Annotated in this window: 101 protein-coding genes, 1 other RNA gene and 1 pseudogene (1 of these 103 running past the window's edge); 60 read left to right on the forward strand and 43 right to left on the reverse strand. The window is 67.5% G+C overall.

Annotated features, from left to right (window positions below; translation table 11 throughout):
* The 9 genes from E3D03_RS04225 to cysE all read left to right on the forward strand — a co-directional run.
* Nucleotides 1–47 carry the 3' end of a gene transfer agent family protein gene (locus E3D03_RS04225; RefSeq protein ID WP_263565948.1) on the forward strand. Its footprint begins 271 nt before the window's first position, so 47 of the gene's 318 nt are visible here — the last part of the coding sequence; its start codon lies beyond the left edge, outside the window; it ends in the stop codon at nt 45–47.
* Nucleotides 44–256 carry a phage tail assembly chaperone gene (locus tag E3D03_RS04230; protein WP_062561167.1) on the forward strand — a complete coding sequence of 71 codons (213 nt, stop codon included), beginning with the start codon at nt 44–46 and terminating at the stop codon, nt 254–256. The genes E3D03_RS04225 and E3D03_RS04230 overlap by 4 nt, the downstream gene beginning before the upstream one ends.
* A gap of 24 nt (nt 257–280) precedes the next feature.
* Nucleotides 281–949, forward strand: a complete 669-nt coding sequence (locus E3D03_RS04235) for a phage tail tape measure protein (RefSeq protein ID WP_263565949.1) — start codon at nt 281–283, stop codon at nt 947–949.
* 3 nt (nt 950–952) lie between these two features.
* Entirely contained in the window at nt 953–1585 is a 633-nt protein-coding gene (locus E3D03_RS04240) for a DUF2460 domain-containing protein (protein ID WP_263565950.1), read from the forward strand.
* Nucleotides 1582–2403 (forward strand): DUF2163 domain-containing protein, encoded by an 822-nt coding sequence (locus tag E3D03_RS04245; protein ID WP_263565951.1) that lies wholly within the window; start codon nt 1582–1584, stop codon nt 2401–2403. The genes E3D03_RS04240 and E3D03_RS04245 overlap by 4 nt, the downstream gene beginning before the upstream one ends.
* Nucleotides 2400–2822, forward strand: a complete 423-nt coding sequence (locus E3D03_RS04250) for an NlpC/P60 family protein (RefSeq protein ID WP_263565952.1) — start codon at nt 2400–2402, stop codon at nt 2820–2822. The genes E3D03_RS04245 and E3D03_RS04250 overlap by 4 nt, the downstream gene beginning before the upstream one ends.
* 18 nt (nt 2823–2840) lie before the next feature.
* Nucleotides 2841–6731, forward strand: a complete 3891-nt coding sequence (locus E3D03_RS04255) for a glycoside hydrolase/phage tail family protein (protein ID WP_263565953.1) — start codon at nt 2841–2843, stop codon at nt 6729–6731.
* The gene (locus E3D03_RS04260; RefSeq protein WP_263565954.1) at nt 6724–7446 is read left to right on the forward strand and encodes a DUF2793 domain-containing protein; all 723 of its coding nucleotides are present in this window, start codon (nt 6724–6726) and stop codon (nt 7444–7446) included. Before E3D03_RS04255 ends, E3D03_RS04260 begins: the two co-directional genes overlap by 8 nt.
* A 63-nt stretch (nt 7447–7509) precedes the next feature.
* Nucleotides 7510–8349, forward strand: a complete 840-nt coding sequence (gene cysE / locus E3D03_RS04265) for a serine O-acetyltransferase (protein WP_062561160.1) — start codon at nt 7510–7512, stop codon at nt 8347–8349.
* Here cysE and E3D03_RS04270 read toward each other — a convergent pair.
* Nucleotides 8346–9404, reverse strand: a complete 1059-nt coding sequence (locus E3D03_RS04270) for a quinone-dependent dihydroorotate dehydrogenase (RefSeq protein WP_263565955.1) — start codon at nt 9402–9404, stop codon at nt 8346–8348. The two genes, cysE and E3D03_RS04270, sit on opposite strands and share 4 nt — an antisense overlap.
* Entirely contained in the window at nt 9401–9733 is a 333-nt protein-coding gene (locus tag E3D03_RS04275; RefSeq protein WP_263565956.1) for a DUF952 domain-containing protein, read from the reverse strand. The genes E3D03_RS04270 and E3D03_RS04275 overlap by 4 nt, the downstream gene beginning before the upstream one ends.
* 134 nt (nt 9734–9867) lie before the next feature.
* Between E3D03_RS04275 and E3D03_RS04280 the strand changes: the two genes are divergently transcribed.
* Nucleotides 9868–11469, forward strand: a complete 1602-nt coding sequence (locus tag E3D03_RS04280; protein WP_263565957.1) for a bifunctional metallophosphatase/5'-nucleotidase — start codon at nt 9868–9870, stop codon at nt 11467–11469.
* Nucleotides 11470–11515: 46 nt separating this feature from the next.
* Here E3D03_RS04280 and E3D03_RS04285 read toward each other — a convergent pair whose 3' ends face one another.
* Together E3D03_RS04285 and E3D03_RS04290 are read right to left on the reverse strand one after the other, a co-directional pair.
* Nucleotides 11516–12682, reverse strand: a complete 1167-nt coding sequence (locus E3D03_RS04285; RefSeq protein WP_263565958.1) for a Hint domain-containing protein — start codon at nt 12680–12682, stop codon at nt 11516–11518.
* Between the two features lie 132 nt (nt 12683–12814).
* Nucleotides 12815–13165 carry an ArsR/SmtB family transcription factor gene (locus tag E3D03_RS04290; RefSeq protein ID WP_062561156.1) on the reverse strand — a complete coding sequence of 117 codons (351 nt, stop codon included), beginning with the start codon at nt 13163–13165 and terminating at the stop codon, nt 12815–12817.
* Between the two features lie 187 nt (nt 13166–13352).
* Between E3D03_RS04290 and E3D03_RS04295 the strand changes: the two genes are divergently transcribed.
* The 5 genes from E3D03_RS04295 to E3D03_RS04315 all read left to right on the forward strand — a co-directional run bounded on the left by E3D03_RS04295 (nt 13353) and on the right by E3D03_RS04315 (nt 16022).
* Nucleotides 13353–13694, forward strand: coding sequence for an AtpZ/AtpI family protein (locus E3D03_RS04295; protein WP_017999770.1), 342 nt, complete (start codon nt 13353–13355; stop codon nt 13692–13694).
* A gap of 3 nt (nt 13695–13697) precedes the next feature.
* Nucleotides 13698–14438, forward strand: a complete 741-nt coding sequence (locus E3D03_RS04300; RefSeq protein ID WP_263565959.1) for a F0F1 ATP synthase subunit A — start codon at nt 13698–13700, stop codon at nt 14436–14438.
* 60 nt (nt 14439–14498) lie between these two features.
* The gene (locus tag E3D03_RS04305) at nt 14499–14732 is read left to right on the forward strand and encodes a F0F1 ATP synthase subunit C (protein WP_010394077.1); all 234 of its coding nucleotides are present in this window, start codon (nt 14499–14501) and stop codon (nt 14730–14732) included.
* A 76-nt stretch (nt 14733–14808) separates the two neighbouring features.
* Entirely contained in the window at nt 14809–15471 is a 663-nt protein-coding gene (locus E3D03_RS04310; RefSeq protein WP_263565960.1) for a F0F1 ATP synthase subunit B', read from the forward strand.
* Nucleotides 15468–16022: a F0F1 ATP synthase subunit B gene (locus E3D03_RS04315; protein WP_017999774.1), complete on the forward strand. Its 555-nt coding sequence runs from the start codon at nt 15468–15470 to the stop codon at nt 16020–16022. Before E3D03_RS04310 ends, E3D03_RS04315 begins: the two co-directional genes overlap by 4 nt.
* A gap of 178 nt (nt 16023–16200) precedes the next feature.
* Here the strand turns inward: E3D03_RS04315 and E3D03_RS04320 are convergent, their stop codons facing one another.
* Nucleotides 16201–16881, reverse strand: a complete 681-nt coding sequence (locus E3D03_RS04320) for an OmpA family protein (protein ID WP_062561153.1) — start codon at nt 16879–16881, stop codon at nt 16201–16203.
* A 153-nt stretch (nt 16882–17034) separates the two neighbouring features.
* Nucleotides 17035–17628: a methylated-DNA--[protein]-cysteine S-methyltransferase gene (locus E3D03_RS04325; RefSeq protein ID WP_263565961.1), complete on the reverse strand. Its 594-nt coding sequence runs from the start codon at nt 17626–17628 to the stop codon at nt 17035–17037.
* 101 nt (nt 17629–17729) lie between these two features.
* Here E3D03_RS04325 and nth point away from each other — a divergent pair, with 101 nt between their 5' ends.
* Together nth and E3D03_RS04335 are read left to right on the forward strand one after the other, a co-directional pair.
* The gene (gene nth / locus E3D03_RS04330) at nt 17730–18398 is read left to right on the forward strand and encodes an endonuclease III (protein WP_263565962.1); all 669 of its coding nucleotides are present in this window, start codon (nt 17730–17732) and stop codon (nt 18396–18398) included.
* Nucleotides 18395–19402 (forward strand): adenosine kinase, encoded by a 1008-nt coding sequence (locus E3D03_RS04335; protein ID WP_263565963.1) that lies wholly within the window; start codon nt 18395–18397, stop codon nt 19400–19402. The genes nth and E3D03_RS04335 overlap by 4 nt, the downstream gene beginning before the upstream one ends.
* A gap of 160 nt (nt 19403–19562) precedes the next feature.
* On the opposite strand, the gene E3D03_RS04340 is transcribed toward E3D03_RS04335, so the two are convergent.
* From E3D03_RS04340 to E3D03_RS04365, 6 genes are all read right to left on the reverse strand, one after another.
* Nucleotides 19563–21740 carry a 3-hydroxyacyl-CoA dehydrogenase NAD-binding domain-containing protein gene (locus tag E3D03_RS04340; RefSeq protein WP_263565964.1) on the reverse strand — a complete coding sequence of 726 codons (2178 nt, stop codon included), beginning with the start codon at nt 21738–21740 and terminating at the stop codon, nt 19563–19565.
* A gap of 11 nt (nt 21741–21751) precedes the next feature.
* Nucleotides 21752–22963 carry an acetyl-CoA C-acetyltransferase gene (locus E3D03_RS04345; protein WP_263565965.1) on the reverse strand — a complete coding sequence of 404 codons (1212 nt, stop codon included), beginning with the start codon at nt 22961–22963 and terminating at the stop codon, nt 21752–21754.
* A complete protein-coding gene (locus E3D03_RS04350; RefSeq protein WP_062561148.1) occupies nt 22960–23601 on the reverse strand; it encodes a glutathione S-transferase family protein in 642 nt (213 codons plus the stop codon). The genes E3D03_RS04345 and E3D03_RS04350 overlap by 4 nt, the downstream gene beginning before the upstream one ends.
* Nucleotides 23602–23880: 279 nt before the next feature.
* A complete protein-coding gene (locus tag E3D03_RS04355; RefSeq protein WP_263565966.1) occupies nt 23881–25659 on the reverse strand; it encodes an acyl-CoA dehydrogenase C-terminal domain-containing protein in 1779 nt (592 codons plus the stop codon).
* A gap of 27 nt (nt 25660–25686) precedes the next feature.
* Nucleotides 25687–26076 (reverse strand): MerR family transcriptional regulator, encoded by a 390-nt coding sequence (locus E3D03_RS04360; protein ID WP_062561146.1) that lies wholly within the window; start codon nt 26074–26076, stop codon nt 25687–25689.
* Between the two features lie 94 nt (nt 26077–26170).
* The gene (locus tag E3D03_RS04365; protein ID WP_263565967.1) at nt 26171–26569 is read right to left on the reverse strand and encodes a MerR family transcriptional regulator; all 399 of its coding nucleotides are present in this window, start codon (nt 26567–26569) and stop codon (nt 26171–26173) included.
* Nucleotides 26570–26725: 156 nt separating this feature from the next.
* On the opposite strand from E3D03_RS04365, the gene E3D03_RS04370 reads away from it, so the two are divergent.
* From E3D03_RS04370 to fdhA, 3 genes are all read left to right on the forward strand, one after another.
* Entirely contained in the window at nt 26726–27169 is a 444-nt protein-coding gene (locus tag E3D03_RS04370) for a PaaI family thioesterase (protein WP_263565968.1), read from the forward strand.
* A gap of 1 nt (nt 27170) precedes the next feature.
* Nucleotides 27171–27674: a PaaI family thioesterase gene (locus E3D03_RS04375; protein WP_263565969.1), complete on the forward strand. Its 504-nt coding sequence runs from the start codon at nt 27171–27173 to the stop codon at nt 27672–27674.
* A gap of 165 nt (nt 27675–27839) precedes the next feature.
* On the forward strand, nt 27840–29024 hold the full coding sequence (fdhA, locus tag E3D03_RS04380; RefSeq protein WP_263565970.1) for a formaldehyde dehydrogenase, glutathione-independent: 1185 nt from the start codon (nt 27840–27842) through the stop codon (nt 29022–29024).
* Nucleotides 29025–29097: 73 nt separating this feature from the next.
* On the opposite strand, the gene E3D03_RS04385 is transcribed toward fdhA, so the two are convergent.
* Nucleotides 29098–29412, reverse strand: a complete 315-nt coding sequence (locus E3D03_RS04385; RefSeq protein WP_263565971.1) for a DUF1476 domain-containing protein — start codon at nt 29410–29412, stop codon at nt 29098–29100.
* 135 nt (nt 29413–29547) lie between these two features.
* On the opposite strand from E3D03_RS04385, the gene purC reads away from it, so the two are divergent.
* The 9 genes from purC (at nt 29548) to E3D03_RS04430 (ending at nt 38402) form a co-directional block, all read left to right on the forward strand.
* Nucleotides 29548–30312, forward strand: coding sequence for a phosphoribosylaminoimidazolesuccinocarboxamide synthase (purC, locus tag E3D03_RS04390; RefSeq protein ID WP_017999789.1), 765 nt, complete (start codon nt 29548–29550; stop codon nt 30310–30312).
* 24 nt (nt 30313–30336) lie between these two features.
* Nucleotides 30337–30588, forward strand: a complete 252-nt coding sequence (purS, locus tag E3D03_RS04395; protein ID WP_062562247.1) for a phosphoribosylformylglycinamidine synthase subunit PurS — start codon at nt 30337–30339, stop codon at nt 30586–30588.
* 75 nt (nt 30589–30663) lie between these two features.
* Nucleotides 30664–31551 carry a LysR family transcriptional regulator gene (locus E3D03_RS04400; RefSeq protein ID WP_062561141.1) on the forward strand — a complete coding sequence of 296 codons (888 nt, stop codon included), beginning with the start codon at nt 30664–30666 and terminating at the stop codon, nt 31549–31551.
* A 92-nt stretch (nt 31552–31643) separates the two neighbouring features.
* Nucleotides 31644–32135 (forward strand): formate dehydrogenase subunit gamma, encoded by a 492-nt coding sequence (locus E3D03_RS04405; protein WP_062561140.1) that lies wholly within the window; start codon nt 31644–31646, stop codon nt 32133–32135.
* The gene (locus E3D03_RS04410) at nt 32132–33673 is read left to right on the forward strand and encodes a formate dehydrogenase beta subunit (RefSeq protein ID WP_263565972.1); all 1542 of its coding nucleotides are present in this window, start codon (nt 32132–32134) and stop codon (nt 33671–33673) included. Before E3D03_RS04405 ends, E3D03_RS04410 begins: the two co-directional genes overlap by 4 nt.
* Complete coding sequence (fdhF, locus tag E3D03_RS04415) at nt 33670–36549, forward strand: formate dehydrogenase subunit alpha (RefSeq protein WP_263565973.1); 2880 nt, start codon at nt 33670–33672, stop codon at nt 36547–36549. The genes E3D03_RS04410 and fdhF overlap by 4 nt, the downstream gene beginning before the upstream one ends.
* Nucleotide 36550: 1 nt before the next feature.
* Nucleotides 36551–37351 (forward strand): formate dehydrogenase accessory sulfurtransferase FdhD, encoded by an 801-nt coding sequence (fdhD, locus tag E3D03_RS04420; RefSeq protein ID WP_263565974.1) that lies wholly within the window; start codon nt 36551–36553, stop codon nt 37349–37351.
* Between the two features lie 3 nt (nt 37352–37354).
* Complete coding sequence (locus tag E3D03_RS04425) at nt 37355–37579, forward strand: formate dehydrogenase subunit delta (RefSeq protein WP_253879882.1); 225 nt, start codon at nt 37355–37357, stop codon at nt 37577–37579.
* A gap of 58 nt (nt 37580–37637) precedes the next feature.
* The gene (locus tag E3D03_RS04430) at nt 37638–38402 is read left to right on the forward strand and encodes a TIM barrel protein (protein WP_263565975.1); all 765 of its coding nucleotides are present in this window, start codon (nt 37638–37640) and stop codon (nt 38400–38402) included.
* 757 nt (nt 38403–39159) lie between these two features.
* On the opposite strand, the gene E3D03_RS04435 is transcribed toward E3D03_RS04430, so the two are convergent.
* The gene (locus E3D03_RS04435; protein ID WP_263565976.1) at nt 39160–40284 is read right to left on the reverse strand and encodes an OmpA family protein; all 1125 of its coding nucleotides are present in this window, start codon (nt 40282–40284) and stop codon (nt 39160–39162) included.
* 51 nt (nt 40285–40335) lie between these two features.
* On the opposite strand from E3D03_RS04435, the gene E3D03_RS04440 reads away from it, so the two are divergent.
* Nucleotides 40336–41469, forward strand: coding sequence for a hypothetical protein (locus E3D03_RS04440; protein ID WP_263565977.1), 1134 nt, complete (start codon nt 40336–40338; stop codon nt 41467–41469).
* Here the strand turns inward: E3D03_RS04440 and dprA are convergent.
* Complete coding sequence (gene dprA / locus E3D03_RS04445) at nt 41466–42716, reverse strand: DNA-processing protein DprA (protein WP_411969790.1); 1251 nt, start codon at nt 42714–42716, stop codon at nt 41466–41468. The two genes, E3D03_RS04440 and dprA, sit on opposite strands and share 4 nt — an antisense overlap.
* Before the next feature lie 105 nt (nt 42717–42821).
* Nucleotides 42822–44243, reverse strand: a complete 1422-nt coding sequence (gene tldD / locus E3D03_RS04450) for a metalloprotease TldD (RefSeq protein ID WP_263565978.1) — start codon at nt 44241–44243, stop codon at nt 42822–42824.
* 165 nt (nt 44244–44408) lie between these two features.
* Here tldD and coxB point away from each other — a divergent pair, with 165 nt between their 5' ends.
* The 10 genes from coxB to E3D03_RS04500 all read left to right on the forward strand — a co-directional run bounded on the left by coxB (nt 44409) and on the right by E3D03_RS04500 (nt 53296).
* The gene (gene coxB / locus E3D03_RS04455; RefSeq protein ID WP_062561133.1) at nt 44409–45302 is read left to right on the forward strand and encodes a cytochrome c oxidase subunit II; all 894 of its coding nucleotides are present in this window, start codon (nt 44409–44411) and stop codon (nt 45300–45302) included.
* 5 nt (nt 45303–45307) lie between these two features.
* Nucleotides 45308–46225, forward strand: coding sequence for a heme o synthase (cyoE, locus tag E3D03_RS04460; RefSeq protein WP_263565979.1), 918 nt, complete (start codon nt 45308–45310; stop codon nt 46223–46225).
* A complete protein-coding gene (locus tag E3D03_RS04465; protein WP_263565980.1) occupies nt 46219–46482 on the forward strand; it encodes a hypothetical protein in 264 nt (87 codons plus the stop codon). The genes cyoE and E3D03_RS04465 overlap by 7 nt, the downstream gene beginning before the upstream one ends.
* Complete coding sequence (locus E3D03_RS04470) at nt 46479–47060, forward strand: cytochrome c oxidase assembly protein (RefSeq protein ID WP_263565981.1); 582 nt, start codon at nt 46479–46481, stop codon at nt 47058–47060. The genes E3D03_RS04465 and E3D03_RS04470 overlap by 4 nt, the downstream gene beginning before the upstream one ends.
* A gap of 37 nt (nt 47061–47097) precedes the next feature.
* Entirely contained in the window at nt 47098–47922 is an 825-nt protein-coding gene (locus E3D03_RS04475; RefSeq protein WP_263565982.1) for a cytochrome c oxidase subunit 3, read from the forward strand.
* A 61-nt stretch (nt 47923–47983) separates the two neighbouring features.
* Nucleotides 47984–48655 (forward strand): SURF1 family protein, encoded by a 672-nt coding sequence (locus E3D03_RS04480; RefSeq protein WP_263565983.1) that lies wholly within the window; start codon nt 47984–47986, stop codon nt 48653–48655.
* A 9-nt stretch (nt 48656–48664) separates the two neighbouring features.
* Nucleotides 48665–50053 carry a threonine synthase gene (thrC, locus tag E3D03_RS04485; RefSeq protein ID WP_263565984.1) on the forward strand — a complete coding sequence of 463 codons (1389 nt, stop codon included), beginning with the start codon at nt 48665–48667 and terminating at the stop codon, nt 50051–50053.
* Nucleotides 50050–51315, forward strand: coding sequence for a M16 family metallopeptidase (locus E3D03_RS04490; protein WP_263565985.1), 1266 nt, complete (start codon nt 50050–50052; stop codon nt 51313–51315). Before thrC ends, E3D03_RS04490 begins: the two co-directional genes overlap by 4 nt.
* Nucleotides 51315–51896 carry a GNAT family N-acetyltransferase gene (locus E3D03_RS04495; protein ID WP_062561127.1) on the forward strand — a complete coding sequence of 194 codons (582 nt, stop codon included), beginning with the start codon at nt 51315–51317 and terminating at the stop codon, nt 51894–51896. The genes E3D03_RS04490 and E3D03_RS04495 overlap by 1 nt, the downstream gene beginning before the upstream one ends.
* On the forward strand, nt 51896–53296 hold the full coding sequence (locus tag E3D03_RS04500) for an FAD-binding oxidoreductase (protein ID WP_263565986.1): 1401 nt from the start codon (nt 51896–51898) through the stop codon (nt 53294–53296). Before E3D03_RS04495 ends, E3D03_RS04500 begins: the two co-directional genes overlap by 1 nt.
* On the opposite strand, the gene E3D03_RS04505 is transcribed toward E3D03_RS04500, so the two are convergent.
* Nucleotides 53259–54170, reverse strand: coding sequence for a LysR family transcriptional regulator (locus E3D03_RS04505; RefSeq protein WP_263565987.1), 912 nt, complete (start codon nt 54168–54170; stop codon nt 53259–53261). The two genes, E3D03_RS04500 and E3D03_RS04505, sit on opposite strands and share 38 nt — an antisense overlap.
* A gap of 104 nt (nt 54171–54274) precedes the next feature.
* Between E3D03_RS04505 and E3D03_RS04510 the strand changes: the two genes are divergently transcribed.
* Together E3D03_RS04510 and E3D03_RS04515 are read left to right on the forward strand one after the other, a co-directional pair.
* Nucleotides 54275–54700, forward strand: a complete 426-nt coding sequence (locus E3D03_RS04510) for a DoxX family protein (RefSeq protein ID WP_263565988.1) — start codon at nt 54275–54277, stop codon at nt 54698–54700.
* A gap of 136 nt (nt 54701–54836) precedes the next feature.
* The gene (locus E3D03_RS04515) at nt 54837–56339 is read left to right on the forward strand and encodes an acetyl-CoA hydrolase/transferase family protein (RefSeq protein ID WP_263565989.1); all 1503 of its coding nucleotides are present in this window, start codon (nt 54837–54839) and stop codon (nt 56337–56339) included.
* A gap of 132 nt (nt 56340–56471) precedes the next feature.
* Here the strand turns inward: E3D03_RS04515 and E3D03_RS04520 are convergent, their stop codons facing one another.
* From E3D03_RS04520 to E3D03_RS04540, 5 genes are all read right to left on the reverse strand, one after another.
* Entirely contained in the window at nt 56472–57248 is a 777-nt protein-coding gene (locus tag E3D03_RS04520; RefSeq protein WP_263565990.1) for a MetQ/NlpA family ABC transporter substrate-binding protein, read from the reverse strand.
* A gap of 15 nt (nt 57249–57263) precedes the next feature.
* Complete coding sequence (locus tag E3D03_RS04525) at nt 57264–57938, reverse strand: methionine ABC transporter permease (RefSeq protein WP_263565991.1); 675 nt, start codon at nt 57936–57938, stop codon at nt 57264–57266.
* Nucleotides 57928–58974, reverse strand: coding sequence for a methionine ABC transporter ATP-binding protein (locus E3D03_RS04530; protein ID WP_263565992.1), 1047 nt, complete (start codon nt 58972–58974; stop codon nt 57928–57930). The genes E3D03_RS04525 and E3D03_RS04530 overlap by 11 nt, the downstream gene beginning before the upstream one ends.
* Before the next feature lie 137 nt (nt 58975–59111).
* A complete protein-coding gene (tpiA, locus tag E3D03_RS04535; RefSeq protein ID WP_263565993.1) occupies nt 59112–59840 on the reverse strand; it encodes a triose-phosphate isomerase in 729 nt (242 codons plus the stop codon).
* Between the two features lie 82 nt (nt 59841–59922).
* Entirely contained in the window at nt 59923–60303 is a 381-nt protein-coding gene (locus tag E3D03_RS04540; RefSeq protein WP_062561120.1) for a HesB/IscA family protein, read from the reverse strand.
* 191 nt (nt 60304–60494) lie between these two features.
* Between E3D03_RS04540 and rpsD the strand changes: the two genes are divergently transcribed.
* The 3 genes from rpsD to E3D03_RS04555 all read left to right on the forward strand — a co-directional run bounded on the left by rpsD (nt 60495) and on the right by E3D03_RS04555 (nt 62712).
* Nucleotides 60495–61115, forward strand: coding sequence for a 30S ribosomal protein S4 (gene rpsD, locus E3D03_RS04545; protein WP_062561119.1), 621 nt, complete (start codon nt 60495–60497; stop codon nt 61113–61115).
* A gap of 226 nt (nt 61116–61341) precedes the next feature.
* Nucleotides 61342–61926, forward strand: coding sequence for a hypothetical protein (locus E3D03_RS04550; RefSeq protein WP_263565994.1), 585 nt, complete (start codon nt 61342–61344; stop codon nt 61924–61926).
* A 123-nt stretch (nt 61927–62049) separates the two neighbouring features.
* Nucleotides 62050–62712 carry a ZinT family metal-binding protein gene (locus tag E3D03_RS04555; protein ID WP_263565995.1) on the forward strand — a complete coding sequence of 221 codons (663 nt, stop codon included), beginning with the start codon at nt 62050–62052 and terminating at the stop codon, nt 62710–62712.
* Nucleotides 62713–62748: 36 nt separating this feature from the next.
* Here E3D03_RS04555 and acnA read toward each other — a convergent pair whose 3' ends face one another.
* Nucleotides 62749–65529, reverse strand: coding sequence for an aconitate hydratase AcnA (acnA, locus tag E3D03_RS04560; RefSeq protein ID WP_263565996.1), 2781 nt, complete (start codon nt 65527–65529; stop codon nt 62749–62751).
* Between the two features lie 262 nt (nt 65530–65791).
* Here acnA and E3D03_RS04565 point away from each other — a divergent pair, with 262 nt between their 5' ends.
* The 5 genes from E3D03_RS04565 to E3D03_RS04585 all read left to right on the forward strand — a co-directional run bounded on the left by E3D03_RS04565 (nt 65792) and on the right by E3D03_RS04585 (nt 72394).
* Nucleotides 65792–66967: a DUF1223 domain-containing protein gene (locus E3D03_RS04565; protein ID WP_263565997.1), complete on the forward strand. Its 1176-nt coding sequence runs from the start codon at nt 65792–65794 to the stop codon at nt 66965–66967.
* 54 nt (nt 66968–67021) lie between these two features.
* Complete coding sequence (locus E3D03_RS04570; RefSeq protein ID WP_263565998.1) at nt 67022–67639, forward strand: inner membrane-spanning protein YciB; 618 nt, start codon at nt 67022–67024, stop codon at nt 67637–67639.
* A gap of 59 nt (nt 67640–67698) precedes the next feature.
* Entirely contained in the window at nt 67699–68871 is a 1173-nt protein-coding gene (gene metZ, locus E3D03_RS04575; RefSeq protein WP_263565999.1) for an O-succinylhomoserine sulfhydrylase, read from the forward strand.
* Nucleotides 68872–68962: 91 nt separating this feature from the next.
* The gene (gene folE2 / locus E3D03_RS04580; protein ID WP_062561112.1) at nt 68963–69943 is read left to right on the forward strand and encodes a GTP cyclohydrolase FolE2; all 981 of its coding nucleotides are present in this window, start codon (nt 68963–68965) and stop codon (nt 69941–69943) included.
* 54 nt (nt 69944–69997) lie between these two features.
* Nucleotides 69998–72394, forward strand: a complete 2397-nt coding sequence (locus E3D03_RS04585; protein ID WP_263566000.1) for an ATP-dependent helicase — start codon at nt 69998–70000, stop codon at nt 72392–72394.
* On the opposite strand, the gene E3D03_RS04590 is transcribed toward E3D03_RS04585, so the two are convergent.
* A complete protein-coding gene (locus tag E3D03_RS04590; protein WP_263566001.1) occupies nt 72391–73230 on the reverse strand; it encodes an NAD(P)H-binding protein in 840 nt (279 codons plus the stop codon). The two genes, E3D03_RS04585 and E3D03_RS04590, sit on opposite strands and share 4 nt — an antisense overlap.
* A 74-nt stretch (nt 73231–73304) precedes the next feature.
* Here E3D03_RS04590 and E3D03_RS04595 point away from each other — a divergent pair, with 74 nt between their 5' ends.
* The 3 genes from E3D03_RS04595 to rpmG all read left to right on the forward strand — a co-directional run bounded on the left by E3D03_RS04595 (nt 73305) and on the right by rpmG (nt 74486).
* The gene (locus E3D03_RS04595) at nt 73305–73661 is read left to right on the forward strand and encodes a winged helix-turn-helix transcriptional regulator (RefSeq protein ID WP_263566002.1); all 357 of its coding nucleotides are present in this window, start codon (nt 73305–73307) and stop codon (nt 73659–73661) included.
* 157 nt (nt 73662–73818) lie between these two features.
* An RNA gene (rnpB, locus tag E3D03_RS04600) (RNase P RNA component class A) lies at nt 73819–74186 on the forward strand.
* A 132-nt stretch (nt 74187–74318) separates the two neighbouring features.
* Nucleotides 74319–74486, forward strand: a complete 168-nt coding sequence (gene rpmG, locus E3D03_RS04605) for a 50S ribosomal protein L33 (protein ID WP_017999830.1) — start codon at nt 74319–74321, stop codon at nt 74484–74486.
* A 155-nt stretch (nt 74487–74641) separates the two neighbouring features.
* On the opposite strand, the gene E3D03_RS04610 is transcribed toward rpmG, so the two are convergent.
* The 19 genes and pseudogenes from E3D03_RS04610 to gloB all read right to left on the reverse strand — a co-directional run bounded on the left by E3D03_RS04610 (nt 74642) and on the right by gloB (nt 94249).
* On the reverse strand, nt 74642–75094 hold the full coding sequence (locus E3D03_RS04610) for a hypothetical protein (RefSeq protein ID WP_263566003.1): 453 nt from the start codon (nt 75092–75094) through the stop codon (nt 74642–74644).
* Nucleotides 75094–76155: a phage portal protein gene (locus E3D03_RS04615; RefSeq protein WP_263566004.1), complete on the reverse strand. Its 1062-nt coding sequence runs from the start codon at nt 76153–76155 to the stop codon at nt 75094–75096. Before E3D03_RS04615 ends, E3D03_RS04610 begins: the two co-directional genes overlap by 1 nt.
* Nucleotides 76152–76715 (reverse strand): hypothetical protein, encoded by a 564-nt coding sequence (locus E3D03_RS04620; protein WP_263566005.1) that lies wholly within the window; start codon nt 76713–76715, stop codon nt 76152–76154. The genes E3D03_RS04615 and E3D03_RS04620 overlap by 4 nt, the downstream gene beginning before the upstream one ends.
* Nucleotides 76712–76900: an HK97 family phage prohead protease gene (locus tag E3D03_RS04625; protein ID WP_263566006.1), complete on the reverse strand. Its 189-nt coding sequence runs from the start codon at nt 76898–76900 to the stop codon at nt 76712–76714. Before E3D03_RS04625 ends, E3D03_RS04620 begins: the two co-directional genes overlap by 4 nt.
* A complete protein-coding gene (locus E3D03_RS04630; protein WP_263566007.1) occupies nt 76887–77300 on the reverse strand; it encodes an HK97 family phage prohead protease in 414 nt (137 codons plus the stop codon). The genes E3D03_RS04625 and E3D03_RS04630 overlap by 14 nt, the downstream gene beginning before the upstream one ends.
* A 5-nt stretch (nt 77301–77305) precedes the next feature.
* On the reverse strand, nt 77306–78580 hold the full coding sequence (locus E3D03_RS04635) for a phage major capsid protein (protein WP_263566008.1): 1275 nt from the start codon (nt 78578–78580) through the stop codon (nt 77306–77308).
* Between the two features lie 76 nt (nt 78581–78656).
* Nucleotides 78657–79037, reverse strand: a complete 381-nt coding sequence (locus E3D03_RS04640; RefSeq protein ID WP_263566009.1) for an HNH endonuclease — start codon at nt 79035–79037, stop codon at nt 78657–78659.
* A complete protein-coding gene (locus tag E3D03_RS04645; RefSeq protein WP_263566010.1) occupies nt 79037–80578 on the reverse strand; it encodes a hypothetical protein in 1542 nt (513 codons plus the stop codon). The genes E3D03_RS04640 and E3D03_RS04645 overlap by 1 nt, the downstream gene beginning before the upstream one ends.
* 949 nt (nt 80579–81527) lie before the next feature.
* Nucleotides 81528–82250: a hypothetical protein gene (locus E3D03_RS04650; RefSeq protein ID WP_263566011.1), complete on the reverse strand. Its 723-nt coding sequence runs from the start codon at nt 82248–82250 to the stop codon at nt 81528–81530.
* A gap of 120 nt (nt 82251–82370) precedes the next feature.
* The gene (locus E3D03_RS04655; protein WP_263566012.1) at nt 82371–82646 is read right to left on the reverse strand and encodes a hypothetical protein; all 276 of its coding nucleotides are present in this window, start codon (nt 82644–82646) and stop codon (nt 82371–82373) included.
* Between the two features lie 4 nt (nt 82647–82650).
* Nucleotides 82651–82851 (reverse strand): helix-turn-helix domain-containing protein, encoded by a 201-nt coding sequence (locus E3D03_RS04660; RefSeq protein ID WP_263566013.1) that lies wholly within the window; start codon nt 82849–82851, stop codon nt 82651–82653.
* 124 nt (nt 82852–82975) lie between these two features.
* Nucleotides 82976–84247 carry a tyrosine-type recombinase/integrase gene (locus E3D03_RS04665; RefSeq protein ID WP_263566014.1) on the reverse strand — a complete coding sequence of 424 codons (1272 nt, stop codon included), beginning with the start codon at nt 84245–84247 and terminating at the stop codon, nt 82976–82978.
* Between the two features lie 316 nt (nt 84248–84563).
* Complete coding sequence (locus E3D03_RS04670; RefSeq protein WP_263566015.1) at nt 84564–87797, reverse strand: error-prone DNA polymerase; 3234 nt, start codon at nt 87795–87797, stop codon at nt 84564–84566.
* The gene (locus tag E3D03_RS04675; protein WP_263566016.1) at nt 87797–89317 is read right to left on the reverse strand and encodes a Y-family DNA polymerase; all 1521 of its coding nucleotides are present in this window, start codon (nt 89315–89317) and stop codon (nt 87797–87799) included. The genes E3D03_RS04670 and E3D03_RS04675 overlap by 1 nt, the downstream gene beginning before the upstream one ends.
* Nucleotides 89223–89903 carry an ImuA family protein gene (locus E3D03_RS04680; protein ID WP_263566017.1) on the reverse strand — a complete coding sequence of 227 codons (681 nt, stop codon included), beginning with the start codon at nt 89901–89903 and terminating at the stop codon, nt 89223–89225. The genes E3D03_RS04675 and E3D03_RS04680 overlap by 95 nt, the downstream gene beginning before the upstream one ends.
* Nucleotides 89904–90625: 722 nt before the next feature.
* Nucleotides 90626–90730 (reverse strand): annotated as a pseudogene (locus E3D03_RS04685) (IS5/IS1182 family transposase); the annotation flags it as partial.
* Between the two features lie 191 nt (nt 90731–90921).
* Nucleotides 90922–93240: an ATP-dependent Clp protease ATP-binding subunit ClpA gene (clpA, locus tag E3D03_RS04690; protein ID WP_062561104.1), complete on the reverse strand. Its 2319-nt coding sequence runs from the start codon at nt 93238–93240 to the stop codon at nt 90922–90924.
* A 66-nt stretch (nt 93241–93306) separates the two neighbouring features.
* The gene (locus tag E3D03_RS04695) at nt 93307–93501 is read right to left on the reverse strand and encodes a hypothetical protein (RefSeq protein WP_156429084.1); all 195 of its coding nucleotides are present in this window, start codon (nt 93499–93501) and stop codon (nt 93307–93309) included.
* Between the two features lies 1 nt (nt 93502).
* The gene (gene gloB / locus E3D03_RS04700; protein ID WP_062561103.1) at nt 93503–94249 is read right to left on the reverse strand and encodes a hydroxyacylglutathione hydrolase; all 747 of its coding nucleotides are present in this window, start codon (nt 94247–94249) and stop codon (nt 93503–93505) included.
* Between the two features lie 51 nt (nt 94250–94300).
* On the opposite strand from gloB, the gene E3D03_RS04705 reads away from it, so the two are divergent.
* The 7 genes from E3D03_RS04705 to E3D03_RS04735 all read left to right on the forward strand — a co-directional run bounded on the left by E3D03_RS04705 (nt 94301) and on the right by E3D03_RS04735 (nt 100746).
* Nucleotides 94301–95131 carry a class I SAM-dependent methyltransferase gene (locus E3D03_RS04705; protein WP_062561102.1) on the forward strand — a complete coding sequence of 277 codons (831 nt, stop codon included), beginning with the start codon at nt 94301–94303 and terminating at the stop codon, nt 95129–95131.
* 267 nt (nt 95132–95398) lie between these two features.
* Nucleotides 95399–95959, forward strand: a complete 561-nt coding sequence (locus E3D03_RS04710) for a F0F1 ATP synthase subunit delta (RefSeq protein ID WP_172823758.1) — start codon at nt 95399–95401, stop codon at nt 95957–95959.
* Nucleotides 95959–97494, forward strand: a complete 1536-nt coding sequence (gene atpA / locus E3D03_RS04715; RefSeq protein WP_263566018.1) for a F0F1 ATP synthase subunit alpha — start codon at nt 95959–95961, stop codon at nt 97492–97494. Before E3D03_RS04710 ends, atpA begins: the two co-directional genes overlap by 1 nt.
* A 12-nt stretch (nt 97495–97506) precedes the next feature.
* Nucleotides 97507–98382 (forward strand): F0F1 ATP synthase subunit gamma, encoded by an 876-nt coding sequence (locus E3D03_RS04720; protein WP_017999839.1) that lies wholly within the window; start codon nt 97507–97509, stop codon nt 98380–98382.
* 18 nt (nt 98383–98400) lie between these two features.
* A complete protein-coding gene (gene atpD / locus E3D03_RS04725) occupies nt 98401–99825 on the forward strand; it encodes a F0F1 ATP synthase subunit beta (RefSeq protein WP_263566019.1) in 1425 nt (474 codons plus the stop codon).
* A 9-nt stretch (nt 99826–99834) separates the two neighbouring features.
* On the forward strand, nt 99835–100281 hold the full coding sequence (locus tag E3D03_RS04730) for a F0F1 ATP synthase subunit epsilon (RefSeq protein WP_062561098.1): 447 nt from the start codon (nt 99835–99837) through the stop codon (nt 100279–100281).
* A 114-nt stretch (nt 100282–100395) separates the two neighbouring features.
* Complete coding sequence (locus E3D03_RS04735; protein ID WP_263566020.1) at nt 100396–100746, forward strand: H-type lectin domain-containing protein; 351 nt, start codon at nt 100396–100398, stop codon at nt 100744–100746.
* Nucleotides 100747–101017: the final 271 nt, after the last annotated feature.

Consider the following 101017-nt stretch of genomic DNA (forward strand, 5'->3'; position numbering starts at 1 on the left):
CCGCGGCGGCGCTGCTGGCGCGGGCCTTCCGCATCGAGGGCACATGAGCGCCGGGCTGGATTGGCCCGGGCTGCTGCGCATGGGCATCGGGCCGGCGCGGCTGGGCGGGTTGGGGCTGACTCCGGCCGCGTTCTGGGCGCTGACCCCGGCTGAACTGGCGCTGATGCTGGGCATCGAGCCTGGGAAGGGCGGGGCGATGACCCGCGACCGGCTGGCGGAACTGGTCGCGCGCTATCCCGACCGGCCGGCAGGCTGAAACATCCAAGAAGGAGGCGCCGTCGTGGCGAACAAGGACGGATTCGACCGGCTGGACGAGGACGGCCCGGTCAACCTGGGCAAGAGCATGGACCAGACCGGCCGCATGACGGCGGAGTTCGAGGCCGAACTGGCCCGGCTGCGCGAGTCGATGGTCTATACCGGGCGCGAGGTCGGCACGCTGACATCGGGCATCGGCAGCGGGCTGCGGCGGGCGTTCTCGGGGCTGGTCTTCGACGGGCTGAAGCTGAGCGACGCGCTGAAGGGCATCGCGCGCAGCATGGCGGACACGGCGTTTTCCGTGGCGATGAAGCCGATCGAGCAGGCCTTGGCCGGCGCGATCGCGCAGGGCGTGAACGGCATGGTGTCGGGCGCGCTGCCCTTCGCCAATGGCGGGGCCTTCTCGCAGGGGCGGGTGCTGCCCTTTGCCAAGGGTGGCGTGGTCAGCCAGCCGACCTATTTCCCGATGCGCGGCGCGACCGGGCTGATGGGCGAGGCCGGGGCCGAGGCGATCATGCCCTTGCGGCGCGGCGCCGATGGCCGGCTGGGCGTTGCGGCGGCCGGTGGCGGCGGCCGGGCGGTGAACGTGACCTTCAATGTCTCGACCCCCGACGTGACGGGCTTCCAGCGCAGCCAGAGCCAGATCGCCTCGCAACTGGGGCGGCTCTTGGCGCGCGGCGAAAGGAACGGGTGATCCATGGCATTTCACGAGATCAGGTTCCCGGCGAACCTGTCCTTCGGCTCGGTCGGCGGGCCGGAACGGCGCACCGAGATCGTGACGCTGACCAACGGCCACGAGGAGCGCCGCACCCCTTGGGCGCATTCGCGCCGGCGCTATGACGCCGGGCTGGGGCTGCGTTCGCTGGACGATGTGGCGGCGCTGATCGCCTTCTTCGAGGCGCGGGCCGGGCAGATGCACGGCTTTCGCTGGAAGGACTGGGCGGATTTCAGATCCTGCGCGCCCAGCGTGGCGCCGAGCCATCTGGACCAGGATCTGGGTGTGGGCGACGGGGTGCAGCGGGTGTTTGCGCTGCGCAAGGCCTATGCCTCGGGTCCGGCGCGCTATTGGCGCCCGGTGACGAAGCCGGTCGAGGGCTCGGTATTGGCCGGGGTCGGGGCCGTCGAGAAGCGCGAAGGGGTCGATTTCACGGTCGACCTGGCGAGCGGCGAGATCAGCTTTGCGGTGCCGCCCGATGCGGGGGCGGTGGTGACGGCCGGGTTCGAGTTCGACGTGCCGGTGCGCTTCGATACGGACCGGATCGCGGTCTCGGTTTCGTCCTTCCAGGCGGGGGATCTGCCGCAGGTGCCGGTGGTCGAGGTGCGGATATGAGCGAGACGATTGCGCGGGCCTGGGCGGTTTCCCGCAGCGACGGGCTGGTCCTGGGCTTTACCGACCACGACCGGGCGCTGGCTTTCGACGGCATCGCCTTTCGCCCGGACAGCGGGCTGACGGCGCGGGCGGTGGTGCAGAGCTCGGGCCTATCGGTGGACAATAGCGAGGCGGTGGGGGCGCTGTCCGATACGGCGATTACCGAGGCCGACCTGATGGCCGGGCGCTGGGACGCGGCCGACGTGCGGCTGTGGGAGGTGGACTGGGCCGATACCGCCAACCGACGGCTGATCTTTCGCGGTCACCTGGGCGAGGTGGTGCGCAGCGGCGCGGCCTTTCGGGCCGAGTTGCGCGGGCTGTCCGAGCCGCTGAACCGGGGCCAGGGGCGGGTCTATTACCCGCGCTGCTCGGCCGAACTGGGGGATGGCATGTGCCGGTTCGACCTGACGCGGGCGGGCTATTCGGCCGAGGGCGTGGTGCAATCGGTCGAGGACGGGCAGCGTTTCGTGTTGTCCGGGGTCTCGGGCCTGGATGCGCGCTGGTTCGAGCATGGCCGGCTGCTGGTTCTGTCGGGGGCCGCGCAGGGGCTGTCGGGCATGGTCAAGATCGACCTGGCCGCCGCCGGCGGGCGGCGCGAGATCGAGCTTTGGACCGGGCTTGGCATCCATCCGGTCGCCGGCGACCGCGTCAAGCTGATCGCGGGTTGCGACAAGCGGGGCGAGACCTGCCGCATGAAGTTCCTGAACTATCTGAACTTTCGCGGCTTTCCGCATCTGCCGCCCGAGGATTGGCTGATCGCGCCCAAGGTGAACCGATGAGCGCGGTGGTCGTGGCCGCCCGGGCCTGGATCGGGACGCCCTATGTGCATCAATGCTCGGTCAAGGGGGTCGGGACGGATTGCCTGGGGTTGGTGCGGGGCGTCTGGCGCGAGCTTTGCGGTCCCGAGCCCGAGAGGATGCCGGCCTATACCCCGGACTGGGGCGAGGCCGGCGGGATCGAGTTGCTGCTGGGTGGGGCCGGTCGCTTGCTGCGGCCGGCCCCGGATGAGCAGCCGGGCGACGTGCTGATCTTTCGCATGAGGATCGGCGCGGTCGCCAAGCATATGGGAATTCTGGCGGAAACCGGCGCGGCGCCGAGCTTTGTGCATGCCTATGACCGGCATGGCGTGGTCGAAAGCCCGCTGTCGGCGCCGTGGCGAGCGCGGATCGCCGGGCGGTTCCGGTTTCCGCCGCTGTAAGGGAAAGGTGAGGGCGCAATGGCGACGATTCTGCTGTCGGCGGTCGGGGCATCGGTGGGGGCCGGCTTCGGCGGCACGATTCTTGGGCTTTCGGGTGCCGTCATCGGCCGGGCCGTGGGCGCCACCCTGGGCCGGGTCATCGACCAGCGCCTGCTGGGCTCGGGCTCGAAGGCGGTCGAGACTGGCCGCGTGGACCGCATGCGCATCCAGACCGCGGGCGAGGGCACGCCGATCCCGCGGCTGTGGGGACAGATGCGGGTGCCGGGCCATGCGATCTGGGCTGGGCCTCTGGTCGAGGTGCGGCGCAAGCAGGGCGGCGGCAAGGGCACGGGCCCCAGCGTCACCTCGATCAGCTATCGGCTGAGCTTCGCGCTGGCGATCTGCGAAGGGCCGATCCTGGGCATTGGCCGGGTCTGGGCCGATGGCGAGGAGGTCGCGGCCGATGATCTGAACATGCGCGTCTATCCGGGCGACGAGACGCAATTGCCCGACCCGGTGATCGCCGCGCAAGAGGGTGACGCGGCGCCGGCCTATCGCGGCATCGCCTATGTCGTCTTCGAGGATCTGGCGCTGGAGAAATGGGGCAACCGCGTGCCGCAGCTGTCCTTTGAGGTGACGCGCGCGGCGAAACAGGGCCGCGGGCTGTCGCGCGAGGTCCAGGCCGTGGCGATGATCCCAGGCACCGGCGAATATTCGCTGGCGACCCAGGCGGTCAGCTATGACAAGGGCCTGGGCGAGACCCAGGTCATCAACCACAACACCGCGCTGGCGCCGACGGATTTCCAGGCCTCGATGCGGGTGCTGGGGCGCGAACTGCCGAATGTCGGCTCGATCTCGCTGGTGGTGTCGTGGTTCGGCGACGACCTGCGGGTCGGTGAATGCACGGTGCGGCCCAAGGTCGAGGACCTGTCGCGGGACGGGCGCGAGATGGCCTGGCGCGCGGGCGGCGTCGGGCGCAGCGGCGCGGCCGAGGTCGCGCGGGTGAACGACCGGCCGATCTATGGCGGCACGCCGGCGGATGGCTCGGTCATCCAGGCGCTGCGGGCCATCGCCGAGGGCGGGCGCAAGGCGGTGTTTTATCCGTTCATCCTGATGGAGCAACTGGCGAACAACTGCCGCCCCGATCCGTGGAGCGGTGCGGGCGATCAGCCGGTCATGCCTTGGCGCGGGCGCATCACCACCAGCATTGCGGCGGGACGCGAGGGCAGTCCGGCCGGCACGGCCGCGGCTGCGGCCGAGGTCGCGCGCTTCTTCGGCGCGGCCGAGGTCGGGCATTTCACGCGCGATGGCGAGATCATCAGCTACGACGGGCCGGAGGAGTGGTCCTATCGCCGCTTCATCCTGCATTACGCGCATCTTTGCGCGGCGGCAGGTGGGATCGACGCCTTCCTGATCGGCTCCGAGATGATCGGGCTGACCACCATCATGGCGGCGGGGAACAGCTTTCCGGCGGTGCAGCAGCTGCGGCGGCTGGCGGCGGATGTGCGCGGCATCCTGGGCGAGCATGTGAAGATCGGCTATGCCGCCGACTGGTCGGAATATTTCGGTCATCATCCCGGCAATGGCGACGTGCATTTCCATCTGGACCCGCTGTGGGCCGATGAGAACATCGACTTCATCGGCATCGACAATTACATGCCTCTGTCCGACTGGCGCGAGGGTGAGGACCATCTGGACGCCGGTTGGAAGCGGATCGACAACCCGGACTATCTGCGCGCCAATGTCGCGGGGGGCGAGGGCTATGACTGGTATTACGCCCGCGACGTCGATCGGACCATGCAGTTGCGCACGCCGATCGTCGATGGCGCGCATGGCGAGCATTGGGTCTGGCGCTACAAGGACATCCGCAACTGGTGGTTGAGCGAGCATCGCAACCGCATCGGCGGCGTCAGGCAGGCGCAGGCGACGGCGTGGCAGCCTCGGTCAAAGCCGATCTGGTTCACCGAGATGGGCTGCGCGGCGCTGGACAAGGGCACCAACCAGCCCAACAAGTTCCTGGATGCGATGAGCTCGGAATCGATGCTGCCGTATTTCTCGGACGGGCGGCGCGACGATCCGATGCAGGCGGCCTATGTCCGCGCCATGACCGAGTTCTGGGGCGATCCGTCGAACAATCCGCCGCGGGCGGCCTTTGGCCGGACCGGGGCGGGGCGGATGATCGACATGGCGCGCGCGCATGTCTGGTGCTGGGATGCGCGGCCCTATCCGGCATTCCCGGCGCGCACCGACCTGTGGTCTGACGGCCCGGCGTGGGAGCGGGGACATTGGCTGAACGGCCGTGCCGGTGCCGTGCCCCTGGCCGATGTCGTGGCCGAGATCTGCCGCGAGGCGGGGGTGCGGGCATTCGACACCGAGGGCCTGCGCGGGCTGGTGCGCGGCTATGCCCTGACCGGGGCGGAAAGCGGGCGTGCAGCCTTGCAGCCCCTGATGCTGGCGCATGGCTTCGACGCGGTCGAGCGCGACGGCGTGCTGGTGTTTGCCATGCGCGGTGCGGGCGTCGATGCCGAGCTTGGCCCGGACGACATGGCGCTGGCCGAGGAAGTCGAGGCGGTCGAGGTCTCGCGCGCGGCGGAGGCCGAGATGGTCGGGCGCATCCGGCTGACCCATGTCGAGGCGGGGGCGGATTACGCCGCCCGAACGGCCGAGACGCTGATGCCGGGGGCGGAGTTCCTGGCGGTTTCGGACAGCGAGCTGTCGATGGCGCTGACCCGGGGCGAGGGTCAGGCGATGGCCGAGCGCTGGCTGTCGGAGTCGCTGGTGGCGCGGGATGCGGTGCGTTTCGCGCTGCCGCCTTCGCTGGGGCATCTGGGGCCGGGCGACGTGGTGCGGCTGGCCGAGCCTCGGGTCGAGGCGCGGCGCTGGCGCATCGACCGCATCGAGCGTGCCGGCGCGATCACCGTCGATGCCGTGCGGGTCGAGCCGGGGGTATATCGCCCGGCCCGGGTGGTCGAGGGCGAGGCGGTGGCGCGGGCCTTCGTGCCGCCGATTCCGGTCTGGCCGCTGTTTCTGGACCTGCCGCTGCTGCGCGGCGACGAGGCGCCGCATGCGCCGCATCTGGCGGTGACGGCGACGCCCTGGCCGGGCGCGGCGGCGGTCTGGGTCTCGACCGAGCAGGTCGGCGGCTATGGGCTGAACATGACGGTGGCGGCGCCTTCGGTCATGGGCGTGACCCTGGGGCCGCTGTCCGCGGCCCGGCCGGGGGTCTGGGACCGCGGGCCGGCGCTGCGGGTGCGGGTCAAGGGCGGCAACCTGGAAGCGGCGAGCGTCGAGGCGTTGATGTCGGGGGCCAATCTGATGGCCATCGGTGATGGCTCGGCCGAGGGTTGGGAGCTGCTGCAATTCGCCGAGGCGCGTCTGGTCTCGGCCGGGGTGTGGGAGATCGCGATCCGGCTGCGCGGGCAGGCGGGCACGGATGCCTTCATGCCCGAGGTCTGGCCCGCCGGCAGCACCGTGGTGCTGCTGGACGGGACGGCGCAGCAGGTGGACCTGCCGCCCTCGGCCCGCAACCAGCTGCGGCATTGGCGGATCGGGCCAGCGGCGCGCAGCCCGGACGACGCGAGCTATCGCCATATCGCCGCCGCCTTCCGCGGCGCGGGGCTGCGGCCGCTGTCGCCCTGTCACCTGGAGATTTCCGGCCGGGTCGTAACCTGGATCCGGCGCACCCGGGTGCAGGGCGACGGCTGGGACGGACCCGATGTGCCGCTGGGCGAGGCGCAGGAGCGTTACTCGGCCCGGCTGGTCCGGGACGGGCAGGTGCTGGCGCAGGCGGTGATTTCGGAGCCGCGCTGGGCGGTTCCGGAGACCGCTTGGTCGCAGGCCATGGCCGGGGGCGATTTCGCCGTCGAGGTGGCGCAGCTTTCCGACACGTTCGGGGCTGGGCCGTTTGCTAGGAGGATGATCGATGCCTGAGAACACGACCGCGAATTGCGACCTGCCGCTGCTGCTGCCGGCCCAGGCGCAGAAGCATGTCACGGTGAATGACGCGCTGATGCGCCTGGACGGGCAGCTGGACCTGGTGCTGCAGAGTCTGACCCGCACCACGCCGCCCGAAACGGTGGTGGACGGGCTGTGCTGGGGTGTGCCGCAGGGCGCCGTCAACGCCTGGGAAGGGCAGAGCGGCAAGGTCGCCATCGGCGCCAATGGCGGCTGGATCTTCGTCCAGCCCGGCTATGGCCGGCGCACGGTGATCGCCGATCAGGGGGTGGCGGCGATCCATGACGGCGCCGCCTGGGTGCCGGGGGCGGTGACGCTGGGCCAGCATGGCTCGGGCATGATCGCACGGCAGATGTCCGAGGACGTGACGCTGGGCGCGGGCGCCTGGTCCGAGAGCTCGATGATGATTCCGGCGGGGGCGCTGGTCATCGGTGTAACCGGACGGGTGCAGCAGGCGATCACCGGCAGCGCGACTTCGTGGACGCTGGGAACCGCAGGCACCGCCGACAGCTTGCGCCAGTTCGGGCAGGGCCTGGGCAAGGCGCAGGGGTCCTGGGCGCGCGGGCTTCTGTCGCCTCCGATCGTGTTCTGGCAGCCGGCCGCCTTGCGCCTGACCGCCACCGGAGGCCAGTTCGCCGGCGGCCGGGTGCGGCTGGTCCTGCATTGGTGGGAGCTGCGGCTGCCCGACTGACGGCTTTTCGCGCCCGTCGGTTTCAGTTAAGAATGAAGGATGAAACTGACGGGCGGGCCCCGAATGAACCTGCAAAAAGACATGATCGAGCCGCTTTCCGACATGCGCGACGCTCCGCGCGATTCGGTCTGGGGGCGCATCCAGCGCGAGGCGCGCATCGCCGTGCGCGACGAGCCGCTGCTGGGCGCGCTGATCCATGCCGGGCTGCTGCATCACGCGACCTTCGAGGCGGCGCTGGCCTATCGCTTTTCGCTGAAGCTGGCCTCGCGCGAGATGAGCGAGCAGATCCTGCGCGAGATCGCGGACGATGCCTTTGCGCGGTCGCCGGAACTGTCGGCGGCGGCGCAGGGCGACCTGCTGGCGGTCTATGAGCGCGACCCGGCCACGCATCGGCTGATGCAGCCCATCCTGTTCTTCAAGGGCTACCAGGCGCTGCAAGCCTATCGCATCGGCCATTGGCTGTGGGAGCAGGGCCGGCGCGACATGGCCTATTTCGTGCAGATGCGCTGTTCCGAGGTCTTTGGCGTCGACATCCACCCGGCTGCCCGGATCGGCACCGGGGTGATGATCGACCACGCCCATTCCATCGTCATCGGCGAGACGGCCGTGGTCGGCAACGACGTGTCCATGCTGCATTCGGTGACGCTGGGCGGCACCGGCAAGGAAGACGGCGACCGCCATCCCAAGATCGGCAATGGCGTCATGATCGGGGCGGGTGCCAAGGTGCTGGGCAATATCCGCGTCGGGCATCATTCGCGCATCGCCGCCGGCTCGGTGGTGCTGAGCGAGGTGCCGCCCTGCAAGACCGTGGCCGGCGTGCCGGCGCGGATCGTGGGCGATGCGGGCTGTTCCGAACCTTCCAGCAGCATGAACCAGCTGCTGGGCCACGAGGACCTGTTCTAGAGCCAGTCGGCGTTACCGCTGCCGGTCAGTTCGGCCAGCGTGAGCTTTTCGCGCGCGAGCCGGGCGTCGATGTCGCGTGCGATCTCTGCGGCCAGCGAAAACCCTTGATAGATCAGCGCGGAATAGACCTGCACCGCCGAGGCACCGGCGCGGAGCTTCTGCCAGGCCTGCTCGGACGAGCCGATGCCGCCGACGCCGATCAGCGGCACGCGGCCCTGCGTTTCGCGGTAGAGACGGGCGAGCACGCGGGTCGCGCGATCGAAGAGCGGCGCGCCGGAAAGGCCGCCGGCCTCGCCTGCGTGGGGCGAGGTCAGGCCATCGCGCGACAGCGTCGTATTGGTCGCGATGATCGCATCGACCGGCGCGGCCAGCGCCACGGCGGCGATATCGGCCAGCCCCGCGTCGTCGAGGTCCGGGGCGATCTTGATGAAGACCGGCGGGCGGTTCGGCAGGCCATCGCGCGCGGCCAGCACGCCTTGCAGCAGCGCGGCCAGCGCCTGCGGGCCTTGCAGGTCGCGCAGCTTTTCGGTGTTCGGGGACGAGACATTGACGGTCAGGAAATCGGCATGGGCGCCGGCGAGGCGCACGACTTCGGCGAAATCGGCGCTGCGGTCGGCGCTGTCCTTGTTCGCGCCGATGTTCAGCCCGACCGGGATTCCCGCCGGGCGCCGGGCGAGGCGGGTGGCGATGGCCTGCGCGCCTTCGTTGTTGAAGCCGAAGCGGTTGATGATGGCGCGGTCCTGGGTCAGGCGGAACAGGCGCGGCTTGGGGTTGCCGGGCTGCGGGTGCGGGGTGGCGGCGCCGATCTCGATGAAGCCGAAACCGGCGCGCATCAGCGCGGGCAGGGCGCAGGCATTCTTGTCGTAGCCGGCGGCCAAGCCCACCGGGTTCGGTAGCTCGAGCCCCGCCAGTTGAAGCCGCAGGCGCGGCGAGGTGACGGGCGCGCCGGGCAGGGGAACCAGCCCGCGTTGCAGCGCCAGGATCGAAAGGTCATGCGCACGCTCGGGGTCCAGCCGGTGCAGCGCGGCAAGGCCCAGCCGCTCGATGGGGGTCATGCCAGGTCTCCGATGTCGTGGCCGGCGGGGCCGAGGGGCAGGGCGCGGGACCAGAGCACGTCCTCGGTCCGCAAGTCGCGGTAGAGATGCGGAAAGAGGTCGCCGCCGCGCGACGGCTCCCAGCGGAGGGGCTCCAGACCTTCGGTCTCGACGGCGAGCAGGTGCAGGCGCTGTTCGCCGGCGAAATGCCTGGCGAGCGTGCCGGGCAGCTGCGCCGCTGTCGACAGGTGGATATAGCCGTCGGCCAGGTCCACCGGTGCGCCGGCGCTGCGGCCATCGCGCAGGAATGCCTGGTATTCGGGATCGCGGAAAATCTTGTAGGCCAGCATGGCCGGTTCATGCGTCGCGGGTGCTGCGCCGTCAAGCGTGAACCTTTGGCGACATACGGCTTCGTTGGTTGACGGCTGCCGGGGCTTCGACCAATCTTCCCCCCGTCCAGACATTTCGTGACGAGAGGGTTAAGATGAAACGTTGGCTCCTGGTGTCAGTGGCGGCAGTGGTGCTGTCCTCGGGTGCGGCGCAGGCGGATTTCACGCTGCACGTTCTGCATACCAACGATTTTCACAGCCGGATCGAACCGATTACCAAATACGACAATACCTGCGACGCCGAGGCCGAGGCCAAGAACGAATGCTTCGGCGGCGTCGCCCGGCTGGGCGCCAAGATCACCGAGCTGCGCGACCAGTTGAAGGCTGACGGGCAGAATGTCGTCGTGCTGGATGCCGGCGACCAGTATCAGGGCAGCCTGTTCTATACGACCTACAAGGGCAAGGACACGGTCGAGTTCATGAACGCCATCGGCTATGACGCCATGGCGGTCGGCAACCACGAGTTCGACGACGGCCCGGGCGGGCTGCAGATCCTGGCCGAAGGGGTGAAGTTCCCGGTCGTCTCGGGCAACCTGGACCTGTCGCAATCGCCCGAGCTGAAGGGCAAGGTCGGGGCCGCGCTGACGCTGGATGTCGGCGGCGAGAAGGTCGGCATCGTCTCGGCCCTGGCGATGGACACGCCCGAGACCGCGGCGCCGGGCGACAAGGTCATCTTCAAGGACGACATGGACAGCCTGAAGGCCGAGGTGCAGGAGTTGACCGACGCCGGCGTGACCAAGATCATCGCGCTGACCCATTCCGGCTATAAGCGCGACCAGCAGTTCGCGGCCGAGGTCGCGGGCATCGACGCCCTGATCGGCGGGCACAGCCATACGCTGCTGGGCGACATGGAGGGCGCCGAGGGGCCTTATCCCACCATGGTCAAGGGTGCGGATGGCGTCGAGGTGCCGGTCGCGACCGCCTATGCCTATGGCAAGTACCTGGGCCATCTGGTGCTGACCTGGGACGATGCCGGCAAGCTGGTCAAGGTCGAGGGCGAGCCGATCCTGCTGGATGCCTCGGTCATGCCGGATCCCAAGCTGGCGGCGCGGGTCAAGGAAATGGCGGCGCCCATCGAGGAGCTGAAGGCCAAGCGCGTGGCCGAGATCGCCGCGCCCATCGACGGCAATCGCGAGACCTGCCGCGCCAGGGAATGCGAGATGGGCAACGTCGTGGCCGAGGCGATGCTGGCGCGGGTCAAGGACCAGGGCATCACCATCGCTATCCAGAACGGCGGCGGGCTGCGGGCCTCGATCCAGGCAGGGCCGGTTGCCATGGGCGACGTGCTGTCGGTGCTGCCGTTCCAGAACACGCTCTCGACCTTCCAGCTGAAAGGCGCAGACGTGGTTGCGGCGCTGGAGAACGGTGCGAGCCAGATGGAAGAGGGCGCCGGTCGCTTCGCGCAGGTCGCGGGGCTGAAATACACCGTCGATCCGGCGGCCGAGGCCGGGCACCGGATCAGCGAGGTGCAGGTTCGCGATGGCACGAACTGGGTGCTGATCGACCCGAACGCAACCTATGGCGTGGTGTCGCAGAACTACATGCGCGGCGGCGGGGACGGCTATAAGGTTTTTGCCGAGAAGGCGATCAACGCCTATGACTTCGGGCCCGACCTAGCGGATGTGCTGGCGGACTACCTGGCGCGGCAGGGGCCGGGCTTCACGCCGAAGCTGGACGGGCGCATCACCTTGAAATGAGAACGGGCCGGGCTTTTGCCCGGCTTTTTTGCGTTTGGCGTCCGGCTCAGGCCGGCAGGAAGGCGCGGTCGTGGCGCAGGTGGCGCTCGACCAGCTTGCGGCCCTGGCGGCCGGTGGTCAGGCGCCGCGCCGGGTCCTGCGGCAGCGCGGGCAGCAGGGCGCGGATCTCGCGCCGCGCGGCGGCCGAAAGCGCGAGCAGTGCCTGCGGCCCCGTCAGCAGCGATTCCGTCCAGATGCCGTTCGAGTGCACCAGCTCGTGCCGGTCGAAGAGCAGATGCAGGTAGCGCACGCCGGCAGCCGGCCGCAGGACGCGGACACCGGGCAGCGCGGTCAGGTGCTTGGCCGCGACCAGCACCTGGTCGGCGCCGAACATCCGCGCCGCGATGGCCGAGCGCAGCAGAACGCGATGCTGCGGCGAGACCAGCAGGTCGCGCGCCGGCAGGCTCGGGCCAAGCGCGTCGCGCGGGATCAGGATGGGACACAGGTTCGGCTGCAGGTCCAGTTGTCGGCCATCCAGCGCCGTCCCGCCGATCCAGCGCAGCGGCTGCATGCCATGATCGCGGGTCAGGACGGCATCTCCGGGGTGCAAGTCCTCGACGGGTCTCGCGCCGGTGGGGGTCTCGATCAGGGTGCCGAGGGTGAAGCAGGGCGCCGCCGGCACCGTCGGATCATAGGCGACCGAAGTCTGGCCGACGCCGATCTTGTAGCTGCCGACATAGGTGAATTCCGCCGCGGGATCGAACTGCGGCCAGGAGGGCTGGCCGCCCGAATCCAGCCGCATCTTCGGCAGGATCAGGACGCTGTGGCGCCCGCCAAGCTCGAGCGGATAGCCCGAGATGTCGTAATCCACATAGGTCGGAAAGCAGACATAGAATTCGTTCCCCGCCGCGTCCCGCAGGATCGCGGCATCCTGGAACGAGATCCGCTGGCCTGCCGGCAACGTCTCGGCGGCGCTGTCGGGGCCGAAGCTGGCGGGTTCCAGCAGCGCCTGGCCGTCTTCGCTGCCGGGGTCGTCGTAGAAGCTGCCCGAACCGCCACGCGAGAGATAGCCGAAGCGCGGATCATCGTCTTCGAGGCGGATTTCGTCCATCCGGGCCTCGGCAAAGCTGATCTCGCGGCGGTTGAGGAAGGGCAGATATTTGTCCGACCCCGTCGCGCCGGGGTCGTTGTAAACCTGGCTCGGGAACGTCGCCATCGCGATACGGTATTCCATGGCAGCCTCGGAAACAATCACAGGTTGTCAGGCTTGATACGGATCCGATGCGCCATTTATCAATAAAAGGTTAATTTGTCGCTGCACGGCAAGGTGGGCATGTGGCGATCTTGCAACTTTTGCGCGAGTTGACTAGGTCTCCGGCTCGTCACCCAGCGGCAGGGCGTGACGCAGGAAACGCTCGAAATCGTCGAGATCCACCGGCTCGAACTGACCGAAACCCTGCATCCAGACCGAGGCGTTGCGCAGCCCGTCGGGCTCCAGCTTGCACCAGATGATGCGGCCGCGCCGCTCCTGCCGGATCAGCCCGGCCGCCGCGAGCACGGCGAGATGCTTGGAAATCGCCGCCAGGCTGACCTGGAAGGGCGCCGCGACATCGGTCACCGCCATGTCGTCCTCCAGCAGCATGGCAAGGATCGCCCGCCGCGTCGGGTCGGCGAGGGCCGAGAAGATGGCGTCGAGGCTGGGGTGCGGCGCGGACATCGGGCTTTGCTTAACTGTCCGGTTGAATATGGTCCGGAAGCGCCGCCGGCCGCAAGCCCGGGATTTTCCGCACCGGTGCGATTTCCATAACCTTGCAATTTCAATGCATTGCAGCGCGACCCGCGTTGCTTGACTCGGGGGGCATCAGCCCCTATCACCGCCGCAACCGATAACGGGGGTGTGAGCCGTGGCCGAGGACGACCATGACGCCGCGCGGGCCCGGGACGCGGAGCGGCTGCGCGCGCTGGAGACCCGGCTGGGTGAGAAGGCCAAGGAAGAGCCGCCGTCGCGCGGGGAAGAGCATTTCAGCCAGGCCAACATGGCCTGGCGCATGGTGACGGAACTGGTGGCCGGTCTGGGGATCGGCTTCCTGATCGGGTTCGGGCTGGACTATGTGACCGGCTTGCGGCCGGTCTTCATGGTGGTCTTCGTGTTGCTGGGCCTTGCGGCCGGCATCAAGACCATGATGCGGACCGCCAATGAGATAGGCAAGACACCGGGTCAGCCCGGCGACGACAAGGGTGAGTGACAAATGGCAGAAGAAACCGGTGGCCTGACCTTCCATCCGATGGATCAATTCGTCGTCAAGCCGTTGTTCGGCGGCGAGCTGAACTGGTACACGCCCACCAACGCGACGCTGTGGATGGCGCTGGCCGCCTTGGCGATCACCGCGCTTCTGGTCTTCGGCACCCGTGGCCGCGCCATCGTGCCGAACCGTCTGCAATCCATCGCCGAGCTACTTTACGGCATGGTCCGCAAGATGGTCGAGGACGTGGCCGGCAAGGACGGGCTGAAATACTTCCCCTATGTGATGACGCTGTTCTGCTTCATCCTGTTCGCGAACTTCCTGGCCCTGCTGCCGAAATCCTTCTCGCCGACCTCGCATATCGCGGTGACGGCGGTGCTGGCGGTCATGGTCTTCCTGGGGGTCACCATCCTGGGCTTCGTCAAGAACGGCGCGCATTTCCTGGGCCTGTTCTGGGTCAGCTCGGCGCCGCTGGCGCTGCGGCCGATCCTGGCGGTGATCGAACTGATCTCGTATTTCGTGCGCCCGGTCAGCCATTCCATCCGACTTGCGGGCAACATCATGGCCGGCCACGCGGTGATCAAGGTCTTTGCCGCCTTCGCCGCCATTGCCGCCATCGCGCCGATCTCGGTCGTCGCCATCACCGCCATGTATGGCCTCGAGGTGCTCGTCGCGCTGATCCAGGCCTATGTCTTCGCCATCCTGACCTGCGTCTACCTGAAGGACGCCCTGCATCCGGCGCACTGAGCGCCGGACCGCATCGGGATCACAACGAAAACCCTTTCCAAAGCCTCAAGGAGCATGAATATGGAAAATCTGGGTCAACTGGGACAGTACCTCGGCGCCGGCCTGGCTTGCGTCGGCATGGCCGGTGCGGCCATGGGGGTGGGCAATGTCGCCGGCAACTACCTGGCGGGCGCCCTGCGCAACCCGTCGGCCGCCGCTTCGCAGACCGCCACGCTGTTCATCGGCATGGCCTTCGCCGAAGCCCTGGGGATCTTCTCGTTCCTGGTCGCGCTGCTGCTGCTGTTCGCAGTCTGATCCTTTGCCATCCTTGCGGTTGGGTGGGGGCGTGACGCGCCCACCCGATTGTGAAACGACCGGCATGGGGTAGGATATGTTCAGCCTGTTGCAACAGACCGCGCCCGTCGTGGTCGAAGAAACCGAAACGGTGGTCATCACCGAATCCGCCGAAGCGGCGGGCCATGGCGCCGATGCGGCCCATGCCGTTGCCGGTGCTGCGGATGCTGCCCACGGTGCGGCCGGCCACGCCGCCAGCGCCCCCGGCATGCCGCAACTGGATTTCAGCACTTTCGGCAACCAGATCTTCTGGCTGCTGGTCGTCCTGGCCGTGATCTATTGGGTGCTGTCGCGCATCGCGCTGCCGCGCATCGGCGGGGTCATCTCGGACCGGCAGGGCGCGATCACCGGCGACCTGATGGCGGCCGAGGAATTCAAGCAGAAGGCCAAGGAAGCCGAGGCCGCCTATGACAAGGCGCTGGCCGACGCCCGCGCCGAGGCGCAGAAGATCATCGCCGCCAACAAGGCCGAGATGCAGAAGGAACTCGACGCCGCCATCGCCCATGCGGATGCGGAAATCGGTGCCCGCTCGGCCGAGTCCGAGAAGCGCATCGGCGAGATCCGTGCCTCGGCCGTCGAGGATGCACGCTCGGTCGCCCGCGAGGTGACGGCCGCTCTGGTTGAGAATTTCGGCGGCGCCGCGGACCAGAACCTGGTCGGCGAGGCGGTCGATCAGCGGCTGAAGGGGGCGCTGCAATGAAACGTCTGAGCGTTCTCTTTGCCCTGATGGCGAGCCCGGCCCTGGCGGCCACCGGCCCGTTCTTCTCGCTGCGCAACACCGACTTCATCGTCACGCTGGCCTTCCTGCTGTTCGTCGGCATCCTGGTCTATTTCCGGGTGCCGCAGATCGTCGGTGGCTTGCTGGACAAGCGCGCCGAGGGCATCCGCAACGACCTGGCCGAGGCTCGCCGCCTGCGCGAGGAAGCGCAGGAGATCTATGCGAGCTACGAGCGGCGCCAGCGCGAGGTCAAGACCCAGGCCGACGAGATCGTCGCCAATGCCAAGCGCGAGGCGGTGCTGGAGGCCGAGAAGGCCAAGAAGGCGCTGCAACTGTCGATCGAGCGCCGGCTGAAGGCCGCCGAGGAGCAGATCGCCAGCGCCGAGGGCGATGCGGTCCGCGCCGTGCGCGACCGGGCGATCCAGACCGCGATCTCGGCCGCGACCGAGATTCTTGGCAAGCAGGCCACCGCCGAACAGCGCGCGGCCGGCATCGACAAGGCCATCGACGACGTGGCGCGCCGCCTGAACTGAAACGAACGAGGGACGCGGCCAAGCGTTCCCGCCGGACAGTGATCTTGAACCCCGCGGCGGCAACGTCGCGGGGTTTTTTCATGCCCGGGTCTTTGCCTTTCCGCCCGTCGAGGGCGCAAAGGCAAAGGGGCCGGCAGCATGGCTGCCGGCCCGCGCCCTGCGGCTGCCGTCTCGCGGATCAGCGCGAGGGGAAGATCAGGATCTCGACGCGACGGTTCTGCGCCCGGCCCGCGGCGGTGTCGTTCGAGGCGATGGGCTGGCTCGCGCCGCGGCCCGCGGTTGCGACGCGGTTCGAGGCCACGCCGCCGGCGGTCAGGATACCGGCGACCGAACGCGCCCGGCGCTCGGACAGGTCCTGGTTATAGGCGGCCGAGCCGGTGCTGTCGGTATGGCCGACGACCTGGATCGTGCTGTTCGGGTATTGGTTCAGGTTGCGCGCGATGGTGTAGAGGTCGTTCTGCCCCTGCGCGCCCACCGCCGCCGAATCGGTCGCGAACAGCGTCGATTCCGGCATGATCACCGACAGGTGGTTGCCGTTGTTCACCACCCGGATGTTCGGGTTGTTCAGCGACTGCTGTAGCGCCTTCTGCTGCTGGTCGAGGATCGCGCCGCCGACGCCGCCGACCGCCGCGCCGACGATGGCGCCCTTGATGGCGTCCTTGCCCTGGCCGTTCTTGTCACTGTCGCGGGTCGCGCCCAGGATGCCGCCGACCACGGCGCCGGCGATGGCGCCTTGCTGGGCACGATTCATGCCCTGGCCGGTGGTGCTGCCGGTGCTGCCATATTGGTCGGTCGGCGCGCAGGCCGTCAGGGCGATCGCGCCGGCCGAGGCGAGAAGCAACGGAATACGGGTCTTCATTCGTTTACCTTTCTTTTCGGGGCGATCCACCGCCGCCTGTCCTTGCGACTGGTCCGGAGCATGGCCTCCGGCTCTGGGAGCCCAAACACCGCGACCATGGCATGAGTTCCCGGCCAAGGCTACAGAAAGGCGAAGAAATCCGGCGGTCCGGCGTCACAATGCGGCGATGGCGCGCGGCGCGATGCTCGCGCCTTCGCGGGCCAGCAGGGCGCGCTTGACCGCGGCGCCCCAGTGATAGCCGCCGATGCTGCCGTCGGTCCGGGTAACGCGGTGGCAGGGGATGGCCCAGCTGACCGGGTTCTGCCCGACCGCCGTTCCGACCGCCCGCAGCGCCCGCGGCCGGCCGATGCGCTCGGCCAGCATGGCATAGCTGATGACCTGCCCGGCCGGCACCTCGGCCAGCGCGCGCCAGACCGCCAGCTGGAAGTCGGTGCCGGACAGCGCGACGGTGATCTCGCCGCTGTCCGAGAGCAGGGCGGTGATGGCGGGGGCCAGCGCCTCAGGCGCCTCGACCGCGCGGGCCCCGGGCCAGCGCGCCATCAGGTCGGCCAGCACCGCGTCGGGCGCCATCTCGCCCACAAAGCCCAAGCCCCAGAGCGCGCCGCCGGCACCCAGCGCCACGACGGTGCCGAGCGGCGTCTCGAAGCGGCCCAGGCACAGCACCGTGGCATCGCTGGCGGATCGGGTGGCAAGGATGATACCCAGCCCGTCGGCGGGGGTGGCAGGAGAAAACAACGTCCGGTTCATGGCAACCTCGTTTCTGTCCGTGCGGCCAGACTAGCGCGGGTGCGCCGGGAATCCATGCCGGAATGCTTGCGCTTCACGGCGGGCCGGGGCATCTGGAGGCCATGGCACGCAGCGCATCCCTTCGCACCCCCCCGGCCTTGCCCTATGCGGCGCAAGTGGCGATCTTTTCGCGCTTCCGCGAGGCGAACCCGCATCCGGTGACCGAGCTGGAATACAGCAATGCCTTCACCCTGCTGGTCGCGGTGGCGCTGTCGGCGCAAGCGACCGACGTGGGCGTGAACAAGGCGACCAAGGCGCTGTTCGCCCGGATCTCGACGCCGCAGCAGATGCTGGAACTGGGCGTCGATGCGCTGACCGAGCAGATCAAGACCATCGGCCTTTACCGCCAGAAGGCGAAGAACGTCATCGCCCTGTCGCGCATCCTGGTCGAGGTTTACGGCGGCGAGGTGCCGCAGTCGCGCGCCGCGCTGATGACCCTGCCGGGCGTCGGCCGCAAGACGGCGAATGTGGTGCTGAACAGCGTCTTCGACTTCCCGGCCCAGGCGGTCGACACGCATATCTTTCGCGTCGGCAACCGCACCCGCATCGCGCCGGGCCGCGACGTCGAGGCGGTCGAGCGCGCCATCGAGGACAATGTCCCCGTCCCCTTCCAGCAGAATGCGCATCACTGGCTGATCCTGCACGGCCGCTATATCTGCCAGGCGCGCCGCCCGCGCTGCAAGATCTGCCCGATCGAAGACCTCTGCCCCTATGAGGAGAAGACCGAATGACCACACCCTATGTGATCGGGATCGGCAATGCCGTGATGGACGTGATCGCGCCGACCCGCGATGCGACGCTGGCGCGGCTGGGGGTGCAGCGCGGCATCATGCAGCTGATCGACCGCGAGCGGTCCGAGTTCCTGATGGCGGCGCAATCGGCCGATCCGCAGGCCGGCAAGGCCCGGCTGGTGCCGGGCGGCTCGGTGGCGAACACGCTGGCGGGACTGGGGATGATGGGGCTGCGCACCGCCTTCATCGGCAAGGTGGCGGGCGATCCGCTGGGCCTCAGCTATGCCGAGCAGACCGAGGCGGCCGGCACGGTCTTCGTCAATCCGCCGGTGGCGGGGCAGGTGGCGCCGACCTCGCGCTCGATCATCTTCGTGACGCCGGACGGCGAGCGCTCGATGAACACCTATCTGGGGATTTCCGGCGAGATCGGCCCCGAGGAGGTCAATCCCGCCACCTTCAGCGGCTGCGACTGGCTGTTCCTCGAAGGCTATCTCTTCGACAAGCCCGAGGGCAAGGCCGCGTTCCTGAAGGCGGCCGAGGCCTGCCACGCGGCGGGCGGCCAAGCGGGGATTGCGCTGTCGGATCCGTTCTGCGTCGACCGCCACCGCGAGGGTTTCCGCAGGCTCGTCGCCGGGCCGATGGACTACGTCATCGGCAATGTCCATGAATGGCAATCGCTCTATCAGGTCGAGGATCTGGAGCAGGCGCTGACCCTTGCGCAAGCCGATTGCGGCACGGTGATCTGCACCCGCTCGGGCGAGGACGCCATCCTGATCCGCGGCGAGGAACGGGTGACGGCGCCGGTGCATCGCGTGGTGCCGGTCGATGCCACCGGCGCCGGGGACCAGTTCGCCGCCGGGCTGATCCACGGTCTGGCGCGCGGCGTGCCGCTGGCCGTCGCGGGCCGCATGGGCTGCATCGCGGCGGCCGAGGTGATCTCGCATGTCGGCGCCCGGCCGGAAAGCGATCTGCTGGCCGCCTTTCGGAGCGAAGGGCTGATCTAGCCGCCTGTGGCGCGGGCAGCATGGGTATTTGAGAAACAGAGAAGGCCGGAAGCGGTCGAGGCGATCAGCGTCTCTCGGCATTCGCCTTCTCTGTTTTCCAAATACCCATGCGACGTTTCGGACAAGGCCGAGGCTGGCGGCCTTGTCCGGTGATTCCGGGTCAGGCCGCCTTGCGGGCGGTCTTGCCGTAGAAGCTTTCGCCTTTTGCCGCCATGTCCTTCAGAAGCTGCGGCGGGTTGAAGCGCGGGCCGAACTTCCCGGTGAGGTCTTCGGCGATTTCGACCGCGCGCGGCGCGCCCAGCATGTCGAGCCAGCCGAAGGGACCGCCCGACCAGGGCGCGAAGCCCCAGCCCAGGATGGCGCCCACGTCGCCTTCGCGGATGTCCTCCAGCACGCCGTCCTGCAGGGCGCGCACGGCTTCCTGGGCCTGCGCGAACATCAGGCGATGCTGGATCTCGGTCAGTTCGGGTTGCTCGGGGGTTTCGGGCCATTCGGCGGCGAGGCCGGACCAGAAGCCCTGGCGCTTGGCCCCCTCGTCATAGTCGTAGAAGCCCGCCTTGGCCTTGCGGCCCAGCCGGCCCTGCTCGGCCAGCCTGAAGATCACCTGGTCCACCGCATCGTCGGGATAGGCGTCGCCCATCGCCGCCCGCGTGGCCTTGGCGATCTTGACGCCGAGGTCGATCGAGGTCTCGTCCACCAGCTGCAGCGGCCCCAGCGGCATGCCCATCATCTTGGCGGCATTCTCGATCAGCACCGGGCTGACGCCCTCGGCCACCATGCGGATGCCTTCGTTGAGATAGGGGATGATGCAGCGGTTGGCGTAGAAGAAGCGCGCATCGTTGACCACGATGGGCGTCTTGCGGATCTGGCGCACGAAATCCAGCGCCTTGGCGACGGCGCGCGGACCGGTCTCCTTGCCCTTGATGATCTCGACCAGCAGCATCTTGTCGACGGGCGAGAAGAAGTGGATGCCGATGAACTGTTCCGGCCGGGCGCTGGCCTTGGCGAGGTCGCTGATCGGCAGGGTCGAGGTATTGGTGGCAAAGATCGCGTCAGCGGGGATCACCGCCTCGGCCCTGGCGGTGACCTCGGCCTTGACCTTCGGATCCTCGAACACGGCTTCCACGATCAGGTCGCAGCCGGCCAGCGCGGCGTAATCGGTCGTCGCCGTGATGCGGGCCAGCACCTCGGCCTTCTTCGCCTCGGTCGCCTTGCGCCGCGAAATCGCCTTGTCGAGCAGGTCGGCCGAATGCGCCTTGCCGCGGTCGGCGGCGTCCTGGGCGGCGTCGATCAGCACCACCTCGATCCCCGCCATGGCCGAGACATAGGCGATGCCCGCGCCCATCATGCCGGCGCCGAGGATGCCCAGTTTCTTCACGCTCTGATCCGGTGCCTCGGGGCGGTTCGCGCCCTTCTCCAGCGCCTCCTTGTTGATGAACAGGCTGCGGATCATCGCGGTCGAGGAGGGATTCATCAGCACGTTGGTGAACCAGCGCGCCTCGATCTTCAGCGCGGTGTCGAAGGGCACCATGGCGCCTTCGTAGACGGCGCTGAGCAGGGCCTTTGCGGCCGGATAGACGCCCAGCGTCTTGCCATGCACCATGGCGCTGGCGCCGACGAAGGTCATGAAGCCCGCCGGATGATAGGGCTCGCCGCCCGGCATCTTGTAGCCCTTGGCGTCCCAGGGCTTGACCAGATCGGCGTCAGAGGCTTGCAACACCCAGTCGCGGGCGGCTTGCAGGGGATCGGCCACCACCGCGTCGAGCAGGCCGGCGCTCTTGGCCTTGGCCGGGTCGCTGAGCTTGCCCTCCAGCAGGAAGGGGGCGGCGCCCATGGCGCCCAGCTTGCGCACCAAGCGGGTGGTGCCGCCGGCGCCGGGAAAGATGCCGACCATGATCTCGGGCAGGCCGATCTTGGCCTTCGGGTTCTCGGCGGCAAAGATGCGATGCGTGGCCAGCGGCAGTTCCAGCCCGATCCCCAGCGCGGTGCCGGGCAGGGCGGCCGCGATGGGCTTGCCGCCCTTTTTCGTCTTCGGGTCCATGCCGGCAAGCTCGATCTTGCGCAGCAGGCGGTGCAGCGTCATCACGCCGTCGAACACCGCCTGCGCGCCGCCGTCCTTCATCGCGGCGATCACGTTCAGGTCCATCCCGGCGGCGAAATCCGCCTTGCCCGAGGTGATGACCACGCCCCTGACGGCCGTATCGGCCAGCGCGTCGTCGATCAGCGCGTTCAGCGCGGCCGCGCCGTCCAGCGACAGCACGTTCATCGACTTGCCCGGCACGTCCCAGGTGATGATGGCGACGCCGTCGGCGCCTTTATCCATGGTGAAATCGGTCATCTCGCCCTCCCTCAGACGCGCTCGATGATGGTGGCGGCGCCCATGCCGGACGCGATGCACAGCGTGGCAAGGCCCATGGTCTTGTCCTGCCGCTCGAGCTCGTCGAGCAGCGTGCCGATGATGATGGCGCCGGTCGCGCCCAGCGGGTGCCCCAGCGCGATGGCGCCGCCGTTGACGTTGACCAGGCCGGGATCGACCTGGAAGGCCTGCATGAAGCGCAGCACGACCGAGGCGAAGGCCTCGTTCACCTCGAACAGGTCGATGTCGCCGATGGAAAGGCCGGATTCGCGCAGGATCTTTTCCGTCACCGGCACCGGGCCGGTCAGCATGATGGTCGGATCGGTGCCGATCTTGGCGGTGGCGCGGATGCGGGCGCGCGGTTTCAGCCCGTGGGCCTTGCCGAATTCGGCATTGCCGATCAGCACCGCGGCGGCGCCGTCGACGATGCCCGAGCTGTTGCCGGCATGGTGGATGTGGTCGATCTGGTCCAGATGCGGGTATTTCAGCATCGCCACCTTGTCGAAGCCGGGCATCGTCTCGCCCATCTCCTTGAAGGCGGGCCGGAGCTTGGCCAGGTCCTCCATCGTGGTGCCGGGGCGCAGGTATTCGTCGCGATCGAGGATCACCAGCCCGTTCTGGTCCTTGACCGGGACGATGGACCTGGCGAAGCGGTTTTCCTGCCAGGCCTGGGTGGCGCGGCGCTGCGATTCAACCGCCAGCCGGTCGGCGTCGTCGCGCGAAAAGCCGTATTCGGTGGCGATGATATCGGCCGAGATGCCCTGCGGCACGAAATAGGTCTTGAAGGTCAGGCTGGGATCGACGGCGATGGCGGCGCCGTCGCTGCCCATCGGCACGCGGCCCATCATCTCGACCCCGCCGGCGATATAGGCCTGGCCGGCGCCGGCCTTGACTTGGTTCGCGGCCAGGTTCACCGCCTCCATGCCCGAGGCGCAGAAGCGGTTGACCGAAAGGCCCGGGATGCTCTCGTCCAGCCCGCTTTCCAGCACGGCCGAGCGGGCAAGGCAGCCGCCCTGTTCCTTGACCTGGGTGACATTGCCCCAGATCACGTCCTCGACCGCAGGTCCTTCGAGCCCGTTGCGCTCCCTGACCGCATCGAGCAGCCGGGCCGAGAGCGCGACCGAGGTGACTTCATGCAGGCTGCCATCGGGGCGGCCCTTGCCGCGCGGCGTGCGGGCGGCATCGTAGATATAGGCGTCGGTCATGCGTCCTCCTTCGCGGCCCGGTCGGCGGGGCTGCCGGGCATCAGGTCATAGGGGTGTTTCCAGCCGGGCAGGGCCTGGATGCGGCCGAGCCAGGCGTCGATATGCGGCCAGTCGGCGCGGTCGAAGCCGAAGGGCTCGGGGTAAAACAGGTAGCTGCAACAGGACAGATCGGCGATGCTGGGCCTGTCGCCGACCAGCCAGTCGCGGCCCTGCAGATGCTGGTTCAGGGTCTTGAGCGCCGCCTTGCAGCGTCCCTGCATCCAGCCGATCACCTCGGCCGGGCGTTTCTCGGGCGGCAGGAAGTTCATCAGGAAACGCAAGGCGCCGAATTGCGCCGAGCCCTTGTGATTGTCCCAGAACAGCCAGCGCAGGATTTCGTCCCGGTCGCCCTCGGCGAAGCGGCCGGTCTGCTCGGCCAAGTGCAGCAGGATGACGCCGGATTGCGTCAGGCTGCGCCCGTCCTCGATGAAGACGGGTGCCTCGGCCATCTCGTTCAGCGCCTGGTATTCCGGGCTGCGCGTGGCGCCGCCGAAGAAATCCACGAAGACCGGCTGCCAAGGATAGCCGGTCAGCTGCATCATCAGCGCCACCTTGTAGGAGTGACCGGATTCTCCGAAACAATGAAGCTGGGCGGTCATGCTGTTCATCCTTTCTTCCGGGTAGCACCAGGCTTTGTCGTCGCAATGGGTATTTTTACAACAAAGAAACGCTTTAACCTATTGTTAACGGCCAAGGGTTAGGATCGCATCTGCGGTACAGGCTGGGGAGCCGATGACCGCCAACGAAGAAGCCGCCCCGGTCATCTGGCGAAAACCTGTCCCGCCTGAACAGCGGGGGTGGCCGGGGCGCAACCCTGTCAGCTTCTTTGTTGCACAAATACCCATGCGACATTTCAGTCTGGCGACAATCTCCGATCTTTAGAACCGCGCCGCATCCAGGGCCATCACCGGCTCGGCGCCCGAGCGGATGCGCGCGAGATGCATCGCGGTCGCCGGCAATTGCCGCGCCATGTAGTAGCGCCCCGTCGCCAGCTTGGTTTCGTGGAACGTGGCGTCCTGCGTGCCTTCCTCCAGCGCCTTGCGCGACGCGGCGGCCATGCGCAGCCACATCAGCCCCAGCGCCACATGGCCGAAGAGATGCATGAAGTCGTAGGACCCGGCCAAGGCTGCGTTCGGGTTCTTCATGCCCTGCTCCATGAAGAACATCGCCGCTGCTTGCAGGTCCTTCGAGGCCGCCTTCAGCGGCTCGCAGAACTGGGTTTGCAGCACCTCGTCGGTGTCCTGCGCCTTGATCTCGGATTTCACCATCTCGAAGAAGGCCATGATCGGCTTGCCGCCCTCGGCCGCGAGCTTGCGGCCGACGAGGTCCAGCGCCTGCACGCCGTTCGCGCCCTCGTAGATCATGGCGATGCGGGCGTCGCGGACGAATTGCGACATGCCCTGTTCCTCGATGTAGCCGTGGCCGCCGAAGACCTGCTGCGCCTGCACCGCGCAATCGAAGCCCTTGTCGGTCAGGAAGCCCTTGATCACCGGCGTCAGCAGCGACACCAGGTCGTCCGCCTGGCTGTCCTGCGCCAGATGCGCGCGGTCGATCAGATGCGCGCCCCAGAAGGCCAGCGCGCGGGCGCCCTCCAGGAAGCTTTTCTGGTCCATCAGGTTGCGGCGGATGTCGGGATGCACGATCAGCGGATCGGCCGGGCCGGAGGGGTTGGCGTCGCCGGTCACCGCGCGTCCCTGCAGCCGGTCGCGGGCATAGGCAGCGGCGTTCTGATAGGCGGCCTCGGCCACGGCATAGCCTTGCAACCCGACGCCGACGCGGGCCTCGTTCATCATGGTGAACATGGCGCGCATGCCCTTGTGCAGTTCGCCCAGCAGCCAGCCCCTGGCGCCGTCGTAGTTCATCACGCAGGTCGCGTTGCCGTGGATGCCCATCTTTTCTTCAAGGTTCCCGACCGAGACGGCGTTGCGTTCGCCCAAGGTCCCGTCTTCGTTCACCAGGAATTTCGGCACGATGAACAGCGAGATGCCGCGCGTGCCCTCGCCGCCGCCGGGCGCCTTGGCCAGCACCAGGTGGATGACGTTCTCCGCCATGTCGTGGTCGCCGGCCGAGATGAAGATCTTCTGCCCGGTGATGCGGTAGCTGCCATCCTCTTGCGGTTCGGCCTTGGTGCGGAGCAGGCCCAGATCCGTGCCGGCATGCGGCTCGGTCAGGTTCATGGTGCCGGTCCATTCGCAGCTGACCATCTTCGGCAGATAGGTGGCCTTCTGCTCGTCGGAGCCGTGGGCGTGGATCGCCGAATAGGCGCCATGGGTCAGGCCCTGGTACATGGTGAAAGCCATGTTCGCGGCCGAGAACATCTCGCCCGCCGCCAGGCCGATCACATAGGGCATGCCCTGGCCGCCGAATTCGGGATCGCAGTCCAGCGCGGTCCAGCCGCCTTCGCGCATGCGCTCGAACCCGGCCTTGAAGCCTTCGGGGGTGCGCACCACGCCGTTTTCCAGCCGGCAGCCCTGGCGGTCGCCGACCGCGTTCAGCGGCGCCAGCACCTCGGCGGCAAGCTTGCCGGCGGCGTCCAGCACGGCTTCGGTGAATTCGCGGTCCAGATCGCCATGACCGGGCAAGTCCTGCTGCGAGATCCGCAGCACGTCGTGCAGCACGAATTGCATGTCGCGGATGGGGGCGGCATAGGTGGTCATCGGTCCTCCCAAAGGGTTGGCGCCGGGTCAGGCGCCGGATTTCAGGTTTTGCAGCCAGGTTTCGCCCTGGGCGATCTGGTCGCGCAGCTCGGAAAGCGCGATGCCCAGTTCCTGGTGCTGGCGTTCCATGTCGGCCAGCCGCTCGCGCGCGGTGGCCAGGGTGGCCTCGGTCTGGGTGATGTTGCGCTCGGCCGGGTCATAGAGCTCCAGCAGCTGCCGGATCTGTTCCAGCGAGAAGCCGAAGCGCTTGCCGCGCAGGATCAGCTTCAGCCGCGCCCGGTCGGTGCGACCGTAAAGCCGGTGCTGGCCGTTGCGCTGCGGAAACAGCAGCTCGCGCGCCTCATAGAAGCGCAGCGTGCGCGGCGTCACCTCGAAGGCGTCGCACATCTGCCGGATGGTCATCAACGTGTCGCCCATGCCGATGCCTCCTTTTCCCCAGCCGTTGGTCTCGGGATGGAATATAGGCGAGGTTTACGTTCACGTAAGCCCCGACGTGGCGTCAGGCCATCCCTCAGGCGTCGCGGGGATCGGCCTCCATCCGCGACAGCAGCGCCTCGGTCTCGTCGCGCAGGTCGCGCAGGTCGGCGATGGCGGCTTCCAGTTCCTGGCGCTGCTGGGCCAGCACGTCGAGCTGGCGGTCGGCCAGTTCGATCCAGACCCGATACTGTTCGCGCGTGCCCTTTTCGCCATAGATCAGCAGCCATTGCCGGATGTCCTCGAGCGAGAAGCCGAAGCGGCGGCCGCGCAGGATCAGCTTCATCCGCGCGATCTCGCGCGGGCCGTAGAAGCGCGAGCGGCCCTCTTTCCGGGGGCTGAGCAATTCGATGTATTCGTAATACCGCAGCGTGCGCGGCGTCACGTCGAAACGCGCGCACATTTCCTTGAAGCCAATGTATTCGTTACCGGTCATCGCGTGAACCTCGCCGCGGGCGCGCATCGGGGGCGAGCCTATCGCGGGCCGGAGGCAAACTCAACCTTTGGTCGGTCGTGCCGGTTTGGCGGCCGGGCTTGCCAGGCGGGCAGGGGCTGTTACCATTCCGCCAACCAGCCAGGAGAGCCCAGCCGCATGACCGAGGAAGCCCCGCCAGACCTGTCCGAGCAGCGCCGCCGCATCGCGCGCCAGTTCATCGAGGTGATCCCGCATGCGCGCGCGCTGGGGATGCGCTTCGACATGCTCTCGGATGAGGGGGCCGAAATTTCGCTGCCCTGGCGCGAGGATCTGGTCGGCGATCCGCGCAGCGGCGTGATCCATGGCGGGGTGATCTCGGCGCTGATGGACACCTGCTGCGGGGCGGCGGTGATGGCGCATCCGACCGGCGCCCGCTCGACCGCGACCATCGACCTGCGCATCGACTACATGCGCCCCGCCGTGCCCGGCCAGGCCATCCGCGCCAAGGCGAGCTGCTATCACATCACCCGCTCGGTCGCCTTCGTGCGTGCGGTGGCGATGGACGACGACGACAGCCGCCCGGTCGCCTCGGCCACCGGCGCCTTCACGGTCGAGCGCTGAGATGGCGGATCGCAACGAGCCGCTGTCGGCGATCAAGTCGCGCCGCAACAATGCGCTGAACGCGCTGGTGGGCAGCGTGCCCTATATCCGCTGGCTGGGCATCGTCTTCGACCGGCGCGGCGACGAGCTGACCGCCGTCTTGCCCTTTGACGAGAAGCTGATCGGCAACCCGATGCTGCCGGCGATCCACGGCGGGGTGACGGCCGCCTTCCTGGAGGTGGCGGCCATCGTCGAGCTGACCTGGACCCAGATCTGGGAGGACATGGAGCAGGGCCGCATCGCCCCCGATGCCGCCGTGCCCGAAAGCCTGCCGCGCCTGCCCAAGACCATCGATTTCACCGTGGATTACCTGCGCTCGGGCCTGCCGCGCGACGCCTATGCCCGGGCGCGGGTGGTGCGGTCCGGACGGCGCTATGCCAGCGTGCATGTCGAGGGCTGGCAGGACCATCGCCAGAAGCTTTTCGCCCAAGCGACCGGGCATTTCCTGATGCCGCAGGGCGGCTGATCCGGCCGCGCATGTCTTGATCGTCGCCCCGTATGTCGCAATCGGCGCATTTTGCGCCGTTTCCTGGATTAGGATCGGCAGGAGACCCGCGCTTTGCGCGGTGAGGGGCTGACGCGCGCGGCCGGGCAGGCCACGCGCCGCAGACGATCATGGAGGAGAGATCGCATGAGCAGCAACAGAGGCGTGGTCTACATCGGCCCCGGCAAGGTCGAGGTGCAAGACATCGCCGACCCGAAACTGCAATCCCCCGACGGGCGCAAGATCGAGCATGGCGTGATCCTGAAGGTGGTCTCGACCAATATCTGCGGCTCGGACCAGCATATGGTGCGCGGCCGCACCACCGCCGAGCCCGGGCTGGTGCTGGGCCATGAGATCACCGGCGAGGTGATCGAGAAGGGCGCCGATGTCGAGATGCTGGAGATCGGCGACATCGTCTCGGTGCCGTTCAACGTCGCCTGCGGCCGCTGCCGCTGCTGCCGCGAAGGCGACACCGGCGTCTGCCTGACGGTGAACCCGTCGCGCGCCGGCGGTGCCTATGGCTATGTCGACATGGGCGGCTGGATCGGCGGCCAGGCGCGCTATGTCATGGTGCCCTATGCCGATTTCAACCTGCTGAAGTTTCCGGATCGCGACCGCGCCATGGCGAAGATCCGCGACCTGACCATGCTGTCGGACATCCTGCCCACCGGCTTTCACGGCGCGGTCAAGGCCGGCGTCGGCGTGGGCTCGGTGGTCTATGTCGCGGGCGCCGGTCCCGTGGGTCTGGCGGCTGCCGCCTCGGCCCGCATCCTCGGCGCCGCGGTGGTGATGATCGGCGACTTCAACAAGGAGCGGCTGGAGCACGCCCGCAAGGTCGGCTTCGAGCCGGTGGACCTGTCGAAATCCGACCGGCTGGGCGACATGATCGCCGAGATCACCGGCACGCCCGAGGTCGATTCGGCCATCGACGCCGTGGGGTTCGAGGCGCGCGGCCATTCCGGCGGCGAACAGCCGGCCATCGTGCTGAACCAGATGATGGAGATCACCCGCGCCGCCGGCCAGATCGGCATCCCCGGGCTTTACGTGACCGAGGATCCGGGCGCGGTCGACAATGCCGCCAAGCATGGCAGCCTGTCGATGCGCTTCGGCCTGGGCTGGGCCAAGGCGCAGTCGCTGCACACCGGCCAGACCCCGGTGCTGAAATACAATCGCCAGCTGATGCAGGCGATCCTGCACGACCGGCTGCCCATCGCCGATATCGTCAATGCGACGATCATCCCGCTGGACCAGGCGGTGGCGGGCTATGAAAGCTTCGATGCCGGCGTGGCCAGGAAATACGTGCTGGACCCGCATGGCGGGTTGGCGGCCTGAGATCCCGGGCCTGAAACGCAAAACTCCCCGCCGAGGCGGGGAGTTTTTCATGGCGCGTCCGGCTTGCGGCGGATCAGCTCTCGTCGACGATCTGGTTGCGCGCGGTGGCGCGCAGCGCGACCATCTGGCTGCGGATGGTCTGCTCGTCCACCTTGCCGGCCAGGTCGGCGCTGAGCTTGCGATAGACGTCCTCGTCGCCCGGCTCGTCGAAATCGGAACTGACGATGGTCAGCGCATAGGCGCGGGCGTCGTCGCCGGACTTGCCCAGGAGCCCCGCCGCCCATTCGCCGAGCAGGCGGTTGCGGCGCGCCTCGGCCTTGAAGTTCAGTTCCTCGTCGCGGGCGAATTTCGCCTCTTGCGCGCGTTCGCGGTCGTCAAAGGTGGTCATGGCGGCCTCTGCTTGAATATTGATCCAGATATGAGCCCTAAAGCCCGCGCATCGCAAGCCCGTATTGCCCCTGACCCCGTTTCTGGCCTATAGCGCCATTAAAGAATGTCACCTTGCGGACGGGAGAAGCGCAGCATGGCACCAAGGCGCAAGAAAATCTACGAAGGCAAGGCCAAGATCCTTTACGAAGGCACCGAGCCGGGCACCCTGATCCAGTATTTCAAGGATGACGCCACCGCCTTCAACGCCCAGAAGAAGGCGACCATCGAAGGCAAGGGCGTGCTGAACAACCGCCTGTCCGAATTCTTCATGACCGGGCTGACGAATATCGGCGTGCCGAACCACTTCATCCGCCGCATCAACATGCGCGAGCAGCTGGTGCGCCAGGTCGAGATCATCCCGCTGGAAGTGATCGTGCGGAACTTCGCCGCCGGTTCCATCGCCAAGCGCCTGGGCATGGAGGAGGGCACGCCCCTGCCGCGCCCGATCGTCGAATACAGCTTCAAGAACGACGAGCTGGGCGACCCCTTCGTCTCCGAGGAATATATCATCGCCTTCGGCTGGGCCAGCCAGCAGGACCTGGACGACATCGTCAGCCTGGCGCTGCGGGTGAACGATTTCCTGTCGGGCGTGTTCTTCGGCGCCGGGATCAAGCTGATCGACTTCAAGATCGAGATCGGCCGGATCTGGGACGGCGATTTCATGCGCCTGATCGTCGCCGACGAGATCAGCCCGGACAGCTGCCGGCTGTGGGACGTCAAGACCGGCCAGAAGCTGGACAAGGACGTGTTCCGCCGCGACCTGGGCAACCTGACCGACGCCTATACCGAGGTGGCGCGCCGGCTGGGCCTGATGCCCGCCAACACCACCTCGCTGACCAAGCCCACGCTCATCAACTGAAGGACCGCCACCATGACCGCCCCGCTGAAAGCCCGTGTGACCATCATGCTGAAGGACGGCGTTCTGGACCCGCAGGGCGAGGCGATCCGGCACGCGCTGGGCGGCCTGGGCTTTGCCGGCGTCTCGGGCGTGCGGCAGGGCAAGGTGATCGAGCTTGACCTGGCCCCGGAACTTTCGGGGGGCGATGCCGAGGCCGCCCGCGCCGAGGTCGCGCGCATGTGCGAGGGGCTGCTCGCCAATACCGTGATCGAGAAATACGCGGTCGAGATCGTCTGATCCCTTCGGCGCCGGGGGCGCTGCCCCCGGACCCCCGGGATATTTTTCCACAAAAGAGAACAGGAGGGCGGTTCGGTGATCGACAAGCTTTCCATGTTCATGGCGCTGGCGCGCGAGAAGCATTTCGGCCGCGCCGCCGAATCGCTGGGCATCACCCAGCCGACGCTGTCCTCGGCCATGCGGGCGCTGGAGGAGCAGCTGGGCGTGCAGCTGGTGCGGCGCGGCTCGCGTTTCCAGGGGCTGACGCCCGAGGGCGAGCGGGTGCTGGGCTGGGCGCGGCGCATCGTCGGCGATGCCCGTGCCATGCAGGCCGAGATGCAGGCCAGCCGCAAGGGCGTCTCTGGGCGGCTGCGCATCGGGGTGATCCCGACCGCCATGCCGCGCATCGCCGAGTTGACCGGGCCGTTCCTGAAGCGCCATCCCAGCGCCGGGGTCTCGATCCTGTCGCGCAGCTCGGACGAGATCCGCGACCAGATCGAGTCGCTGGAGCTGGACGCGGGCGTGACCTATCTGGACAGCGAGCCGCTGGGCCGGGTGCAGAGCCTGCCCCTGTATCGCGAGACCTATTGCCTGATCGACCGCAGCACCGCCGCCGGCCCCGCCGAATGGTCCGAGGCCGCGACCCGGCCCCTGTGCCTGCTGACCCCGGACATGCAGAACCGCCGCATCGTCACCCGGCACCTGCTGGAGGCGGGGGCGGATGCCATGCCGCGGGTCGAATCGACCTCGATGCTGGCGATTCTCGCGCATGTCGCGACCGGCGACTGGGCGGCGATCCTGCCGCGGGCGCTGGCGCGCGGCCTGCCGCTGCCCGAGGGGGTGGTGGCGCGCGACCTTGATGGCCAGGGCCATATGGTCGGGCTGGTCGTTGCCCGGCGCGAACCGCATCCGCCCCTGGTCGAAGCCTTGCTGCGGCTGGTCGGGCGCCAGCAGGGCGGGGCGGATATCCTGCCTGTCGATTGAAGTTTTCAATCAATAAACGGCACATCACGATTGTTATGCCTATCGTGGACGCCTAGTCTGGGCTAAATGTATGAGCCCGGATCGACCTAGCCATGACCTCGCCAGCCAGTGACGCTGACTTCCTTTTGCGCCTTGACGCCATCATCGCCGCCCATGCCGGCCGCGAGGGGCCCCTGCTGCCCATTCTGCACGATATCCAGGCGGAATGGGGCTATGTGCCCGAAGAGGCGCAGCCGGTGATCGCCGGGGCGCTGGGCATGACCCGGGCCGAGGTCTATGGCGTCGTCAGCTTCTACCACGATTTCCGCGATCATCCCTCGGGGCGGCATGTGCTGCGGCTGTGCCGGGCCGAGGCCTGCCAATCCATGGGCGCGGACGAGCTGGCCGATCGGGTGCGCGCCGCCTTGGGCATCGACTTTCACCAGACCACGCCGGACGGCCGGCTGACGCTGGAGCCGGTGTTCTGCCTGGGGCTTTGCGCCTGCGGGCCCTCGGCGCAGATGGGCGAGCGGCTGCTGGGCCGGGCTACGGTCGAGAAGGTGCAGCGACTGGTTGCCGAAGCGGGTATGGGAGCGGGCGCATGAGGATCTGGGTTCCTTTGGACGCGGCCGCCAAGGCCCTGGGCGCCGATGAGGTGGCCGCCGCGCTGGCCGCGGATTTCACCGTCATCCGCAACGGCACCCGGGGCATGATCTGGCTGGAGCCGCTGGTCGAGGTCGAGCGCGACGGCGTGCGCTACGGCTATGGCCCGGTCGAGGCGGGCGACGTGCCCGGGCTGGTCGAGGCCTTGCGCAGCGGCGCCGAGCATCCGCTGGCCTTGGGGCCGGTCGAGGAGCTGCCCTGGATGAAGGCGCAGCAGCGGCTGGTCTTTGCCCGCGTCGGCGTCATCGACCCGTTCTCGGTCGAGGAATACCAGGCGCATGGCGGGCTGGCGGGCCTGCGCCGCGCCATCGAGATCGGGCCCGAGGCCATTGTCGCCGACGTGACCGAATCCGGGCTGCGCGGCCGCGGCGGCGCCGGTTTCCCGACCGGCATCAAGTGGAAGACCGTGGCCGGCGCGCAGGCGCCGCGCAAATACATTGTCTGCAACGCGGATGAGGGCGACTCGGGCAGTTTCGCCGACCGCATGCTGATGGAGGGCGATCCGCTGGTGCTGATCGAGGGCATGGCCATCGCCGGCATCGCCGTCGGCGCCGTCCAGGGCTATGTCTATATCCGCAGCGAATATCCCGACGCGATCCGCAACATGGAGGCCGCGATCGGCAAGGCCCGCCAGGCCGGCATCCTGGGCCAGTCGGTGCTGGGCTCGGGCCATGCCTATGACATGGAGGTGCGCACCGGCGCCGGCGCCTATGTCTGCGGCGAGGAGACCAGCCTGCTGAACAGCCTGGAAGGCAAGCGCGGCGTGGTGCGGGCCAAGCCGCCGATCCCGGCGCTGGAGGGTTTCCTGGGCCGGCCGACGGTGGTCAACAACGTCATCTCGCTGGCCTCGGTGCCGTGGATCCTGGCGCATGGCGGGACGGAATATGCCAGGCTGGGCATCGGGCGGTCGAAGGGCACGATACCGATCCAGATCGCCGGCAACGTGAAATACGGCGGGCTGTTCGAGGCCGCCTTCGGCATGACGCTGGGCCATATCATCAACGAGATCGGCGGCGGCACCGCCTCGGGCCGGCCGGTCAAGGCGGCGCAGGTCGGCGGGCCGCTGGGGGCTTACGTTCCGCACTGGAATTTCGACGTGCCCTTCGGCTACGAGGAACTGGGCGCCAAGGACGCGCTGCTGGGCCATGCCGGCATCAGCGTCTTCGACGACAGTGCCGACATGCTGAAGCTGGCGCGCTTCGCCATGGAGTTCTGCGCCGTCGAAAGCTGCGGCAAGTGCACGCCCTGCCGCATCGGTTCGATCCGCGGCGTCGAAACCATCGACCGCATCGCCCAGGGCGACCAGGACGGCATTCCGATCCTGAAGGACCTGTGCAACACGATGAAATGGGGCTCGCTCTGCGCGCTGGGGGGCTTTGCGCCCTTCCCGGTGATGTCGGCCCTGACCCATTTCCCTGACGATTTCAGCGGTCGGGGCGCGCCCCGACCCGCCAACACCTACCGGGAGGCCGCAGAATGAAGGACTTCATCATTCCCGACCGCGACATGGGCACGCCGGCGGTCAAGTCGGATGTCATCGTCAACCTGACCGTCGACGGCATTCCCGTCAGCGTTCCCGCCGGCACCAGCGTCATGCGCGCCGCCGCCGTGGCGGGGATCTCGGTGCCGAAGCTCTGCGCCACCGACCACCTGACCGCCTTCGGCTCGTGCCGGCTCTGCGTGGTGCAGATCGACGGCATGCGCGGCACGCCCGCCTCCTGCACGACGCCGGTGGGCGAAGGCATGGTGGTCCATACCCAGACCGACGAGATCGCGCAGATCCGCAAGGGGGTGATGGAGCTCTACATCTCCGACCACCCGCTCGACTGCCTGACCTGCGCCGCCAACGGCGATTGCGAATTGCAGGACATGGCCGGCGCCGTCGGGCTGCGCGAGGTGCGCTATGAGCCGGGCCAGAACCATTTCGCCAGGCGCGACGCCGAGGGGCCGAACCCGGAATGGCGGCCCAAGGACCAGTCGAACCCCTATTTCACCTTCGATCCGGCGAAATGCATCGTCTGCAACCGCTGCGTCCGCGCCTGCGAGGAAGTGCAGGGCACCTTCGCGCTGACCATCGAAAGCCGCGGCTTCGACAGCCGCGTCTCGGCCGGGATGGCCTCGGACAGCTTCCTGTCGTCGGATTGCGTCAGCTGCGGCGCCTGCGTGCAGGTCTGCCCGACCGCGACGCTGATCGAGAACAAGGTGATCGAGATCGGCACGCCCGAGCATATCGTCAAGACCACCTGCGCCTATTGCGGCGTCGGCTGCTCCTTCGACGTGCATATGCGCGGCGAGGAGGTGGTGCGCATGGTGCCCTCCAAGGAGGGCAAGGCGAACCACGGCCACAGCTGCGTCAAGGGCCGCTTCGCCTGGGGCTATGCCACGCACAAGGAACGCAAGCTGGAGCCGATGATCCGCGAGAAGATCACCGATCCCTGGCGGGTGGTCAGCTGGGACGAGGCGCTGGATTTCGCGACCGGCCGGCTGCGCGCGGCGCAGGCCGATCACGGCGTCAACTCCATCGGCGTCATCACCTCGTCGCGCTGCACCAACGAGGAAACCTATCTGGTGCAGAAGCTGGCGCGCGCCGTCTTCCGCAACAACAACACCGACACCTGCGCCCGGGTCTGCCATTCGCCGACCGGCTATGGGCTGAAGACCGCCTTCGGCACCTCGGCCGGCACGCATGACTTCGATTCGGTCGATGCAACCGACCTGGCGCTGGTCATCGGCTGCAACCCGACCGACGCGCATCCGGTCTTTGGCTCGCGCATGCGCAAGCGGCTGCGCGAGGGCGCCTCGCTGATCGTCATCGACCCGCGCGAGATCGACCTGCTGAAGACCCCGCATATGGGCCAGGGGCTGCACCTGCCGCTGCGCCCGGGCACCAATGTCGCCGTGGTCACCGCGCTGGCGCATGTGATCGTGGCCGAGCGGCTTTATGACGAGGCCTTCATCCGCGAGCGCTGCGACTGGGACGAATTCCTGGACTATGCCGAATTCGTGCTGGACCCCAAGCATGCGCCGGACGAGGTCGAGAAGCTCAGCAAGGTTCCGGCCGAGCTGATCCGCCAGGCCGCCCGCGCCTATGCCAGGGCGCCGCGCGCCAGCATCTATTACGGCCTGGGCGTGACCGAGCATTCGCAGGGCTCGACCACGGTCATGGCCATCGCCAACCTGGCGATGATGTGCGGCAATATCGGCAAGCCCGGCACCGGCGTGAACCCGCTGCGCGGCCAGAACAACGTGCAGGGCTCCTGCGACATGGGCTCGTTCCCGAACGAATATCCGGGCTACCGCCATGTCTCGGACCCCGAGACGCGGGCGATCTATGAACGCGCCTGGGGCGTCGAGCTGTCGCCGGAACCGGGCCTGCGCATCCCGAACATGTTCGACGAGGCGCTGGCCGGCCGTTTCCGCGGCCTCTACTGCCAGGGCGAGGACATCGTGCAGTCGGACCCCGACACCCGCCATGTCACCAGCGCGCTGTCCGCGATGGACATCGTCATCGTCCACGACCTGTTCCTGAACGAGACCTCGAACTATGCCCATGTTTTCCTGCCGGGCTCGTCCTTCCTGGAAAAGGACGGCACCTTCACCAATGCGGAACGCCGCATCAACCTGGTGAACCGGGCGATGACGCCGAAGAACGGCTATGAGGACTGGGAAATCACCCAGATGCTGGCGAACCGGATGGGCGGCAACTGGACCTATACCCACCCGCGCGAGATCATGGCGGAAATCGCCCTGACCACGCCCAGCTTCGCCGGTGTCTCGTTCGAACTGCTGGAACGCGAGGGCTCGGTGCAATGGCCCTGCAACGAGGCCGCGCCGCTGGGCACGCCGGTCATGCATATCGACGGCTTCGTGCGCGGCAAGGGCAAGTTCATCCACACCGAATATGTCGCCACCGAGGAACGCACCGGCGCCCGCTTCCCGCTGCTGCTGACCACCGGGCGGATCCTGTCGCAATACAACGTCGGCGCCCAGACCCGCCGCACCGACAACGTCGCCTGGCACCCCGAGGATATCCTCGAGATCCACCCCTCGGACGCCGAGAACCGCGGCGTGCGCGAAGGCGACTGGGTGCGGGTGGCCTCGCGCTCGGGCGACACGACGCTGCGCGCGCATATCACCGATCGGGTGGCGCCGGGGGTGGTCTATACCACCTTCCACCACCCGACGACCCAGGCGAACGTGGTCACCACGGACAATTCCGACTGGGCCACCAACTGCCCCGAGTTCAAGGTGACGGCGGTGCAGGTCAGCCCCTCGAACGGCCCGTCGGATTGGCAAGAGGAGTATCAGGCCCATTCCGAACTGTCGCGCCGCATCCTGCCCACCGCAGCCGAGTGACATGCGCGACGTGACGGGCGTCATGCGCTGGGACGGCACGGGCTGGCGCCACGCCGCCCCGCCGCCCGCGCCGCAAGAGGTGCCGGTGGCCCTGGTCATCGACGGCATGAGCCAGGCGGTGCTGATGGCGACGCCGCGCGATTTGCGCGACTTTGCCCTGGGCTTCGCGCTGACCGAGGGGCTGATCGCAAGTCCCGCCGATGTGCAGGATTTCGAAGAGGCCGAGGTCGAATCCGGTGGCTTCCCCGCCCGCGAGGCGCGGCTGTGGCTGCGCCCCGGCCTGGCGGCGGGCCTGGCCGAGCGCCGGCGCAGCATGGTCGGGCCGGTCGGCTGCGGGCTGTGCGGCGTCGACAGCATTGCCGCGGCGTTGCCGAAGGTGGTGCCGGTCGCCTCGGCCTGGCGCATGCCGCCGCAGGACGTGGCCCGCGCCATGGCGGCGCTGGATGCGGGGCAGGTCCTGCGCCGCGACACGCCGGCGATCCATGGCGCCGCCTTCTGGAACGGCTGCACCGCCCTGGTGCGCGAGGATGTCGGCCGGCACAATGCGTTGGACAAGCTGGCCGGCGCGCTGGCGCGGGCCGGAATCGATGCCGGCCAAGGCGCCATCGTCATGTCCTCGCGCCTGTCGGTCGACCTGGTGCAAAAGGCCGCGCGGCTGGGCGCCCCGGTGCTGATCGGCGCCTCGGCACCGACCGGGCTGGCGCTCGACTGGGCCGCACGCGCCGGCATCACCCTGATCGCCCGCGCCCGCGGCGCGAGCTTCGACCTTTATACCCACCCCGACCGCATTGCCGGAGCCTGAGCCTTGCATTACGACACGATGAAGCTGATCCACATGGCCAAGCAGATGGCGGATTTCTTCCGCAGCCAGCCTGGCCGCCCGCCGGCCGAGGCGGTCGCCGCCCATATCAACGACAACTGGTCGCCGCAGCTGCGCCAGGATTTCGTCGCGCTGATCAACCAGGGCGCCGAGGCCGACCCCATCGTGCGCGAGGCCGCGGCCTTCGTCCGCGTGAGCGCCGCGGCCTGACCTTGCCGGCCCGCTGCGGCGCCTGTAAGCCCGCGGCAGGTTTCCCGAGGAGCGCGAGATGTCCGCAGACGTGCCTGACCGGAGCGGCGGAGGCATGGCGCTCTTCGCCAATACCGGCTTTCTGTTCACCGACCTGCCCTTTGCGCAGCGCATCGAAGCTGCCGCCGCCGCCGGCTTCGACGGGGTCGAGTTCCACGACGAATTGCAGCGCGAGGATGCGCCCGCCATCGCCGCGCAGCTGGCCCGGCTGGGGCTGCGCATGGGCGGGATCAACGCGCATATGGGCGAGACGGCCGGCCGCGCCGCCCTGCCGGGGCAAGAGGCCGGCTTCATGGCCGACCTCGCCGCCGCCCATGCCGCCGCCGCATGCGTCGGCGCGCCGGCGATCCATGTGCTGGCGGGCAAGGGCGCGACCGATGCCGCGACCTATCGCGCCAACCTGCGCCGGGCCATCGACGCCACCGACCGGCTGATCCTAGTCGAGCCGATCTGCCCGCAGGCGATGCCGGGCTATCACCTGTCACGGCTGGCGGATGCGCTGGAACTGGCCGAGGCGATCGGCCCGCGCCTGCGGGTGATGTTCGACTGGTTCCACGTCGCGACCGAGCTTGGCGCCCCCGCTGCGGCCGAGGCGCTGCTGCGCCACCGGCCGCTGATCGGCCATGTCCAGGCCGCCTCGGTCCCCGCCCGGGCCGAGCCGGCGCCCGAGATCCTGCGCCGGTTCCGCGATGCCGGCTGCCCGGCGGTCGGGTTGGAGTATCGCCCGACGCAGCCACCGGCGGCGCATCTGTCCTCGCTGCGCGCGGCCCTGGCCGAGGGATAGAACCCGGGGGCGGCGTGATCGGTTGCCGCGCCGGTCCCCGGATATTGCCGGCGTGAAAACGCGGACCTGTCCTGTGCCGCGGTGCGGCACAGCCTTTCCAGCCCCGTTTCGCCAGCGGCGCACATCTGCGGGATCAGGGTCCAATGCAAGCCTTGGCTCCAAGCTGACCTGAGGCCCGCAGATGAGCCTGGCCCGACGCCGGAGACCGCGGCGCGTGCCGTCCAAGCCGAAACGCCGACTGCGACAGCTCGCCAGCAGCCAGCCCGGCCTCGGCTCCGTGGCCATCGAAGTCGTGGAATAGCTGTCCCGCAAGCTCAACGCAGAGGCCGAGCAGGAAGCTCGAAGCCTAGGGCCGGCATCTGGCCCTGACCGTGCTAGTGTGGCGGCTGGTGGGGACGCTGTGAGGCTCGGCAACCTGCCCAACGCGCTCTTGCCGGAGCAGATGAAGGCCATGCGCGGGAACTCACGCACATGAGCACTCGGCTGGACGATCTCGCGGCCATGACGCGGGAGCACGACGCCCATATCGGGCCATGCTGGGGCGCTATGACGACAGCCTGCCTGACTCGCCCAGCGCATCGAGCGCCGGCTGGACCTGATCGACTAACCTGCGCCCGACGCCACAGCAGCCCCGGCTGAAAGACGGGGGCGGTTGCGTCCTGCGCTGTTCACCGAGGCCGTCGACCCATGGCCTTGGCAACCAAAGAAAACAGGCGCGGTTTCCCGCGCCTGTTCAGCCTTGCTTTGACCGTAAGCCTCAGTTCTGCTCCATCAGATCGGTGATCCGGCGCACGGCCACGCGGCGGTTGTCGCGCTCGGCGCCTTCGCTGGGCACCAGCAGGAACTGCTCGCCATAGCCCTGGACCACCATGTTCTCGGGCGGCACCTGGAAATATTCCGTCAGCGCCAGCGCCACCGATTCCGCGCGCCGGTCCGACAGGGCCAGGTTGGCGGCGTCCGAGCCGACGGCGTCGGTATAGCCTTCGATCATGTAGATCTCGGCCGGGTTCTGGTCGACGCTGTCGCGGATCACCTTGCCCAGGGTAGCCAGCTGCTGCGCCTGGTCGGGCGTGATGGCCGAGGAGCCGGTCTCGAAGGTGATCTCGGGCACGTTCACGGGGGCGACCAGCGCGCGCACCTCGGGGATGTCGCGGATCTGGCCCAGGGTGAAGCGGCGGTCGACATTGGCCTCGCGGCGCAGGGCCTCGCGCAGCGCGGCCTCGTCCAGCGGGCCGCGGCTGATCTCGACCGGCGGCGGCGCCGGTAGGGTCGAGATCCGCACCGGTTCCGCCGCGGTGTCGTCGATCAGCCGGGTCTCGCTGCCGTCGGCGCGCACCAGCGTGCGGCGCAGGATGTTCATATTCGCATCGCGAATGGTGACGACGCGGCTGCCGTCCTCGCGCACGACCGTGGTCCGGGTCGAGCCGTCGTCGAAGGTCTCGGTCCGCACGTTCGAGCCGGGCTGGTAGAGCAGCGCATTGTCGTCCTTGATCACCTGCTGGCTGCCGTCGGGCAGGGTCACGACGACGCGATCGCCGGTGTTCAGCGCCACCTGGCGGTCGTTCGACAGCATCTTGCCGACCGCAAAGCCGGCGGCGCCGGCCAGCAGCAGCTTGCCGATGTCCTTGAGGTTGTCGTCGTCGTCATCGTCGTCGCGCCGGGCCTCGCTGCGCTGGTCCTCGCGCTGCTGGTCGCCGTTCAGGCCCTGGATGATCGCGTTCTCGAAATCCTGGTCCGAGCGGCGGGCGTTGTCCTTGGTGATCTGCACCTCGTCCACCTGACCCTGCTGCTGCTGCTCCTGCGCCCCGGTGGCGGCGAGCGCCGCGGCGGCCACCGGCGGCGGATTCTCGGCGGCGCGCTTGGCGACCTCGTTCGGGGTCACCCGGGCCTCGGGCGCCTGGACCTCGCCAGGTTGCGGCTGGCCGGGTTGGCCTTGCTGGCCCTGTTGCTGGCCGCTTGCCTGGCGATCCTGCTGCTGCTCTTGCAGGCGCCGGGCGAGTTCGGCCGCACCGGGAGCAGTGGGCGTGTCCTGGCCGGCCTGCTGCGGGTCGTCCTGCCGGCGCTGCTGCTGGTCGCTGGCCTGCTCCTGGCGCTGCTGATCCTCGCCGGTCTGCTGCTGACCGTCCTGGCGGCGCTGCTGCTCGTCGCCGGCCTGCTGGCGGCGCGGTTCGGGCTTTTGCGCGGCCTCGCCGGGCTGGGGCTGGCCGGGAGCGGGCTGATCCTGGTCGCGCGCCTCCAACCGCTTTTTCAACGCCTCCGCGTCAGGCATGTCCTTGGATTCGGCCGCCGGTTGCCGGGCCTGGACCGAGGGCTGGTCGCGTTGCGGCTCGTCCGGTTTGCGGTCGGGGGCGGGGTCGGCGGTGGTCACGGACTTGGCGTTGTCGGGCTTGGTCGCGGGTTGCTTCTGGGCGTCCTCGCGCAATTGCTCGGCGCGGCCGGCGGCCTGGTCGGCATCGGCCGGCTTGGCCCGGGGCGTCTCGGCTTCGACCACCGGCGGTTTCGGAGCGGGTTCCTGCGCCTGAGTCACGGCGGGCTTCTCCTCAGGCGCCCGGGCCGGTTCGGCGGCCTGCTGCTCCTGCCGCTTGGGCTGCTGGGCAGCCTGGTCTGCGGCGGGCTTTTCGGGCTGCGGCTCTTCCTGCCGGGGCTGGACCTGCCGGCGCGGCTCCTGCTGCTGCTCGGCCTGGACGGGTTCGTGCTGCTGCGGCTGCTCCTTGGCCTGCCGCTCGGCGCGGGGCTTTTCCTGGGGCTGCTGGTCTTCCTGCTGCTGTTCGGGCTTTTGCGCCTGGCCTTCCTCGGCCTGCTTTTGTTTCTGCTTGGGCAGGATCAGTTGCTCGCCGTCCTGCGCCTGCTGGTCCTGGGCCAGGGCAAGCTGCGGGGTGATGATGGACAGGCAAGCCACAAGCGCGGTTGTGGTCTTGAAGATGCGGCGCATGTCGGTCCCTTCCGAATGTCGCGTGATGATCGGAAAAACCCCGGCGAAATGCCGAGGTTCCCCCACAAGCACGTGATCGCAGGCGATGCGCATCGGCCGGCGGATTGCCGCCGTCCGGACGCCGGCGGGATCTAACCCAGCAGGGCCAGCCGGCCGCCGGACATGCGCTGCACGCGCCCGGCCAGTTCCAGCGCCAGGATCGCCGGGGCGATGACCGCCGCCGGCACGCCCAGGTCGCGGATCAGCAGGTTTTGCTCGGTCGGGCTCGGGCCAAGCTTGGCCAGGATCCGCGCCTCGAGATTGACCGGGCCGCCCTGCGCCTGGCGGGTTTCGGGGCCGGACCGGCGGCGCAGCCCGTGGCCCATTTCGGCCAGGCGGCGGGCCACGGCGGCGGGTTGCAGGGTCCGAGCCATGCCGGGGCGGGCGGGCTCGGCCACCGGGGCCGCCGGTTGCGGCAGCTGGGCCGGCGCGGCCGTCTCGACCGGGGCGCCGTTCGATTGCAGGGCCGCCAGCACATCGGCCGAATTGCGCACCAGCGTCGCGCCGTCGCGGATCAGGCTGTTGCAGCCGCTGGCGCGGGCATCCATCGGGTGGCCGGGCACCGCCATCACCTCGCGCCCCTGGTCCAGCGCGCAGCGCGCGGTGATCAGGCTGCCCGAGCGATGCGCCGCCTCGACCACCACCACGGCGCGCGACAGGCCCGAGATGATGCGGTTGCGGGCCGGGAAATGCCGCGCCACCGGCTCGACCCCCGGGGGCTGCTCGGTCATCAACAGGCCGGTATCGCAGATCGATTCGGCCAGGGCGGCGTTCTCCGCCGGATAGATCATGTCGATGCCGCCGGCCATCACGGCGATGGTGCCGCCATGCAGAGATGCCTCATGCGCGACGGTGTCGATGCCGCGCGCCAGGCCCGCGACCACCGCAGCGCCGGCCTGCGACAGGCCCAGCGCCATGCCGCGCGCCATGCGCAGCCCCAGCGACGAGGCGTTGCGCGCGCCGATCACCGCCACCGGCAGCCGGTCCAGCACCGCAAGATCGCCGCGCAGCCACAGCGCCGCCGGCGCCTCGGCCACCTCGCGCAGCAGGGCCGGATAGGCGGGGTCGTCCCAGGTCAGCAGCCGGGCGCCGGCGCGCCGGCCGGCCTCGAGCTCGGCATGGACCACGGCCAGCGGGCAGGGGGCGTAATCCTCGATCCCGGCGGCGCGGGCGATCCCGGGCAGGGCGGCCAGCGCCGCCTCGGCGCTGCCATGTTCGGCAAGCAGCCGGTGGAATGTCGCCGGTCCGACCCGGCGCGAGCGGATGAGCCGCAGGCAGGCGATTCCGTCCCCCATCGGTGTGAGTGAGGTGTGGTGGGGTTCGAAAGGAAGCGGTCTTGCCATCATCATTGCCTTTGCCTCATCCGCAGGACGAGTCATGCCATGGCAATGGTTAAGAATGCGTTAGCCGCGAAAAGATTCCGCCAACCCCTTGGATTTTGCGGGAAATCAGGCCGCCGAGCCGCCGATGGTCAGCCCGCCGATGCGCAAGGTGGGCAGGCCGACGCCGACCGGAACCCATTGTCCCTGCTTGCCGCAATTGCCGATTCCCGGGTCCAGCGACAGGTCGTTGCCGATGGCGCGGATCTGTTGCAGCGCGGTCGCGCCGTCGCCGATCAGCGTCGCGCCGCGGATCGGGTCGCCGACCTGGCCGTTCTTCACGCGATAGGCCTCGGTGCAGGAAAACACGAACTTGCCGTTGGTGATGTCGACCTGGCCGCCGCCGAAACCCACGGCATAGATGCCGTCTTCCAGGCCGGCGAGGATCGCGGCCGGATCCTCGGACCCCGCCAGCATGAAGGTATTGGTCATGCGCGGCATCGGCGCATGGGCATAGCTTTGCCGGCGGCCGTTTCCGGTCGGCGCGACCCCCATGAGCCGGGCGTTCTGGCGGTCCTGCATATAGCCGACCAGCACGCCGTCCTCGATCAGCACGTTGCGGGCCGGCGCCGTGCCCTCGTCATCGACCGAGATCGAGCCGCGCCGGTCCGGGATGGTGCCGTCATCGACCACGGTCACGCCGGGCGCCGCCACGCGGCTGCCCAGCAGGCCAGCAAAGGCGGAATGGCCCTTGCGGTTGAAGTCGCCTTCCAGCCCGTGGCCCACCGCCTCATGCAGCAAGATCCCCGGCCAGCCCGGGCCCAGCACCACGTCCATGACGCCGGCAGGGGCGGGGACCGAGCGCAGGTTGACCAGGGCGATGCGCAGCGCCTCGCGCACCTGGGCCTGCCAGTGCTCGGGGGCGATCAGCCCGTCCAGCGCCACGCGGCCGCCACCGCCGGCATTGCCCGATTCGCGGCGGCTGTTCGATTCCACGATGACCGAGACGTTGATGCGCGCCATCGGCCGGATGTCGGTCGAAAGCCCGCCTTCGGGGCGCAGGATCGCCACCTCCTGCACCGAGGTCGAGATGCTGGCCGAGACCTGCACCACGCGCGGATCGAGGTCGCGGGCGAAGGCGTCGATTTCCCGCAAGAGCGCGACGCGGGCGGCGAAGGGCACCGATTCCGCCGGGTCGATCGCGGCATAAAGCGGGCGGATCTCGGCCTCGGGCGGCAGGGCCAGCGTGCCGCCGCCGTCGCCGACGGCCAGCCGCACGGTTTCCGCCGCCTTGCGCAAGGCTGTTTCGCCGATCTCGGTGGAATGGGCATAGCCGGTCACGTCGCCGCGCACTGCGCGCAGGCCGAAGCCCTGCTCGGCGTCATAGCTTGCCGTGCGCAGCCGGCCGTCGTCGAAGACCAGCGCCTCCGAGCGGGCGCGCTCCAGATACAGCTCGCCATCATCCGCCCCTGCAAGCGCCGATTGCAGAACACGCAGCGCGCGATCCTGGTCGAGATGGGTTTGAAACGGGGAAAAGGCTGCGTCCGGCATGTCATCGCTCCTGACCTGGAAGCCTCGACTAGGGGTTTTTTGGTCGTAAGTCGATAGCTATGGCTTGCCCGTAGGGGTAAGATATGGTTCTGGTTCAGGACCGAATGCCGGCAGCCCGAGGAGACAGGGCCCTGCCGGCGGCATGATAGGCAACGGGATGGGAAGATGGCAATTGCGACGATGCGCCGCGGGGTAATGGCGGCTACGGGTCTTGGTTTTGCTGGGCTGACGGCCGTGCCGGCGCTGGCGCAGGACGTGCTGGGCGACCTGCCCGTGATCGGCAAGCCGCACAATGGCGGCATGGGCTTCCAGCCCGCGTCGAGCCCGCTGGCGCATGACCAGCAGTGGCTGGATCATTTCGTGCTCTACATCATCACGGCGGTGACGATCTTCGTCTGCCTGCTGCTGCTGATCTGCATCGTCCGCTTCAACCGCCGCGTGAACCCCGTCCCGGCGCGCTTTACCCATAACACTCCGGTCGAGGTGGTCTGGACGCTGGTGCCGGTGCTGATCCTGGTTTCCATCGGCGCCTTCTCGCTGCCGGCGCTGTTCCGCAGCCAGGAAATGCCGAACGATCCGGACCTGGTCATCAAGGCCATCGGCCACCAGTGGTACTGGTCCTATGAATATCCGAACGACGCCATCGCCTTCGACGCGCTGCTGCTGGAGAAGGACGCCCTGGCCGACGCCGGCTACAGCGAGGACGAATACCTGCTGGCCACCGACAACCCGGTGGTGGTGCCGGTCGGCAAGAAGGTGCTGGTGCAGGTCACCGCGACCGACGTGATCCACAGCTGGACCGTGCCGGCCTTTGCCGTGAAACAGGACGCCGTGCCGGGCCGCATCGCGCAGCTGTGGTTCGAGGTCGACAAGGAAGGCGTCTATTTCGGCCAGTGCTCGGAGCTTTGCGGCATCAACCACGCCTATATGCCCATCGTGGTCAAGGCCGTCAGCCAAGAGAAATACGACGCCTGGCTGGCCGGCGCGAAGGAGGAATTCGCCGCCGACGCCTCGGATTACCTGCCCGCCAGCCCGGTCAAGCTGGCCTCGGCCGAGTAAGGGTCGTGACCGACATCAACGCATATGAGGGGCCCGTCGAGGCGGGCTTCGGCGATTACGTCGCGCTGCTGAAGCCGCGGGTCATGTCGCTGGTGGTGTTCACCGCCTTCGTCGGCCTGTGGATCGCGCCGCTGCCGGTGAACCCCTTCGTGGCCTTCTGCGCGGTGCTGTTCATCGCGCTGGGCGGCGGGGCCTCGGGCGCGCTGAACATGTGGTACGACGCCGACATCGACGCGGTGATGAAGCGCACGGCCGGCCGGCCGGTGCCTTCGGGGCGCATCGCCTCGGGCGAGGCGCTGGGCTTGGGCATCGCGCTGTCCGGCCTGTCGGTGATGATGCTGGGCCTGGCGGCGAACTGGTTCGCGGCGGGCTTCCTGGCCTTCACCATCTTCTTCTATGCCGTGGTCTACACGATCTGGCTGAAGCGCTCGACGCCGCAGAACATCGTCATCGGCGGCGCGGCCGGGGCCTTCCCGCCGATGATCGGCTGGGCCTGCGCCACCGGCGGCATCGGCATCGAATCGCTCTTGATGTTCGCGCTGATCTTCTTCTGGACGCCGCCGCATTTCTGGGCGCTGGCGCTGTTCATGAAGGACGACTATTCCAAGGCCGGCGTGCCGATGCTGACCGTGACGCATGGCCGCAAGGTCACGCGCCGGCACATCTTCATCTATACGCTGGTGCTGGCGCCCTTCGCGCTGTGGCTGGGCTTCACCTCGGTCGGCGGGCCGCTGTATCTCGCGGTTTCGGCGGTGCTGAACGGGCTCTTCATCGCCGGCGGCTGGCAGATCCTGCGCCGGGACGAGGACCAGGCCCAAGCCGACGGCTACCGCGTCGAGAAGCGCTATTTCCGGCTGTCGCTCTATTACCTGTTCCTGCATTTCCTGGCGCTGCTGGTCCAGCACGGGATCGGAGGATGGTGATGGCGCTGCATGTCGAACATGAGCTGCACAAGCGCCGGCGTTCGCGCAACATCGGCCTCGCGGTGGTGCTGGCGGCCTTCGTGGCGCTGGTCTTCGGCCTGTCGGTGGTCAAGATCACCCAGGGCGACATGATGCAGGGCTATGACCACCGGCCGCAGGCCTCGATGCTGCCGAAGGACCCGAACCCGCCGGCAGCCAATCCGGCCCCGGTCGCGGCGCCCGGAACGCCCGGCGCCGAGCAGGGGGCAGAGCCATGACCGAGCAACGCTCGAACGGGCGCACCGTGCTGAAGCTGGTTTCCGTGGTCCTGGTCATGGGCGCGCTCAGCTGGGCGGCGGTGCCGTTCTATTCCTGGTTCTGCCGCGTCACCGGCTTTGCCGGCACCACCAATGTCGCGACCGCGACCTCGGACACCGTGCTGGACGAAAAGGTCCGCGTGCGCTTCGATTCCAACGTCGATCCGAACATGGGCTGGACCTTCCGCCCGCTGCAGCGCGAGATGGAGCTGCGCATCGGCGAGAACGCCATCGCCTTCTACGAGGCGGTCAACACCACCGACCAGCCGATCACCGGCACGGCGAGCTATAACGTCGCCCCCGATGCCGCCGGCTATTTCTTCAACAAGATCGAGTGTTTCTGCTTTACCGAGCAGACCCTGCAACCCGGTGAGCGGGTCGAGATGCCGGTCAGCTTCTATGTCGATCCCGAGATCGTCACCGACCGCGACGCCGGACGCATCCGCGACATCACCCTGTCTTATACCTTCCACCGGACCGAGCCGCCGGCGCCCCAGCAGGCGGCGCTGGACGCCGGAAACCGACCGACCGTAAACTGAGCAACAAGAACCAGCAGCAACAGCCGGGAACGCAGCCATGGCCCATGTAAAGAACCACGACTATCAGATCCTGCCACCCTCGATCTGGCCGTTCCTCGGCGCGATCGCCGCCTTCGTCATGCTGACCGGCGCGGTGGCCTGGATGAAGGGCATCACTGTCTTCGGTGCCCCGGTCGCGGGGCCCTGGATGTTCCTGATCGGCTTCGTGGCCGTGCTCTATGTCATGTTCGGCTGGTGGGCCGACGTGGTGAAGGAAGGCGAGTCGGGCGAACATACCCCGGTCGTGCGCATCGGCCTGCAATACGGCTTCATCCTGTTCATCATGTCCGAGGTGATGTTCTTCGTCGCCTGGTTCTGGGCCTTCATCAAGAACGCGCTCTACCCGATGGGGCCGGACAGCCCGATCAAGGACGGCGTCTGGCCGCCGGAAGGCATCGTGACCTTCGATCCCTGGCACCTGCCGCTGATCAACACGCTGATCCTGCTTCTGTCGGGCGTCGCCGTAACCTGGGCGCACCATGCCTTCGTGCATGAGGGCGACCGCAAGACCACCATCAACGGGCTGATCGTCGCCGTCATCCTGGGCCTGTGCTTCACCGGGCTGCAGGCCTATGAATACAGCCACGCCGCCTTCGGCATGGCCGACACGGTCTATGCCGGCACCTTCTTCATGGCCACCGGCTTCCACGGCGCCCATGTCATCATCGGCACCATCTTCCTGTTCGTCTGCCTGATCCGGCTGATCCGCGGTCAGATGACGCAGCAGCAGCATGTCGGCTTCGAGGCCGCGGCCTGGTATTGGCACTTCGTCGACGTGGTCTGGCTGTTCCTCTTCGTCGTGATCTATATCTGGGGCCGCTGAGCCCGGCGGCAATCTGGCGGCGCGGGGCCCGGTCCCGCGCCGTCTTTCGTTGGAGACCCCGATGCGCCGCTATGTCTTTCCGCTGATCGTCGGTGTGCTCGGCTGCGCCATCCTGATCTCGCTGGGCCTGTGGCAGCTCAAGCGGCTGGAGTGGAAAGAGGGCATGATCGCCCGCATCGAAAGCGGCATCCACGGCCAGCCCGTGCCCTTGCCCGCCGCTGTCGATCCCACGATGAAATACATGCCGGTGCTGGTCTCGGGCCGGACCACGGGGGAAGAGATCGACGTGCTGTCCGGCACCCGCGAATCCGGCGGCGGCTACCAGGTCGTCTCGGGCTTCGTGCTGGATGACGGGCGCCGCATCCTGCTGGACCGCGGCTTCATCGACCAGGACCACAAGCGCGACCCGCGCCCGCCGGTGCGGCTGGAGGTCGCCGGCAACCTGCATTGGCCCGAGGAACACGGCAGCGCCACGCCCGCCCCGAACCTGTCCGAGAACATCTGGTTCGCCCGCGACGTGCCCGCCATGGCGGCGCAGCTCGGGACCGCGCCGGTGCTGGTCGTCGCGGCCGAGGTGCGGGGCGACGCGCAGGGTGTCGCGCCGATCCCGGTCGCGGTCGAGGGCATCCCGAACAACCACCTGGGCTATGCCGTGCAATGGTTCATGTTCGCCGCGGTCTGGGCAGGGATGACAGTCGCCCTGATCTGGCGTATCAGGCAGCGGAAATTCTAGGGGGACGCGATGCGTTACGTATCTACCCGGGGGCGGGCTCCGGTCTTGGACTTCGAACAGGCGATGATGACCGGCCTCGCGCGCGACGGCGGGCTGTATCTGCCCGAGGCCATGCCGATGTTCTCGGCCGACGAGATCGCCGCGCTGGAAGGGCTGCCCTATGAGGACGTCGCGCTGCGCATCGTTACCCCCTTCGTCGGCGACAGCTTTTCGCAGGATGAACTGAAGGGCGCCATCGCGCGGGCCTATGCCGGCTTCGACCACGTCGCCCGCGCGCCGCTGGTGCAGTTGGCGCCGGGGCATCACCTGCTGGAACTGTTCCACGGGCCGACCATCGCCTTCAAGGATTTCGCCATGCAGCTGATCGGCCAGCTGTTCCAACTGGCGCTGGCGCGGTCAGGCAACCGGGTGACGATCCTGGGCGCGACCTCGGGCGACACTGGCTCGGCCGCGATCGAGGCCTTCAGGGGCCTGCCCAATGTCGACGTGTTCATCATGTATCCGCATGGCCGCGTCAGCGAGGTGCAGCGCCGGCAGATGTCCACACCCTCGGAAGCCAATGTGCATGCGCTGGCCGTCGACGGCACATTCGACGATTGCCAGGCACGGCTGAAGGACCTGTTCAACGACCACGGCTTCCGCGACGCGGTGGGGCTGGCGGGCGTCAATTCGATCAACTGGGCGCGGGTGCTGGCGCAGATCGTCTATTACTTCACCGCCGCCGTCAGCCTGGGCGCCCCGGGGCGCGAGGTGGACTTCACCGTGCCGACCGGAAATTTCGGCGACATCTTCGCCGGCTCCATCGCCAAGGAGATGGGCCTGCCCATCGGCCGGCTGGTCGCGGCCGTGAACCAGAACGACATCCTGCACCGGGCGCTTTCGACCGGCGAATACCGGGTCGGCGAGGCGCAGCCCTCGATCAGCCCGTCGATGGATATCCAGGTCAGCTCGAACTTCGAACGCGCGCTGTGGCTGGCCTACGGCCGCGACGGCGCCGCCATCTCGCAGCTGATGGACGAGCTGAAATCCGGCGGCTTCGCCATCAGCCAGGGCGCGCTGCAATCGCTGCGCGAGACCTATGGCTCGGGCCGCGTGTCCGAAGCGGAAACGCTGGCCATGATCGCCACCATCCGCGCCGAGACCGGCGAGGTGATCTGCCCGCATACCGCCGTCGGCGTGAAAATCGCCCGCGAGAACCTGCGCCCCGGCGTGCCCATGGTGACGCTGGCCACCGCGCATCCGGCGAAGTTCCCCGATGCGGTGGAACAGGCCATCGGCTTCCGCCCGGGCCTGCCGCCGCAGATGGCCGACCTGTTCGAGCGCGCCGAACGCATCACCCGTATTGAAAACGACGCGGATAGGCTTAAATCGCTGATCCTTGAACGGAGAGCAGCTTGACCGAACCCCGCATCAGCACCTTGCCGAATGGCCTGCGCGTCGTCACCCGCGACATGCCCGGCCTGCATTCCGCCGCCATCGGCATCTGGGTCAACGCGGGTTGCCGCGACGAACGCGCCGAACAGAACGGCATCGCGCATTTCCTGGAGCACATGGCCTTCAAGGGCACGGCCACGCGCTCGGCCCTGGAGATCGTCGAGACCATCGAGAATGTCGGCGGCTATATCAACGCCTATACCTCGCGCGACGTGACCAGCTATTACGTGCGGGTGCTGGCGGGCGACGTGTCGCTGGCGCTGGACGTGATTTCCGACATCGTGCTGAACCCGGTCTTCGAGCCGCGCGAGATCGAGGTCGAGCGCGGCGTGATCCTGCAAGAGATCGGCCAGTCGCTGGACACGCCCGACGACGTGATCTTCGACTGGCTGCAAGAGGCCGCCTATCCCGACCAGCCCATGGGCCGCACCATCCTGGGCCCGGCCGAGCGGGTCAGCCATTTCACCCGCGACGACCTCTCGCGCTTCATCGGCGAGCATTACGGGCCGGAACGCATGATCGTCGCCGCCGCCGGCGCGGTGGACCACGACCGCATCCTGCGCCAGGTCGAGGCGATCTTCGGCGGTCTGGCCGCCCGCAAGCTGACCACGCGCGAGCCCGCCCGCTGGCAGGGCGCCGAGGCGCGGCGCGTCAAGAAGCTGGAGCAGGCGCATTTCGCCCTGGGTTTCGAGGGGCCGGGCTATCAGGACGCCGATTTCTACGCCGCGCAGATCTGGACCTCGGCCCTGGGGGGCGGCATGTCCTCGCGCCTGTTCCAGAAGATCCGCGAGGAAAAGGGCCTGTGCTATTCGATCTTCGCGCAGTCCGGTTTCCACGACGACACCGGCATGGTGACGATCTATGCCGGCACTTCGGGCGACCAGGTGGCGGATCTGGCCATGCTGACCGTGGACGAGCTGAAACGTTCGGCCGATGACATGACCGAGGCCGAGATCGCCCGCGCCCGGGCGCAGATGAAGGCCGGGCTGCTGATGGGGCTGGAAAGCCCGACCGGCCAGGCCGAGCGCATGGCGCGCTCGCTGGCGATCTGGGGCCGGGTGCCCGATGCCGCCGAGGTGGCCGAGCGCATCGACGCCGTGACCGTGGCGCAGATCCGCGACCATGCCCGGCAACTGCTGGGCAATGCCCGCCCGGCGCTGGCGCTTTACGGCCCGGTCAAGGCGGCGCCCACGCGCGAGGAACTGGCCGCGAGGCTTGCCGCCTGATGTTCGGCCGAAGGCGTCCGCCCAGTCTCGAGACCGAGCGGATGCTGCTGCGCCTGCCCGCGCATCAGGATTTCGGCCCCTGGGTGGCGCTGCGCGTGGAAAGCCGCGCCTTCCTGACGCCGTGGGAGCCGGTCTGGGCCGCCGACCACCTGTCGAAGCGCAGCTTCACCAACCGGGTCTATTGGGCGCTGCGCGCCAGCCGCAACGGCACCGCGCTGCCGCTGTTCCTGATCCGCCGCGACGGCACGCTGCTGGGTGCGATCACGCTGGACAACATTCGCCGTGGCCCGGCGCAATCGGCCACCATCGGCTATTGGATCGGCCAGTCCTTTGCCCGCCAGGGCTACATGCGCGAGGCCATCGGCGCGCTGGTCAACCATGCGTTCTCGCAGATGGACCTCAGCCGGATCGAAGCCGCCTGCCTGCCCGAGAACACGCCCTCGCGCGGGGTTCTGGAACGCGCCGGCTTCAAATACGAGGGCGTGGCGCAAAGCTATCTGCAGATCAACGGCCGCTGGCGCAACCATGTGCTCTATTCCAACCTGCGCCACGACCGGCGTGGCAAGACCGAGGTGCGCTGATGCTCAATCCCGCCGACGACGCCCTGGCCGCGCGCCTGCCCGATGGCGTGCTGCGCCCGGTCGCGCCCGCCTATCTGGAGGAACCGCGCGGCCGCTATTTCGGCCGGGCCGGGCTGGTCGCCGCGCCGCGCAACACCGATGAGGTCGCGGCCGTGGTCCGCGCCTGCGCCGCGGCGCGGGTCGGCATCGTGCCGCGCGGCGGCGGCACCGGGCTGGTCTCGGGTCAGGTCATGCCCGAGGGGCCGGCGCCGCTGATCCTGTCGCTGGAACGCATGACCGCGCTGCGCGGCATCTGGCCCGAAGAGAACGTGCTGGTCGCCGAGGCCGGCATGACGCTGCAAGCCGTGCGCGATGCGGCGGCGGGCGCGGGTCGGCTGTTCCCGCTGTCGCTGGCCAGCCAGGGCACGGCGGCGATCGGGGGGTGCCTTGCGACCAATGCCGGCGGCGTCACCGCGCTGCGCTATGGCACCGCGCGGGCGCTGTGCCTGGGGGTCGAGGCCGTGCTGCCCGACGGGTCCATCGTCCACGACCTGAAGCGGCTGCGCAAGGACAACACCGGCTACGACATCCGCGACCTCCTGATCGGGGCCGAGGGCACCCTGGGCATCGTCACCGCCGCCAGCCTGAAGCTGGTGGTGCCGCCGCCGAACCTGGGCCTTGCCATGCTGCAGGTGCCGGGCCCCGAGGCGGCGCTGACGCTTCTGTCCTTGGCCGAGGGCCGCATGGCTGGCGGCGTCACCGCTTTCGAGCTGATCGGCGGGCAGGGGCTCGCCTTCCTGGCCGAGGTGCTGCCCGAGATCCGCCAGCCGCTGCCGGGCGTCCCTTGGTCGGTGCTGGTCGAGGTCGGCCTGCCCGCCGGGCTGGCGCCGGACGAGGCGCTGGAAGGGCTGCTGATCGAGGCCATGGAGCGCGGGCTGGTGCTCGACGGCGTCATTGCCCAGTCGGGGCAGCAGGCGGCGGATTTCTGGCACCTGCGCGAGCATATCCCCGAGGCGAACCGCCGCATCGGCGCCATCGCCAGCCATGACATCAGCCTGCCGCTGTCGGAAATCGCCGGCTTCATCCGCGACGCCGGCGCGGCCTTGGCGGGCGAGGGGGTGCGGATCAACTGCTTCGGCCATCTCGGCGACGGCAACCTGCATTACAACCTGTTCCCGTCCCCCGGCCGCCAGCGCGGCGAATACGACGACCGCCGCAAGGCGCTGTCGGCGCTGGTGCATGAGATGGTGGTGGCGCGCGGCGGCTCCTTCTCGGCCGAGCATGGCGTCGGCCGGCTGAAGGTCGGCGAATTGGAACGCTGGGGCGACCCGGCCCGGCTGGCGGCGATGCGGGCGATCAAGCAGGCGCTGGATCCCTTGGGCATCATGAACCCGGGGGCGGTGCTTTCAGCACGGGCGTAAGCGCCGCGCGCAGGTGGTCGAGATAGGCCGAGAGCCGCGGCGCGATGAAGGGTTGCGGCAGATACAGGGCCTGGATGTCCAGCTGCGGCCGCCCGTAGCCCGGCAGCAGCCGTTCCAGCCGGCCGGCGGCGACGTCCTCGGCCACGACGAAGCCGGGGATCAGCCCCAGCCCCTCGCCCTCCAGCACCAGCCGGCGCACGGCCTGGGCGCTGTTCACGGTAATCTGGCCGGGCAGGGCGACGCTGACCGCCTTGCCCTCGATCAGGAAGGTGGCGCGGCCGGGCGACTGGGCATTGCTGTCGCGGATGCAGACGTGGTCGCGCAGCGCCTCGGGATGGGTCGGGCGCGAATGGCGGGCCAGATAGGCGGGGCTGGCCACGGCCCAGGCCTCGGTCTGGCCGATGCGGCGGCCGATCAGGCTGGAATCGGGCAATTGCCCGATGCGCAGCGCCAGGTCGAAGCCCTCGGCCGCAAGATCGACGTAGCGGTCGCTGAGATGCAGGTCGATGCTGATGCCCGGATGCGCGCGGGTGAAGTCGCGGGTCAGCTGCGTCACGAACATTTCGCCGAAGGTCACGGGGGCGGTGATGCGCAGCCGGCCGGTCAGCATGCCCTCCTCGGCGCTGGCCTGGGCGTCGAGCTCTTCCATCGCCGCCAGCACCCGGCGCGCGGCGATCAGGTAACGCTCGCCCGAAGGCGTCAGCGACAGCGCGCGCGTGGTGCGGTTCAGCAGCGTCACGCCCTGCTGCCCTTCCAGTGCCGCGACATATTTGCTGACCAGCTTGTTCGAGATCCCCAGCCTTTCTCCGGCCCGGGTGAACGAGCCCGCGTCCACCACGGCGACGAAGGCGCGGATGCCGTCGATCCTGTCCATGAAATCCCCGTCATGGCGACAATGTTTCCATGAATATGGCCATTTCTGCGACAATGGCCAAGCGCTATCTTGCCGGCAGTGAACAGGTTTCAAGGACAATCGCGATGAGCACCCTCCACCACGGCGGCCTGGCCGCCAGCGAAAACCGGGCCGACCTGGCCGCCCTGCTGCTGCGCCTGCTGGCCGGGGCCTGGTTCCTGGTCCACGGGCTGACCAAGCTCCTGGTCTTCACCCCGGCGGGCACGGCGGGCTATTTCCAGTCGCTGGGTCTGCCCGGCGCGCTGGGATATCTGACCATGGTGCTGGAGATCGCCGGCGGCCTGGCGCTGATCGCCGGCATTGCGACGCGCCATGTCGCGCTGGTCCTGGCGGCGGTGCTGCTGGGTGCGGCCTGGTTCGGCCATGCGGCGAACGGCTTCGGCTTCGGCAACCCGGGCGGCGGCTGGGAATACCCGGTGTTCTGGGCCGTGACCATGCTGGCGCTGTCGCTGCTGGGCGACGGGGCCTGGTCGCTGGGCAAGCGCCGCTGAATCGGTTTCGGTAACGCCTGCGCAATCTTGCTGCGAAGGCCGGCCCCCGGGCCGGCCTTTTCCCTGCGCGCATGGCAGGGTTGATTTGTCGTTGCAGCCGTTTGAGCCTAAGCATCGCGGCATCAGGGAGGGGCCTATGAACCAGGATTATCTGCATCGTATCCGCCACGCCGGTTTGCGCGACCGCGTGGTCAGCGCCGAGGCGGCCGCCGGCCTGATCCGCGACGGCATGGTGCTGGGCATGTCCGGCTTTACCCGCGCGGGCGAGGCCAAGGCGGTGCCGATGGCCCTGGCCGAGCGCGCGAAGCGTGAGCCGATGAAGGTCACGCTGATGACCGGGGCCTCGCTCGGCAACGACCTCGACAAGACCATGGCCGAGGCGCATCTGCTGTCGCGCCGCATCCCCTTCATGTCCGACCCGGCCCTGCGCCGCGCCATCAACGCGGGCGAGGTCATGTATATCGACCAGCACCTGTCCGAGACGGTCGAGCAGCTGCGCACCTGCCAGCTGCCGCCGGTGGACATCGCCATCATCGAGGCGGTGGCGATCACCGAACAGGGCGGCATCGTGCCCACCACCTCGGTCGGCAATTCGGCCAGCTTCGCGCTGCTGGCCGACAAGGTGATCGTCGAGATCAACCTGAGCCAGCCCGAGACGCTGGAGGGGCTGCACGACATCTATATCCCGACCTATCGCCCGACCCGGACGCCGATCCCGGTCGTGGCGCCGGAAAGCCGGGTCGGCTATCCCTTCATCCCGGTGCCGCCCGAGCGCATCGCGGCCATCGTCGTCTCGACCAAGCTCGACTCGTCCTCGACCGTGCTGGACCCGGACGCCGAGACCCGTGCCATCGCCGGCCACCTGACCGAGTTCCTGAAAAACGAGGTGGCGCATTCCCGGATGCCCGGCCATCTGCATCCCTTGCAGGCCGGCATCGGCACCATTGCCAATGCGGTGCTGCACGGCTTCATCGACAGCCCGTTCCACGACCTGACGATGTATAGCGAGGTCCTGCAAGATTCGACCTTCGACCTGATGGATGCGGGCAAGATGGTCTTTGCCTCGGGCTCGTCCATCACGCTGTCGGCGCCGAAATATGCCGAGGTGATGGCGCGGTTCCAGGACTACAAGCCCAGGCTGGTGCTGCGGCCGCAGGAGATCTCGAACCATCCCGAGGTGGTGCGGCGGCTGGGGCTGATCTGCATCAACACGGCGCTGGAGTTCGATCTCTACGGCAACGTGAACTCGACCCATGTCATGGGCACGCAGATGATGAACGGCATCGGCGGCTCGGGCGATTTCGCGCGGAATGCCTATCTGTCGGTCTTCGTGACGAAATCCATGGCCAAGGGCGGGCGGATCTCCTCGGTGGTGCCGATGGTCAGCCATGTCGACCATACCGAGCATGACGTGGATATCCTGGTGACCGAGCAGGGGCTGGCTGATCTGCGCGGCCTTGCCCCGCGCGAGCGGGCGCGGGTGATCCTGGCCCATTGTGTGGCGCCCGAATGGCGCGACGCGCTGGCGGATTACCACGCGCGGGCGCTGGTGCGCGGCGGGCATACGCCGCATGTGATCGAGGAGGCGCTGAGCTGGCACGACCGGCTGCGCCGCACCGGCAGCATGAGGCCGGAATAAGGCAGACGCGCCCGGCGATCCTGCGCGGGCGCGTTTCCTGTCAGGCGGTAGCGGGGGCTCTGCCCCCCGCCGATCCGACCCCTCGATGGGGTCGGATCGGCGTCCCCCGGGGTATTTTCAGAACAAAGAAGCTCACCAGGCCGGGATGACGGCGCCCTGGTATTTCTCCTCGATGAAGGTCTTCACCGCCGGATCGTGATAGGCCTCGACCAGCTCCTTGGCCCAATCCGCATTCTCGTCGGCCTTGCGCACCACGATGACATTGGCATAGGGGCTGTCGGCCTGTTCCATGGCGATGGCGTCCTTGTTGGGGTTCAGCCCGGCGTCCAGCGCGTAATTGGTGTTGATGACGGCGATGTCGGCATCGGCCAGGGTGCGCGGCAACTGCGCGGCCTCGAGTTCCAGGAACTTCAGGTTCTTCGGGTTCTCGGCAACATCCAGCGGCGAGGGCGTCAGCCCGGTGCCCTCGGCCAGCTTGATCAGCCCCTTGGCCTGCAGGATCAGCAGGGCGCGGCCGCCGTTGGTCGGGTCGTTCGGGATCGCCACCTTGGCGCCCTCGGGCAGCGCGTCCAGCGATTTCAGCTTTTCGGAATAGACCCCCATCGGCGTGGTGATGGTCTTGCCGATGGTCACCAGATCGAAGCCGCGGTCCTTGATCTGGTTGTCCAGATAGGGCTGGTGCTGGAAGCTGTTGGCGCTCAGGTCGCCGTCGTTCAGCGCCTGGTTCGGCACCACGTAATCGGTGAATTCGACGATGTCGATGGTCAGCCCCTTGGCGGCAGCGACCTTGGCCACCTCTTCCATGATCTCGGCATGCTCGCCGACCGAGACGCCGACCTTGATTTCCTCGGCCGCGGCCATGGCGGCCGTCAGCGCGAGAGCCGAAGCGAGAAGGGCGATCTTACGCATCATATGTCCTTTCGGTTATTGGCCCCGGTTGCGCGGGGCGCGTTTGTCGAAGCGGGAGGCGATCCATTCGCCGCAGCTTTGCACCAGTTGCACCAGCACGATCAGGATGACGACCACCGCCAGCATGACCTCGGGCATGAAGCGCTGGTAGCCGTAGCGGATGCCGAGATCGCCCAGGCCTTCGCCGCCGACCGCGCCGACCATGGCGGAATAGCCGATCAGGCTGACCACGGCGAGCGTCAGGCCCAAGATGATGCCGGGCATCGCCTCGGGGATCAGCACCTTGCGCACGATCTGGCCGGGCGTGGCGCCCATGGCGCGGGCGGCCTCGATCAGGCCGGCATCGACCTCGCGGATCGCGGTTTCGATCAGCCGGGCGATGAAGGGGGCGGCCGCGATGGTCAAGGGCACGATGGCCGCCGTGGTCCCGATCGAGGTGCCGGCGATCAGCCGGGTGAAGGGGATGATCGCCACCACCAGGATGATGAACGGGGTCGAGCGCGCTGCATTCACCACGAGGCCGAGGACGGTGTTCAACCAGGGCGCGGACAGCAGCTCGCCCCGGCGCGAGGTGGCCAGGAACACGCCCAGCGGCCCGCCGATCAGCGTACCGATCAGCGTCGACATGGCGACCATGTAGAGCGTCTGCAGCGTGGCTTCCCACAGGATCGGGATCAGGTTAGCCGACATAGCCCAACACCTCGGTCAGAAGCCCGTGTTCCTCGAGGAAGGCCTGCGATTCGGCCAGTCGCGCCGCCGGCAGGCCGACGATCAGGCTGCCGAAGGGGCGGGCGCCGATTTCCTCGATGGCGCCGGCCAGGATGTTGACGCCGACGCCGCGCTCGGCGGTCAGCCGCGCCAGCATCGGGTCGGTGGCATGGGCGCCGATGAAGGTGATCTGCACCACCGCCTGCGCGTCGGTGCCCTGCGGCGCCTCCCGCATCTGGCCGGCGACGAATTGCGGCACCGCGACGCCGGTCACCCCGGTCAGGAAGGAGCGCGTGGTGGCATGGGCGGGCTTCGAGAACACGTCGTAGGTCTCGCCCGCCTCGACGATGCGGCCGGCCTCGATCACCGCGACATGGCTGCAGATGTCGCGCACCACCGCCATTTCATGGGTGATGAGCAGGATGGTCAGGCCGAGGTCGCGGTTGATCGCCTGCAAGAGCTCCAGCACCTGCCGGGTGGTGTCGGGGTCCAAGGCCGAGGTGGCCTCGTCCGACAGGAGCACGCGCGGGCCGGTGGCGAGCGCCCGGGCGATGCCGACGCGCTGCTTCTGCCCGCCCGAGAGCTCGGCCGGATAGCGCCTGGCCTGGGCGGTCAGGCCGACGCGCTCGGTCAGCTCGGCGGCGCGCGGGGCGATCTTTGCGGCATCGACCCCGGCGATCTCCAGCGGCAGGGCGATGTTTTCCGCCACGGTGCGGCTGGCGAGCAGGTTGAAATGCTGGAAGATCATCCCGACTTCGCGCCGGACGCGACGCAGCGCGGTGCCGGTGGCGGCGCCGACATCGTGGTCGTTGACGATCACCTTGCCGGAACTCGGCCGCTCGAGCCCGTTCACCATGCGCAAAAGCGTCGACTTGCCGGCGCCCGAGCGGCCGATGATGCCGGTGATCGCGCCCTGCGGCACGTCCAGCCAGATGTCGTGCAGCGCCACCACGTCGCTGCCGCCCTTTTGCGGATAGCGGCGCGTCACGCCCTGGAATGAGATTGCCGGCTCTGCCATCTGCCCCCGTGCCTTGAATGTCAGCCGCAGACCTATGCCCGGCGGGCCGGGCTTGGCAAGGGGCAGGGGACGCGCAAAGGGGCAATGCCATTCCAAAACCCGGCCCGGGTGGTGGAATGGCGTTCCTTTCGCGGGGATTACGCTGCGGAAAGCGCGGCGACGATGGGGCCGAAGTCGCTGGCCTTGAGGCTGGCGCCGCCGACCAGCGCGCCGTTCACATGCGGGATGGCGAAGATTTCCGCCGCGTTGCCCGGCCTGACCGAGCCGCCATAGAGCAGGGCGAAGTCGGCGCCGTCGGCGAAGCGCGCGGCCAGGCGGTCGCGCATCAGGGCATGGACCTCGGCGATCTGGTCGTTCGTCGGGGTGCGGCCGGTGCCGATGGCCCAGACCGGCTCATAGGCGATCACCGTGTTCGCCGCCGTGGCGCAATCGGGCACCGAGCCGGCGAGCTGGGCCGAGATCACGTCCAGCGTCTGGCCCGCATCGCGCTGCGCCTCGGTCTCGCCGACGCAGATCACCGCGACCAGGCCCGCCTCATGCGCGGCGACGGCTTTGGCGGCGACCTGGGCGTCGGTCTCGGCATGGTCGGTGCGGCGCTCGGAATGGCCGAGGATGACGTGGCTCGCGCCCACGTCCTTCAGCTGCTGGGCGGCGATGTCGCCGGTATGGGCGCCCGAGGCTTTCGCATGGCAGTCCTGGCCGCCGGTGGCGATGCCCTTGGCCGCCACGGCCTGGACCAGCACCGCGGGCGGGCAGATCAGAACGTCGCAGCCCGCCGGTTGCGCCAGGATGGCGTCGATCTCGGCCAGCGCGGCCAGGGTTCCGTTCATCTTCCAATTGCCGGCGGCGAGTTTGCGCGGGGCCATCAGCCTCTCCCTTGTTGTGCTGTCAGGGGATTAGGCCGGCTGCCGGGACGGATCAAGGATGTCTGCGCTAACGCCCGGCACGCTAGAGCTTTGGCGCGGCACCCGCGGTATTGCCGGCGATGGCGAAGCTGACCGATTCGCCACAGCCGCAGGCGTCGGTGACGTTGGGGTTGCGGAACCTGAAGCCTGATTCGAGCATGCCGGTTTCATAGTCGATCTCGGTCCCGAACAGATACATCTGCGCGGTGGGCGCGATCAGCACCCGCGCCGCGCCCTGTTCGACGACCTCGTCGCCGGGCGAGGCGGTCTCGGCCAGTTCCATGGTGTATTCCATGCCGGCGCAGCCGCCCTTCTTCAGGCCGATGCGCAGCCCGCTGGCGGATTTCGCGGCCATCAGCCGGGCGATCTGGCGCTCGGCCGCTTGGGTGATGGTGACGGGACTTTTGCCGGGGATGGAAAACATCGGGGACTTCCTTGTTCGCTGCCCTTTATCTAGGGGCGTCGGGGCTGCCGCTCAAGGGGTGCTTGACTCTGGTAGCGGGGCGGCTATAAGCGCCGCTTCATTGGTGTTGGTGGACCCCGCAAGGGGAACCCTGTCGGGCATTATGCCAAAGGACAACGCCCTTCGACAACGTGTAAAGAAGGAGATCAGCGATGACCAAACGCACCGCTGCCAAGTACAAGATCGACCGCCGCATGGGCGAAAACATCTGGGGCCGCGCCAAGTCGCCGCTGAACAAGCGCGAATACGGCCCGGGCCAGCACGGCCAGCGCCGCAAGGGCAAGCTGTCGGACTTCGGCACCCAGCTGCGCGCCAAGCAGAAGCTGAAAGGCTATTACGGCGACCTGACCGAGAAGCAGTTCCGCCGCATCTATGCGGAAGCCGAGCGCGTCAAGGGCGACACCGGCGAGAACCTGATCGGCCTCCTGGAGCGCCGCCTGGACGCCGTGGTCTATCGCGCCAAGTTCGTGCCGACCATCTTTGCCGCCCGCCAGTTCGTGAACCACGGCCATGTGGAAGTGAACGGCAAGCGCGTGAACATCGCCTCCTACCGCGTCAAGGAAGGCGACGTGATCTCGATCCGCGAGCGTTCGCGCCAGCTGGCCATCGTGCTGGAAGCCGTCGCCCTGACCGAGCGTGACGTTCCGGACTACCTGGAAGTCGACCACAACAAGATGACCGCGAATTTCGTGCGTCAGCCGGCCCTGGGCGACGTGCCCTATGCCGTGCAGATGGAACCGAACCTGGTCGTCGAATTCTACGCCAAGAACTGATCCTTTCGGGTCAGACGGGTTGCAGGGCCGTCCCTTCGGGGGCGGCCTTTTCGTTTTGCGGCACGGTCGCGGGGGTATTTCGGGAGCAAAGAAGCGCGGGCCGTGCCCCCAGGGCCACAACCGGGGCTGGTAACGATCCTGTGGATTGCGGCCCCGGCCCGCGGTCTGGAATGAGGGGCTGCGCGGACAGATCTCGGAGGAGGCGATGCGGCTTGTGGCGGTTTTGATGGCGGTGCTGGCACTGCCGGCGGCGGCGCAGGAAAAGCCTGCGGCCGAGGAGAAGCTCTGGACCTGCGAGACCTCGATCGCGGGCGAGAAGACCGAGATCAACTATGTCCGCGACGCCGAATTCCGCGAGAATGTCGGGCGGCTCGAGAAGAATCTCTCGGGTTGGGGGCGGATTTCCTGCCCGGGCTACGTCACCCTGCGCGAGATCCTGCGCCGCAACCAGATGGCCGACGACGGCAGCTATTGCCTGTTGTGGGACAAGGCCGGGGACACCTACATCGGGGCGCAGAAGGGCGCGCGCAAGGGCAATGCGCTGTGCCGCAAGACCTTTTGCGAGCGGGTGAATTCAACCCGGCAGGCGACCTTCCGCAATGCCAATGCGCTGGCCGTCGCCGGCTATGACGCGGTGACGCAGCGGCCCGGGGCGACGATCCTGGCCGCGACCTCGGGCTCGATGGTCGGCACGCTGGAGGCGGCGGGGGCGGCGGCGATGGGCGTCGCGGCCTCGCCGGTGGCGGTGGGGTCGATGGTGATCGGCTCGGCCGCGGTGGGCGGCACCATGTGGTATTGCGCCGAGGAATAGGCTTCGCGCGCAGCGATGTCCGGGGGCCGTGCGCGCAGGCGTGCGGCCTTTTGCTTTTCGGGGCTTGCGCCGGGTGCCGCAGCTATTTAGTTATGTAATAACGTAACTAAATGGAGCGAGACGATGCGAGGGATCGGATGGGGTGCGGCGGCCTTGGCGCTGCTGCTGGCGGCAGGGCCGGGCATGGCCGAGCAGGGCAAGGGGCACAGCCACGAGCATGGCCATGACCACAGCCATGGCGACCCGCAGCAGGCCCAGATCGAGAAGGGCTATTTCGAGGATGCCCAGGTCGCCGGCCGGCCGCTGTCGGACTGGGAGGGCGACTGGCAGTCGGTCTATCCGCTGCTGCAGGACGGCACGCTGGACCCGGTGATGGCGCACAAGGCCGAGCATGGCGACAAGACCGCCGCCGAATACAAGGCCTATTACGACACCGGCTATCGCACCGAGGTCGAGCGGATCGAGATCCACGGCGACACCGTCAGCTTCCATGCCGGCGACAAGGTCCTGACCGGGCAATATGCCTCGGACGGACACGAGATCCTGACCTATGCCAAGGGCAACCGGGGCGTGCGCTTCATCTTCAGGAAGGTTTCGGGCGATGCGGGCGCGCCGGGCTGGTTCCAGTTCAGCGACCACAAGATCGCGCCGGCCAAGGCCGATCACTATCACCTCTACATGGGCGACGACCGGGCGAAGCTGCTGGAGGAGGTGACGAACTGGCCGACCTATTACCCGGCCGCGCTGACGCCGCGGCAGATCGTCGAGGAAATGCAGGCGCATTGAAGGAAAAGGCCCCGGTTTCCCGGGGCCTTTCGCGGCTCAGGCTTTTGCCAGGTTGCGCAGCACGTAATGCAGCACGCCGCCGTTTTCGAGGTATTCGATCTCGACCTCGGTATCGACGCGGGCCTTGAGCTGGATCACCTTCACGGTGCCGTCGGCATAGCGGATCGTCGCCGGGACCAGCGACAGCGGCTTGAAGTCGCCTTCCAGACCGTCGATCGAGATCACCTCGTCGCCGGTCAGGCCCAGGGTCTTGCGGTTGTCGCCGCCGGTGAACTCGAAGGGGATCACGCCCATGCCGACCAAGTTCGAGCGGTGGATGCGCTCGAAGCTCTCGGCGATGACCGCCTTGACGCCCAGCAGGTTGGTGCCCTTGGCCGCCCAGTCGCGGCTGGAGCCCGCGCCGTATTCGATGCCGCCGATCACCACCAGCGGGATGCCCGCGTCCTTGTAGGCCATGGCCGCGTCGTAGATCGAGGTCTGCTGGCCGTCCGGTCCCTTGGAATAGCCGCCCTCGACGCCCTCCAGCATCTCGTTGCGGATGCGGATATTGGCGAAGGTGCCGCGCATCATGACCTCGTGGTTACCCCGGCGCGAGCCGTAGCTGTTGAAGTCGCGCGGTGCCACCTGATGCTCGGTCAGGTATTTCCCGGCCGGCGTGGTCGGCTTGAAGGAGCCGGCCGGCGAGATGTGGTCGGTGGTGATCATGTCGCCCAGCAGCGCCAGGATGCGGGCGCCGTCGATATTGTGGATCCGGCCCTTCTGCGGGCCCATGCCCTGGAAATAGGGCGGGTTGCGGATATAGGTCGAGCTCGGCGGCCAGTCATAGGTCTCGCTGTCGGTCACCTCGACCGCCTGCCAGCGCGCGTCGCCCCTGAAGACGTCGGCGTATTTCTGCTGGAACATCTCGCGGGTGACGATGCTTTCGACCAGCTCCGCGACCTCTTTCGAGGTCGGCCAGATGTCCTTCAGGAACACCGGCTGGCCTTCGGGTGTATGGGCCAGCGGCTGGGTGGTCAGGTCGATGTTCATGTCGCCGGCGATGGCATAGGCCACGACCAGCGGCGGCGAGGCCAGGTAGTTGGCGCGCACGTCGGGCGAAATCCGGCCCTCGAAGTTGCGGTTGCCGGACAGGACCGAGACCGCGACCAGGTCGTTTTCGTTGATCGATTTCGAGATCTCGGGCGCCAGCGGGCCGGAGTTGCCGATGCAGGTGGTGCAGCCGAAGCCGACCAGGTTGAAGCCCAGCGCGTCGAGGTCGTCCTGCAGGTCCGCCGCCTTCAGATATTCCTCGACCACCTGGCTGCCGGGCGCCAGCGAGGTCTTGACCCAGGGCTTGCTGGTCAGGCCAAGCGCGCGCGCCTTGCGGGCGACGAGCCCCGCCGCCATCAGCACATAGGGGTTCGAGGTATTGGTGCAGGAGGTGATCGCCGCGATCACCACCGAGCCGTCGCGCAGGGTATAGGCCTGGCCCTCGACGGTGCCGGTGTTCAGGTGGCCGTGATGGCCGCCCGGAATCTCGGCAGGCGCGGGGTCGGGGGCGCCGCCTTCGCGGGTCATCAGCTCTTTCTCGGCCTTGGGGGCCGAGGGTGCCGGGCGCATGCCCAGGATATAGTCGCGGAACGCCTTGGCCGAATCGGTCAGCGCGACATGGTCCTGCGGCCGTTTCGGGCCCGAGATCGCCGGAACGACGTCGGCCTGGTCCAGTTCCAGCGTCGAGCTGTAGACCGGCGCGTAATCCGGCGTCCGCCAGAAGCCGTTCTCCCTGGCATAGGCCTCGACCAGGGCGATGCGCGATTCGTCGCGGCCGGTCTGGCGCAGATAGCGCAGGGTTTCGTTGTCGATCGGGAAGAAGCCGCAGGTGGCGCCGTATTCGGGGGCCATATTGGCGATGGTGGCGCGGTCGGGCAGCGGCATGTGGTCCAGCCCGTCGCCGTAGAATTCCACGAACTTGCCGACGACGCCGTGCTTGCGCAGCATCTGCACCACCTTCAGCACCAGGTCGGTGGCGGTCACGCCCTCGCGCAGCGCGCCGGTGATCTTGAAGCCGACGACCTCGGGGATCAGCATCGAGATCGGCTGGCCCAGCATGGCCGCCTCGGCCTCGATGCCGCCGACGCCCCAGCCCAGCACGGCAAGGCCGTTGACCATCGTCGTATGCGAGTCGGTGCCGACCAGCGTGTCGGGATAGGCCACTTCGACGCCGTTCTGGTCGGTGTCGGTCCAGACCGTCTGCGCCAGGTATTCCAGGTTCACCTGATGGCAGATGCCGGTGCCCGGCGGCACCACGCGGAAGTTGTTGAAGGCGTTCTGCCCCCATTTCAGGAAGGTATAGCGCTCCATGTTGCGCTCGTATTCCAGGTCGACGTTCATCTGGAAGGCGCGGGGCGTGCCGAATTCGTCGACCATGACCGAGTGGTCGATGACCAGGTCGACCGGGTTCAGCGGGTTGATCCGCTGCGGGTTGCCGCCCAGCGCCTTGATGCCGTCGCGCATCGCGGCCAAGTCGACCACGGCCGGCACGCCGGTGAAGTCCTGCATCAGCACCCGGGCCGGGCGATAGGCGATCTCGCGCGGGTTCTGGCCGCCTTTTTCCGCCCATTCGGCGAAGGCCTTGATGTCATCCACGCTGACCGTGCGGCCGCCGTCCTCGAAGCGCAGCAGGTTTTCCAGCACCACCTTCAGCGAGGCGGGCAGGCGCGAAAAGTCGCCCAGGCCGGCCTCGGTCGCGGCGGCGATGGAGTAATAGGCGACATTCGCGCCGCCGACCTGAAGCTGGCGGCGCGTCCCGGCGGTGTCGGTTCCTGTTTCGATGGGCATGTCCCGGCTCCCTATCTTCTGAAAAAAGGTGGCTGATGGCGGTGCTTACTGACCATGTGCGCCTTTTCCCGGAGCGGTTCAAGAGGGGCGGGGCAGAATTGTATGCGAAAGTATACCGATATGGCCGCCGGCGGGGCGGGGTTGTGGGATTTGCAACACGGTCACGGCGCCGGAACGAGGCGCTAACAAAGCATTGATTTGTCGTCCGTGCCCCGGCCGGGTTAGCTGACCCGCATCGGAAGGGCCGGGAATGCACAGGACAATGCCGAAGACTCGCGACAACAGGACAGGACCGGAGTCCGGGAAACCCCGTGCCCGGGTGCCGGGCCTGGCGGGCGGAACGCGGATCCTGGCGCTGGTCCTGGCGCTGGCGGCCGGGGTGCCGGCGCTGGCGCAGGACGGTGGCGGCCCGGGTGGCGGCATGGGTGGAGGCCCGGGCGAAAATGTCGCCGGCGGCATGGGGATGGGCGCGGATCATGTCGGCGTCTCGACCCTGTCGGACCCGCCCTCGGCGCCGATGGGCACGGCGCCCGCCGCGCCGATGGACGCGCCGACCGATGCCGCTCTCGCGGACGGTCCCGAACCCTCCGCCCCCGCCGAGCCCGAGGATGACGGCATCATCGGCCTGATCCCGGCGCCCGAGGGCGAGCCGGGCCTGCCTGCCGACCTGCTGCCGCCGATGCAACCCGTGGACCTGGCCGGTCCCGGCGTCGCCGCCTTCGCCGAGGTGCAGGCCCGCCGCATGCTGGGTCCGATCGACCATCCGCCGGTGGTGGTCGAGCTTTTCACCTCGCAGGGCTGTTCGTCCTGCCCGCCCGCGGACGAGATGCTGGGCGATCTGGCCGACCGCGACGACGTGCTGGCGCTGTCCTGGCATGTCGATTACTGGGACTATCTCGGCTGGGCGGACGAATTCGCCCGGCCCGAATTCACCCGCCGCCAGCAGGCCTATGCGCATCAGTCGGGCGAGCGGGCGATCTATACCCCGCAGATGATCGTCGGCGGCAGCGACACGCTGATCGCGCTGCGCCCGGCCGAGCTGATGGGGCTGGTGCAGGGCCAGATGGCGCGCCCGCCCATGGTCATGGTCTCGTCCAGCCAGCAGGAGGAAGGCTATCGCATCGAGCTGACGCCGCGCGGCGCGATCCGCGACCGGGTGGCGATCATCCTGGTGCGCTATGCCCCGGCCCGCATGGTCACGATCAAGGCCGGCGAGAACCGCGGCGTGGCGCTGAACTATCGCAACGTGGTCCTGGCGGCCGAGCGTGTCGCCGAATGGGACGGCCGTGCGCCGCTGCGCATGACCGTGAAGCCCGATCCGCAAAGCGGCGACGCCTTCCCCACCGACACCCGCCATGCCATCCTGGCGCAGGAGCTGGGCAGCGGCGACCCGCGCGCCGCCAGCGGCCCGATCCTGGCCGCGATCCGGCTGGACTGAACCCGCCATCCGGGGCACAAGCGCGCATCCCGCCGATGAAAGGAACCTCTGCCCGTGTCCGATGCCCGCAAGTCCGACGCCCGCAAGATCAACCCCTGGCTCAAGGCCGCGCTGGAATTCGGGCCGCTGATCCTGTTCTTCCTGGTCTTCTCGCGCTTCCGCGACCACGCGGTCAGCTTCGGCGGGCGGGACTATTCCGGCTTCATCCTGGCGACGCTGGTCTTCATCCCGGTGCTGGTCGCCTCGACCCTGGCGCTGTGGCGGCTGACGGGCAAGCTGGCGCCGATGCAGATCGCGACGCTGGTGCTGGTCGTGGTCTTCGGCGGGCTGTCGGTCTGGCTCAACGATCCGAAATTCTTCAAGATGAAGCCGACGCTGATCTACCTGATTTTCGCGGGTCTCCTGGGCATCAGCCTGGCGCTGGGCCGCAACTGGCTGCAGCTTGTCATGTCCGACGCGCTGCCGATGCGCGCCGAGGGCTGGCGCATCCTGACCATCCGCATGGTGGCGCTGTTCCTGGGCCTGGCGCTTGCCAACGAGCTGGTCTGGCGGCTGATGTCGGAAACCGCCTGGGTTAACTTCAAGACCTTCGGCCTGCCGGCGATCATGGTGGCCTTCTTCGTGCTGAACGCCCGGCTTTTCGAACGCTACGCCTTGCCCGGGGATCAGTGACGCCTTGATCGGCCGGCGACGGGGGCGTATCGGGGATTCAGCCCCAAGGAGTCCGCGCCATGTCTGACAAGCCCCTGCACCCCCGCACCCGCGCCATCCACCACGGCATCCGCCGCAGCCAATATGGCGAGATGGCCGAGGCGCTGTTCATGACCCAGGGCTTTGCCTACGACAGCGCCGAGCAGGCCGAGGCGCGCTTCATCAAGGCCGGCCCGGACGAGTTCATCTATGCCCGCTACGGCAACCCGACCTCGCGCATGTTCGAGGACCGGATCGCCAGCCTGGAAGGCACCGAGGACGCCTTTGCCACCGCCTCGGGCATGGCGGCGGTGAATGGCGCGCTGATGTGCTTTGCCAAGCCCGGCGACCATATCGTGTCCTCCCGTGCGCTGTTCGGCTCGTGTCTCTATGTGCTCGACGTGCTGGCCCGCTTCGGCGTCGAGGTGAGCTATGTCGACGGCACCGACCTTGACCAGTGGCGTGCGGCGATCAGGCCCGACACCCGTGCGGTGTTCTTCGAATCGGTCTCGAACCCGACGCTGGAGGTGGTCGATATCGCGGGCGTCGCCGCGCTGGCCCGGGCCGTGGGCGCGCTGGTCGTGGTCGACAACGTCTTCGCCACCCCGGTCTACAGCCGCGCGGTCGAGCAGGGCGCCGACGTGGTGGTCTATTCCACCACCAAGCACATCGACGGCTCGGGGCGCTGCCTGGGCGGCGTGATCTGCGGCACCCGGCAATTCGTGCGCGAGGTGGCCGAGCCCTATCTGAAACACACCGGCGCCGCGATCAGCCCCTTCAACGCCTGGCTGATGCTGAACGGGCTGAACACGCTGGACCTGCGGGTCCGGGCCCAGACCGACAGCGCCCTGGCGCTGGCCCGGGCGCTGCAGGACATGGCCGGCGTGACCCGGGTGGTCTATCCGGGCCTGCCCGACCATCCGCAATTCGATCTGGTGCAGCGCCAGATGGGGGCGGGCGGCACGATGATCGCCGCCGATGTCGGCAGCAAGGAGGCCGCCTTCGCCGCCATGGACCGGCTGCGGGTCTTCGAGATCTCGAACAACCTCGGCGATGCCAAGTCGATCGTCACCCATCCCGCAACCACGACGCATTCGCGCCTGACCCCCGAGGTGCGCGAGGGCCTGGGCATCACCCCGGGCCTGCTGCGGCTGTCGGTCGGGCTGGAACATGCCGACGATCTGATCGACGATCTGCGTCAGGCGCTGGCCTGAACCCGGGTGCATCCGCATTAAGTCGGACGCCCCTTTTGTTTTGGCTGTATAATGCCCACATTGCAGCCGGACCTGCCCCAGGGAGACGACGATGACCGAGGCCCGCCCCGTCGCCACCGAACGCGCCTATCCGGCGCTGTCGCGCGAATACCCCAGTGATTTCCGCGTGGACGACGCCTACAAGGCCAGCCTGCCGGACCTGCAGAATGGTCCGGCCAGCCTGATCGTGGGCGCCCGCGCGCCGATCCAGCATGTCGGCATCTCGAACTTCCGCCTGCCGATCCGCTACGAGACCCGGCCCGATTCGACGCATCTGGGCGGCGACATCACGCTGGAAACCAGCGTCACCGGTACCGTCAGCCTGGAGGCCGACCGCAAGGGCATCAACATGAGCCGCATCATGCGCTCGTTCTATGCCCATGCCGAAAAGCAGTTCTCGATGCGGGTGCTGCAGGCGGCGCTGGACGACTACAAGTCCGACCTGGACAGTTTCGATGCCCGCATCCAGATGCGGCTCAGCTACCCGATCCGGGTCGAATCGCTGCGTTCGGGCCTGTCGGGCTGGCAGTATTACGACGTGGCGCTGGAGCTGGTCGAGCGCGCCGGCCACCGGCTGCGCATCATGCATTTCGACTATGTCTATTCCTCGACCTGCCCCTGCTCGCTGGAGCTCAGCGAACATGCCCGCCAGATGCGCGGCCAGTTGGCGACGCCGCATTCGCAGCGTTCGGTGGCGCGCATCTCGGTGGTGATGCATGGCGATACGCTGTGGTTCGAGGATATGGTCGACCTCTGCCGCCGCGCCGTCGCCACGGAAACCCAGGTCATGGTGAAACGCGAGGACGAGCAGGCCTTTGCCGAGCTGAACGCGGCGAACCCGATCTTCGTCGAGGATGCCGTGCGCGCCTTTGCCGGCGAACTGATGGCCGAGCCGCGCATCGGCGATTTCCGCGTCGTCGCCAGCCACCAGGAATCGCTGCATTCGCATGACGCGGTATCGGTGCTGACCCAGGGCGAGACCTTCGCGCAGGTCAGCCTGGATCCGTCGATCTTTGCCGGGCTGCGGGCGTGAACAAGCCGTGAACACGGGCTTCCCTCGGCGGCCCGTCGTCGCTATGCTGCCGGCATGAGCGATTTCGACGATTCCGACGCCTTCGAGGCCGCCGCCGCCCCGGTGCCGCTTTCGCAGCGCGCCATGTCGGCGCGGCCGGCGCCCTATCTGGAGGGGTTGAACGCGGCGCAACGCGCGGCGGTCGAGGCGCTGGACGGCCCCGTCCTGCTGTTGGCCGGGGCAGGGACCGGCAAGACCCGGGCGCTGACCACCCGCATCGCGCATCTGCTGACCCTGGGCCGCGCGCGGCCGGGGCAGATCCTGGCCGTGACCTTCACCAACAAGGCCGCGCGCGAGATGAAGGATCGCATCGGCCGCCTGCTGGGCGAGATGGTCGAGGGCATGCCCTGGCTCGGCACCTTCCACAGCGTCAGCGTCAAGATCCTGCGCCGCCATGCCGAGCTGGTCGGCGACGCCGAATTGCACCTGAAGCCCAGCTTCACCATCCTCGACACCGACGACCAGATCCGGCTGATGAAGCAGCTGATCGCGGCCGAGAACATCGACGAAAAGCGCTGGCCGGCGCGGCAACTGGCCGGGCTGATCGACGGCTGGAAGAACCGCTGCATCACCCCCGCCCGGCTGCCCAAGGGCGAGGAACGTGCCTTCGACGGCTGGGGCGGCAAGCTCTATGCCGCCTATCAGCGCCGGCTCCTCGAGCTGAACGCCGTCGATTTCGGCGACCTGCTAATGCATTGCGTCACCATCTTCCAGGCCCACCCGGACGTGCTGCGCCAGTGGCAGGAGCGGTTCCGCTATATCCTCGTCGACGAATACCAGGACACCAACGTCGCGCAATACATGTGGCTGCGGCTGCTGGCCCAGGCGCATCGCAACATCTGCTGCGTCGGCGACGACGACCAGTCGATCTATGGCTGGCGCGGCGCCGAGGTCGGCAACATCCTGCGCTTCGAAAGCGATTTCCCCGGCGCCCAGGTGATCCGGCTGGAGCAGAACTATCGCTCGACCCCGCATATCCTGGCCGCGGCCTCGGGGCTGATCGCGTCGAACAAGGGGCGGCTGGGCAAGACGCTCTGGACCGATGCCGAGGGCGGCGAGCCGGTGCGCCTGATCGGCCATTGGGACAGCGAGGCCGAGGCGCGCTGGATCGGCGAGGAGATCGAGGCCTTCCACGGCGGCCACCGCCACAGCGTCGGCCGGCGCAGCCTGAACGACATCGCCATTCTCGTGCGCGCCAGCCACCAGATGCGCGCCTTCGAGGACCGCTTCATGACCATCGGCCTGCCCTATCGGGTGATCGGCGGGCCGCGCTTCTACGAACGCCAGGAAATCCGCGACGCCATGGCCTATTTCCGGCTGGCGGTCAGCCCCACCGACGACCTCGCGTTCGAGCGCATCGTGAACGTGCCGAAGCGCGGCCTGGGCGACAAGGCGGTGCAGACCATCCAGGCCGAGGCGCGCGAGCGCGGCCTGTCGCTGCTGGAAGGCGCCGCCTCGGCGGTGGCGGTGGGCGCGCTGGGCGGCAAGGGCGCCGGCGCCCTGCGCCAGTTCACGCAAGCCATGGGCCGCTGGCACGCCGACGCGCTGGACGCCCGCGTGAACCACGTCGAGCTGGCCGAGCGCATCCTGGACGAATCCGGCTATACCGCGATGTGGCAGAACGACAAATCGCCCGACGCGCCGGGCCGGCTCGACAACCTCAAGGAATTGGTCAAGGCGCTGGAGGAGTTCGAAAACCTGCAAGGTTTCCTGGAACACGTCGCGCTGGTCATGGACAATGACAAGGGCGAGCAGGCCGAGCAGGTCAGCATCATGACGCTGCACGCCGCCAAGGGGCTGGAATACCCCATCGTCTTCCTGCCGGGATGGGAGGACGGGCTGTTCCCCAGCCAGCGCAGCATGGACGAATCCGGCATGAAGGGCCTCGAGGAGGAGCGCCGCCTGGCCTATGTCGGCATCACCCGGGCCGAGGAGCTGGCCACCATCACCTTCGCCGGCAACCGCCGCATGTATGGGCAATGGCAATCCTCGCTGCCCTCGCGCTTCATCGACGAACTGCCCGAGGAGCACGTCGAGGTGCTGACGCCCCCCGGCCTCTATGGCGGCGGCTATGGCGCGGCGGCGGCTTTCGCGGCGTCGTCCATGCACGACCGCGCCGCCAGGGCCGATGTCTACAATTCGCCGGGCTGGAAGCGCATGCAGGACCGCAGCGCGGCCCGCGCCCAGCCGGTGCACCGCACGCCGGTCATCATCGACGCCGAGCCGGCCGCGCGCTTTGCCGTCGGCGACCGGGTGTTTCACCAGAAATTCGGCAATGGCACCGTGCAGGGCATTGCCGAGGACACGCTGACCATCGAATTCCCGACCGGCTTCAAGACCATCAAGGCGGGCTATGTGCAGCCCGCCTCGGGTGCCTCGTCGGGCGCCTCCACCGACGACGTGCCGTTCTAGAGCGCGGCCCGCACCACATCCGCCAAGGGCGTGGTCGGCCGTCCGATCAGCGCCGACAGCTGCCGGCCGTCGTCGAACAGCGCGCCCTGGCTGGCGCCCACGTCCCAGCTGGCGATCGCCGCCGCCAGCCCTTCCGGCAGCCCGGCCCCGACCAGCGCCGCGGCATAATCCGCCTCGGAAAGGTTGCGATAGGGGATGTCCTTGCCGCTCTGGCGCGAGACCTCGGCGGCAAGATCGGCCAGCGTCCAGGCCTCGTCGCCGGCCAGCTCATGGGTCTTGCCGGCGTGGCTGCCATCCGCGGCCACGATCGCCGCGGCATCGGCATAATCCGCCCGCGCCGCGCCCGAGATCCGGCCCGCGCCCGCCGCCCCGATCAGCGCGCCGTGCTGCAAGGCGGCCGGAACCGCGCCAGTGTAATTCTCGGCATACCAGCCATTGCGCAGGATCACATGCGGAATGCCGGATTCGGCCAGCGCCGCCTCGGTCGCCACATGCTCGCCCGCCAGCGACAGCGGCGAGCGGTCGGCATGCAGCAGGCTGGTATAGACGATCTGCCCGACGCCGGCGGCCTTGGCCGCCGCGATCACGGCGCGGTGCTGCGCTTCGCGCTTGCCGACCTCGCTCGAGGAAATCAGCACCAGCCGCGCGACGCCCGCCAGCGCCGGCGCCAGCGTCTCGGGCCGGTCATAGTCGAAGGCGCGGGTCTCGACGCCCGGCTCGGCCTTTTCCGGCGAGCGCGCCAGGGCGACGATCTCGCCCGCGGGCAGCAGGGTCTTCAGCTTCTCGATGGTCAGGCGGCCCAACTGGCCGGTGGCTCCGGTGACGGCAATGGTCATGGGGTTTCTCCTTCTTGTGCCGGGCAAGATAGGCGCCTAACTTACGATCCGTAAGTACGAACGGAAATGTTAGTATGCAGAATTTCGAGCGCGGAAACCTGCTGGCGGCGGCCTGCCCGTCGCGGGACGTGCTGCGGCGCCTGACCGGGCGCTGGGGCATGCTGGTGCTGTGGGCGCTGAGCGCCGGCCCGCAACGCTTCGGCGGCTTGCGCAAGCGCATCGGCGGGGTCAGCGAGCGGATGCTGGCGCAGACCCTGCAGGGGCTGGAAACCGACGGCATGGTGCTGCGCCGCGACTTCGGCACCGTGCCGCCGCATGTGGAATACGAACTGACGCCCCTGGGCCAGCAGGCGGCGGCGCGCGTCGCTGCGCTGCTCGACTGGATCGAGGACAGCCTGCCCAGCATCGCCCGCAACTGGCCGGATTCCTGACCGGATCGCCGGGTGGCAGATGCCGCAAGATGGGTATTTGAAGAACGAAGAAGCAGGGCGCGGCGTCCATGGCTTCTTTGCTCTTCAAATACCCCTGCACCCGCGCCGCCACCCCGGCGCTTGACCCCTCGCGCGCCAAGGCCTATCTGAGCCTCGCGCGGATGGCCGGATGACCGCGGCGGCAACGTCGAGGAAAGTCCGGACTCCATGAAGATACGGTGCCGGGTAACGCCCGGCGGGGGCAACCCCAGGGAAAGCGCCACAGAGATGAGACCGCCCGTGCCTGCACGGGTAAGGGTGAAACGGTGGGGTAAGAGCCCACCGCGGGCCTGGCAACAGGACCGGCACGGCAAGCCCCACCGGGAGCAATGCCGAATAGGGACCGCGCGTCGCAAGACAGGGCCATCTTCGCCCCAGCAGGTCCGGGTTGGCAGCTAGATCCCGTCGGCAACGGCGGGGCCAGAGGAATGGTCATCCAAGGGGGCGACCCCTGGACAAAATCCGGCTTACAGGCCATCCGCGCATATCCGCTGCCCGCGCCGGCGAAATCCGGTGATTCCCGGTTGACTTCGCCCGCATGGCGGCTAAAAGGCGGCTTCCAAGAGATTCCACGGGGTTCGCGAGCGAAGCGTCTGTCCCCGCAGCAGGAGCAAGACAATGGCGAAGCCGACCACCATCAAGATCCGCCTGAACTCGAGCGCCGGGACCGGGCATTTCTACGTGACCAAGAAGAACGCCCGCACGATGACCGAGAAGATGACGGTCAACAAATACGACCCGGTTGCCCGCAAGCATGTCGAATACAAGGAAGGCAAGATCAAGTAACGATCTTGCGCCCTTGGGCCGATTTTCTCTTTAACTTCATCTAGTTAAGAGGCGGTCGAGAAGGGCGGAAAAAGTTGTGTAGGCGGTTGTGTAGGCAGTCGCCGTAAGGGCAGGGTGTTGCAGAGATGCAGCGCCCTTTTCCTTTTGAGCGCGGCTTACCCGTCAGACAAGATCGCGGGCGCCACGTCACCGGCCAGCGGTTCACGCGACAAGAACACCTGTTTGAAGCCCATGGCGTCCCCGCCCGTGCGGGTCATGGCCAAAGAAACTTCCGGGGTCGGGTCACCGGGGAACGCCGAGTAGCGCCGAACCATGAACGTGTCGCCCAGATCGGGCAGCGCCAGCGGATTGAGCGTCACCGGATCGGGCAGGATCGAGATTTTGAACATGCCCGAGTACTCGCCCGTAGCGCCCGCCCATTCGTCGGGCTGGCCGAAGTCAAACACGGCATAGGCATGGCATAGCTTGGCCCACTCATAGGAGCCATCGGGGCCGACAAGCTCATGGCCGTTCGAGTCGCGGGCCACGGTCCAGATCGACACGCGACGGCAGGCCGGATGCAGCTTGGCCGCGCGTTGCAGGTTCTGAAACAGGTGTTTCGGGTTCATCACTCGCCCCCCGCTGCAATGGGCTTGCTGGCCCCCTCGGGCAGGCTCACGTTGTCCCAGCCCACCAACGCCATGGCTGTGGCGAGGGGAACGCCCGACTGCACCAGAGAGCCAACCGCCCGCGCCCGGCCCGCCACGTCAGCCGACATGAGGTCTTGCAGGCCCAGCCGTGACACGCCGATCTTGCGCGATAGCTCGGGCGTAATCATGCGGGCCAGCGGGTCCAGCGTTGTGAGCGCGAAAGCCCGCATCTGTTCGCGGATCGCGCCAGCATTCCCCGAAGCGGTCAGCATACCGGGCGGGATGCCACAAGCGGCAAGCACCCGGTCGTGAAGGTCGCGGGCCGTGGCATCCAAGCCAGCGCGGGCCAGATCGGGCGTCAGGTCCACGCGCTTGAATTCGGATCGACTGCCCCCGGTATGGTGCCCAAAATCTTCCTTGCTCGAAACCACGGCCAAAGAGCCGGTGCGCAGCCCTTGAATCGCCTTGGTCTGTTGATCCTCGGGGATGGTGGCCGGGATCGGAAGCAGGCCCTTGCCGGTCCATGGAAGCGCCCCGCTCACGGTCACCTCAATATCCGCCAGCAGGGAAGGCGACAACCCCATGAAGGACAACGGCCCGCGTCCCTGCCATGGCGTCTCGGGGCTGGCACCGATGGACAGCGAAAGGACTTCATCGCCCAGAGCTTTGAGCGTGTCGGTTCCGGTCGGGCGCGGTAGGGTCAGGTTCCATCGGTCGCGTTCCACCATATCCCAGAACGCCGCGCGGCGCAGTTGGATCGCAGAGCCTTCCAACCCGATATGCCAGACGGATTGGCCGCGAAAGAACAGGTCCAGCCCGATTGCGCCCAGCACGTCAGGCGTCAGCACGTCCGAAGGCTCGGGCACCAGCATGGCGAATGAACGTGACCAGAGGCCAGCCGCCGCGCCGATGGTAGCCGACAGCGTTGCCGATCCTTCCGAGGTCGCGGCCCGCCGCTTGGCTTCAATGTAAACATTCGTCACGCCAGCGGCATGAGAGCGGGTTTCAGCGCGGTTGAACAGGAAGCGGAACGGGTTCATTTGCGCACCTCACTTGCCAGCAGCGCCCCAGCACCGGACCCGTAAAAGATGCCCATAAGCGCCTCACGGCTCAAGGTCGTGTCGCCTTGCGTCTGGCTCTTGAATTCGCGGCGCTGGGGTAGCTGAACAAGCTGATAGAGCGCCAGATTGGCAACCGCCTGGACAACATGCGAAGGCAGCGGATCGACAGGGGCGGTCGGGCTTTGGGTCAGGCGATACAGGTTGCCCGGATAGAGCATCAGCCAGCCCGCGCGATATTCGACGCTACGCGCCTGCCAGCCGCGCGTTTCATCGCTCCATACCTCGGAAAGGATCGCCGCCGGGTAAGGGTATCTCGGCCACCTCCATTCGGTCAGTTCGTCCACCTCTATCAGCACCTCGCCCGCCGTGATGCCGCGATAGCACCTGCCGGTGAACGTCTCGGCTTGCTCATAGGCGGCTGCAATGAACGCGGCGGCTTGTGCCTCGGTCACGCCAGCCTCTAGGGCAATCTCGGATACGGAAGGCGCAGCGGGAACGGGGCCGGTTTGAAAGTCCACCTCGATTGATTTGATGGTCATGGCAGGATGATCCTTTGCGTCGTGCGGCGGGTTTCGGGCAGTCGCAGCGCCCGCAATTCGGCTTGGCTTTCGCGATAGGCGGGCAGCGTCACCAGCGAGAGTTCGTAAAGCACAAGCTGAAATAGCTGCCGGATCATCACGCCGGGGTTGCCGGGTTCCGGAATCAGCTTTTCAGCGCCCGGCACCACGTCCTTGGGCGGAACGCGGAAGCCCGGACTCAACCCCACGAATGAGGCCAGCGCCCAGCATAATCAACAGATCGGTGATATGGGTTGCCCGCTCGGCACCGAGGGGAATCTGGGCGATGAATTCCAAGAATTCTTCTGTGTCGTTGAATTCGAGGGTGCCCGCCTCTTTCGAGGCAATCGGCTTGTCGTAGCTATGCCCGACAAGCAAATGCACGTCGCGGTCAGGCGCATTGATGCTGAAATTGAACGCCCCCGGTTCGATGCTTTCTTTTCGGACGGTGCCACGGTCAGCGATGGTCGCCAGCGCCTTATAGGGGAAGCGCCCGACAATGGTCGGACGCTTATCTTGTGAACGGATTTCCAGCCCCGACACGGGCCAGATCGGGGCTATGTTCATGGCGATTACACCCGGTCTTGCACGTTGGTCAGGGCAAGGAAATGGGTGCCCAGCCGCTGCACCAGCACGTCAACAAAGGTGAAAACCGTCAGCGCGACTTGGCCGGTTTTGCTTTCGCTGTACGGGTCCACGATCAGTTCCGGCGCGCCCCAAGTCGGAATAAGGGCGAGGCCGTCAGGCGCACCGACGAACACGGTGGACGCGCCCTTGCCAGTACTGTCGCGGGCAGCGGTGGGGCTGATTTGCGACGAAAAGACGGGCTTGCCCAGAGTGGTTTGCAGGCGGTCGAGGTCCGAAACCGCCGTGCCGGTCACCAGAGCATTGGCGAGGGTTTCCAGCAGAATGGGCGCGGCCCCGATCTTGATCTTGCCCAGATCGGCCAGCTTCGCGCTTTCCATCACCGACACGGCAGCGGCCAGCAGCGTGGAGAAATGCGGGGGTGCGCCCACGTCATCCGTGCGATTGGCAGCGTCCAGCAGGCCAGCGAGGCCCAGCGGCTGGCCGTTCGCGCCCGTGCCTTGGAACGCGGCCTTGTCCACCGCCTCGCGCATCACCTCTTGCAGATCGCGCCGCAACACGCCCTCAAGCGCGGGGTTCTCTTTGATCGACTGGCGCGACAGCAGGTAACGGGCCGTCGCCGTCTTGATGGACGGGGTGCGGGTCGTGGTGGTGATCGCCTCGGCATCGGTGCCTTGGCCTTCCGCCACCCAATGGGCCGACGCGCCCGAGGTCATTTCCGGCCACGAAGGCTTGCCGCTCACGGCCACGGTACGGAAGCCGAACCGCTCGGCAGCAGAGTCAGCAAAGAGCCGTTCCAGCGCCGACATGACGGGGCGCGAAGCAAGGTTGCCGCCGCTGGCCGGGGTGGTGGTGACTGGCACATCGGCGCGTTGCTCCACCGGGGCGAGGGCTTCCCACGGCACCATGATGTCGCCCTTTTGCGCCCCGCCGTGGCGCTGATGAAGTTCTTGGCTGACTTCCAGTTCGCGGCCCGTGAGCGGCAGGCTTTCGGATCGGGCTTCCACGACAGCCGCCAGATTGAACGAGCGGCATTCCCGCGCGAAGTCATCGCCCGCCTTGTCCGTTTCCTTGATCGCCTCGCGTTCGGCACCTTCCACGATCAGCGCGGCGCGGTACTCGATTTCAGCGCCCGAATAAGCATCGGTCAGGCTGCGCAGTTCGGTGCGGCCCTCATCCCCGACTTCCTCGGACTTCTGGATTTCGGCCATGCGTTCCCGCCGTTTCGACTGGGCCAGCATGATCTCTTGCGACTTCAACATGGTATCTTTCCTTAACGTGCAAACTGTTGCATATTTCCATAGTGTTATATGGTGGTAGTTAGTTACCTACGGTGTTTCACCGGATTATGTCCGCAGTCGTCAGGCCAGCCGCTAACAGGAATTGCTTTCTGCCCTTGATCTTGGTTCGGGCTTTCAGACGGTTTTTCGGGGGCTTGGCTTGGTGATCGCCCCAGCGTTCCCGCGCCGATTTCTGGCTGTGGCATGGGCCGCAGAGCCATTGCAGATTGTCCATGTCAAAGGGGTTGCCCCCGGTCACGGCCAGTTCGCGGCGCGGTATGATATGATCGGCCTGCCCAGCGCCACGGCCCCGCAAGAACGCATATGTCTCGCAGCACTCGCAGCGCATCCCAGCGCGAAGGGCCACGGCTTGGCGGGTCGCCTGCCATCTGGTCAGGTGCAGCATCTGGCCAAGCTTGGGCATCGGGGTGCGGGCCATCAGAGCAACACCACGCTGTATTGCGGCGGCACCCGTTCCCGATCTTCCAGCATTGCGGAACAGCCCAGAACCAACGCTTGCGCCAAGTCGATCCGCGAAAACCGGGACGCTTTGTCGAGTTGGCAAGCGCCGGTATAGGAAACCCGCACGTCAGTTTCGCCCAAGGCGAGATTCATGAGGTCGGACGGGTGCAGCTTCACCGATCCAGACAGGAACAGCTTGCGCGTGGCCCGAATGTCCGCATCGCCGTCCTTGGGGCCATTGCCACGGAAGCGTGGTTTCCATGCGATGTCCGCCCGTGCAAGAGCGGTCAGCAGTTCCTCGCGCCGGTATCGGTCGCATGAGACAGAGGCCACCGGATGCGGGCCGATCTTCGCCACCAGAGCCGAAAGGAATTGCGGCAGATCGGTGACGCTTCCCGCCGTGGTGATCAGGTCGCCAGCCTGTTCCGCCCGCGCATAGGCATCGCCGCAACCGTCGCGCTGGCCGCGCTGATAGAGGTCCATCGGCTCGGATGGGAAGGCCGACAGGTGACGGATAAAGCCCGACTGATGGACGATGCAGGCGGCAGTCTGGGCGCTACTCCCACCAAGATCGAGTCCGATATGGACGGGCTCCTCGGGCAGCGGCCCCGCCTCGGGATCAATGGCCTTTTCGTAATCCGCGAAGTCCAGCAGCAGTTCTTTCGCCGGGGTTAGGCGGGCATTCAGGTTCCAAGCCTCGAAGTCGCGTAGGGTGCCCGCCGCCTCTGCCTTGCCGAATTGGTCAGCCATGAAGCGTTCGGACTTGATCGCCCCGAGGCCGGGATTGCAGCGCCGCCAGACTTCCGGGCTGGCAGGATCATCGCCGCGTTGCATCCCGTAGAACACGACAGCCGTGCGCGGGGGCGGGTTGTCGATCAGTTCAGCATATTCCCGAGACTCGCCCAACGTCCCGGTTACGAGCAAGATTCCATTCTCAATGGCGAGCGCATCGGTGAAATTGTCGATCAGCACCGAATTGCGCTTGAGCAAGCCCGCTTCATCCACCAGCGCGACATTGAGGGACGCGCCATGGCCCGAGGTCTTGGAGCCGCTGTAGATATCGCACCGCGCCCCGCCCTTGGTGGTGAAATATCCGGGGCTGGGGTGCTGGATAACCTTGGCCTCGCCCTTCCGGCCCGCCGCGTCCAGCAGTTCAAGCGCCGCCTGAAAGATGAACATGGCATGGCGTCCGGTCGGGGCCGTGATGCCAGCCCGGCAACCGGGAATGGAAACCGGACTATCGGGCAGCATGAAGCCCAGCAGCAGCGTTGCCAGCACCAGCGTCTTGCCATTCTTCCTCGGGGTGCTGAAAATTGCCATGCGGTGCGCGGGGTCGGGGCCGTCGCGTTCGAGAACCAGCCGCACGTAATCTTGCTGGAATGGTTCGAGGATCAGCGGTTGCCCACGCTTTGGGCCAGCCGCGAAAACGAACGTATCCGCCAGCCATGCGAAAAACGCCTCTGCCCGATCCACCGGGGAAGCGTCAGCAACAGGTTTTTTCAGCCGGATTACGGCCATGCAGAGAACCTCAAACCTTACGTTGAGGCCCTCCTTGGCCGGGGCAGCACCGCCGCCTTGAGGGGAATCTAGGTCATGCGGGGGTGATTTGCCTAGGCCCCCTCGGGGTCCGCCGCCATAATTTGCGCCACTGCCAAGGGGAAGGACAGCCCCCGCTCCGCTCCGTAAGAGACGGCCCCTCTCCTCGCCCCGGGCAGGGGTCCCCCTAGGGGTCTGGGTGATGGTGGGGGCTGGGTGCGGTCCGGCTCGGGGTCTGAATGGGGCGCAGGACTCAATAGGCGGGCCGCTGGCGGGCATCTTGGCCCTTCTTGGTGGTGGGGTAGCCGAAAGAGCTTGAGGGGTTTTCTATGGGCTTCCTATGGCTTCCCCGCAATCTGTGGGGCTTTGGTCTATCTATTGTGGTCTGTGCAATTATGTGCGCGGCATCTTGCGGTCTGCTCCGCGTCGTATTGCGAAGGGCGACAGGATCGGAACTGCTCGGAACCTGCCTGCCGCCCCCCTGCAAGCGCACCGGATGGGACAAGCACCCGATACAGGAGTGCCGCAGGCGGTGGTGACGGCATAGGCCCGCGACAGCCTCTTGTCGCATGAGTTCTGTTCATCGGGCAATGGTGATGGTCTGGGCATGGTGCAGCAGATGCACCGGGATAGCTGCACGGGGATCATGGATCAGGGGCGCTAGGTAGCACTGCAAGAGGGGGACTAGGTAGCACCCACGGGATGGGATCGGGATCAGGGTTCTATCTTCCCCGAGAATACTTGCCCGAATAGAGCGAAGCGTTCTGGCAGGGCGTTCACGGAACGAAGTGCAGTTGAACGCTTGTTTTAAAACCTTGTCTTTTCTCTTCTCGAAGAGAAGTACTTATTTATAGGGGTGAGATTTCACCCCTAGTCCCTGCCTGTAGAGGTGGAATTCCACCCCTAGCCCGGCGTTTCAGGGGGTGAGATTTCACCCCTTGGGCCAATGCTTGGGAAGTAGCGGCGCGGCCAGTTCCATCACCGCATCCATGCGACTGGCAACATCGTCCTCGGACGTGATCGCCTGCCAGCCCGCCAGCACATCGCGGACGGTCTTGGCTTGGGAATCGGTCGGATAGCGCATTTCCGTCCAGACGCGCCGGAAGGTGCGGGCGTCCATCGTTCGGGTTTCAAAGTTGTGATCCTGACTCCACCACAGCAGAGACAGGACGGCGCAGAACGCCGGTTCGGTCAGTCTGTAGTGGTTCACCTTATCGACTGCACTTCGGCCCGTAGGTGCTCGCAGATCGCGTTTTAGGACGCCCGCCTTGACCAGTGAATTCGTCGCCGCCTTCACCGCCTGAATGCCTGCCTCGCGCGGGTTCTTTGCCGCCGGGCTCACAAGGTCCAATTCGCAGGCGGTAGTCTCATAGCTTTCATATCGCCAAAGCCATCCGTCCGCCCCCGCCGCCCCATGAGGAAGCCAGCGCAAATGCCGCCGTAGAACATTCGCAGCATGGACATGCGGCTTATCGGGAAGCAGCACCGCACCAACCTGCCGCGCGTGGTCGTCGTCACGGAAGTTCATAAAGCCATATGGCTGCGGCGGCGGGGCAGCAAACCGCTTTGACCAAGTGTCGCAAAGGCCTTGGTAAAGAGTCCGTGCGGCTTCCGTCTCGAAATTGATTTCAGGCGGAATTACGTCCTTAGGCATGAGGTGACCCCTTTTCGGTTCTCACGCCCTTGCAGGCAGGGAAAGACGGACATACTATGCAAGGGCTTGTGAGAGAGCATTTGATTTGAGGGTCCGGCGGCAACCGGACCCTTTTCCATTCTAAAGCTGGGTGCCTTTATTTTCTATGGCTTTCACGTCCCAAAGATCGCCCAGCCGATACCGAATGCGGCCATCTGGCAGAGTCAGGTACCTTACCTTGGGGGGCGTGTCGTTTTCTCGCGCTTGCTGCCTATAGCCCGGTAGCCGCGATTTGGACCAGCCCAGATAAGCCGTTGCCTCTTTCGTGGTCAGCAGCGTTTCTGGATTGGTCATGTCCTTGGGTAGCGGGGCTATGAGAGCACCCGGAATGTCCGGTTTGTCCGTTTTTCCAGACATGCGGTCATTCCACCATGCCTTGCGCCATCACCTGCAAAAGCACTTGGCGGTCGTATTTGATGGTGCGGCCAATGCGAATGAAAGGGAATTTCGGGGGCATCCCGCTGGCCTTCGCCACATAACGGTCTTGATTAAGATAAGACTCGCTCATGCCGATCACGTCAGCGGCTTCTTTGTTGGTCAGGTAGCGTTTTTCTTGTGCCATGTCGGGCACTCCATGGAGAGGGCCATACGATACCCGCCCGGTCATTCGGACGCGGTAAGACGTAGAGCCCTCCATGGCCTGCCGCACAAGCTCGCCAGCTTAACGTGCAACATCAGGAATGAATCTAGTCGAGCGCGGAAAGGTTTGCAAGAGGGACGCAGCCCCCGAAACTTTGTTGCTCTTGCTCGGGATTCTTTGTTCTTTTAGGAATGATGCCCATGAGCCGGTCAATCTCATTGGATATTTGCTGCATGGGCTCGCGCAGGCGGTCCACGGTAATAATCACATATCCCGCCGTTACGTCCGTGTTGGTCGTATGGTTCAGCAGCTTCTTGAGCCGGTAATGCTCAACATTCAGGTTTGATCCAAGGATGCTGAAATTCCGCCGCAGGTCGTGGAATTGCAGAGGGTAGCCGATCGGTTCCCGCGCCTTTTCAAGCCAATGCTGAAACGCGGTACAAGCGCCATCCCTGCCGCTGAAAACCCGTTCATCGGTTTTGCTTTCAACGCGGCGTTGGAACAGCGCGAGCAGTTGGTCGGACACGGGCAATGTGTGATCGGTCCTGTTCTTGGTATCCCGCAAGGTGAACGTGCGGGCCGTCATATTCACATCGGACCAGAGCAAGCCCAGCCCCTCGGATTTTCGCAGCCCGGCCCGCAGCAGCAATTCGAGATAATCGGCGAAAGCATGGGCATTCGGGTTCAGATCGCCATGGAGCCGGTCCAGATGCGCCTTGAAGGCGGGGAACAGATCATCCGGCAGATAGGTTTGCCGCCGCTTGGTCTTGTGCCAGCGCCGCAGGTCTGAAAGCCGCTTCACGGGATTCTCGGGCAGCGTATAGCGGCCATCAGGACCAGCCGTGGCCGCGCGGGCATATCCGTACATGGACCGATAGACACGAAAGGCGAGGTTCGCCGTTGTCGGGCCGTTCTCGCGTGTGATCTTGTCGAAGCGGGCAACGCAATCGTTCGGCGTAATGTCCTTGAGCTGCTTCTTCCGCCAGCCTGCGAAGTAGGTTTCGAGGATCATCTTGTAATCCGCTCGGGTGCCCTCCTTGAGGTCACGGCCCGCGAGGAAGTCGCGCACGGCCTCGTCTTGTGTGATGGACTTGGCGCGGGCGTCCGCCTTCGCTTTGTTCGGATCAATGCCGGTCGCCATGGAGCCGAGGGCTACGCGGGCTTGCTTCCGTGCCTCGTCCAGCGTGAACACGTCAGCCTTGCCGATGGTGACGCGGCGGGTGCGGCCAGCCACTCGGCTTTCCGCGTAATAGGTCTTGCCGCCCGGCGTTGCCCGCAGGCCGAAGCCCTGTAACGTCTCATCAGTATAAAGTACCTGCCCGCTCGGGGGCGTTGGCAGGTCGCGCACGGTGGCAGCGGTCAGCTTCAATTTCGGCATCTCTTGGCCCTCCTATGGCCTCTGATTCGCCCTGCCTGCCCCCCGCTGTGTAGGCAGGGAAAAGGCAAAAAGCATGGAACCAGCTAGAAGCCGATGAATCGTCCTGCAAGACTAAGCCTAGGATAACGCTGTATTTTTGTAAGACGGTGCAAGACAAAGGAATAGGAAAAAAGAGCCACGGGACGAGGCAAGATCAAGTAAGATCTGCCCTTCGCGACGAGCAGCCAAGGCCGCGTCCCCCGGAAAGGGACGCGGCCTTTGCCATGCGGGCAGGGCCGGCGGGCTTGAGTCGGGCTGCCGGTCGTTCCTGCGCAACTCAATGGAAATCCCGCGACTTCGGCAGCATCCTGACCTGGCGCGGATGCCGCGGCCGGGGCGCGGGCAGGTCGCGCGGGCTTTCGCCCGCCAGCCGCAGCAGCGCGTCCGAACGGTCGCCCAGCCATTGCGCAACGACATGGGTGACGCCCTCGGCGCGCTGGACCTGGCCGTGCACCTCGAGCAGGCGGGCGGTCATCGTCACGCGGCGGAAGCGGGCGAAGACATTCTCCCACAGCACCAGGTTGGCGACGCCGGTTTCGTCCTCCAGCGTGACGAAGCAGATGCCCTTGGCGCTGCCCGGGCGCTGGCGCACCAGCACGATCCCGGCCATGCGCAGGGGGGCGCGGTTCGGCAGATCGGCCAGCCCGGCGGCGCTGACATAGCCCTGCGCCTGCATCGAGCGGCGCAGGAAGGCCATGGGATGCGCCTTCAGCGACAGGCGCTGCGTCTGGTAATCGGCGGTCACCTGTTCGGAGAGCGGCATGGCGGGCAGGGCGACGGCGGGCTCGGCGCCCTCGTCGCGGGTCCCGAACAGCGGCAGGTCCGGCGCATCGCGCAAGGCGCGCGCCTGCCACAGTGCCGCCCGGCGGTCGAGACCCATCGAGCGCAGCGCATCCGCCGCCGCGATCACCCGGATCGCGCGCGCGTCGAGCCCGGCGCGGGCCTTCAGCGCGGCCAGCGAGGCATAGGGCGCCGCCCCGCGCCGCTTGGCGATCCTGTCGCCCGACGCCTTGCCCAGCCCCTCGACCTGGCGCAGGCCCAGCCGCAGGGCGATGCCCTCGGCCCCGGTCTCCAGCCGGTTGTCCCAGGTGCTGGCATTCACATCCACCGGCAGCACCGTCACGCCATGGTCGCGCGCATCGCGCACGATCTGGGCGGGCGCATAGAAGCCCATCGGCTGGCTGTTCAGCAGCGCCGCCGCAAAGGCGGCCGGGTAATGGCATTTCAGCCAGGACGAGACATAGGCCAGATGCGCAAAGGCCGCGGCATGGCTTTCGGGAAAGCCGTAGTCGCCGAAGCCCTTGATCTGGTTGAAGCAACGCTCGGCGAATTCGCGGTCATAGCCGCGCCTGACCATGCGGCCGACCATCTTGTCCTGCAATTGCTCGATGGTGCCGCGCGAGCGGAAGGTGGCCATGGCCTTGCGCAACTCGTCCAGCTCGTCGGGCTTGAACTCGGCGGCGACCATGGCGATCTTCATCGCCTGTTCCTGGAAGATCGGCACGCCCAGGGTGCGCTCCAGGATGGATTTCAGCTCGTCCGGGTCGCCGCCCTGGGGAAAGGGATAATCCACCGGCTCGTCCTTGCGGCGGCGCAGATAAGGGTGGACCATATTGCCCTGGATCGGGCCGGGGCGGACGATGGCGACCTGGATCACCAGGTCGTAGAACTCCTTGGGCCGCAGGCGCGGCAGCATGTTCATCTGCGCCCGGCTTTCGACCTGGAAGGTGCCCAGGCTGTCGCCCCGCCGCAGCATCTCGAAGGTCGGCTCGTCGTGGTCGTCGAAATCAGCAAGCGTCAGCGCGCGGCCGTAATGCGTCCCAATCAGGGCAAAGCATTTGCGGATGCAGGTCAGCATCCCCAGCGCCAGCACGTCGACCTTGAGGATCCCCAGCGCGTCGATGTCGTCCTTGTCCCATTCGATGAAGCTGCGCTCGGGCATGGCGGCATTGCCGATGGGCACGGTTTCCGACAGCGGCCCCTCGGTCAGGATGAAGCCGCCGACATGCTGGGACAGGTGGCGCGGCATGCCGATCATTTCCTCGGCCAGCTTCACCGTGCGCCGCAGCAGGGGGTCGCGCAGGTCGAGCCCCGCCTGATCGGTCGAGGCGGCGGACATGTCATTGCCCCAACTGCCCCAGACGGTATTGGCGAGCGCCTGCGTCACGTCCTCGGACAGGCCCATGACCTTGCCGACCTCGCGGATGGCGCTGCGCGGGCGGTAATGGATCACCGTGGCGCAGAGCCCGGCGCGATGGCGGCCGTATTTGTCATAGATGTGCTGGATCACCTCCTCGCGGCGCTCATGCTCGAAATCGACGTCGATGTCGGGCGGCTCCTTGCGGGTGTCGCTGAGGAAACGCTCGAACAGCAGCTGGTGCTTGGCGGGATCGACCGGGGTGATGCCCAGCACGTAGCAGACCGCGGAATTCGCGGCCGAGCCGCGGCCCTGGTGCAGGATCTGCTTTTCCTCGGCGAAATTCACGATCTCGTGGATGGTCAGGAAATAGGGCGCGTAATCCTTGCGCCCGATCAGGTCCAGCTCCTTGTGCAGCGTGGCCCGCACCTGCGGCGGGATGCCGTTGGGATAGCGTTCGCCGGCGCAAGCCCAGGTCAGCGCCTGAAGATGCTGCTGTGGGGTCAGGCCCGCGGGCACGGTTTCGTGCGGATATTCGTATTTCAGCTCGTCCAGCGAAAAGCGGCAGCTGTCGGCGATCTCGCGCGTGGCGCGGATGGCGTGCGGCCAGTCGGCGAACAGGCGCTGCATCTGCGCGGGGGATTTCAGGTGCCGCTCGGCGTTCTGCGACAGCAGCAGGCCCGCCTTGGCGATGGTGGTGCCCGCGCGGATGCAGGTCATCACGTCCTGTAGCGGGCGGCGGTCGGGGGCGTGGTAATGCACGTCGTTGGTGGCGACGATGGACAGTTCCGCCGCCCGCGCCGCCCGGTCCAGCCGGTTGATCCGCGCCCGGTCGTCGCCGCGATAGAGCCAGCTGGCCGCGACATGGGACAGCTGCGGCAGGCGCGCGGCCAGCCCGGGCAGGGGCGACAGGTCGTCGCCCGGCAGCCAGATCAGCCGCAGCCCCGCGGCATGGGCGGCGAGGTCGTCGAGGCTGAGGTCGCAGCGGCCCTTCTTCTGCCAGGCCCCCTCCAGGTCGGCGCGGCGGCCCTTGGTGAGCAGCGTGGCCAGCCGGCCATAGGCGGCGCGGTCGGTCGGATAGGCCAGGAAGCCGGTGCCATCCGCCAGCACGATCCGCGCCCCGATCAGCGGCCGCAGGTGCAGCTGGCGCGCCGCCGCATGCAGCCGCACCACGCCGGCCAGGCTGTTGATGTCGGCGATTCCCAGCGCGTCATAGCCCAGAAGATGCGCCGCCAAGGCCAGCTCGCTGGGCTGCGAGGCGCCGTGCAGGAAGCTGAAGGCGCTGGTCACGCCCAGTTCGACATAGGCCGAGGCCGGGTTCGGCGCCGCCACCTCGGGCAGTTTCAGGGCGCTGCGGGGGTGGTGGTCGGGCATCAGGCGAAGATCCCGTGCAGGAACCAGCGCGGCGCGCCGCCGCGGCCGTCCTGGGCCAGCCCCTCGCGATAGATCCAGAGCCGGCGGCCGCTGTCGTCCTCGATGCGGAAATAGTCGCGCAGCCTGGTGCCGGGGCGGTCCTGCCACCATTCCGGCGCGATGCGTTCCGGCCCGGCGTGGCGGGCGACGCGCAGGGTCTGGCGGCGCCAGATGAATTGCGCCGGCGGGCCCTCGGGGATGGCGTAAAGCACCTGGATCTCCTCGGGCGGGGTCAGCAGGCGCAGCGGGCGGTCGGGCCGGGCCGGGGGGGCCGGGCTGTCGTCCAGCGGCGGGCCGGGGATTTCCGAGCGTTCTGGGATATGGCTGTCCTGCGGCAGCGGCCGGCTGATCGCGGCGGCGCCAAAGCGCGCGACCAGCCGGTCGACCAGGCGCGACAGCGCCAGCGCCTCGGGGGCGCTGCCGTCCAGGGCGGGCTGGGCCTGGGCCAGGGGTTCGACCGCCTCGGCCGCAAGCCGGATCAGGTCGAAGCCATAGCCGGGATCCAGCCGGTCCAGCCGGCCCTGGAACAGCCGCAGCAGATGCGCGGGATCGCGGGCCGGGGCGGCCAGCGCGACGCGGATGTCGCGCCGCTCGCCATCGACGCGGAACACCGACAGGCAGAGCCGCCGGCAGCCGCGATCCTGCGCCGCCATGCCGGCGCAAAGCTGCCCGGTCAGGCCGGGCAGCCAGTCCGAGGGGTCCATGACCGGCTCGGCCAGCCGGGCCTCGGCGGCGAATTCGGCCGGCGGCTCGGGCGCGTCCAGCGGTTCCGCCGCGCGTCCCAGCGCCTGGTCGAGCCGGATCAGCGGGTTGTCGGCCGGCGCGGTCCGGGAGAAACGGCGCATCAGCGGCAGACGCGGAATCGCGGCCAGATCGCCGATGGTCTTCAGCCCCAGCCGGTGCAGGAGCAGCAGGGTTTGGGGTGAAAGCCGCAGCGCCGCCACCGGCAGGGGAGCGAGCGCGGGCAGCGGATCGGTGCAGATCGCGCGCTCGGGGCCAAAGCGGGCCAGCGCCCAGGCCGCGCCGCGCGTCGGGGCGAGCCCCAGTCGACAGGTCAACCCGGCGCGGGCGAATCCGGCCTGGATGTCCGTCAGCAGCGCGGGCTCGCCGCCGAACAGATGCGCGGTGCCGGTGATGTCGAGGACCAGCCCGTCCGCATCGTCCACGGCGCTGAACGGCCCCCAGCGCCGGATCCAGAAGGCCAGGCGGGCCAGCCGGGCGGCGTCCTGCGCGGGCTGGGCATCCTCGACCCGCAGCTCGGGGCAGATGCTGCGGCAATCGACGACGCGGGCGCCGGGCCGGGCGCCAACCTCTTCGCCGGTCCGGGTTGCGGCATGGATGACGGGCCCATGCGGCCCGGGCGCGGCCAGCGCCAGCGGCACGGTGTCAGTCCAGGCCGCGCCCTGCCGCGCGCGCCGGTGCAGCCAGCTCTCGATCGCGAGGCGGGGCAGAAAGATCGAGACGATCCGCCGCCCGGTCATGGCGCGCCACCCAGGTCGAGGGCGGCTGGCCGCGCGCCCGGAACAGCTCGGCTAGCCAGCGCGGATCGCCGGGCGCCTTGGGGTCGTCGGGGTCGGGGGTCGAGGGCAGGGCCGACAGCCGCCAGCGCATCCGCGCCGCGCTGGCATCGGGCCGGGCGGCATGGCGGATCAGCCAGCAGGGCAGGCCGGCCGTTTCGGCACGCAGGGCCAGGCGGCGGCTGGCGGTAAAGCTCAGCGCCGGGGGGGCGCCATGGATCTCTCCGACCACGGCGGCCAGGGCGCGACTGCGCAGGCCATCCTCCAGCGCGGCCAGCACGTCGGCGGGACGGGTCAGGTCCAGCCGCAGCAGCGCCCGGCCGGTGCCGGGCAGGAAGGGGGCGCCGAATTCGGCCCGGCTGAGCCGGTCCTGCGCCCAGAGCACCCGCCCCGGCGGCAGCGCCGCCAGCACGAATCCCGCCGCCGCGGCATCCAGGGGGTGCCGGGAATCGAAGGCCTCGGACAGGGTCGCGGTGGCAAGGCGCGGCACCGCGGGGGCTGGCGCCCGTCCGAAAGGCGTCACCCCGCGCAGGAAAGGGTGGGCGGTCATGGTTCGTTCACGATGTTCCTTGTTTGTTCTAGTTCTGCGCGGAAGATTCGTCAATCGGCCGGGCGTGCTGGCAGAGGTTGGGCGGGCTGGCTGGTGCTTCCCGACATCCAATGCGTTTTTGGGGCCTTGTTGCACAGATGTGCCCGTGGGCCCTGCGACAGGATTTCTGAACACGGGATCGCCGTTAGGGCGGCGAAGCGGACCGGGAATTTGACGGTCGAAGCCCTGGGTCATGAGGCCCTGACCCGGCAGTTCCACGCAGCCCATCTTCGTTTGACGCGGCACCAGTGGCACCATCATCGCCACAGCGCTCCGGCAAGATAGGTAATCGCGCTCTGCGCAGGCTGCATTTCCTGCGACCGTGCCGGCAATTCTGGTATTCCACGGCTTGGCATTCTTGCGCGGCGGGATGATAGGCGGGTCTGCGCTCGGCGACGTAGCATGAGCGTGATAAGCACCGTCTGCGGTTACACTTCCGATCCCCTTGTCACCGGTTTTGCCTGGCAGGTGGGAAGAACAGGTGCCGCCTACGGGACACTCGTAATCTCGGCAGCCTTGATATCCGGGGTTCCCTCGCTATCCCCCTTGAGCCTGATGGCGTCACCATGCTGGCCTGCATACTGTTGATCAGCAGACGCAGCACTTCCCAAAGCGGCGATACGCGATGGTTAAGGCGCCTTCTGGCGGCGCGACCCTGCTGACGTCGGGCACCGTCCAATCGAGCGCAAGACCATGCCGAACAGCGCCTTCACCGGCAGGCATATCTGCGGGGCGGTATCGCCATAGGTCTGCTGTCGGCCCCGGCGGCCCGTCGGGGCGGCGTTCCATATCGAAGAGCAGTGCGGGATGGCGCCTTGGCGCTTGATTGTGAGTTGGTCAGTCACTTTCTCTTGTCGGTCTGATACGAGCACAAGTCATCACTTTGACTAACGGAAATAATCCAAAGATTTTTGCGCAATAGAGCCTCTGCAAGTGAAAAAGGCGGCACCGGGTGCCGCCTTCTTTCTCAGGACGCAGATCAATCGGCCGTCAGCAGCGGCGGCTTCGAGTTGCTGATCTTGGGCGTTTCGGGGCCGGTGATGTCGAAGACGGGCTTGTCGTCCTCGATCCGCACCCGCACGATCCCGCCCTTGGTCAGGCGACCGAACAGCAGTTCCTCGGCCAGCGGCTTCTTGATCGTTTCCTGGATCACGCGACCCAGCGGCCGGGCACCCATCTTTTCGTCATAGCCCTTTTCGGCCAGCCAATCGGCGGCTTCGGAGGTCAGCTCGATATGGACGCCGCGGTCGATCAGCTGCGCTTCCAGTTGCAGCACGAATTTCTCGACCACATGGACCACCACCTCGCGCGAGAGGGCGGCGAAGCTGATGATCGCGTCAAGACGGTTGCGGAACTCGGGCGTGAAGGTGCGCTCGATGGCGGCGGTATCCTCGCCCTCGCGCTTTTCGCGGCCGAAGCCGATGGCGGCCTTCTGCATGTCCGAGGCGCCGGCGTTCGATGTCATGATCAGGATCACGTTGCGGAAATCCACCTGTCGGCCGTTGTGGTCGGTCAGCTTGCCGTGGTCCATCACCTGCAAGAGGATGTTGTAGACATCCGGATGCGCCTTTTCGATCTCGTCGAGCAGCAGGACGCAATGCGGATGCTGGTCGACGCCATCGGTCAGCAGGCCGCCCTGGTCGAAGCCGACATAGCCCGGAGGCGCGCCGATCAGGCGGCTGACCGCGTGCTTCTCCATGTATTCCGACATGTCGAAGCGCAGCAGCTCCACGCCCAGCGTGCTGGCGAGCTGCTTGGCCACCTCGGTCTTGCCGACGCCGGTCGGGCCGGCGAACAGGTAGTTGCCGATCGGCTTTTCCGGTTCGCGCAGGCCCGCGCGGGCCAGCTTGATCGCCGAGGCCAGGGCCTCGATCGCCGCGTCCTGGCCGAAGACCAGCCGCTTCAGCGTCGCGTCCAGATCCTTCAGCACCGCCGCATCGTCCTTGGAGACGCTTTTCGGCGGAATGCGGGCGATCTTGGCGACGACCGCCTCGATCTCTTTCGGGCCGATGGTCTTGCGGCGCTTGCTTTCGCTGACCAGGTGCTGCGCGGCGCCGGCCTCGTCGATCACGTCGATGGCGCTGTCGGGCAGCTTGCGGTCGTTGATGTAGCGGCTGGCCAGTTCCACCGCCGACTTGATCGCGTCATTGGTATAGCGCAGGTCGTGGTGCTTTTCGAAGCTGGGCTTCAGCCCCATCAGGATCTTGATCGCGTCGGGCACGTTCGGCTCGTTCACGTCGATCTTCTGGAAGCGCCGCGACAGGGCGCGGTCCTTTTCGAAATGCTGGCGGAACTCCTTGTAAGTGGTCGAGCCCATGCAGCGCAGCTTGCCGCCGGCCAGAGCCGGCTTCAGCAGGTTCGAGGCGTCCATCGCCCCGCCCGAGGTCGCGCCGGCGCCGATCACGGTATGGATCTCATCGATGAACAGGATCGCGTCGGGATGCTCTTCCAGCTCCTTGACCACGGCCTTCAGCCGTTCCTCGAAATCGCCGCGGTAGCGGGTGCCGGCCAGCAGCGCGCCCATGTCGAGCGAGAAGATGGTCGAGCCGGCCAGCACGTCCGGGGTCTCGCCCCGGGTGATCTTCAACGCCAGGCCCTCGGCGATGGCGGTCTTGCCGACGCCCGGATCGCCCACCAGCAGCGGGTTGTTCTTGCGCCGGCGGCACAGCACCTGGATGCAGCGCTCGACCTCGTCGGCGCGGCCGATCAGCGGGTCCACGTCGCCCTTGGCGGCCTTGCGGTTCAGGTCCACGCAATATTTCGCGAGCGCCGTCTCGTCCTTGGGGGCGGGCTCGGCCTGGGCCTGCTCGCCCTGGTGCTCGGCACCCTGCACCGGGCGATTCTCCGAGAAGGAGGGGTTCTTGGCGACGCCATGGGCGATGAAATTCACCGCGTCATAGCGGGTCATGTCCAGTTCCTGCAGGAAGAAGGCGGCGTTCGATTCCCGCTCGGCGAAGATGGCGACCAGCACGTTCGCGCCCGTCACCTCGGTCCGGCCCGAGCTTTGCACATGGATCGCCGCGCGCTGGATCACGCGCTGGAAGGCGGCGGTCGGAACGGCCTCGGATCCCTCGACATCGGTGATGAGGGTCGACAGGTCGTCTTCGATGAACTCGACCAGCATCCGGCGCAATTCGTCCAGATCGACGTTGCAGGCCCGCATCACCTTCACGGCATCGGGCTCTTCCGTCAGCGCAAGCAACAGGTGCTCGAGCGTGGCAAGCTCATGGCGATGGTCGTTGGCCAGCGCGAGGGCGCCATGGATGGCCTGTTCCAGCGAGGTCGAAAAGGAAGGCACTTCAAGCTCCTGTCAGTCGGCTGGCGGTTTGGGCCGCCATATCTAGCGGTCCACCTGACCAGACTGTCACGATACAGTTAAGAATTGGTGGATTTTCGCGCAATTCAAGCGGTATTTGCTTCCGCTCATGCCGAATTTCCCGCGGCTGAGGCAGATGTGATGATCGGCAGGCGAAATTTCAAGCAGCCCGCCCGCCAGCGGCGCCCCGGCGCCACAAGGACGGGATGCCATTCGAATTCTCTTGTCGCGTTGCAGAAACATCTCAGAACACGTCCTTGCGCCGGCGCAGCTCGGCAAAGACGCGGGCATCGGATTGGCCCTGCAAGCCCAGGAAATCCCGCAGTTCCGCCACGCGCAGGAAGGGATTCGTTGCCCGTTCCTCGACCAGGGTCGAAGGTGCGCAGGGCCGCGCCCCCGCCGCGGTTTCCGCCAGCCGCTTCTGCAATGCGGCATTGTCCGGCTCGACCGAAAGCGCGAAGGCGCCGTTGCCGCGGCAATAATCGTGGCCGGAACAGACCAGCGTTTCCCCTGGCAGCGCATTCAGGCGCGAGAGCGAGTCCCACATCGTCTCGGCGTCGCCCTCGAACAGCCGGCCGCATCCCAGCGCCATCAGGCTGTCGGCGGTAAAGACCATGGCCGATTCTGGCAGGTGGAAGGCGATATGGCCGATGGTGTGGCCGGGCACGTCGATGACCTCGGCCGGCTCGCCGCAGATCCGCGCCGTCTCGCCGGGTCGGACGGCCAGGTCCAGCGGCGGCAGGCGGGCGGCGTCCTCTGCATTGCCCATGACGCGGGCGCCGGTCATCCGGACCAGTTCGGGCACGGCCTGGATATGGTCGGCGTGGTGATGGGTCAGCGCGATCAGGTCCAGCGTCCAGCCGCGCGCGGCCAGTTCTGCCAGGATCGGCGCGGCCTCGGGGGCGTCGATCAGCGTGGTCTGGCCATTGCCGTTGAGCAGCCAGGCATAGTTGTCGGTCAGGCAGCGGACGGGGACCAGTTCCAGCGGCATTGGCAAAATCCTCTCTTTGCCGCAGTCTGGCCGGGCGAAGCGGGGGACGCAATGCATCACGACGTCTATGAGCTACGGAAGTTCTACTATACCCGCGCGCTGGGCCGGGTGGTGCAGCGCGTGCTGCGCGACCGGCTGAGCGGGATGTGGCCGCCCGAGCAGACCCAGGGCATGACCGTCGCCGGCTACGGCTTCGCGGTGCCGCTGCTGCGGCCTTGGCTGGGGCGGGCGCGGCGGGTGATCTCGCTGATGCCGGGGCCGCAGGGGGTGATGGCCTGGCCGGCGGGGCTGCCGAATTGCTCGGCGCTGTGCGAGGAGACGGCCTGGCCGCTGGACACCGGCAGCGTCGACCGGCTGGTGCTGCTGCATGCGCTCGAGACCGCCGACCATCCGGCGGCGCTGATGGACGAGGCCTGGCGGGTGCTGGGACCGGGCGGGCGGATGCTGGTCATGGTGCCGAACCGCGCCGGCCTCTGGGCGCGGTCCGAGACGACGCCCTTCGGCTTCGGCCGCAGCTATACCGCCGGGCAGCTCGATGCGCAGGCCCGCGCGGCGGGCTTCGTCGCCGAGGGCACCGGGGCGGCGCTCTACATCCCGCCCTCGGACCGGCGCTTCTGGCTGAAAAGCGCCCAGATGTGGGAGCGGGCGGGGCTGCGCATCAGCCAGGTGCTGGTGGCGGGCGTGGTGCTGTCCGAGTTCAGCAAGCAGGTGCAGGCCCCGGTCGGGCGCGGCCGCAAGGTCAGCGTGCCGAGCCCGCTGGCCGTGCTGGAAGGCATCGCCCGGCCGCGGCCGGCGGGGCAGGGCGCGGGGCGCACGGTGCGCGGCCGCACGCAGCCCGAATCTGCGGCGCGATCCCCCGCCGCGGAGCCGGGCCGGAATTAGCTTCGCGCGCGCGAGGCGGGGCGGCTCGGCGACTGTTTGCGCAATCGGGGTCGGGACCGGCGGCACATGGGCGCTGCAAGGGCCGCAAACCCTCGCATTTCCGTGTTCAAGGCGGTTGCGGCAGCGAAAAGCACCTGCTAGAGACGCCGCAGATTTCGGGAAGGCCCTAGCCCGCCGTGCCATGGCCCCCATTTGACCCGCGCTCCGCGACAGACCGGCCCGAACGCCGGCCCGCCTGCGGAGCTTGCGCTAACCGGAAGGATGACCGTGGCCAATTCCGCTTCGATTTCCGCTGATATCGCCGGGCGTTATGCGCAGGCCCTGTTCGATCTGGTCCGGGACGCGGGAGGGATCGACACCCTTTCAGCCCAGATCGACGACCTGGCCTCGGCCTATGACGCCAGCGCGGATCTGCGCGATCTGACCGTCTCGCCCCTCTACGACCGCCGCCAACAGGAGGCTGCCATCGGCGCCCTGGCCGACAAGATGGGTCTTTCGTCCGAGCTGGCGAATGTCCTGCGCCTGATGGCCCGGAACCGCCGGCTGTTCGCGCTGCCGCAACTGATCGCCAAGCTGCGCGGCCTGATCGCCGATGCGAAGGGCGAGGTCACCGCCGACGTGGTCAGCGCCCAGGCGCTGAGCGACGACCAGAAGTCCCGCCTGACCGACGCGCTGGCCGCGAAATCGGGCAAGAAGGTGAAACTGAACGCGCGCGTCGATGAAAGCCTCATCGGCGGCATGATCGTCAAACTGGGCTCGCAGATGATCGACAGCTCGATCCGCTCCAAGCTCGCCTCCCTCCAGAATGCTATGAAAGAGGTCGGATAATGGGAATCCAGGCTGCCGAAATCTCGGCCATCCTTAAGGATCAGATCAAGAATTTCGGTCAGGACGCCGAGGTGGCCGAGGTCGGGCAGGTGCTGTCCGTCGGGGACGGCATCGCCCGCGTCTACGGTCTGGACAAGGTTCAGGCCGGCGAGATGGTCGAATTCCCGGGCGGCATCCGCGGCATGGTGCTGAACCTTGAAACCGACAACGTCGGCGTCGTGATCTTCGGCGACGACCGTTCGATCAAGGAAGGCGACACCGTCAAGCGCACCGGCGCCATCGTGGAAGTCCCGACCGGCAAGGGCCTGCTGGGCCGCGTCGTCGACGCGCTGGGCAACCCGATCGACGGCAAGGGCCCGATCGCCGACCCGGTCATGGCCATCGCCGACGTGAAAGCCCCGGGCATCATGCCGCGCAAATCGGTGCACGAGCCGATGGCGACTGGCCTGAAGTCGGTGGACGCGATGATTCCCGTCGGCCGCGGCCAGCGCGAGCTGATCATCGGCGACCGCCAGACCGGCAAGACCGCCATCGCGCTGGACACCATCCTGAACCAGCAGAACTACAACGGCCGCGAGGCCGATGGCATGAAGACCCTGCACTGCATCTATGTCGCCGTCGGCCAGAAGCGCTCGACCGTGGCCCAGCTGGTGAAGAAGCTGGAAGAGACCGGCGCCATGGCCTACACCACCGTGGTGGCCGCGACCGCCTCGGACCCGGCGCCGATGCAGTATCTGGCGCCCTATTCGGCGACCGCGATGGGCGAATATTTCCGCGACAACGGCATGGATGCGCTGATCATCTATGACGACCTGTCGAAACAGGCCGTGGCTTATCGCCAGATGTCGCTGCTGCTGCGCCGTCCGCCGGGGCGCGAAGCCTATCCGGGCGACGTGTTCTACCTGCACTCGCGCCTGCTGGAGCGTTCGGCCAAGCTGAACGAATCGCATGGCGCCGGCTCGCTGACCGCGCTGCCGATCATCGAAACCCAGGCGGGTGACGTGTCGGCCTATATCCCGACCAACGTGATCTCGATCACCGACGGCCAGATCTTCCTGGAAACGGAACTGTTCTTCCAGGGCATCCGCCCGGCCGTGAACACCGGTCTGTCGGTGTCGCGCGTCGGTTCGGCCGCCCAGACCAAGGCGATGAAATCCGTCGCCGGCCCGGTCAAGCTGGAACTGGCCCAGTATCGCGAGATGGCGGCCTTTGCGCAGTTCGGCTCGGACCTCGACGCGGCGACGCAAAAGCTGCTGAACCGCGGGGCACGTCTGACCGAGCTGATGAAGCAGCCGCAATATTCGCCTCTGACCAACGCCGAGATCGTCATCGTGATCTATGCCGGCACCAAGGGTTACCTGGACGGCATCCCGGTCAATGACGTGACCAAATGGGAACAGGGCCTGATCCAGTATCTGCGCAACCAGAAAGCCGACCTGCTTGACGACATGACCAGGAACGACCGCAAAGTCAGCGGCGATCTTGAGGATGCGATCAAGGCGGCTCTGGACGGTTACGCCAAGACCTACGCCTGAGGAGGGTGACAGATGCCCAGCCTCAAGGATCTCAAGAACCGGATCGGCAGCGTCAAGAACACGCGCAAGATCACCAAGGCGATGCAGATGGTCGCCGCCGCCAAGCTGCGCCGCGCGCAGGAGGCGGCCGAGGCTGCGCGTCCCTATGCCGACCGCATGGCCAGCGTGATGGCCGGGCTGACCGCTGCGGCGGCTGGCTCGGACAATGCGCCGCGCCTGTTGGCCGGCACCGGCGAGGATCGCCGCCACCTCCTGGTGGTGATGACCTCGGAGCGCGGGCTTGCCGGCGGCTTCAACTCGTCCATCGTCAAGCTGGCCCGCCAGCGCATGGCCGAGCTGCAAGCCCAGGGCAAGCAGGTCGAGCTGCTGACCGTCGGCAAGAAGGGCCGCGAGCAGCTGAAGCGCGAATACTCGCAATATTTCGTCCATCACGTGGACATGAGCGAGGTGAAGCGCATCGGCTATGAGAATGCGCGCGGCATCGCCGACGAAATCCTGGACCGTTTCGACGCCGGCCAGTTCGACGTGGCGACGCTGTTCTACAACCGCTTCGAATCGGTCATCAGCCAGGTTCCGACCGCACGCCAGATCATCCCCGCCGTGGTCGAGGAAGGCGCCGAGGCCGGAGCCTCGTCGCTTTACGACTACGAACCGGATGAGCACGCGATCCTGAACGACCTCTTGCCGCGTTCCGTGGCGACCCAGGTCTTCGCGGCGCTGCTGGAGAACGCGGCCTCCGAACAGGGTGCCCGGATGAGCGCGATGGACAACGCGACCCGCAACGCCGGCGACATGATCAACAAGCTGACCACCGAATACAACCGGACGCGTCAGGCGGCGATCACCAAGGAACTTATCGAAATCATCTCGGGCGCAGAGGCGCTCTGACACGTAGGGGTTAAACACATGGCAGAGGCCAAAGGAAAAATCACGCAGGTGATCGGCGCCGTGGTGGACGTGCAGTTCGACGGCCAGCTTCCGGCGATTCTGAACGCTCTGGAAACCGAGAACAACGGCAAGCGCCTGGTGCTGGAAGTGGCCCAGCACCTGGGCGAGAACACCGTCCGCACCATCGCCATGGACGCGACCGAAGGTCTGGTCCGCGGCCTGCCCGTGACCGACACCGGCGCACCGATCACCGTTCCGGTGGGCGAAGTGACGCTGGGCCGCATCCTGAACGTCGTCGGCGAGCCGGTGGACGAGGGTGCGCCGCTGACCGTCACCGACCGCCGCGCCATCCACCAGCCGGCGCCGGACTTCGCCCAGCAGGCGACCACCTCGGAAATCCTGGTCACCGGCATCAAGGTCATCGACCTGCTGGCGCCCTATTCCAAGGGCGGCAAGATCGGCCTGTTCGGCGGCGCCGGCGTGGGCAAGACGGTTCTGATCATGGAACTGATCAACAACATCGCCAAGGTGCACTCGGGCTACTCGGTGTTCGCGGGCGTCGGCGAGCGGACCCGTGAAGGCAACGACCTTTACCACGAGATGGTGGAATCGGGCGTCATCAAGCCCGACGACCTGTCGAAGTCGCAGGTGGCGCTGGTTTACGGCCAGATGAACGAGCCTCCGGGGGCGCGGATGCGCGTGGCGCTGACCGGCCTGACCGTGGCCGAGCAGTTCCGCGACGCCACCGGCACCGACGTTCTGTTCTTCGTCGACAACATCTTCCGCTTCACCCAGGCCGGTTCGGAAGTGTCGGCGCTCCTGGGCCGCATCCCGTCCGCCGTGGGCTATCAGCCGACGCTGGCCACCGACATGGGCGCGATGCAGGAACGCATCACCTCGACCAAGAACGGCTCGATCACCTCGATCCAGGCCGTCTACGTTCCGGCCGACGACCTGACCGACCCGGCGCCGGCCACGACCTTCGCGCACCTCGACGCCACGACGGTTCTGTCGCGCGCGATCTCGGAACTGGGCATCTACCCGGCCGTGGACCCGCTCGACTCGAACAGCCGGATCCTGGACCCGGCCGTCGTGGGCGAAGAGCACTACAACACCGCCCGCGCGGTGCAGGGCATCCTGCAGAAATACAAGTCGCTGCAGGACATCATAGCCATCCTCGGCATGGACGAGCTGTCCGAAGAGGACAAGCTGACCGTGGCCCGGGCCCGCAAGATCCAGCGCTTCCTGTCGCAGCCCTTCGACGTCGCCAAGGTCTTCACCGGCTCGGACGGCGTTCAGGTGCCGCTGGAGGACACGATCAAGTCGTTCAAGGCGGTGGTGGCCGGCGAATACGACCACCTGCCGGAAGCGGCCTTCTACATGGTCGGCGGCATCGAGGACGTGAAAGCCAAGGCCGCGCGCCTTGCCGCTGACGCGGCGTAAGGGGGCGACATGGCCGACACGATGCAGTTCGACCTGGTGTCGCCGGAGCGGAACCTGGTGTCCGTCCCGGTGCGCGAGGTGCGCCTGCCCGGCGCCGACGGCGATCTGACGGCGATGCCCGGCCATGCGCCGGCCATCGTCAACCTGCGCCCCGGCCTGGTGACCGTGGTCGCGGCGGACGGCAGCCAGACGGAATTCGCGGTGACCGGCGGTTTTGCCGAGATCAACAACGACTCCGTCACCCTGCTGGCCGAACGCGGCCATCCGCGGGCCGAGATGACGCAAGAGGTCTTCAACGAGATGATGGCGCAGGCCCATCGCCGCGTGCAATCCGCCAAGGAGCGCGACTCGGCCGGCGAGGAAATCGTCGCCGCCGCCGTCAAGCTGCTGGCGGATATGGAGGCCCTTGGCACCCATATCGGATTGGACCCGAACCACTCGAATTTCCCGCACTAAGCGCGGGCATCTGGCGAAAAAGACAGCAAGCCCCGGAAATTCCGGGGCTTTCTCAATTGTTTCTCAACCTTTTATCATCAGGATGCGGGGCATTCGGTGAGGGGAAGGCGGAATTTGCGGCGTTTCGGACATTTTGCTGTCGGGGTCGAGCAGGGCTCGGTCGAGATGTTCTCGGCCTTCGAAAGCGGCGGTCCGATGTGGACCGGGCACGGGCCGCGGCTCGAGGTGCAGCGCGTGGATTTCGACGAAGGCTTCGCCGAGCCGCCGGTGGTGCATGTCGCGCTCAGCATGTGGGACGTGGATCGCAACGCCAATCAGCGCGCCGACATCCAGGCGGTGCAGGTCACGACGCACGGGTTCGAGCTGCAATTCCGCACCTGGGGCGATACCCGCGTCGCGCGGGTGCGGGCCAACTGGCTGGCCATTGGTCCGGTGCGCCACGAGGACGATTTCGACGCCGGCTGAGCCGTGCGTGATGCGATGCCGCGACCAAGGCTGTGGCGGCGCATCCCGGCGTTGGCGGACAGGTCGAAGCGAGGCTCCGCCCGCCAAGCCGGGCCTTGACCTGTTCGTCCAGCCCCTCGGGCAGGACATCGAGATGGTGGATCTTGGCCCGTGGGACCGACCTCCTGCACGGGTCGGCGCGTGGGGTTACAATTCCCTTGACGCCCACCATGGTTCCGTGATCTTGCCCCGCTCTCCCGCTCTCCCGCTCTCCCGCTCTCCCGCTCTCCCG

Origin of the sequence: Paracoccus sp. DMF, assembly GCF_004407025.1 — a bacterium.
Lineage (GTDB): Bacteria > Pseudomonadota > Alphaproteobacteria > Rhodobacterales > Rhodobacteraceae > Paracoccus > Paracoccus aminovorans_B.

Coding starts and splice junctions, on each gene's coding strand:
- fdhD (WP_263565974.1), top strand. CDS start 36,551: ATGCGCGACGTGACGGGCGTCATGCGCTGGGACGGCACGGGCTGGCGC.
- E3D03_RS04270 (WP_263565955.1), bottom strand. CDS start 9,404: ATGACCCCCATCGAGCGGCTGGGCCTTGCCGCGCTGCACCGGCTGGAC.
- E3D03_RS04720 (WP_017999839.1), top strand. CDS start 97,507: ATGCCCAGCCTCAAGGATCTCAAGAACCGGATCGGCAGCGTCAAGAAC.
- rpsD (WP_062561119.1), top strand. CDS start 60,495: ATGACCAAACGCACCGCTGCCAAGTACAAGATCGACCGCCGCATGGGC.
- E3D03_RS04275 (WP_263565956.1), bottom strand. CDS start 9,733: ATGCTGGCCTACAAGATTTTCCGCGATCCCGAATACCAGGCATTCCTG.
- E3D03_RS04375 (WP_263565969.1), top strand. CDS start 27,171: ATGGCGGATCGCAACGAGCCGCTGTCGGCGATCAAGTCGCGCCGCAAC.
- E3D03_RS04630 (WP_263566007.1), bottom strand. CDS start 77,300: ATGAACATAGCCCCGATCTGGCCCGTGTCGGGGCTGGAAATCCGTTCA.
- gloB (WP_062561103.1), bottom strand. CDS start 94,249: ATGCCGCTGGAACTGGTCCCCGTCCGCTGCCTGACCGACAACTATGCC.
- E3D03_RS04505 (WP_263565987.1), bottom strand. CDS start 54,170: ATGGACAGGATCGACGGCATCCGCGCCTTCGTCGCCGTGGTGGACGCG.
- acnA (WP_263565996.1), bottom strand. CDS start 65,529: ATGCCCATCGAAACAGGAACCGACACCGCCGGGACGCGCCGCCAGCTT.
- E3D03_RS04675 (WP_263566016.1), bottom strand. CDS start 89,317: ATGACCGGGCGGCGGATCGTCTCGATCTTTCTGCCCCGCCTCGCGATC.
- E3D03_RS04335 (WP_263565963.1), top strand. CDS start 18,395: ATGACCACACCCTATGTGATCGGGATCGGCAATGCCGTGATGGACGTG.
- E3D03_RS04635 (WP_263566008.1), bottom strand. CDS start 78,580: ATGTTGAAGTCGCAAGAGATCATGCTGGCCCAGTCGAAACGGCGGGAA.
- E3D03_RS04500 (WP_263565986.1), top strand. CDS start 51,896: ATGCTCAATCCCGCCGACGACGCCCTGGCCGCGCGCCTGCCCGATGGC.
- E3D03_RS04350 (WP_062561148.1), bottom strand. CDS start 23,601: ATGACCGCCCAGCTTCATTGTTTCGGAGAATCCGGTCACTCCTACAAG.
- E3D03_RS04480 (WP_263565983.1), top strand. CDS start 47,984: ATGCGCCGCTATGTCTTTCCGCTGATCGTCGGTGTGCTCGGCTGCGCC.
- fdhA (WP_263565970.1), top strand. CDS start 27,840: ATGAGCAGCAACAGAGGCGTGGTCTACATCGGCCCCGGCAAGGTCGAG.
- E3D03_RS04255 (WP_263565953.1), top strand. CDS start 2,841: ATGGCGACGATTCTGCTGTCGGCGGTCGGGGCATCGGTGGGGGCCGGC.
- E3D03_RS04345 (WP_263565965.1), bottom strand. CDS start 22,963: ATGACCGACGCCTATATCTACGATGCCGCCCGCACGCCGCGCGGCAAG.
- E3D03_RS04670 (WP_263566015.1), bottom strand. CDS start 87,797: ATGCCCGACCACCACCCCCGCAGCGCCCTGAAACTGCCCGAGGTGGCG.
- folE2 (WP_062561112.1), top strand. CDS start 68,963: ATGACCGAGGCCCGCCCCGTCGCCACCGAACGCGCCTATCCGGCGCTG.
- E3D03_RS04665 (WP_263566014.1), bottom strand. CDS start 84,247: ATGCCGAAATTGAAGCTGACCGCTGCCACCGTGCGCGACCTGCCAACG.
- E3D03_RS04465 (WP_263565980.1), top strand. CDS start 46,219: ATGGTGATGGCGCTGCATGTCGAACATGAGCTGCACAAGCGCCGGCGT.
- rpmG (WP_017999830.1), top strand. CDS start 74,319: ATGGCGAAGCCGACCACCATCAAGATCCGCCTGAACTCGAGCGCCGGG.
- E3D03_RS04320 (WP_062561153.1), bottom strand. CDS start 16,881: ATGAAGACCCGTATTCCGTTGCTTCTCGCCTCGGCCGGCGCGATCGCC.
- E3D03_RS04515 (WP_263565989.1), top strand. CDS start 54,837: ATGAACCAGGATTATCTGCATCGTATCCGCCACGCCGGTTTGCGCGAC.
- E3D03_RS04655 (WP_263566012.1), bottom strand. CDS start 82,646: ATGTCTGGAAAAACGGACAAACCGGACATTCCGGGTGCTCTCATAGCC.
- E3D03_RS04250 (WP_263565952.1), top strand. CDS start 2,400: ATGAGCGCGGTGGTCGTGGCCGCCCGGGCCTGGATCGGGACGCCCTAT.
- E3D03_RS04325 (WP_263565961.1), bottom strand. CDS start 17,628: ATGAACCGGACGTTGTTTTCTCCTGCCACCCCCGCCGACGGGCTGGGT.
- E3D03_RS04260 (WP_263565954.1), top strand. CDS start 6,724: ATGCCTGAGAACACGACCGCGAATTGCGACCTGCCGCTGCTGCTGCCG.
- E3D03_RS04310 (WP_263565960.1), top strand. CDS start 14,809: ATGTTCAGCCTGTTGCAACAGACCGCGCCCGTCGTGGTCGAAGAAACC.
- E3D03_RS04285 (WP_263565958.1), bottom strand. CDS start 12,682: ATGGAATACCGTATCGCGATGGCGACGTTCCCGAGCCAGGTTTACAAC.
- E3D03_RS04315 (WP_017999774.1), top strand. CDS start 15,468: ATGAAACGTCTGAGCGTTCTCTTTGCCCTGATGGCGAGCCCGGCCCTG.
- E3D03_RS04290 (WP_062561156.1), bottom strand. CDS start 13,165: ATGTCCGCGCCGCACCCCAGCCTCGACGCCATCTTCTCGGCCCTCGCC.
- E3D03_RS04300 (WP_263565959.1), top strand. CDS start 13,698: ATGGCAGAAGAAACCGGTGGCCTGACCTTCCATCCGATGGATCAATTC.
- E3D03_RS04610 (WP_263566003.1), bottom strand. CDS start 75,094: ATGAACCCGAAACACCTGTTTCAGAACCTGCAACGCGCGGCCAAGCTG.
- purC (WP_017999789.1), top strand. CDS start 29,548: ATGGCACCAAGGCGCAAGAAAATCTACGAAGGCAAGGCCAAGATCCTT.
- E3D03_RS04660 (WP_263566013.1), bottom strand. CDS start 82,851: ATGGCACAAGAAAAACGCTACCTGACCAACAAAGAAGCCGCTGACGTG.
- E3D03_RS04245 (WP_263565951.1), top strand. CDS start 1,582: ATGAGCGAGACGATTGCGCGGGCCTGGGCGGTTTCCCGCAGCGACGGG.
- E3D03_RS04240 (WP_263565950.1), top strand. CDS start 953: ATGGCATTTCACGAGATCAGGTTCCCGGCGAACCTGTCCTTCGGCTCG.
- E3D03_RS04550 (WP_263565994.1), top strand. CDS start 61,342: ATGGCGGTGCTGGCACTGCCGGCGGCGGCGCAGGAAAAGCCTGCGGCC.
- E3D03_RS04620 (WP_263566005.1), bottom strand. CDS start 76,715: ATGACCATCAAATCAATCGAGGTGGACTTTCAAACCGGCCCCGTTCCC.
- E3D03_RS04590 (WP_263566001.1), bottom strand. CDS start 73,230: ATGACCATTGCCGTCACCGGAGCCACCGGCCAGTTGGGCCGCCTGACC.
- cysE (WP_062561160.1), top strand. CDS start 7,510: ATGAACCTGCAAAAAGACATGATCGAGCCGCTTTCCGACATGCGCGAC.
- E3D03_RS04405 (WP_062561140.1), top strand. CDS start 31,644: ATGACCTCGCCAGCCAGTGACGCTGACTTCCTTTTGCGCCTTGACGCC.
- tldD (WP_263565978.1), bottom strand. CDS start 44,243: ATGCCGGACGCAGCCTTTTCCCCGTTTCAAACCCATCTCGACCAGGAT.
- E3D03_RS04540 (WP_062561120.1), bottom strand. CDS start 60,303: ATGTTTTCCATCCCCGGCAAAAGTCCCGTCACCATCACCCAAGCGGCC.
- tpiA (WP_263565993.1), bottom strand. CDS start 59,840: ATGGCCCCGCGCAAACTCGCCGCCGGCAATTGGAAGATGAACGGAACC.
- coxB (WP_062561133.1), top strand. CDS start 44,409: ATGGCAATTGCGACGATGCGCCGCGGGGTAATGGCGGCTACGGGTCTT.
- E3D03_RS04595 (WP_263566002.1), top strand. CDS start 73,305: ATGCAGAATTTCGAGCGCGGAAACCTGCTGGCGGCGGCCTGCCCGTCG.
- atpD (WP_263566019.1), top strand. CDS start 98,401: ATGGCAGAGGCCAAAGGAAAAATCACGCAGGTGATCGGCGCCGTGGTG.
- E3D03_RS04475 (WP_263565982.1), top strand. CDS start 47,098: ATGGCCCATGTAAAGAACCACGACTATCAGATCCTGCCACCCTCGATC.
- E3D03_RS04650 (WP_263566011.1), bottom strand. CDS start 82,250: ATGCCTAAGGACGTAATTCCGCCTGAAATCAATTTCGAGACGGAAGCC.
- E3D03_RS04360 (WP_062561146.1), bottom strand. CDS start 26,076: ATGGGCGACACGTTGATGACCATCCGGCAGATGTGCGACGCCTTCGAG.
- fdhF (WP_263565973.1), top strand. CDS start 33,670: ATGAAGGACTTCATCATTCCCGACCGCGACATGGGCACGCCGGCGGTC.
- E3D03_RS04370 (WP_263565968.1), top strand. CDS start 26,726: ATGACCGAGGAAGCCCCGCCAGACCTGTCCGAGCAGCGCCGCCGCATC.
- E3D03_RS04565 (WP_263565997.1), top strand. CDS start 65,792: ATGCCGAAGACTCGCGACAACAGGACAGGACCGGAGTCCGGGAAACCC.
- E3D03_RS04355 (WP_263565966.1), bottom strand. CDS start 25,659: ATGACCACCTATGCCGCCCCCATCCGCGACATGCAATTCGTGCTGCAC.
- E3D03_RS04555 (WP_263565995.1), top strand. CDS start 62,050: ATGCGAGGGATCGGATGGGGTGCGGCGGCCTTGGCGCTGCTGCTGGCG.
- E3D03_RS04280 (WP_263565957.1), top strand. CDS start 9,868: ATGAAACGTTGGCTCCTGGTGTCAGTGGCGGCAGTGGTGCTGTCCTCG.
- nth (WP_263565962.1), top strand. CDS start 17,730: ATGGCACGCAGCGCATCCCTTCGCACCCCCCCGGCCTTGCCCTATGCG.
- E3D03_RS04695 (WP_156429084.1), bottom strand. CDS start 93,501: ATGTTTCTGCAACGCGACAAGAGAATTCGAATGGCATCCCGTCCTTGT.
- E3D03_RS04510 (WP_263565988.1), top strand. CDS start 54,275: ATGAGCACCCTCCACCACGGCGGCCTGGCCGCCAGCGAAAACCGGGCC.
- E3D03_RS04530 (WP_263565992.1), bottom strand. CDS start 58,974: ATGGCAGAGCCGGCAATCTCATTCCAGGGCGTGACGCGCCGCTATCCG.
- E3D03_RS04470 (WP_263565981.1), top strand. CDS start 46,479: ATGACCGAGCAACGCTCGAACGGGCGCACCGTGCTGAAGCTGGTTTCC.
- E3D03_RS04680 (WP_263566017.1), bottom strand. CDS start 89,903: ATGACCGCCCACCCTTTCCTGCGCGGGGTGACGCCTTTCGGACGGGCG.
- E3D03_RS04410 (WP_263565972.1), top strand. CDS start 32,132: ATGAGGATCTGGGTTCCTTTGGACGCGGCCGCCAAGGCCCTGGGCGCC.
- E3D03_RS04495 (WP_062561127.1), top strand. CDS start 51,315: ATGTTCGGCCGAAGGCGTCCGCCCAGTCTCGAGACCGAGCGGATGCTG.
- E3D03_RS04340 (WP_263565964.1), bottom strand. CDS start 21,740: ATGACCGATTTCACCATGGATAAAGGCGCCGACGGCGTCGCCATCATC.
- E3D03_RS04705 (WP_062561102.1), top strand. CDS start 94,301: ATGCATCACGACGTCTATGAGCTACGGAAGTTCTACTATACCCGCGCG.
- E3D03_RS04640 (WP_263566009.1), bottom strand. CDS start 79,037: ATGGCCCGCACCCCGATGCCCAAGCTTGGCCAGATGCTGCACCTGACC.
- dprA (WP_411969790.1), bottom strand. CDS start 42,716: ATGGCAAGACCGCTTCCTTTCGAACCCCACCACACCTCACTCACACCG.
- E3D03_RS04615 (WP_263566004.1), bottom strand. CDS start 76,155: ATGAACCCGTTCCGCTTCCTGTTCAACCGCGCTGAAACCCGCTCTCAT.
- E3D03_RS04525 (WP_263565991.1), bottom strand. CDS start 57,938: ATGTCGGCTAACCTGATCCCGATCCTGTGGGAAGCCACGCTGCAGACG.
- atpA (WP_263566018.1), top strand. CDS start 95,959: ATGGGAATCCAGGCTGCCGAAATCTCGGCCATCCTTAAGGATCAGATC.
- thrC (WP_263565984.1), top strand. CDS start 48,665: ATGCGTTACGTATCTACCCGGGGGCGGGCTCCGGTCTTGGACTTCGAA.
- E3D03_RS04520 (WP_263565990.1), bottom strand. CDS start 57,248: ATGCGTAAGATCGCCCTTCTCGCTTCGGCTCTCGCGCTGACGGCCGCC.
- E3D03_RS04585 (WP_263566000.1), top strand. CDS start 69,998: ATGAGCGATTTCGACGATTCCGACGCCTTCGAGGCCGCCGCCGCCCCG.
- E3D03_RS04365 (WP_263565967.1), bottom strand. CDS start 26,569: ATGACCGGTAACGAATACATTGGCTTCAAGGAAATGTGCGCGCGTTTC.
- E3D03_RS04645 (WP_263566010.1), bottom strand. CDS start 80,578: ATGGCCGTAATCCGGCTGAAAAAACCTGTTGCTGACGCTTCCCCGGTG.
- E3D03_RS04385 (WP_263565971.1), bottom strand. CDS start 29,412: ATGACCACCTTTGACGACCGCGAACGCGCGCAAGAGGCGAAATTCGCC.
- metZ (WP_263565999.1), top strand. CDS start 67,699: ATGTCTGACAAGCCCCTGCACCCCCGCACCCGCGCCATCCACCACGGC.
- E3D03_RS04730 (WP_062561098.1), top strand. CDS start 99,835: ATGGCCGACACGATGCAGTTCGACCTGGTGTCGCCGGAGCGGAACCTG.
- E3D03_RS04430 (WP_263565975.1), top strand. CDS start 37,638: ATGTCCGCAGACGTGCCTGACCGGAGCGGCGGAGGCATGGCGCTCTTC.
- E3D03_RS04305 (WP_010394077.1), top strand. CDS start 14,499: ATGGAAAATCTGGGTCAACTGGGACAGTACCTCGGCGCCGGCCTGGCT.
- E3D03_RS04230 (WP_062561167.1), top strand. CDS start 44: ATGAGCGCCGGGCTGGATTGGCCCGGGCTGCTGCGCATGGGCATCGGG.